Annotated in this window: 102 protein-coding genes (1 of these 102 cut by a window edge); 63 read left to right on the forward strand and 39 right to left on the reverse strand. The window is 67.1% G+C overall.

What is annotated here, in order from left to right:
• The first annotated feature begins 11 nt into the window (after positions 1–11).
• Positions 12–593 carry a DUF3299 domain-containing protein gene (locus AC1VNX_RS12785; RefSeq protein WP_483157023.1) on the forward strand — a complete coding sequence of 194 codons (582 nt, stop codon included), beginning with the start codon at positions 12–14 and terminating at the stop codon, positions 591–593.
• Positions 594–603: 10 nt separating this feature from the next.
• On the opposite strand, the gene AC1VNX_RS12790 is transcribed toward AC1VNX_RS12785, so the two are convergent.
• From AC1VNX_RS12790 to AC1VNX_RS12805, 4 genes are all read right to left on the reverse strand, one after another.
• Entirely contained in the window at positions 604–1,491 is an 888-nt protein-coding gene (locus AC1VNX_RS12790) for a LysR substrate-binding domain-containing protein (protein WP_483157024.1), read from the reverse strand.
• Positions 1,492–1,513: 22 nt separating this feature from the next.
• Entirely contained in the window at positions 1,514–3,232 is a 1,719-nt protein-coding gene (locus tag AC1VNX_RS12795; protein ID WP_483157025.1) for a SulP family inorganic anion transporter, read from the reverse strand.
• Positions 3,233–3,398: 166 nt separating this feature from the next.
• Positions 3,399–3,860 carry a DUF2501 domain-containing protein gene (locus AC1VNX_RS12800; protein ID WP_483157026.1) on the reverse strand — a complete coding sequence of 154 codons (462 nt, stop codon included), beginning with the start codon at positions 3,858–3,860 and terminating at the stop codon, positions 3,399–3,401.
• Positions 3,861–3,955: 95 nt separating this feature from the next.
• A complete protein-coding gene (locus tag AC1VNX_RS12805; protein ID WP_483157027.1) occupies positions 3,956–5,323 on the reverse strand; it encodes a M20/M25/M40 family metallo-hydrolase in 1,368 nt (455 codons plus the stop codon).
• A 145-nt stretch (positions 5,324–5,468) separates the two neighbouring features.
• Here AC1VNX_RS12805 and AC1VNX_RS12810 point away from each other — a divergent pair, with 145 nt between their 5' ends.
• Entirely contained in the window at positions 5,469–6,386 is a 918-nt protein-coding gene (locus AC1VNX_RS12810; protein WP_483157028.1) for a LysR substrate-binding domain-containing protein, read from the forward strand.
• Here AC1VNX_RS12810 and AC1VNX_RS12815 read toward each other — a convergent pair.
• The 4 genes from AC1VNX_RS12815 to AC1VNX_RS12830 form a co-directional block, all read right to left on the reverse strand.
• Complete coding sequence (locus AC1VNX_RS12815) at positions 6,383–7,591, reverse strand: beta-ketoacyl-[acyl-carrier-protein] synthase family protein (protein ID WP_483157029.1); 1,209 nt, start codon at positions 7,589–7,591, stop codon at positions 6,383–6,385. The genes AC1VNX_RS12810 and AC1VNX_RS12815 overlap by 4 nt on opposite strands.
• Positions 7,588–7,839: an acyl carrier protein gene (locus AC1VNX_RS12820; protein WP_301508287.1), complete on the reverse strand. Its 252-nt coding sequence runs from the start codon at positions 7,837–7,839 to the stop codon at positions 7,588–7,590. The genes AC1VNX_RS12815 and AC1VNX_RS12820 overlap by 4 nt, the downstream gene beginning before the upstream one ends.
• A 100-nt stretch (positions 7,840–7,939) precedes the next feature.
• Complete coding sequence (locus AC1VNX_RS12825) at positions 7,940–8,650, reverse strand: phosphatase PAP2 family protein (protein WP_483161940.1); 711 nt, start codon at positions 8,648–8,650, stop codon at positions 7,940–7,942.
• An 88-nt stretch (positions 8,651–8,738) separates the two neighbouring features.
• Positions 8,739–9,617: an AraC family transcriptional regulator gene (locus AC1VNX_RS12830; protein WP_301508285.1), complete on the reverse strand. Its 879-nt coding sequence runs from the start codon at positions 9,615–9,617 to the stop codon at positions 8,739–8,741.
• Between the two features lie 89 nt (positions 9,618–9,706).
• Between AC1VNX_RS12830 and AC1VNX_RS12835 the strand changes: the two genes are divergently transcribed.
• Positions 9,707–10,963: an MFS transporter gene (locus tag AC1VNX_RS12835; RefSeq protein WP_483157030.1), complete on the forward strand. Its 1,257-nt coding sequence runs from the start codon at positions 9,707–9,709 to the stop codon at positions 10,961–10,963.
• 47 nt (positions 10,964–11,010) lie between these two features.
• Positions 11,011–11,763, forward strand: a complete 753-nt coding sequence (locus AC1VNX_RS12840) for a sulfite exporter TauE/SafE family protein (protein ID WP_483157031.1) — start codon at positions 11,011–11,013, stop codon at positions 11,761–11,763.
• 694 nt (positions 11,764–12,457) lie between these two features.
• On the opposite strand, the gene AC1VNX_RS12845 is transcribed toward AC1VNX_RS12840, so the two are convergent.
• Positions 12,458–13,375, reverse strand: coding sequence for an AEC family transporter (locus AC1VNX_RS12845; RefSeq protein ID WP_483161941.1), 918 nt, complete (start codon positions 13,373–13,375; stop codon positions 12,458–12,460).
• Between the two features lie 120 nt (positions 13,376–13,495).
• Between AC1VNX_RS12845 and AC1VNX_RS12850 the strand changes: the two genes are divergently transcribed.
• The 6 genes from AC1VNX_RS12850 (at position 13,496) to AC1VNX_RS12875 (ending at position 18,847) form a co-directional block, all read left to right on the forward strand.
• The gene (locus AC1VNX_RS12850) at positions 13,496–14,470 is read left to right on the forward strand and encodes a tripartite tricarboxylate transporter substrate binding protein BugE (protein WP_483157032.1); all 975 of its coding nucleotides are present in this window, start codon (positions 13,496–13,498) and stop codon (positions 14,468–14,470) included.
• Positions 14,471–14,541: 71 nt separating this feature from the next.
• Complete coding sequence (gene xerD / locus AC1VNX_RS12855) at positions 14,542–15,456, forward strand: site-specific tyrosine recombinase XerD (RefSeq protein ID WP_483157033.1); 915 nt, start codon at positions 14,542–14,544, stop codon at positions 15,454–15,456.
• A gap of 52 nt (positions 15,457–15,508) precedes the next feature.
• A complete protein-coding gene (locus AC1VNX_RS12860; protein WP_483157034.1) occupies positions 15,509–16,501 on the forward strand; it encodes a Bug family tripartite tricarboxylate transporter substrate binding protein in 993 nt (330 codons plus the stop codon).
• 45 nt (positions 16,502–16,546) lie between these two features.
• Positions 16,547–17,122: a TetR/AcrR family transcriptional regulator gene (locus tag AC1VNX_RS12865; RefSeq protein ID WP_483157035.1), complete on the forward strand. Its 576-nt coding sequence runs from the start codon at positions 16,547–16,549 to the stop codon at positions 17,120–17,122.
• A 94-nt stretch (positions 17,123–17,216) separates the two neighbouring features.
• Complete coding sequence (locus AC1VNX_RS12870; RefSeq protein ID WP_483157036.1) at positions 17,217–18,350, forward strand: thiolase family protein; 1,134 nt, start codon at positions 17,217–17,219, stop codon at positions 18,348–18,350.
• Between the two features lie 50 nt (positions 18,351–18,400).
• On the forward strand, positions 18,401–18,847 hold the full coding sequence (locus AC1VNX_RS12875) for a MaoC family dehydratase (RefSeq protein WP_301509044.1): 447 nt from the start codon (positions 18,401–18,403) through the stop codon (positions 18,845–18,847).
• Positions 18,848–18,881: 34 nt separating this feature from the next.
• On the opposite strand, the gene AC1VNX_RS12880 is transcribed toward AC1VNX_RS12875, so the two are convergent.
• Entirely contained in the window at positions 18,882–19,706 is an 825-nt protein-coding gene (locus AC1VNX_RS12880) for a ferritin-like domain-containing protein (RefSeq protein WP_483157037.1), read from the reverse strand.
• 40 nt (positions 19,707–19,746) lie between these two features.
• Between AC1VNX_RS12880 and AC1VNX_RS12885 the strand changes: the two genes are divergently transcribed.
• Positions 19,747–20,271 carry a gamma carbonic anhydrase family protein gene (locus tag AC1VNX_RS12885; RefSeq protein ID WP_093203221.1) on the forward strand — a complete coding sequence of 175 codons (525 nt, stop codon included), beginning with the start codon at positions 19,747–19,749 and terminating at the stop codon, positions 20,269–20,271.
• 39 nt (positions 20,272–20,310) lie between these two features.
• Positions 20,311–21,309, forward strand: a complete 999-nt coding sequence (gene hslO / locus AC1VNX_RS12890) for an Hsp33 family molecular chaperone HslO (protein ID WP_483157038.1) — start codon at positions 20,311–20,313, stop codon at positions 21,307–21,309.
• A gap of 39 nt (positions 21,310–21,348) precedes the next feature.
• On the opposite strand, the gene AC1VNX_RS12895 is transcribed toward hslO, so the two are convergent.
• From AC1VNX_RS12895 to AC1VNX_RS12925, 7 genes are all read right to left on the reverse strand, one after another.
• A complete protein-coding gene (locus tag AC1VNX_RS12895; RefSeq protein WP_483157039.1) occupies positions 21,349–22,317 on the reverse strand; it encodes a hypothetical protein in 969 nt (322 codons plus the stop codon).
• A 30-nt stretch (positions 22,318–22,347) separates the two neighbouring features.
• The gene (locus AC1VNX_RS12900; RefSeq protein WP_483157040.1) at positions 22,348–23,019 is read right to left on the reverse strand and encodes an AAA family ATPase; all 672 of its coding nucleotides are present in this window, start codon (positions 23,017–23,019) and stop codon (positions 22,348–22,350) included.
• A complete protein-coding gene (pnuC, locus tag AC1VNX_RS12905) occupies positions 23,016–23,645 on the reverse strand; it encodes a nicotinamide riboside transporter PnuC (RefSeq protein ID WP_483161942.1) in 630 nt (209 codons plus the stop codon). The genes AC1VNX_RS12900 and pnuC overlap by 4 nt, the downstream gene beginning before the upstream one ends.
• Before the next feature lie 135 nt (positions 23,646–23,780).
• Entirely contained in the window at positions 23,781–24,059 is a 279-nt protein-coding gene (gene ftsB, locus AC1VNX_RS12910; protein WP_483157041.1) for a cell division protein FtsB, read from the reverse strand.
• Between the two features lie 19 nt (positions 24,060–24,078).
• Complete coding sequence (gene eno, locus AC1VNX_RS12915) at positions 24,079–25,362, reverse strand: phosphopyruvate hydratase (protein WP_093203187.1); 1,284 nt, start codon at positions 25,360–25,362, stop codon at positions 24,079–24,081.
• Between the two features lie 55 nt (positions 25,363–25,417).
• Entirely contained in the window at positions 25,418–25,708 is a 291-nt protein-coding gene (locus AC1VNX_RS12920) for a DUF1330 domain-containing protein (protein WP_483157042.1), read from the reverse strand.
• Positions 25,705–27,387 (reverse strand): CTP synthase, encoded by a 1,683-nt coding sequence (locus AC1VNX_RS12925; protein ID WP_432726243.1) that lies wholly within the window; start codon positions 27,385–27,387, stop codon positions 25,705–25,707. Before AC1VNX_RS12925 ends, AC1VNX_RS12920 begins: the two co-directional genes overlap by 4 nt.
• Positions 27,388–27,564: 177 nt before the next feature.
• Here AC1VNX_RS12925 and coaBC point away from each other — a divergent pair, with 177 nt between their 5' ends.
• The 4 genes from coaBC to AC1VNX_RS12945 all read left to right on the forward strand — a co-directional run bounded on the left by coaBC (position 27,565) and on the right by AC1VNX_RS12945 (position 30,394).
• Complete coding sequence (coaBC, locus tag AC1VNX_RS12930) at positions 27,565–28,788, forward strand: bifunctional phosphopantothenoylcysteine decarboxylase/phosphopantothenate--cysteine ligase CoaBC (RefSeq protein ID WP_483157043.1); 1,224 nt, start codon at positions 27,565–27,567, stop codon at positions 28,786–28,788.
• Positions 28,788–29,252, forward strand: coding sequence for a hypothetical protein (locus AC1VNX_RS12935; RefSeq protein WP_483157044.1), 465 nt, complete (start codon positions 28,788–28,790; stop codon positions 29,250–29,252). Before coaBC ends, AC1VNX_RS12935 begins: the two co-directional genes overlap by 1 nt.
• Positions 29,253–29,699: a dUTP diphosphatase gene (gene dut / locus AC1VNX_RS12940; RefSeq protein WP_019655978.1), complete on the forward strand. Its 447-nt coding sequence runs from the start codon at positions 29,253–29,255 to the stop codon at positions 29,697–29,699.
• 194 nt (positions 29,700–29,893) lie between these two features.
• Positions 29,894–30,394: an outer membrane lipoprotein gene (locus tag AC1VNX_RS12945; RefSeq protein ID WP_483157045.1), complete on the forward strand. Its 501-nt coding sequence runs from the start codon at positions 29,894–29,896 to the stop codon at positions 30,392–30,394.
• A gap of 78 nt (positions 30,395–30,472) precedes the next feature.
• Here the strand turns inward: AC1VNX_RS12945 and AC1VNX_RS12950 are convergent, their stop codons facing one another.
• Complete coding sequence (locus AC1VNX_RS12950) at positions 30,473–30,997, reverse strand: FKBP-type peptidyl-prolyl cis-trans isomerase (RefSeq protein WP_483157046.1); 525 nt, start codon at positions 30,995–30,997, stop codon at positions 30,473–30,475.
• A 14-nt stretch (positions 30,998–31,011) separates the two neighbouring features.
• Here AC1VNX_RS12950 and AC1VNX_RS12955 point away from each other — a divergent pair, with 14 nt between their 5' ends.
• The 3 genes from AC1VNX_RS12955 (at position 31,012) to AC1VNX_RS12965 (ending at position 33,014) form a co-directional block, all read left to right on the forward strand.
• Complete coding sequence (locus AC1VNX_RS12955; protein WP_483157047.1) at positions 31,012–32,154, forward strand: JmjC domain-containing protein; 1,143 nt, start codon at positions 31,012–31,014, stop codon at positions 32,152–32,154.
• Positions 32,144–32,647, forward strand: coding sequence for a hypothetical protein (locus AC1VNX_RS12960; RefSeq protein WP_483157048.1), 504 nt, complete (start codon positions 32,144–32,146; stop codon positions 32,645–32,647). Before AC1VNX_RS12955 ends, AC1VNX_RS12960 begins: the two co-directional genes overlap by 11 nt.
• 94 nt (positions 32,648–32,741) lie before the next feature.
• On the forward strand, positions 32,742–33,014 hold the full coding sequence (locus tag AC1VNX_RS12965) for a hypothetical protein (RefSeq protein WP_483157049.1): 273 nt from the start codon (positions 32,742–32,744) through the stop codon (positions 33,012–33,014).
• A gap of 96 nt (positions 33,015–33,110) precedes the next feature.
• Here AC1VNX_RS12965 and AC1VNX_RS12970 read toward each other — a convergent pair whose 3' ends face one another.
• The 6 genes from AC1VNX_RS12970 to AC1VNX_RS12995 all read right to left on the reverse strand — a co-directional run bounded on the left by AC1VNX_RS12970 (position 33,111) and on the right by AC1VNX_RS12995 (position 38,071).
• A complete protein-coding gene (locus AC1VNX_RS12970) occupies positions 33,111–33,887 on the reverse strand; it encodes an MBL fold metallo-hydrolase (RefSeq protein ID WP_483157050.1) in 777 nt (258 codons plus the stop codon).
• Positions 33,888–33,892: 5 nt separating this feature from the next.
• Positions 33,893–34,972, reverse strand: a complete 1,080-nt coding sequence (bamC, locus tag AC1VNX_RS12975; protein WP_483157051.1) for an outer membrane protein assembly factor BamC — start codon at positions 34,970–34,972, stop codon at positions 33,893–33,895.
• Between the two features lie 144 nt (positions 34,973–35,116).
• Positions 35,117–36,007, reverse strand: a complete 891-nt coding sequence (gene dapA, locus AC1VNX_RS12980) for a 4-hydroxy-tetrahydrodipicolinate synthase (protein ID WP_301509027.1) — start codon at positions 36,005–36,007, stop codon at positions 35,117–35,119.
• A gap of 78 nt (positions 36,008–36,085) precedes the next feature.
• A complete protein-coding gene (locus AC1VNX_RS12985) occupies positions 36,086–36,655 on the reverse strand; it encodes a class I SAM-dependent methyltransferase (protein ID WP_483157052.1) in 570 nt (189 codons plus the stop codon).
• Between the two features lie 13 nt (positions 36,656–36,668).
• A complete protein-coding gene (locus tag AC1VNX_RS12990) occupies positions 36,669–36,809 on the reverse strand; it encodes a hypothetical protein (RefSeq protein ID WP_258354007.1) in 141 nt (46 codons plus the stop codon).
• A 35-nt stretch (positions 36,810–36,844) separates the two neighbouring features.
• A complete protein-coding gene (locus tag AC1VNX_RS12995) occupies positions 36,845–38,071 on the reverse strand; it encodes an MFS transporter (protein ID WP_483157053.1) in 1,227 nt (408 codons plus the stop codon).
• 156 nt (positions 38,072–38,227) lie between these two features.
• Here AC1VNX_RS12995 and AC1VNX_RS13000 point away from each other — a divergent pair, with 156 nt between their 5' ends.
• The 5 genes from AC1VNX_RS13000 to AC1VNX_RS13020 are packed head-to-tail and all read left to right on the forward strand — an operon-like array spanning position 38,228 to position 44,939.
• A complete protein-coding gene (locus AC1VNX_RS13000) occupies positions 38,228–40,225 on the forward strand; it encodes a DNA topoisomerase IV subunit B (RefSeq protein ID WP_483157054.1) in 1,998 nt (665 codons plus the stop codon).
• A gap of 24 nt (positions 40,226–40,249) precedes the next feature.
• Entirely contained in the window at positions 40,250–41,158 is a 909-nt protein-coding gene (locus tag AC1VNX_RS13005; RefSeq protein WP_483157055.1) for a lytic transglycosylase domain-containing protein, read from the forward strand.
• Between the two features lie 24 nt (positions 41,159–41,182).
• A complete protein-coding gene (locus AC1VNX_RS13010) occupies positions 41,183–42,304 on the forward strand; it encodes a Kelch repeat-containing protein (RefSeq protein WP_483157056.1) in 1,122 nt (373 codons plus the stop codon).
• A 44-nt stretch (positions 42,305–42,348) separates the two neighbouring features.
• Positions 42,349–44,745, forward strand: coding sequence for a DNA topoisomerase IV subunit A (gene parC, locus AC1VNX_RS13015; RefSeq protein ID WP_483157057.1), 2,397 nt, complete (start codon positions 42,349–42,351; stop codon positions 44,743–44,745).
• Between the two features lie 2 nt (positions 44,746–44,747).
• Positions 44,748–44,939, forward strand: a complete 192-nt coding sequence (locus tag AC1VNX_RS13020; protein WP_126021757.1) for a hypothetical protein — start codon at positions 44,748–44,750, stop codon at positions 44,937–44,939.
• Positions 44,940–44,970: 31 nt separating this feature from the next.
• On the opposite strand, the gene AC1VNX_RS13025 is transcribed toward AC1VNX_RS13020, so the two are convergent.
• Entirely contained in the window at positions 44,971–46,092 is a 1,122-nt protein-coding gene (locus AC1VNX_RS13025) for an MBL fold metallo-hydrolase (RefSeq protein ID WP_483157058.1), read from the reverse strand.
• Positions 46,093–46,290: 198 nt separating this feature from the next.
• Between AC1VNX_RS13025 and AC1VNX_RS13030 the strand changes: the two genes are divergently transcribed.
• The 3 genes from AC1VNX_RS13030 (at position 46,291) to AC1VNX_RS13040 (ending at position 48,932) form a co-directional block, all read left to right on the forward strand.
• Positions 46,291–47,886 carry an esterase/lipase family protein gene (locus AC1VNX_RS13030; protein ID WP_483157059.1) on the forward strand — a complete coding sequence of 532 codons (1,596 nt, stop codon included), beginning with the start codon at positions 46,291–46,293 and terminating at the stop codon, positions 47,884–47,886.
• Positions 47,887–47,955: 69 nt separating this feature from the next.
• The gene (locus AC1VNX_RS13035) at positions 47,956–48,372 is read left to right on the forward strand and encodes a hypothetical protein (protein WP_483157060.1); all 417 of its coding nucleotides are present in this window, start codon (positions 47,956–47,958) and stop codon (positions 48,370–48,372) included.
• Positions 48,373–48,395: 23 nt separating this feature from the next.
• Complete coding sequence (locus AC1VNX_RS13040) at positions 48,396–48,932, forward strand: cysteine hydrolase family protein (RefSeq protein WP_483157061.1); 537 nt, start codon at positions 48,396–48,398, stop codon at positions 48,930–48,932.
• Positions 48,933–48,939: 7 nt separating this feature from the next.
• Here AC1VNX_RS13040 and AC1VNX_RS13045 read toward each other — a convergent pair whose 3' ends face one another.
• Positions 48,940–49,686 (reverse strand): metallophosphoesterase family protein, encoded by a 747-nt coding sequence (locus AC1VNX_RS13045; protein WP_483157062.1) that lies wholly within the window; start codon positions 49,684–49,686, stop codon positions 48,940–48,942.
• Positions 49,687–50,028: 342 nt separating this feature from the next.
• Between AC1VNX_RS13045 and AC1VNX_RS13050 the strand changes: the two genes are divergently transcribed.
• Positions 50,029–50,415 (forward strand): hypothetical protein, encoded by a 387-nt coding sequence (locus tag AC1VNX_RS13050; RefSeq protein WP_483157063.1) that lies wholly within the window; start codon positions 50,029–50,031, stop codon positions 50,413–50,415.
• Here AC1VNX_RS13050 and AC1VNX_RS13055 read toward each other — a convergent pair.
• Positions 50,363–52,069, reverse strand: coding sequence for a hypothetical protein (locus tag AC1VNX_RS13055; RefSeq protein WP_483157064.1), 1,707 nt, complete (start codon positions 52,067–52,069; stop codon positions 50,363–50,365). The genes AC1VNX_RS13050 and AC1VNX_RS13055 overlap by 53 nt on opposite strands.
• A gap of 143 nt (positions 52,070–52,212) precedes the next feature.
• On the opposite strand from AC1VNX_RS13055, the gene AC1VNX_RS13060 reads away from it, so the two are divergent.
• From AC1VNX_RS13060 to AC1VNX_RS13095, 8 genes are all read left to right on the forward strand, one after another.
• Complete coding sequence (locus AC1VNX_RS13060; RefSeq protein ID WP_483157065.1) at positions 52,213–52,884, forward strand: amino acid ABC transporter permease; 672 nt, start codon at positions 52,213–52,215, stop codon at positions 52,882–52,884.
• A gap of 27 nt (positions 52,885–52,911) precedes the next feature.
• Complete coding sequence (locus tag AC1VNX_RS13065) at positions 52,912–53,565, forward strand: amino acid ABC transporter permease (RefSeq protein WP_483157066.1); 654 nt, start codon at positions 52,912–52,914, stop codon at positions 53,563–53,565.
• A 62-nt stretch (positions 53,566–53,627) separates the two neighbouring features.
• Entirely contained in the window at positions 53,628–54,425 is a 798-nt protein-coding gene (locus tag AC1VNX_RS13070; protein ID WP_483157067.1) for a transporter substrate-binding domain-containing protein, read from the forward strand.
• Between the two features lie 25 nt (positions 54,426–54,450).
• A complete protein-coding gene (locus tag AC1VNX_RS13075) occupies positions 54,451–55,206 on the forward strand; it encodes an amino acid ABC transporter ATP-binding protein (RefSeq protein ID WP_301510640.1) in 756 nt (251 codons plus the stop codon).
• A complete protein-coding gene (locus AC1VNX_RS13080; RefSeq protein WP_483157068.1) occupies positions 55,206–55,949 on the forward strand; it encodes a sugar phosphate isomerase/epimerase family protein in 744 nt (247 codons plus the stop codon). The genes AC1VNX_RS13075 and AC1VNX_RS13080 overlap by 1 nt, the downstream gene beginning before the upstream one ends.
• A 13-nt stretch (positions 55,950–55,962) precedes the next feature.
• Entirely contained in the window at positions 55,963–56,916 is a 954-nt protein-coding gene (locus AC1VNX_RS13085) for a sugar kinase (RefSeq protein ID WP_483157069.1), read from the forward strand.
• Positions 56,917–56,921: 5 nt separating this feature from the next.
• Entirely contained in the window at positions 56,922–57,920 is a 999-nt protein-coding gene (locus AC1VNX_RS13090; protein WP_483157070.1) for a 2-hydroxyacid dehydrogenase, read from the forward strand.
• 139 nt (positions 57,921–58,059) lie between these two features.
• The gene (locus AC1VNX_RS13095) at positions 58,060–59,085 is read left to right on the forward strand and encodes a LacI family DNA-binding transcriptional regulator (protein ID WP_483157071.1); all 1,026 of its coding nucleotides are present in this window, start codon (positions 58,060–58,062) and stop codon (positions 59,083–59,085) included.
• Here AC1VNX_RS13095 and AC1VNX_RS13100 read toward each other — a convergent pair.
• A complete protein-coding gene (locus AC1VNX_RS13100; RefSeq protein WP_483157072.1) occupies positions 58,985–60,718 on the reverse strand; it encodes a GMC family oxidoreductase in 1,734 nt (577 codons plus the stop codon). The genes AC1VNX_RS13095 and AC1VNX_RS13100 overlap by 101 nt on opposite strands.
• A gap of 386 nt (positions 60,719–61,104) precedes the next feature.
• Here AC1VNX_RS13100 and AC1VNX_RS13105 point away from each other — a divergent pair, with 386 nt between their 5' ends.
• From AC1VNX_RS13105 to AC1VNX_RS13145, 9 genes are all read left to right on the forward strand, one after another.
• Positions 61,105–62,136, forward strand: a complete 1,032-nt coding sequence (locus AC1VNX_RS13105) for an ABC transporter substrate-binding protein (protein ID WP_483157073.1) — start codon at positions 61,105–61,107, stop codon at positions 62,134–62,136.
• A 6-nt stretch (positions 62,137–62,142) separates the two neighbouring features.
• Positions 62,143–62,925, forward strand: coding sequence for an ABC transporter ATP-binding protein (locus AC1VNX_RS13110; RefSeq protein WP_483157074.1), 783 nt, complete (start codon positions 62,143–62,145; stop codon positions 62,923–62,925).
• 10 nt (positions 62,926–62,935) lie between these two features.
• Positions 62,936–63,796 carry an ABC transporter permease gene (locus tag AC1VNX_RS13115; protein WP_483157075.1) on the forward strand — a complete coding sequence of 287 codons (861 nt, stop codon included), beginning with the start codon at positions 62,936–62,938 and terminating at the stop codon, positions 63,794–63,796.
• Positions 63,797–63,886: 90 nt separating this feature from the next.
• Positions 63,887–65,269: an FAD-dependent oxidoreductase gene (locus AC1VNX_RS13120; RefSeq protein WP_483157076.1), complete on the forward strand. Its 1,383-nt coding sequence runs from the start codon at positions 63,887–63,889 to the stop codon at positions 65,267–65,269.
• Positions 65,266–66,435, forward strand: a complete 1,170-nt coding sequence (locus AC1VNX_RS13125; RefSeq protein WP_483157077.1) for a CaiB/BaiF CoA transferase family protein — start codon at positions 65,266–65,268, stop codon at positions 66,433–66,435. Before AC1VNX_RS13120 ends, AC1VNX_RS13125 begins: the two co-directional genes overlap by 4 nt.
• Positions 66,432–67,208, forward strand: a complete 777-nt coding sequence (locus tag AC1VNX_RS13130; RefSeq protein ID WP_483157078.1) for an enoyl-CoA hydratase-related protein — start codon at positions 66,432–66,434, stop codon at positions 67,206–67,208. Before AC1VNX_RS13125 ends, AC1VNX_RS13130 begins: the two co-directional genes overlap by 4 nt.
• A 26-nt stretch (positions 67,209–67,234) precedes the next feature.
• Positions 67,235–67,570, forward strand: coding sequence for a ferredoxin (gene fdxA, locus AC1VNX_RS13135; protein ID WP_483157079.1), 336 nt, complete (start codon positions 67,235–67,237; stop codon positions 67,568–67,570).
• Positions 67,571–67,606: 36 nt separating this feature from the next.
• Entirely contained in the window at positions 67,607–68,521 is a 915-nt protein-coding gene (locus AC1VNX_RS13140; protein ID WP_483157080.1) for a LysR family transcriptional regulator, read from the forward strand.
• Between the two features lie 49 nt (positions 68,522–68,570).
• Positions 68,571–69,332, forward strand: coding sequence for an SDR family NAD(P)-dependent oxidoreductase (locus tag AC1VNX_RS13145; RefSeq protein ID WP_483157081.1), 762 nt, complete (start codon positions 68,571–68,573; stop codon positions 69,330–69,332).
• Between the two features lie 16 nt (positions 69,333–69,348).
• Here AC1VNX_RS13145 and AC1VNX_RS13150 read toward each other — a convergent pair whose 3' ends face one another.
• Positions 69,349–70,359, reverse strand: a complete 1,011-nt coding sequence (locus AC1VNX_RS13150) for a CbrC family protein (protein ID WP_483157082.1) — start codon at positions 70,357–70,359, stop codon at positions 69,349–69,351.
• Between the two features lie 228 nt (positions 70,360–70,587).
• On the opposite strand from AC1VNX_RS13150, the gene AC1VNX_RS13155 reads away from it, so the two are divergent.
• Positions 70,588–71,409 (forward strand): hypothetical protein, encoded by an 822-nt coding sequence (locus AC1VNX_RS13155; protein WP_483157083.1) that lies wholly within the window; start codon positions 70,588–70,590, stop codon positions 71,407–71,409.
• Positions 71,406–72,416 carry a hypothetical protein gene (locus AC1VNX_RS13160; RefSeq protein WP_483157084.1) on the forward strand — a complete coding sequence of 337 codons (1,011 nt, stop codon included), beginning with the start codon at positions 71,406–71,408 and terminating at the stop codon, positions 72,414–72,416. Before AC1VNX_RS13155 ends, AC1VNX_RS13160 begins: the two co-directional genes overlap by 4 nt.
• On the opposite strand, the gene AC1VNX_RS13165 is transcribed toward AC1VNX_RS13160, so the two are convergent.
• The 6 genes from AC1VNX_RS13165 to AC1VNX_RS13190 form a co-directional block, all read right to left on the reverse strand.
• Positions 72,388–72,969 (reverse strand): nucleotidyltransferase family protein, encoded by a 582-nt coding sequence (locus tag AC1VNX_RS13165; protein WP_483157085.1) that lies wholly within the window; start codon positions 72,967–72,969, stop codon positions 72,388–72,390. The genes AC1VNX_RS13160 and AC1VNX_RS13165 overlap by 29 nt on opposite strands.
• A gap of 5 nt (positions 72,970–72,974) precedes the next feature.
• On the reverse strand, positions 72,975–73,433 hold the full coding sequence (locus AC1VNX_RS13170; RefSeq protein WP_432726189.1) for a RidA family protein: 459 nt from the start codon (positions 73,431–73,433) through the stop codon (positions 72,975–72,977).
• Positions 73,430–74,398 (reverse strand): transglutaminase family protein, encoded by a 969-nt coding sequence (locus tag AC1VNX_RS13175; RefSeq protein WP_483157086.1) that lies wholly within the window; start codon positions 74,396–74,398, stop codon positions 73,430–73,432. Before AC1VNX_RS13175 ends, AC1VNX_RS13170 begins: the two co-directional genes overlap by 4 nt.
• Positions 74,399–74,411: 13 nt before the next feature.
• Entirely contained in the window at positions 74,412–75,233 is an 822-nt protein-coding gene (locus AC1VNX_RS13180; protein ID WP_483157087.1) for a basic amino acid ABC transporter substrate-binding protein, read from the reverse strand.
• 127 nt (positions 75,234–75,360) lie between these two features.
• Positions 75,361–78,111, reverse strand: coding sequence for a circularly permuted type 2 ATP-grasp protein (locus tag AC1VNX_RS13185; RefSeq protein ID WP_483157088.1), 2,751 nt, complete (start codon positions 78,109–78,111; stop codon positions 75,361–75,363).
• Between the two features lie 64 nt (positions 78,112–78,175).
• A complete protein-coding gene (locus tag AC1VNX_RS13190; protein ID WP_483157089.1) occupies positions 78,176–81,712 on the reverse strand; it encodes a transglutaminase family protein in 3,537 nt (1,178 codons plus the stop codon).
• A 143-nt stretch (positions 81,713–81,855) separates the two neighbouring features.
• On the opposite strand from AC1VNX_RS13190, the gene AC1VNX_RS13195 reads away from it, so the two are divergent.
• A complete protein-coding gene (locus AC1VNX_RS13195) occupies positions 81,856–84,306 on the forward strand; it encodes a DNA internalization-related competence protein ComEC/Rec2 (protein ID WP_483157090.1) in 2,451 nt (816 codons plus the stop codon).
• Positions 84,307–84,611: 305 nt separating this feature from the next.
• On the opposite strand, the gene AC1VNX_RS13200 is transcribed toward AC1VNX_RS13195, so the two are convergent.
• Positions 84,612–84,782, reverse strand: coding sequence for a hypothetical protein (locus AC1VNX_RS13200; protein WP_483162065.1), 171 nt, complete (start codon positions 84,780–84,782; stop codon positions 84,612–84,614).
• Here AC1VNX_RS13200 and AC1VNX_RS13205 point away from each other — a divergent pair.
• The 7 genes from AC1VNX_RS13205 (at position 84,741) to AC1VNX_RS13235 (ending at position 101,718) form a co-directional block, all read left to right on the forward strand.
• Positions 84,741–85,319 (forward strand): enoyl-CoA hydratase-related protein, encoded by a 579-nt coding sequence (locus AC1VNX_RS13205; protein WP_483161943.1) that lies wholly within the window; start codon positions 84,741–84,743, stop codon positions 85,317–85,319. The two genes, AC1VNX_RS13200 and AC1VNX_RS13205, sit on opposite strands and share 42 nt — an antisense overlap.
• 98 nt (positions 85,320–85,417) lie before the next feature.
• The gene (locus tag AC1VNX_RS13210; protein ID WP_483157091.1) at positions 85,418–86,911 is read left to right on the forward strand and encodes a circularly permuted type 2 ATP-grasp protein; all 1,494 of its coding nucleotides are present in this window, start codon (positions 85,418–85,420) and stop codon (positions 86,909–86,911) included.
• 14 nt (positions 86,912–86,925) lie between these two features.
• Positions 86,926–87,882 (forward strand): alpha-E domain-containing protein, encoded by a 957-nt coding sequence (locus AC1VNX_RS13215; RefSeq protein WP_019656032.1) that lies wholly within the window; start codon positions 86,926–86,928, stop codon positions 87,880–87,882.
• Positions 87,883–88,142: 260 nt separating this feature from the next.
• The gene (locus AC1VNX_RS13220; RefSeq protein ID WP_483157092.1) at positions 88,143–98,396 is read left to right on the forward strand and encodes a two-partner secretion domain-containing protein; all 10,254 of its coding nucleotides are present in this window, start codon (positions 88,143–88,145) and stop codon (positions 98,394–98,396) included.
• Entirely contained in the window at positions 98,393–99,187 is a 795-nt protein-coding gene (locus AC1VNX_RS13225; RefSeq protein ID WP_483157093.1) for a hypothetical protein, read from the forward strand. Before AC1VNX_RS13220 ends, AC1VNX_RS13225 begins: the two co-directional genes overlap by 4 nt.
• Before the next feature lie 205 nt (positions 99,188–99,392).
• Positions 99,393–101,096 (forward strand): ShlB/FhaC/HecB family hemolysin secretion/activation protein, encoded by a 1,704-nt coding sequence (locus AC1VNX_RS13230; RefSeq protein ID WP_483157094.1) that lies wholly within the window; start codon positions 99,393–99,395, stop codon positions 101,094–101,096.
• A gap of 7 nt (positions 101,097–101,103) precedes the next feature.
• Complete coding sequence (locus AC1VNX_RS13235) at positions 101,104–101,718, forward strand: CC0125/CC1285 family lipoprotein (RefSeq protein ID WP_483157095.1); 615 nt, start codon at positions 101,104–101,106, stop codon at positions 101,716–101,718.
• A 16-nt stretch (positions 101,719–101,734) separates the two neighbouring features.
• Here AC1VNX_RS13235 and AC1VNX_RS13240 read toward each other — a convergent pair whose 3' ends face one another.
• Positions 101,735–103,372 carry a sulfatase-like hydrolase/transferase gene (locus AC1VNX_RS13240; protein ID WP_483157096.1) on the reverse strand — a complete coding sequence of 546 codons (1,638 nt, stop codon included), beginning with the start codon at positions 103,370–103,372 and terminating at the stop codon, positions 101,735–101,737.
• Positions 103,373–103,576: 204 nt separating this feature from the next.
• Here AC1VNX_RS13240 and AC1VNX_RS13245 point away from each other — a divergent pair, with 204 nt between their 5' ends.
• The gene (locus AC1VNX_RS13245; RefSeq protein WP_483157097.1) at positions 103,577–104,038 is read left to right on the forward strand and encodes an SH3 domain-containing protein; all 462 of its coding nucleotides are present in this window, start codon (positions 103,577–103,579) and stop codon (positions 104,036–104,038) included.
• A 6-nt stretch (positions 104,039–104,044) separates the two neighbouring features.
• On the opposite strand, the gene glpK is transcribed toward AC1VNX_RS13245, so the two are convergent.
• The gene (glpK, locus tag AC1VNX_RS13250) at positions 104,045–105,541 is read right to left on the reverse strand and encodes a glycerol kinase GlpK (RefSeq protein ID WP_483157098.1); all 1,497 of its coding nucleotides are present in this window, start codon (positions 105,539–105,541) and stop codon (positions 104,045–104,047) included.
• Between the two features lie 20 nt (positions 105,542–105,561).
• A complete protein-coding gene (locus AC1VNX_RS13255; RefSeq protein ID WP_483157099.1) occupies positions 105,562–106,332 on the reverse strand; it encodes a DeoR/GlpR family DNA-binding transcription regulator in 771 nt (256 codons plus the stop codon).
• A 122-nt stretch (positions 106,333–106,454) separates the two neighbouring features.
• On the opposite strand from AC1VNX_RS13255, the gene glpD reads away from it, so the two are divergent.
• The 7 genes from glpD to AC1VNX_RS13290 form a co-directional block, all read left to right on the forward strand.
• Entirely contained in the window at positions 106,455–108,110 is a 1,656-nt protein-coding gene (glpD, locus tag AC1VNX_RS13260) for a glycerol-3-phosphate dehydrogenase (RefSeq protein ID WP_483157100.1), read from the forward strand.
• A 28-nt stretch (positions 108,111–108,138) separates the two neighbouring features.
• Positions 108,139–109,212: an ABC transporter ATP-binding protein gene (locus tag AC1VNX_RS13265; RefSeq protein ID WP_483157101.1), complete on the forward strand. Its 1,074-nt coding sequence runs from the start codon at positions 108,139–108,141 to the stop codon at positions 109,210–109,212.
• A gap of 2 nt (positions 109,213–109,214) precedes the next feature.
• Entirely contained in the window at positions 109,215–110,285 is a 1,071-nt protein-coding gene (locus AC1VNX_RS13270) for an ABC transporter ATP-binding protein (RefSeq protein WP_483157102.1), read from the forward strand.
• Positions 110,282–111,172, forward strand: coding sequence for a carbohydrate ABC transporter permease (locus AC1VNX_RS13275; protein WP_483157103.1), 891 nt, complete (start codon positions 110,282–110,284; stop codon positions 111,170–111,172). The genes AC1VNX_RS13270 and AC1VNX_RS13275 overlap by 4 nt, the downstream gene beginning before the upstream one ends.
• Complete coding sequence (locus AC1VNX_RS13280; protein ID WP_007831605.1) at positions 111,169–111,981, forward strand: carbohydrate ABC transporter permease; 813 nt, start codon at positions 111,169–111,171, stop codon at positions 111,979–111,981. The genes AC1VNX_RS13275 and AC1VNX_RS13280 overlap by 4 nt, the downstream gene beginning before the upstream one ends.
• Before the next feature lie 12 nt (positions 111,982–111,993).
• On the forward strand, positions 111,994–112,302 hold the full coding sequence (locus tag AC1VNX_RS13285; protein ID WP_483157104.1) for a DUF2160 domain-containing protein: 309 nt from the start codon (positions 111,994–111,996) through the stop codon (positions 112,300–112,302).
• A 106-nt stretch (positions 112,303–112,408) separates the two neighbouring features.
• Positions 112,409–113,772 carry the 5' portion of an ABC transporter substrate-binding protein gene (locus AC1VNX_RS13290; RefSeq protein WP_483157105.1) on the forward strand. 370 nt of this gene lie beyond the right edge of the window, so 1,364 of the gene's 1,734 nt are visible here — the first part of the coding sequence; it begins with the start codon at positions 112,409–112,411; its stop codon lies beyond the right edge, outside the window.

Genomic DNA, 113,772 nt, shown 5'->3' on the forward strand with positions numbered 1-113,772 from the left:
CAATCGCACTCATGAGAAGGCTCTTTCCGCGCGCCGTGCTGGCCGCGTTCCTGCTGGCACCGGCCGCGGCGCTCCTGAGCGGATGCGGCCCGGGAGCCGCAGCGCAACCGGACGCAGGCGCTGCAGCAGCCCCCGAACTTAAGTGGGAGGAACTGATCCCCAAGAGCTGGGACCCGACCAGGCGCTACCGCAACATCAGCCTCGAAGCCCTGCGCGACAACGATCCGCGCGCAATCCAGATGCTCGACGAGATGCGCGCCGTGTGGGACAACGCCCCCGTCAACGTGGCGCTCGATGGCAAGCCGGGCAAGCTCGCCGGCTTCGTCGTTCCGCTGGACAACACGCAGGAGGGCATCCGCGAATTCCTGCTGGTGCCGTACTTCGGCGCCTGCATCCACACCCCGCCGCCGCCCGCCAACCAGATCGTGCACGTGGTCGCGTCCTCGGTCGTGAAAGGCCTGCACGCGATGGACACGGTATACGTCAGCGGCACGCTGAAGGCGGCGCGCTATTCGTCGGCTGACATGGGCGTGAGCGGCTACGAGATCAAGTCGGCCTCGGTCGAGCGCTTCGTGCCGAAGCAGCCGCAATGACGGGCCGCGCTCAGCCGCCCATGCGCTGAGACAAAAAATCCAGGAACGACGTGATGCGCGCCGACAGCTGCGTGTTGCGGTAGTACACGGCATTCACCGGCTGGCGCACGTCGGCAGTCTCCTTCGCCAGCACCTGCACCAGCGTGCCGTTGGCGCGGTCGATGCCCGTCATGAAGTCCGACAGGCAGACGATGCCCACGCCCGCCAGCGCGAGCTGTCGCAGCGTCTCGCCGCTCGATGCCACCAGCGTGGGCGCGATGTTCCATTCGTCGCCATGCACGCCGCGCAGCGGCCAGCGGTTCAGCGACTCGGGCTGCGTGAAGCCCAGCAGCGTGTGCTCGGCCAGGTCGGCCACCTTGCGCGGCTTGCCGTGCACTTCGAGGTACGCGGGGCTCGCGAGCACGCGCAGCCGGTGCGTGCCCAGCGGCCGCGCATGCAGTGTGGAGTCGCGCAGCGGGCCGATGCGGATCGCCACATCGGTGCGGCGCTCCAGCAGGTCGATGGGCAGGTCGTCGGTGTCCAGTTCCAGGCTGATCTGCGGATAGAGCCTGCGGAACTCCGGCACCAGCGGCACGATGGCGTGCAGCATGAAGGGCGAGGCCGCGTTCACGCGCAGACGACCCGCGGGCTGCTGGCGGCGCGCGGCCATGTGCTCCTCGGCGTCGTCGATGGCATCGAGGATCGCGCGCGTGCGCTGCAGGAAGGCTGCGCCTTCCTCCGTGAGTTCGAGCCGCCGCGTGGTGCGGCGAAGCAGGGTGGTGTCGAGCTTCTGCTCGAGCCGGCTCAAGGCGCGGCTGATGCCCGAGACCGTCTGCGACAGCTGCTCCGACGCGGCCGTGATCGAGCCCGTGTCCACCACCGTGCGGAACGCGACGAGTTCTTCGATGGTGGTCTTCATGGGGGCCGCGGCTCGGTCTTCTTCAGGCGGCTTCCTCTGCGGCCGCCGGCACCTCGACGCGCGGCATCAGCGCCGCCAGCGCCTCTCCATCGGTGCGATAGCTGAAGAGCATCGGCCCCGGCGCCAGCAGGCCGGCGCTTTCCAGCACCTGCATCGCGGGCAGCTTCATGCCGCTCAGGTGCAGGCGGATGCCCCTGGATTCCATCATCCGGCGGATCGAGCCGAACACCTCCGCGCCGGTGATGTCGATGCGGTTGATCGGCTGCGCGAACAGGCAAACGTCGGTGAGGTCGGGCCGCTCGGCCAGCGCCACCGTGAGCGCGCGTTCGAGCGTGGAGGCCGATGCGAAGTCGAGCTCGGCGTCCATGCGCAGCGCATAGAGGTTCGGCGCCAGCGGCGGCAGCTTCCAGAGGTTGCGGTCGCGCAGGCTGCCGTCGGGATGCAGGCCCACCTCGATGATGCGCGGGTGCAGGTGCCGGTACATGTAGTGCGCCAGCGCGGCCAGCAGGCCGCCGAGCACTCCCCAGTAGATGCTCGGCGCGGTCGCGATGGTCAGCACGAAGGTGCCGAAGGCGATGCCCGCCTCGATGCGCGAGATACGCCACAGCGCGGTGAAGCTCGCCGGCTTCACCAGCCCCAGGATGGCCGTGACAACCACCGCCGCCAGCACCGCTTGCGGCACGTGATACAGCAGCGGCATCAGCCACAGCAGCGCGCCGGCCACCACGACCACGCTGAAGAGCGTCGCCCAGCCGGTCTGCGCGCCGGCGTACAACGTGATGGCCGAGCGCGAGAAAGACGAGCTGGTGGGAAACGCACCCGTGAAGCCCGAGGCCAGCTTGGCCAGGCCCTGGCCGATCAGGTCCTGGTTTTCGTTCCAGAGCGTGCCGGCGCGCGCGTTGTCGACCTTGGCGCTCGATGCGGTTTCCAGAAAGCTCACCAGCGTGATCATCAGCGCCGGCAGTACCAGCGCGCTGAAGGTGCCCAGCGGCAGCAGGCCGGGCCAGTAGAACGAGGGCAGGCCCGAGGGCAGGGTGCCCACCACCGCGCCGCCGCGCAGCGCGTAGTCGACCAGCCAGCTGATGGCGGCCGCGCCGGCCACCAGCGCCATGGTGGTCGGAAAGCGCGGCAGCAGGCGCTTGCCCAGCCACAGCACCGCGATGCTGCCGAGTCCGAAGGCGATGGCCACGAGGTCGGGCAACGGCCCGCCATGCAGCACCTGCGGAATGGTCCGCCCGGTGAAGCCCAGCAGCGCCGGCAGCTGCGAGATGGCGATCAGCACCGCCGCGCCCTGCGTGAAGCCGATGAGCACCGGCGAATTCACCAGCCGCAGCAGCCACCCGAAGCGCCCCGCGCCCAGCACGATCTGGATCGTGCCCGACATCAGCGTGAGCCACACCGCCATCGCCACCCACTCGGCGCTGCCCGCCACCGCCAGCGGCGCGAGCGAGGCGCCGACCAGCAGGCTGGTGAGCGCCGTGGGCCCGACCGACAGCCGCTGCGAGGAACTGAACATCACCGCGATCAGCGCCGGGAACAGCGCCGCGTACACGCCCGTTACCAGCGGCATGCCCGCCAGCGCGGCGTACGCCACGCCCTGCGGGATGACCATCAGCGCCACGGTGATGCCGGCCATCGCCTCGTTGCGCAGCAGCGCGGCGGAGGGCCGGGGCCAGGCCAGGCACGGAACCCAGCGGGAGAGGCGCTGGCGCAGGGAAGGGGAGGTGGTAGCCGGATTCATGAATGACGGATGGCGCCTGCAACGACGCTGGAATGCTCCGCAGGCGCAGAGAGCTTACGCGGCCAGTCGGGGAATGCCGCGGAACCGGCTTTGCCGGGCCGCTGGCATGGCCCCCGGCGAGGGAGTGTGCGAAGCGACACGCAGTGCGCGAAGCATGGGGAGGAGCCTAGATCAGGGAGGTGGCGTTCTTGAGCACGTAGTCGCAGGCCTTTTCCTTGACCTTCGACGACAGCCCCTTGAAGTTCAGCGACTTGCCGTCGCCGCCCTGCAGCAGTCCCTTGGCGCCGCTGGCGAAGCCGGTTTCCTGCTTCTTCTGGCCGGTGATCTTGGCCAGCAGCTTGTCTTTTACCGAGGCCGCGTCGCCGCCCAGGTAGTTGTTCTTCACGCAGTACTGAAGCACACCGGCCGCGTTGCCCATGGTGCTGGAGCCGATGGAGGGCATCTTGAAGCCGAGGCTGCTGCCCAGGTTGCCGAGCGCCGATCCGCCCGTGCTGCCGCCGCTGCCTTGCGAGTTGGCGGTGGCGGCTTCGCCGGCCTTTTCCTTGAGCTGGTCGAGCAGGTTGTTGGCCTGCGCCGAGGCGCCTGCTGCGAGCAGCGCGAGGGCGATGAGGGTGGAGCGGGCGTGCATGTTGTCCTCCTGTCGGTAGCGTGGTGGAAAGCGGCCACCAGCATAACGGAGACGCCGGGGGCGAAGCCCCGCTGCAGTCGCCCTCGCGCCTGTGCTTACTTCGAACGGGGAGTGCGCTTTTCGAGCAATGGTGCGCTGGTGCCCTGCACGCCGACGAGGCCGAGCACCGTCACCAGCGAGTTCTGCGCACCCTTCCAGCCGTCGGTCACGTCGATCCACTCGCTGAGCGCGTGGAAACCGCCGGTCTTGCCGCCGCCGCCGATGATGATGGCCGGGATGCCCAGCGACATCGGCACGTTGGCGTCGGTGCTCGCGCCCGTGAGCAGCGTCTTGTGGCCGAAGGCGGCGTTCGAGCGCGTGGCGGCCTCGACGATCACCGTGTCCGACTGCGTGCGGCCGCCCGGACGGTCGCCGATGAGCTTGGTGCTCACGCTCAGCGTGTTGACGTTCCAGCGCTTGTTTTCCTCGGCCACGGCTTCGTCGATGGCGGCGAGGATCTTCTTCTCGGTCTCGAGCAGCGGCGCCATTTCGTCGGAGCGGATGTCCACCGCCATGCGCGCGTCCGGCGCGATGGTGTTGACAGAAGTGCCGCCGCCGACCGTGCCGACGGTGAACGTCGTCTTCGGGAAGCTCGGCGTGCGGATGTCGGCGATCTTCGCGATGGCGCGGCCCATACCGTGGATCGCGCTCGGCACCTGGCCGAAGGCGCCGTAGCTGTGGCCGCCGGGGCCCTTGAAAGTCACTTCGTAGCGGTGGCTGCCGGTTCCCAGCATCAGCACCGAACCATCGGGCGCGGGCTCCAGGCCGACCATGCCGTCGATGTCGAGGTTGTCGCGAAAGATCGCCTTCATGCCGCGCAGGTTGCCGAGCTCTTCCTCGCCCACGTTGCCAACGATGAGCAGGTCGCCCACCGTCTGGATTTTGTTGTCGTTGAGCACCTTGAGCCACGACAGCAGCACCGACAGGCCGCGCGTGTCGTCTGAGATGCCGGGGGCGTAGAGCTTGCCGTCGCGCTCCTTGACCTTCACGTCGGTGCCGGCCGGAAACACCGTGTCGAGGTGGGCAGAGATCAGCAGCTTCGGCCCGTTGCCCGTGCCCTTGCGCAGGCCGACCACGTTGCCTTCGGCGTCGATCTTCGCGTCCGTCAGGCCCAGTGCCTTCATGCGGGCGAGAAAGGCTTCGGCGCGCTTCTGTTCCTTGAAGGGCGGCGCCTCGATCTCGGTGAGCATCTTCAGGTCTTCCACCGAGCGGTCGTGGTCGGCCTTGACCGAATCCAGCAGCTTCTGGATGGCGGGCGAGGCCATCAGCTGGGTGTAGGCCTTGTCCACTTCCGGACGCACCTGCGTGGGCGTGGCCGCGACGCTGCCGCTCTGGGCGTGGGCGAGGCCTGTGGCGGCGGAGGCCAAGGCCAAAGCGAGGGCAAGGGCGATCGGGGCGAGGCGAGGCGACACGGGGCGGGGCATGGTGCGGGATGTCCTTGTAGTTGAGGCTGACCAGGTCGAGGCGAGCGGCGCCGGTGCGACGCCGTCGTCAGTGATTCTTATGGCTGTGTTAGGCGCGCGCTCTGGTTTAATCTTCCGCGTTGTCAGTTTTTCTAACGAAGCCCTCATGCGCCGCCACATTCCGAGCACCCGCGCGCTGCTGATCTTCGACGCGGTGGCCCGTCACCACGGCGTCGGCAAGGCCGCGGAGGAGCTGTGCCTCACGCACAGCGCAGTGAGCCAGCAGTTGCGCCAGCTGGAGACGCAGATCGGCGTGCGGCTGGTGCAGCGCACCGCGCGCGGCACCGAGCTCACCGAGGCCGGCCGGCGCTACCACGGCCAGATTTCAGGCGACTTGCTGCGCCTGCAGAACCACACGCTGGAAGCCATGGCGCAGCGCACCGACGGCCTGCGCCTGCTGGTCGGCGCGGTGCCGGTGCTGGCCGAGGGCTGGCTCACGCCGCGTCTGCCGGAGTTCATCGGGCTGAACCCGGGCTGCAGCCTGCATCTGCAGGTGTTTCCTACGCATCTCTATATGGAAGACCAGCCTTTCGATGTGGGCGTGCAGTACGACGACGCCGTGTGGCCCGGCGCGAACGCGCTGCCGCTGATGGGTGAATCCTGCGTTGCCGTTTGCTCGCCCGGCGCGAGGGGCCGGCCGGCCATGGCGCGCGGCGACTTCCGCGCGGCGCCGCTGCTGCAATTGCGCACGCGGATGGGCGCGTGGGAAGAGTGGTTCGGCCAGGCCCCGCATCTGCGCGCGCCGGAGAACCTGGTGGCGGGGCACCGCTTCGACCTGTTCTCGTCGCTGGTCGCGGCCGTGCGCGCCGATCTGGGCGTGGGGCTGGTGCCCGACTACTTCGTCGAGCGCGAGTTGCGTTCGGGCGAGCTGGTGCTGGCCTGCCCGCACCGGGCACCGTCGAGCCGGGGCTACAGCGTGTTCGTGGCGCCCAGCCGCACGGACGATGCTCTGGTCGGCGCCTTCGTGGCGTGGCTGTGCGCGGCAGCCGCGCAGGCCGCGCCGCAGGAACTGAAGGCCGCCTAGGCCCGGCGGAAGAGCAGCACCGAGTTCGTGCCGCCGAAGGCGAAGGAGTTGCTGATGGCGGCTTCGAGCGCGGGCGCCGCGGTGTCGTCCTGCATGACAAGGTTCATCCGGCATTCCGGATCGATCTCGCGGCAGTTGGCGTTGGGCGGCAGTTGCCGCTGCTGCAGCGCCATCACGGTGATGAGCGCCTCGATGGCGCCCGCCGCGCCCAGCATGTGGCCATGCAGCGCCTTGGTCGAACTCACGCGCAGCGTGTCGAGGTCGTCGCCCCACACTTCGGCCAGCGCGTTGCGCTCGACCACGTCGCCGATGCGCGTGGCCGTGCCGTGCGCGTTGCAGTAGCCCACGTCGCGGGGCTGCAGGCCGGCCTGGCGCAGTGCGGCCCGCAGCGCGCGGGCCTGCCCCGGTGCATCGGGCTTGGTGAGGTGGGTGGCGTCGCTGCTCAGGCCCCAGCCTGCCAGCTTGGCGTAGCTGCGGGCGCTGCGTGCACGCGCGCGTTCGGCGGACTCGAGAACGAGGAAGGCCGCACCTTCGCCCAGCGCGAAGCCGCTGCGGTCGGTGGCGAAAGGCCGCACCGCGCCGGCCGCCTCGCCGGGCTGGAAGCCGGCCAGCGTCGCCATGGCCTGCCAGGCCACCACCACGCCGGGCACGATCAGCGCTTCGCTGCCGCCGGCGATGGCGATGTCGACCTCGCCGCGCTGCACGGCCTTGGCCGCCTCGGCGATCGCGGCAGAAGAGGAAGCGCAGGCGACCGAGTAGGTGAGCACCGGGCCCTTCACGCCCTGGCGCATGGCCACGTGAGCTGCCGGTGCGTTCGGCATGAAGGCGGGAATGGTGAGCGGGGAGACGCGGCCGTTGCCGCGATAGGCCGCTTCGAGCGCCGCCGCACCGCCCATGCCGCAGCCCGAGAAGACGCCCACACGCTCGAGATCGGCGTCCGATGTGGAGAGGCCAGCGTCGCGCATCGCCATGTCGGCGGCGGCCACGGCCAGCTGGCTCACGCGGTCGACACCGGCGAGCTGCAGCTTGGTGAACCAGCGGGTCTCGTCGAAGGCCACGGTGGCGGCCGCTGCCGGTTTGGGCAGTTCAGGAAAGACGGGCTGTATGGCCGACCGGCCCTGCAGCAGGGCCTGGAACAGCGCGCCGGGCTCGTCGCCGTGCGGCGCCATGACGCCCAGCCCGGTGACGGCGACTTCGTGGTTCACGACGCCGACGCGGCCTTCTCGGCCCTGACCTTGTCGACCAGCACGGAGAGCTCGGCCAGGGTGTCGATGTTCGCGTCCTCGTCGGGCATGACGATGCCGAAGTGGTCTTCGATGGCGAACAGAAATTCGGCCAGGGCCAGCGAATCGAGCCCGCCGGTTTCACGCATCGAGGCGTGGGGGTCGAGCTTCGACGGTTCGATGCCGTACTTCTCGTGGATCAGGTCCTGCAATTCCTTCAGCGAACTCATCGTGCAATGCCTGTCGTCTCGTGTGCCGCCGATCGATCGCCGCCCGTTGCGGTCCTTGGAGTCAATCGATCCCTTCCTCGTCGGCCAATGGTGAGTGTGGTCAATGTTTACGGATGATATCCGCTCCCGCCTGAGGGGAATCCTCCCGCCGCCGCGCGCCGGGCCGCCAGCGCATCGAGGGCAGGGCGAAAGCCATACCCAGCAGCGCGCCGGCCGCCACGTCCAGCGCCACGTGCTGCTTGACCGCCAGCGTCGAATAGGCGATGGCGGCGAACCAGGCCCAGTTGAGCATTCGCCATGGGGCGGGCGTGCGCGTTTCGCGCAGCACGTCCTCGATGCGGATGGCGGTGAAGATGGCCACCGCCACGTGCATCGAGGGGCAGGCGTTGCCGGCCGCGTCCACGCCCTGCAGCATCGCGAAGCCCGGGTAGCCGGAGGCATCGATGGCCAAAGGAGGTATCTGGGTCGGCCAGAAGTAGAAGATGCCCAGGCCGGTGATGCACAACCCGCCGATCCACAGCCCGTAGACCACCAGCTCGCGGAAGGTGAGCTGCAGCCCCGGCGCGATGCCCACGTACACCCACAGCGAGAGGTACGGCCCCAGCAGGTAAGGCTGGAAGGGCAGCAGGCGGTCCAGCGGCGTCAGCGGCATCACCTCGACCGGAAAGGACGGGTTGCGCAGAAGGTGGAAGTAGCCGATGAAGAACAGCCATGTGAAGACCGTGGTGCCGACCGCCTTCAGCAGGAAGTGCCGGCGCACGCGCAGCCAGATGTCGGCGGTCCACCTGGGTGGCCGGGCGCCGGGCGCCATGTTCAGGGAGATCGGTGAGTGCATGGTGTTGCTTGTCGGGCGCCGATCTTGCCAGAGCGCCGTGAAGCCCCCACCCGGCTCTCGCGCATCAGGCGGGCGCGGGCCGCTTGCGGTGCTGGAACGAGGTGGGCGAGCGGCCGGTGGCGGCTTTGAACATCGCGCAGAAGGCGCTGTCGGTGGCGTAGCCGCTGGCGGCCGCTACCTGGCTCACCGCCATGCCGCGCGCCAAGAGCGGCAGCGCATGCGCCATCACGGCCTGCTGGCGCCACTGCTGCCAGCTCATGCCGAGCTGGTCGCGGAACAGGCGCGCCACCGTGCGCTCGCTGGCGCCGATGGCGGCCGCGCGCTCGGCCAGCGTGGCGCGGTCGGCCGGGTTGCGCAGCAGCGTCTCGCAGAGCTGGCGCAGGCGCTTGTCGGTGGGCAGCGGCACGTCGATGCGGATCTGCGTGGCGCGCTCCAGCTCGTCGACCAGCAGCGGCGCGATCATCCGCTCGCGCTGCGGCGCATGCGCATCGGCCGTCGGCAGGCCGTCGGGCGTGGTGTCCAGCGCCAGCATCAGCGCGCGCAGCAGGGGGCTGATCTCGAGCACTTCGCATTTTTCCCATGTGGGCGCGATCCAGGCGTGCAGGTAGACGGTGCGCAGCTCGGCGTCTTCTATCAGCGTGATGCTGTGCGGCATGTTGGCCGGCACCCAGAGCGCGCGCGAGGGCGGCACGATGTAGCTGCCGTCTTGCGTGCTCAGGCGGATCACGCCCCGTGTGGAGAAAGTGAGCTGCGGCCACGGGTGCTCGTGCAGTTCGACCAGCGTGTCGGCGCTCAGGAAGTGCTCCTTGGCGCGCAGTGGCCGCACCGCGTCGGGCGCGTACAGGTGCGGCGTGAGGGAGGCAACGCTGTTGATCGGGGTGGGCCCGCGCAGCCTGGCGGCGGACGCGGCGCTCCTGGAAGTGGGTGAGGCGGCGCTTGGCATGGTTTCGACAAATGTTGTCGCTGTATCGCCATTCTGCCGCTTCCCCGACGCATAGCATCGGTGCCTGCCCCGTTTTTTTGTAGCAATCCATGTCTTCCAATTCGCCCATGAGCGCCGCTTCCCCGCCTTCCTCCAACACTCTGGGTACCGACGCCAAGCTGATCGGGCTGGTCGGCCTGGCCCACGCGGTCAGTCACTTCAGCCAGCTCATCCTGGCGCCGCTGTTCCCGTGGCTGAAGGACGCGTTCAACGTGAGTTATGTCGAGTTGGGCGCGGTGCTCACGGTGTTCTTCGTGGTCTCGTGCATCGTGCAGGCGGCTTCGGGCTTCATCGTCGACAAGCTGGGCCCGCGGCCGGTGCTGTTCGTGGGGCTCGGGGCATTGGGGCTGGCGGCTTTCGGCTATGCGCTGGCGCAGAGCTACTGGATGCTGCTGCTGTGCGCGGTGGTAGGCGGCATCGGCAACGGCGTGTTCCACCCGGTGGACTACACGCTGTTCAACCGCAAGGTCGCGCCCACGCGCCTGGGCCATGCCTACAGCGTGCACGGCATCACCGGCAGCCTGGGCTGGGCGCTGGCGCCGGCCTTCGTGGTGCCGATCGCCATCGCCTTCTCGTGGCGCGTGGCGCTGGCTTCGGCGGGCGCGGTCGCCCTGCTGGTGCTGCTGGTGCTGTGGATCTATCGCAGCGTGCTGTCGCTGGACGCGGCGGCCGTGCACAAGGCCACGGGGCAGGGCGAACCCGCGCCCGCCGGCGGCGAGTTCGACTTCCTGCGCATTCCGGCCGTGTGGATGTGCTTCGGTTTCTTCTTCTTCTATGCCGCGGTGATCAGCGTGGTGCAGACCTTCGCGCCCGTGGCCGCCGGGCATCTGCACGCCGTGCCGGTGGCTCTGGTGGCCGTGTGCCTGACGGTCTACATGGTGGCGAGTGCGGCGGGCATGGTGGTGGGCGGCTTCCTCGCTTCCGATCCATCGCGCTGTGAGCGCGTCGTGGGCGTGGGGTTCGGCTTGGCAGCCGCTTTGGCCTTGATGCTGGCCTTTGCCGACTTCCCGCCGATCATCGTGCCGGCGCTCTTCGGCGCCATGGGTTTCGTCTCGGGCGTCGCCGGGCCTTCGCGCGACCTGCTGGTGAAGAAGTCGACACCGCCCAACGCGACCGGCCGCGTCTATGGCGTGGTCTACGCGGGCCTCGACATCGGGCAGGCCGTGGCGCCGCTGGTGTTTGGCCGACTGATGGACCATGGGCAGTACACCAGCGTGATCGTGGGGCTGGCGCTCGTGCAGGGCGTGCTCATCGCCAGCGCGTTCAACGTGCGCCGTGTGCGGCGCACCGCGCTGGTTCCGGCCTGACGGCTCCGGCCGGCGAGTTATGACCCCCGGCCGATATCATCGGCCGCATGCAAGCCCTGTACGTCTATGTGATCGCCGGCGCGGTGCTGGCGGGTTTTGTGCAGGGTCTTTCGGGCTTTGCGTTCGGCCTGGTGGCGATGTCGGTCTGGGCCTGGACGCTGGAGCCTCGGCTTGCCGCTGTGCTCGCGTTGTTCGGTGCGTTGACGGGGCAGGTGATTGCCGCGGTTACCGTGCGGCGGTCCTTCGACAAGGGCGTGCTCTGGCCCTTTCTGCTTGGCGGGCTGATGGGCGTTCCGTTCGGTGTCTGGCTGCTGCCGCACCTGGATCTTGTCGTCTTCAAGCTTTGCCTTGGTGTGCTGCTGGTGCTTTGGTGTCCAGCGATGCTGATGTCGCAGCATCTGCCCAAGGTGGCGTTCGGTGGGCGCGTGGCTGATGGGGTTGCCGGGGCTATCGGTGGTGCGATGGCTGGGATTGGTGGGTTCTCGGGGACCATTCCTACGCTTTGGTGCACCTTGCGTGGGTTCCAGCGCGACACGCAGCGGGCTGTGATTCAGAACTTCAATCTTTCGATGTTGCTGGTGGCGTTTGGGATTCACCTTTTCAGCGGGAATATCGGGAGGGCTGTCGTGCCTTTGCTTGGGGTGGTGGCGTTGGCGGTTGCTGTGCCTGTGTTGCTGGGGGCCCGGATGTATATCGGGATCAGTGAAGGGGCGTTTCGGAAGGTTGTGTTGGGGTTGTTGACGGCTTCTGGGGTGGCGTTGTTGGCTTCTGCTGTTTCGGCTTTGTTGGCTCGTAGTTGAGTTCTTTGGGTGTTGGCTTCCCGGGGCCGGGACTCGCCCCGGCGGGCGACCTACTTTTCTTTGCTTCGCCAAAGAAAAGTAGGCAAAAGAAAGGCGACCCCACTGTCTGCGACCCCTTCGCTGCGCTACGGGGCAACCTGCGGTGCTCGCGTTTCGCGGGGTCTCGCCCAAACTCGCTTCGCTCAGACAAGGGCGAGCCCTGATCCGCGAAACGCTGCGCTCCTCGGCGCAGCCAGAGGGGAGGGGAGACGCTCGGGCCTTTGCTTCGCTCGGCCCCCAAGGCCCAGCAGGCGCTTCGCGCCTGCTGGGCTTGGAATGGGGCGGAGGGGTTGTTGGGGTTGCGTGCGTGGCTTGCGCTGTCAGAACTAGTTCTGAATCTGTATCCCCGGCCGAGCGAAGCGAAGGCCAGTTCAGGCTTTTCAAAAAAGCCGAGCGAAGCGATGGCGCGGATCGATCCCTTCTGGCTGCGCCGAGGAGCGCAGACGTAGGAGGGATAAGGGCCGCAGCTGTTTGAGCGAAGCGAGTTCTGCGGACCCCCTCCTACGTCGAGCACCGCAGGTTGCCCGTAGCGAAGCGAAGGGACGCAGACAGTAGGGTCGCCTTTCTTTTGCCTACGTTTCTTTGGCGAAGCAAAGAAAAGTAGGTCGGCCGCCGGGCCGAGACCCGGCCCCGGGAAGCAAACACCAAACGGCGCTCACCGAGGCAACGCCAAGGCAAACGGCAAACTGACAACCCCCAACAAAGTAGAAAGAGTCACCAGCCCAGCCACATAAGGCCCGTTGTACCCCATCCGAGCAGCCAACACGTACGCGCTCGAAGCGGTCGGCACGGCGGAGAAAGCCATCAATACAGCCCCTTGCGCAGCATCAAGCCGAAGCACCCGAGCCAACCCCCAAGCCACCACCGGCAAGAACAGATGCCGTATGGCCAACACGGACACAGCCAGCACCTTCCCCGCCCCGAGGGTGGAAAACTTCATCCCCGCCCCCGCAGCCAGCAGCCCAAGCGCCAACGATGCAGCCCCGATCCGCGTCAGAGTAGGCGTGGCCCAAGTGGGCACAGTCAACCCCAGCACATTGGCCAGCAACCCCGCCACAGTCGCGACGATCAGCGGATTGCGCACCAGCTGCCGCACGAACCCCGTCTGTGCATGCCGAGTCATCGGCCACACAGCCGCGATGTTGAAGATCGGCACGCACACGCCGATCAGCACCGCGATCAGCAGCAGGCCCTCGGAGCCTCCGAGCCGTTCCGCCAGCGCCAGGCAGATGAACGAGTTGAAGCGAAAGGCGATCTGCGCGCTGGCCGCGTGGTCGCGCCGGTCGATGTGCGTGCGCAGGCCCGGAACGAAGGGCAGGGCATAGGCCAGCAGGATGCCGCAGATGCCCACGCCGACACCGGCCGTGAGCAGGCTCGAGGTTGCACCGAAGTCGAGCGGGCTGCGCACGATCGAGTGGAAGAGCAGTACGGGAAATAGAAAGTAGTAAACGAGACTCTCGACCTGGTCCCACACGCGGCGGTCGAGGGCGGTGTAGCGGCACAGGAGCCAGCCGATGGCGATGAGGGAGAAGTCGGGGAAGAGCAGCTGCGCGTAATTCACCGCTTCGAGGATAAACCTCCCTGACCATGGGTAATCCAGAGCACGGGGACGGCCCCCGAGCCGCTAGCATCCGGGCTTCGTTTTTCGACATCAGTCGGTTAGTCAGCCAGTCAGATCAATAAGGAGTTTTCGATGCAACGTCGTCAATGGGGAGCGATGGTGGGAGCCGCGGCACTGGTCGTGGTCGCGGGCCAGAGCTTTGCGCAGGGGTACCCCAACAAGCCGGTCGAACTGAGCGTGCCGTTCGCACCGGGCGGCACGACGGACATCGTGGCGCGCGTGATTTCCGATCCGCTGGGCAAGGTGCTGGGCCAGCCGGTGGTGGTGATCAACCGCGCCGGCGGCGGCGGCATCGTCGGCGCGGCCGAAACGGCACGCGCCACGCCCGACGGCTACAAGCTGGGCATCGCGACGGTGTCCAGCACGGCGGCCAATCCGGCCATCAACCCGAAGACGCCGTACGACCCGATCAACGACTTCACGCCGATCATCAACATCGCGGCCACGCCGAACATCATCGCGGTCAACCCCAGCTTCCCCGCCAAGAATTACGCCGAGTTCGTGGCCGAGCTGAAGAAGAACCCGGGCAAGTACTCGTACGCCTCGTCGGGCACGGGCGGCATCGGCCACCTGCTGATGGAGCTCTACAAGAGCTTGACCAACACTTTCGTCACGCACATCCCCTACCGCGGCGCGGGCCCGGCGCTGAACGACGTGGTGGCCGGCCAGGTGCCGATCATGTTCGACAACATCCCCTCGGCCATGCCCTTCATCCAGAGCGGCCGGCTGATTCCGATCGTGGTGTCGGCGCCGCAGCGCCTGGCCGCGCTGCCCAACGTGCCTACCTTCAAGGAAGTGGGGCTGGAGCCGGTGAACCGCATGGCCTACTACGGCATCCTCGGCCCGAAGGGCCTGCCGAAGGAAGTGGTCGAGAAGATCAGCGCGGGCGTAAAGAAGGCGGTGGAAGAGCCGGCGGTGCGCAAGCGCATCGAGGACACGGGCTCGCTGATCGTCGCCAACACGCCCGACCAGTTCGCGGCTCAGATCAAGGCCGAGTACGACGTGTACAAGCAGGTCGTGAAGAAGCAGAACCTGAAGCTCGACTGAGCCCGGTTTTCCTTGGGTACCGAAGCCGCCCGCATGCCGGGCGGCTTTTTCTTTTTGTTATCTTGCAAGGCATGACCACAGAGGCAGCCACGCAGACCACACCCGGGATCGACGACTTCATCGACGCCCTGTGGCTGGAGGACGGGCTGTCGAAGAACACGCTGGCCGCCTACCGCCGCGACCTCGCGCTGTTCGCGCAATGGCTCGGCGCGCAGCGCAGCGGCACCGCGCTCGACGCCGCGAAGGAGACGGACCTGCAGGCCTACATGGGCGCGCGGCTGTCGGGCAAGGGCAAGGCAACGTCGGCGAACCGGCGCCTTACCGTGTTCAAGCGCTACTACCGCTGGGCGCTGCGCGAGCGGCGCATCAGCGCCGATCCGAGCATCCGGCTCATGCCCGCGCGGCAGATGCCGCGGGCCATCAAGACGCTTTCCGAAAAGCAGGTCGACGACCTGCTGGCCGCGCCCGACGTCGAGTCGCCGCTGGGCCTGCGCGACCGCGCGATGCTGGAGCTGATGTACGCGAGCGGCCTGCGCGTGAGCGAACTGGTGGCGCTCAAGGCCATCGACATGAGCCTGAACGATGGCGTGCTGCGCGTGCTCGGCAAGGGCAACAAGGAGCGGCTCGTGCCCTTCGGCGCCGAGGCGCGGCGCTGGATCGAGCGCTACCTCGACGAATCGCGCCCGGCCATCCTCGACGGGCAGCAGACGCCCGACCTGTTCGTCACCGCGCGCGGCGCGGGCATGACGCGCGTGATGTTCTGGGTCATCGTGAAGAAGCACGCAGCGGCGGCGGGCATCCACGTGCCCCTGTCGCCGCACACGCTGCGCCACGCCTTCGCCACGCACCTGCTGAACCATGGCGTCGACCTGCGCGCGGTGCAGCTGCTGCTGGGGCACGCCGACATCTCGACGACGACGATCTACACGCACGTGGCGCGCGAGCGCCTCAAGCAGCTGCATGCGCAGCACCATCCGCGCGGTTGAGGGCGGGCGCGTCTCTTCTTTTTTCTTTCTCTTTTTTCAATCGACCGGAATCATGAATTTCCTCGCTTCCCCGAAGCCCTCGCGCCGCACGGCGACCCGACTCATTGCCGCCGCCGCGCTGTGCGCCGCCTCCGGCGCCTTCGCGCAGGCCGTGCCCAAGACCGTGCGCCTCATCGTCGCCTACCCGGCGGGCGGCGTCAGCGACGTGGTCGCGCGGGCGCTGGGGGACCGGCTCGCGGCGCAGATGGGCGTCACGGTGATCGTGGACAACCGTGCCGGCGCGAGCGGCGCCATCGGCATGGACGCCATCGCCAAGGCTGCGCCCGACGGCGCGACGCTGGGCTTCTCTGCCATCAGCCCGCTGGTGCTGAGCCCGCACCTGGGCAGGCTGCCCTTCGATCCGTTGAAGGATGTGGCGCCGGTGGCCAGCGTCATGTATTCGCCGGTGCTGCTGATCGCGACGCCGGCCAGCAAGGCGAAGGACTTCCGCGCGCTGATCGACGATGCCAAGGCGCATCCGGGCGCGGTGCGCTGGGCCACATCGGGGCCGGCCTCGCTGGGGCACATCGTGCTGGAGCAGTTGCGCGCGGCTGCGGGCGTCGACATTACGCACGTGCCCTACAAGGGCGGCGGCCAGCAGCTCAACGACGCCATCGGCGGGCAGTTCGAGATTCTTTCGACCAACGCGAGCCCGACGCTTTCGTCGCACATCCAGTCGGGCAAGCTGCGCCCGCTGGCGGTGGGCGCGCCCGCGCGGCTCGAGAGCCTGCCGCAGGTGCCCACGCTGGGCGAGCTGGGCTACAAGGCGGCGAACATCAATTCGCTGTTCGGCGTGTTCGCGCCAGCGGCCACGCCGCCGGCGCTGGTCGCGAAGTACAACGCCGAGATCAACAGGGCGCTGGCCAGCCCCGAGCTGCGCGCCAAGCTCGTGGCCACCGACAACGTGCCGACCGGCGGCACTTCGGCGGCGTTCGCGAAGGAAATCGCCAGCGAGTTCGAGAGCAACGGGCGCATCGTCAAGGCTGCGGGCATCAAGGCCGATTGACCCTGCTGCTTGCAGGATTGAATTTACCTACCTTATAGTAGGTAGATGACCAATGCCACAGCCCTTGCCACCGGCAGCACCCGCGAGCAGATCCTCGCGGTGGCGCGCGGCTTCATCGAAACGCGCTCCTACCTGGGCTTCAGCTTCCAGGACGTGGCCGACGCGGTCGGCGTGCGCAAGGCCAGCCTGTATCACCACTTCCCGACCAAGGAGGCGCTGGGCGTCGCGGTGATCCGCGCGGCCACGCAGGGCTTCAAGGACTGGGACGCCGCCCGGGCGCGCGAGCCGAAGGACGCGCTCGAATCGTATTTCCGCATGTACCGCAACACGCTCAGGGCCGGCTCGGGCATGTGCCCCGCGGGGGCGGTGGCCCCCGGATGGGGCGTCATCAACGACGAGCTGCGCCTGGCCGTGCAGGAGCTGCGCAACACGCAGGTGACGTGGCTCACCGGCGTGCTGGGCGCGCTGATGACGCAGCGCAAGGCCGGCGCCTCGGTCGCCTCGCTGGCCGCCTACGTGTTCTCGGTTTGCCAGGGCGCGCTGCTGTCTGCTCGCATGACAGGCCGCGTCGACGACTTCGACGAAGCCATCGCCCAACTCAGGAGTTCCTTGCCGGGCTGAGTCCTGGCCTCGCGCAGGCACGCTTCGGCGTGCTTATTTTTCGACCTTGAAGCCTACCGATTGGATGGTAGTCAAATCTGCTGGAGTCCATGTCATGAAAGCCGTCATTTCCGCCTACGCCCGTTCCCCGTTCCACTTCGCGAAGAAAGGCGCGCTCGCCGAGGTGCGGCCCGACACGCTCGCCGCCGGCGTGGTGCGCGGCCTGCTGCAGCGCACCGACCTCGATCCCGCATTGCTCGAAGACGTGATTCTCGGCTGCGCCTACCCCGAGGCCTCGCAGGGCAACAACCTCGCGCGCATCGTCGGGCTGCTGGCTGGCCTTCCGCACGAAGTGGGCGGCATGACGGTGAACCGCTTCTGCGGCTCGTCGATGCAGGCCGTGCATATCGCCGCCGCGCAGATCGAGGCGGGCATGGGCGAGGCCTTTCTCTGCGTGGGCGTGGAGTCGATGACGATGGTGCCGCAGGGCGGCTTCAACTTCTCGCCGAGCCCTGAGCTCAAGGAGAACACCGATGCGTACATCTCGATGGGCGAGACCGCCGAGAACGTCGCGCAGCGCTGGAACGTGAGCCGCGCCGACCAGGAGGCCTTCGCGGTGGAGTCGCACTGCAAGGCGGCCGAGGCGCGCGCGCAGGGGCGGCTCGCGGGCGAGATCGTGCCGGTGCGCCTGGCTTCGGGCGATGTCGTCGATGCCGATGGCTGCATCCGCCCGACCACTTCCGCCGAAGCGCTGGCGAACCTCAAGCCCGCGTTCCGCCCCGATGGCCTGGTGACGGCTGGCACATCCTCGCCGCTGACCGATGGCGCGGCGGCGGTGCTGGTCACCAGCGACGAGTTCGCGGCGAAGCACGGCCTGAAGGCGCTGGCGCGCATCCGCTCGTTCGCGACCGTGGGCGTCGACCCGGCGATCATGGGCATCGGCCCCATTCCCGCCACGCGCAAGGCGCTGGCCCGTGCGGGCCTGAGTGCAGCCGACCTCGACGTGATCGAGATCAACGAAGCCTTTTCCTCGCAGGCGCTGGCCTGCATCCGCGACCTCGGGCTCGACCCGGCGAAGATCAACCTCGACGGCGGCGGCCTGTCCATCGGCCATCCGCTGGGCGCGACCGGTGCGCGCATCACCGGCAAGGCGGCCTCGCTGCTGGCGCGCGAGAACGGCCGCTACGCGCTGGCCACGCAGTGCATCGGTGGAGGGCAGGGGATCGCGACGATCCTCGAGCGCGTCTGAACGCCGGCCGCCCGAGAATGACGATCGCCACCCACAACAAAGGAGACCCCATGGCCAAGCTGTATCTCGAGGACCTGAAGGTCGGCGACCGTTTTCGAAGCGCCGAGCACGCGCTCGACGCGGCGCAGATCAAGGCCTTCGCGCAGCAGTTCGATCCGCAGCCTTTTCACACTGACGAAGAGGCCGCCAAGAGCACCTTCTTCGGTGGCCTCGCCGCGAGCGGCTGGCACACGGCCGCGCTCACGATGAAGCTGCTGGTCGAAAGCGGCATCCCGCTGGCCGACGGCATCATCGGCTCGGGCGGCGAGCTGCAATGGCCCAAGCCGACACGTCCCGGTGACGTGCTGCACGTGGAGAGCGAAATCATCGACATCGTGCCCTCGCGCTCCAAGCCCGGTCGCGCGATGGTGGCGATGCGCTGCCAGACGCTCAACCAGAATGGCGACGTGCTGCAGCACTTCACGCCCAAGCTGGTGGTGCAGGCCCGTCCGGCCTGAGCCGAAGAAGAGAACAAGGCCGAAGGCCGCGGCCTCAGGCCTTGTCCTGTGTCTGCGAGAGCTGGCGCAGTTCTTCCGCGCTGAAGCCCGCCCGTCCGCGCGCCTCGAGGTTGAAGGGCGGCTTGTGGCGAGGCGCGTCGTAGCGCGCCACGAGCCCGGGGTAGGCAGCTTCCGGGTCGATGCCCGCTCGCTCGCACAGCCAGCGATACCAGTGGTTGCCGATGGCCACGTGGCCCACCTCGTCGCGCAGGATGATGTCGAGGATCTCCACCGCGCGCAGCGCATCGGGCGTGTTCACGCGCTTGAGCTTGCCCTGGATGAGCGGCGTGGCGTCGAGCCCGCGCGCCTCCAGCGTGCGCGGCACCAGCGCCATGCGGGCGAGCACGTCGTCCTTGGTCTTCTCGCACATGTTCCACAGGCCGTCGTGGCCGGGGAAGTCGCCATAGCGCCAGCCCATGTCCTGCAGGTGCGCGTGCAGCAGCGTGAAGTGCAGCGCTTCTTCGTGGGCCACGCGCAGCCAGTCGCGGTAGTAGGCCTCGGGCATGCCGTCGTAGCGCCACATGGCGTCGAGCGCGAGGTTGATCGCGTTGAACTCGATGTGGCAGATCGAATGGATCAGCGCCGCGCGTCCCTCGGTGGTGAAGGGCGAGCGTTTCTGCACGGCCGTGGCGGCCACGCGCAGCGGGCGCTCGGGGCGGCCCGGTACGCCGAGATCGTCTCCCGCGGTGCGGATGGTTTCGGCTGCTATGGAATCGGTAGCGCCGTCCGCAGAGGTGGCGCGGATGGCACGGGTGGCGGCCACCTTTTCGTCGGGATCTGTAAGGCGAAGCGCGGCCAGCGCGCTCAATCGGGGGTGCATCCCTACAATTCTAGGTTTTGACCTTGCAGGGACCGGAACAATGGCGCTCTACGAACTCGACGGTGTGGCACCCCAGGTGGGCGAAGGTGCATGGGTGGCCGACAGCGCGGAGGTGATGGGCAACGTCAGGCTGGCGGACAACGCCAACGTGTGGTTCGGCGCGGTGCTGCGCGGCGACACCGAGACGCTGAGCATCGGGCGCAACAGCAACATCCAGGACCTGTCGGTGCTGCACGCCGACATCGGCTGTCCCCTGACCGTCGGCGACAACGTGACGGTGGGTCACCAGGTGATGCTGCACGGCTGCACCATAGGCGACAACACGCTGATCGGCATCCAGGCGGTGGTCTTGAATAACGCGAGGATCGGCCGCAATTCGATCGTTGGTGCCGGCAGCGTGGTGACCGAGGGCAAGGAGTTTCCCGACAACTCGCTCATCATGGGCTCGCCCGCCAAGGTGGTTCGCACCCTCGACGACGAGGCGGCCGCCAAGCTGCGCCAAGGTGCGGAGAATTACGTGGCCAATGCGCGGCGCTTCGCCAAGGGCCTCAAGAAGATCGCCTGACCGCATCGGTCGCAGGCATACACACAGAAAGAAGACGTTTTGAGCGAGCTGCACAAATTCCTGTTCGATGGCCTGCCTGTGCGCGGCATGATCGTGCGCCTGACGGATGCCTGGCAGGAGATCCTCGCTCGGCGCGCCTCCAACACCTCCACCGGCGCCTACCCGCCGCCCGTGGCCGAACTGCTCGGCGAGATGACGGCCGCGGCCACGTTGATGCAGGCCAACATCAAGTTCAACGGTGCGCTGATCCTGCAGATCTTCGGCGATGGCCCCGTCAAGGTGGCTGTGGCCGAGGCCAAGCCCGACCTGAGCCTGCGCGCCACCGCCAAGGTGATGGGCGAGCTGCCGGCTGACGCGCACCTGCCCGACATGGTCAACGTGAACAACAAGGGCCGCTGCGCGATCACGCTCGATCCCAAGGACAAGCTGCCGGGCGCCACCCCCTACCAGGGTGTCGTACCGCTCTTCGGCGACAACGGCGAAAAGCTCGGCAAGCTCAGCGACGTGCTGCAGCACTACATGCTGCAAAGCGAGCAGCTCGACACCACGCTGGTGCTGGCCGCCGACGACAAGGTTGCCGCCGGCCTCCTGATCCAGCGCCTGCCGGTGAAGGGCGAGGGCAATCTCGAAGGCACGTCCGACAAGGACCACGACCAGGCCAACGAAGACCAGATCGGCCGCAACGAGGACTACAACCGCATCTCGATCCTCGCGTCGAGCCTGACGCGCGACGAGCTGCTCACGCTCGACGTCGAGACCATCCTGCGCCGCCTGTTCTGGGAAGAGAAGCTGCTGCGCTTCGAGCCGCAAGCCGGCCTGCTCGGCCCGCACTTCGCATGCACCTGCGGCCGCGAGCGCGTGGCGCAGATGATCCGCGGCCTCGGCGTGGAAGAGGCCGAGAGCATCCTCGCCGAGCGCGGCGACATCGAGGTGGGCTGCGACTTCTGCGGCAAGCAGTACCGCTTCGACGCGGTGGATGCAGCGCAGCTGTTCACGCCGGTGGGCGACCGCGTTCCGGGCAGCCCGGTCGTGCAGTAAAGGCCTGAAGGCTGCAGGCGGCCGCCGGGCCGCCGGATGTCATCGGGGGGCGTCGTCGAAGCCACCGAACGAGATATCCGGCGCGCTCGTGTTGTGCTTCGAAGGCAGGCTGCGCCCGAAGCGCACCTGCGTGGCCTGCAGGCTCTTCACCTCTGGCAGCGGCAGCACCTGCTGCGCCGCCTGGGGCGACGCCTGCCAGCGCACCTCGCTCACGTCGGCGTTGTCGGGCGTGACGTACATCGAGCGCAGCACCGCGAAGGGCTGGGCGCTCGCGGTGGGCTTGGACAGCGTCACGTCGAGCGCGGTGCGCACGCGGCTGATTTCGTCCACCCGCACGGCAGCGCTGCCGCCGTTGGTGAAGCGCACGTTGATCGCCAGCGGCCGGGGCACGATGCGGATCGACGCGATGTTCACCACCGGCCGCGCGGCTGCCTCGACCGGACCGAGCAGGAACGAGGAGCCGTACACGCCGTCGCCGAAGCGCGCCTCGGGCAGCGGCTTGAGGCGCCAGTAGCCGTCGGACGGATAGAGCACGATGGCTTCGAGCGCCTTGCCGTTTTCTTTCCTGAACACCTGCAGCAGATGAAAGCCGCTGTCCTTGCGCTTGCCCACCTGCACGGGTACGCGCTGCGGGCGCCAGAAGCTCGGCAGGGTCATGCCGACGATGCGCCACTGGGCGTTGTCCATCAGCACCACGGTGCGCTTGCGAAAGCGGTAGGCTGGGTCGGTGGGATGCTCGCCGCCGTCGAAGTTGCAGCCCGAGAAGTCGGGCGCGGTGACGTCGTTGCCGATCTTGTCGAGGTAGTCGGGCTGCAGCGCCTCGATGCGCATGCGGCGGATGCCTTCGCCGCGCAGGGTCAGCGAGACGTTGTCTTCCTCGGCGCAGGCGGTGGTGGTGGTTCCGTTCTCTACGGTGGCCGCGATGGGCGCCGCGTGGGCCGGGCCAATGGCGGACAGCAGCAGGGCGGCAGGAAGAAGCGCGATGCGCGCGACGGTCGAAAAGGGCATCGGGTCTCCGGTAGGAAAGGGTGCTGCGCGCTACTCGCGGCGCGCGATGAGATCGCTGAAGAGCCTATGTTCGCATTCCGGGTCGGAGCATTTCTCGCAAGGCCACGACCAGGAGGCGGGTTTCGCGTCGGACCTGGCGCGCGTGCGCGGCCGGCCCTCGTTGCCCGCGATGGAGACGATGGCGTTCCATGCGTTGGCCAGCCGCTCGCCGCCGCTGCCGTGCACCACGGCATACGAGAGCTTCGCGCCCGCGAGCGCGGCGCGCACCAGCGTGTCGGTCGGCTGCTGCGCATGCGGGCCGTCGCGCATGTCGTCGGCCACCCAGGGCAGGTCGAGTGCGGTCAGCAGCGTGATGGCGTAGCGCCGCTGGGCCGCCAGCGCGCTGTCGTAGATCGAGGTGTCGGCGAAGAGCTGCTCGCTGTAGACGGCGGTCATGAGCGCGGTGGTGTCGGCCACCACCACGCCGGTGGCGGCCGCGAGCGCGATGCGGCGGGTCTGCTCGTCGGCGATGGCCTGCTGCTCGTCGGGGCGCGGCGTGCGGCCCTCGCGCTCGCACCATTCGCGCAGGTATTCGCTCACCAAGGTCGTCGGAACGTCGCGGTCCTGCAGGCGCTGCGCGATGGCGCGGGCCAGTTCGGTCTTGCCGGTGCTCTCGGCGCCCACGAGGGCGATGACGCAGCCGGTCGGCAGCACGGGCGTCATGCGTGCGCTGCCCTGGCGGCCGCGGGCATGCGCTGGCGCCAGGCGAGGTAGCCGGCCACGCTGAGCACGGCGAACACCGTGTAAAGGCCCACGGTGAGCCACAGGCCTTTGTGGATGAAGAGGCCCACGCTGACGATGTTCACCGCCAGCCAGATCAGCCAGTTCTCGATGAACTTGCGCCCGAGCAGGAACTGCCCGACCAGGCTCAGCCCGGTGGCGAAACCATCCCACCAGGGCACGTCGGTGTCGGTGAAGCGGCGCAGGAAGAGGGCGACAGCCGGCCATGCCAGAGCGCAGGCGAGCAGTGTGAGCGCGATGCCGCGCGACGAAAGGCGGCTGACGTGCAGCGCACTGCCGTCGGCGCGGTGGCCGCGAAGCCACTGCGTCCAGCCCCAGAGGGCGACCAGCGCGAAGAAGACCTGGAGCGAGGCGTCGCCGTAGATGCGAGCCTTGGCGAACACCGCCACGTAGAGCAGCGAGCTGGCGATGGCCAGCGGCCATCCCCAGTGGATCTCGCGCATGTTGCAGCCGACCATGGCGAGCGCGAGCACGGCGGCGACGAGTTCGAGCCAGCTGACGGGAGAGCCCCAGAGCAGGAATGCCGGGGCCGAGAGAAGCTCCGGGATCAGATTTGCCCCCGGAGGGCACCGTCGCAGTCTGTTCGTGGGACACCGCGGAACCGGCTTTGCCGGGCCGCTGGTGTCGCCCCCTGGAAGGGGGTTGGCGAAGCGACACGAAGTGCGCGAAGACTGGGGGGCATCCTAATGAGCGATCTGCACGAACACTTCGTTGGGCTTGACCATGCCGAGTTCCGCCCGCGCACGCTCCTCGACCATCTCGAGGCCGTCCTTGAGGTCGTTGACCTCCGAGGCCAGGCGCTCGTTGTTCAGCGTGGCCTTGGCATTGGCTTCCTTCTGGTCGGCCAGCTTGGTGCGCAGCTGGGCCACGTCGCGCACGCTGCCGCGCCCGTTCCACAGCTGCCACTGGAGGATGGCCAGCAGGAGCAGCAGGACGATCGGAGGAACGAAGCGGGCGCGCATGCCGCGTGGCGTCCAGGTGTTACTTCAGGTTGTAGAACGCGCCGCGGCCCGGGTAGACGGCAATGTCGCCGAGGTCTTCTTCGATGCGCAGCAGCTGGTTGTACTTGGCGATGCGGTCCGAACGCGACAGCGAGCCGGTCTTGATCTGGCCGGCGTTGGTGCCCACGGCGATGTCGGCGATGGTGCTGTCTTCGGTTTCGCCCGAGCGGTGCGAGATCACGGCGGTGTAGCCTGCGCGCTTGGCCATCTCGATGGCGGCGAAGGTCTCGGTCAGCGTGCCGATCTGGTTGATCTTGATCAGGATCGAGTTGGCGATGCCCTTCTCGATGCCTTCCTGCAGGATCTTGGTGTTGGTGACGAACAGGTCGTCGCCCACCAGCTGCACGCGCTTGCCCAGGCGTTCGGTCAGGTGCTTCCAGCCGTCCCAGTCGCCTTCGTGCATGCCGTCTTCGATGCTGATGATCGGGTACTTGTCGACCCAGGTCGCGAGCATGTCGGTCCAGCTTTCGGACGTGAGCGAGAGATTCTCGCCCGACAGCACGTACTTGCCGTCCTTGTAGAACTCGCTGGCCGCGCAATCCAGGCCCAGGGCGATCTGTTCGCCGGCGGTGTAGCCGGCCTTGTCGATGGCTTCCAGGATCAGCTGGATGGCCGCTTCATGGCTTTCGACGCTGGGAGCGAAGCCGCCTTCGTCGCCCACCGCCGTGCTGATGCCGCGGTCGCCCAGGATCTTCTTCAGCGCATGGAACACTTCGGCGCCGTAGCGCACGGCCTCGCGGAAGCTCTTGGCGCCCACGGGAATGATCATGAATTCCTGCAGGTCGAGGCTGTTGTTGGCGTGCGCGCCGCCGTTGATGACGTTCATCATCGGCACCGGCAGCTGCATGCCGCCCATGCCGCCGAAGTAACGGTACAGCGGCAGGCCCGACTCTTCCGCAGCGGCGCGGGCCACGGCCATCGACACGGCGAGAGTGGCGTTGGCGCCCAGGCGGCCCTTGTTGTCGGTGCCGTCGAGGTCGATCATCGTGCGGTCCAGGAAGGCCTGTTCGCTGGCGTCCAGGCCGAGCACGGCTTCCGAGATCTCGGTGTTGATGTTCTCGACGGCCTTCAGCACGCCCTTGCCGAGATAGCGGCTCTTGTCGCCGTCGCGCAGCTCGATGGCTTCGCGCGAACCGGTCGACGCGCCCGAGGGCACGGCAGCGCGGCCCATGGTGCCCGATTCGAGCAGCACGTCGCACTCGACGGTGGGGTTGCCTCGGCTGTCGAGAATTTCGCGGCCGACGATGTCAACGATTGCACTCATCTTTTGTCTTTCTCTTTCGGTTCTCTTTGGCGGATGAATAAATGGGGCAGGGGGCTCAGAGGCCCTCGACGGCGATCATGTTCATGATCGCGGCGCCGGCACGCGCTTCGCGGGCCTTGAGGTATTCGGGCGTGTCGTAGAAGGCCTTGGCCTTCTCGAAACTGGCGAACTTGAGGATGACGACGCGCGTGGGCTTCCAGTCGCCCTCCAGCGGCTGCACCTGGCCGCCGCGCACGCACACCTCGGCGCCGTGCGCCTGCATGGCGGCGCTCGACCACTTCTTGTATTCCTCGTACTGCGTCGGGTTGGTCACCTCGACGTGGGCGATGACGTATCCATTGCTCATGCGACCGCCTTCAGTGCCTTGTTGGTGCTGCCCGCACCCTTTTCCTTGTGTTCGAGCGCCGCCTTGATGAAGGCGTTGAACAGCGGATGGCCGCCCCACGGGGTCGACTTGAACTCGGGGTGGAACTGCACGCCCATGAACCACGGGTGCACGTTCTGCGGCAGCTCGACGATCTCGGTCAGGTGCTCGCGTTGCGTGAGCGCGGAGATCACGAGGCCGGCGTTGCGCAGCTCGTCGAGGTAGTTCACGTTGGCTTCATAGCGGTGGCGGTGGCGCTCGGTGACCACGTCGCCGTAGATGCTGTGGGCCAGCGTGCCGGGAGACACGTCGGAGCTCTGCGCGCCCAGGCGCATGGTGCCGCCGAGGTCGGACTTTTCGTCGCGCGTCTTCACCGTGCCGTCGCGGTCCTTCCACTCGGTGATCAGCGCGATCACGGGGGTGGGCGTCTCGGGGTCGAACTCGGTGCTGTTGGCGTTCTTCAGGCCGGCCACGTGGCGGGCGTACTCGATGGTGGCGACCTGCATGCCCAGGCAGATGCCGAGGTAGGGCACCTTGCCTTCGCGGGCGAAGCGGGCGGCCGAGATCTTGCCTTCCACCCCGCGCTGGCCGAAGCCGCCGGGCACCAGGATGGCGTCGTACTTGGCCAGGCGCGAGACGTCCTGCGGCGAGATGGTCTCGGAGTCGATGTAGTCGATCTTCACGCGGGCATGGTTCTTCATGCCGGCGTGGCGCAGCGCCTCGTTGAGCGACTTGTAGCTGTCCGACAGGTCGACGTACTTGCCGACCATGGCGATCGAGACTTCCTTCTGCGGATGCTCGACCTCGTAGACCAGCTCGTCCCAGCGCTGCAGCTTGGCGGGCGGGGTGTTGATGCGCAGCTTGTCGCAGATCAGGCCGTCCAGGCCTTGCTCGTGCAGCATGCGGGGCACCTTGTAGATGGTGTCCACGTCCCACATGGAGATCACGCCCCATTCGGGCACGTTCGAGAACAGCGAGATCTTGGCGCGCTCGTCGTCGGGAATCGGGCGGTCGGCCCGGCACAGCAGGGCGTCGGCCTGGATGCCGATTTCGCGCAGCTTCTGCGCGGTGTGCTGCGTGGGCTTGGTCTTGAGCTCGCCGGCGGCGGCGATCCAGGGCACGTAGCTCAGATGCACGAAGGCCGAGTTGTTCGGGCCCATGCGCAGGCTCATCTGGCGAACGGCTTCCAGGAAGGGCAGCGACTCGATGTCGCCCACGGTGCCGCCGATCTCGACGATGGCCACGTCCACCTCGTGCGCCGTGCCGATGCCGGCGCCGCGCTTGATGTATTCCTGGATCTCGTTGGTGATGTGCGGGATCACCTGCACCGTCTTGCCGAGGTAGTCGCCGCGGCGTTCCTTCTCGAGCACGGTCTTGTAGATCTGGCCGGTCGTGAAGTTGTTGGCCTTGCGCATCCGCGTGTTGATGAAGCGCTCGTAGTGGCCGAGGTCGAGGTCGGTCTCGGCGCCGTCGTCGGTGACGAACACTTCCCCATGCTGGAAGGGCGACATCGTGCCGGGGTCGACATTGATGTACGGATCGAGCTTGATGAGGGTGACTTGGAGGCCGCGCGATTCGAGGATCGCGGCGAGCGAGGCGGAGGCGATTCCCTTGCCAAGGGAAGAAACGACACCACCGGTGACGAAGACAAATTTGGTCATGCCAGTTCCGGACTTTGCAATCCGGGCAGTGGGAAATTGCGATTGTATATGGCTCCCCCCCAGGCTCCGCGCGCTGCGCGCGCTTCTCCTTCCCCCTACCGGGGGCGGGCCGGCCGCTTCGGGCGGCCGTGCGCGGCGGCCCCGTGTGCGAGCTGAGGGTCATTACACTCCGGCGATATGCAAGATCTCGCCGGCAAACACATCGTTCTCGGTCTCACGGGCGGCATCGCCTGCTACAAGTCGGCCGAGCTGTGCCGGCTGTTCGTCAAGGCGGGCGCGACCGTCCAGGTCGTGATGACCGAGGCGGCGGAGCAGTTCATCACGCCCGTGACCATGCAGGCGCTCTCGGGGCGTACCGTCTACACCTCGCAGTGGGACGCGCGCGAGCCCAACAACATGCCGCACATCAACCTGAGCCGCGAGGCCGACGCGATCGTGCTGGCGCCCTGCAGTGCCGACTTCATCGCCCGGCTGGTGCAGGGCCGATCCGACGACCTGCTGAGCCTGATGTGCCTGGCCCGCCCGGTGGACCGCGTTCCGCTGCTGATCGCCCCGGCCATGAACCGCGAGATGTGGGGGCACCCGGCCACCCAGCGCAACCTGATGCAGGTCTCGGCCGACGGCGCGACCGTGCTGGGCGTGGGCAACGGCTGGCAGGCCTGCGGCGAAACCGGCGACGGGCGCATGCTCGAACCCGCGCAGCTGCTCGAGGACATCACGGCTTTCTTCAGTCCCAAGCTGCTGGCGGGGCAGAAGGTGCTGGTCACGGCCGGGCCGACCTTCGAGGCGCTGGACCCGATCCGCGGCATCACCAACCATTCGTCCGGCAAGATGGGCTTTGCCATTGCCCGCGCGGCCCGCGAGGCGGGCGCCGATGTCACGCTGGTGGCCGGTCCGGTGCACCTGCCCACCCCGCGCGGCGTGACCCGCGTCGACGTGCTCTCGGCGCAGGACATGCTCGAAGCGACCACCCGCGCAGCCCAGAGTGCTAGCATTTTCGTAGCTACAGCAGCCGTTGCCGACTGGCGCCCGGCCACCCAGAGCAACCAGAAGATCAAGAAGGACGGCAGCGGCAGGACGCCGGTGCTGAACTTCACCGAGAACCCGGACATCCTTCTCACCGTCGCGAAGAGCGAGCGGGCCCAGTCGAAGAAGCTCTACTGCGTGGGCTTCGCCGCCGAGAGCGAGAACCTCGCCGAGCACGCCAAGGCCAAGCGCGAGCGCAAGGGCATCCCGCTGCTGGTGGGCAACATCGGCCCGCTGACCTTCGGCCAGGACGACAACGCGCTGCTGCTGGTGGACGCCAATGGCGCGCGCGAGCTCCCGCGCGCACCCAAGCTCACGCTGGCGCGCGAGCTCATGACCGAGATCGCGGCGCGTCTTGCCGACTGGAGGGTCTGATGAATCCCCAATGGAACACACCGCCGAATGGCGACTTCGCCCGCTACGTCGAGAGGCTGTCCGCGCAGGCGGCGCTGCCCAAGCGAACGGCCGCGCTCGGTGAGCATGGGCTCGATGTCGGCATGACGCCGATCCCCAGCCCGCAAGGGCAGGGGCAAGGCCCCGTCACCGCCGCGATGCAGCGCCCCGAGCTTCCCAACGGCGAAGTGCCCAGGAAGGCGTCGGGCTCCTTCGATCCGGCGCTGCTCAAGGTGCTGAGCGTCGGCGGCGCGCTGGTGTTCCTCGTGCTGTGGGCAGCGGGCGTGCCGTTCGGCGTGCTGCTCGTGCTCGCGGCGCTGGCCGCCTGGTTCGGCAAGAAATTGAAGGGCGTGAAGCTCACCCCCGGCGTCGCCAAGTGGCAGCAGGTGCTGGAAGAGGCGGCCCGCAAGCAAAGAGAACAGCAACAGAAGCAAGGCAACAACTAAGTGAAAGTCGACGTCCGCATCCTCGATCCGCGCATGGTGGATCAACTTCCCGCATACGCCACCCCCGGAAGCGCCGGCCTCGACCTGCGAGCCTGCCTCGATGCCCCCATCACGCTGGAGCCCAACGGCTGGCAGCTGGTGGGCACCGGCATCGCCATCCATCTGGCCGACCCGGCCTATGCGGCGCTGATCCTTCCGCGCTCGGGGCTGGGCCACAAGCACGGCATCGTGCTGGGCAACCTCGTCGGCCTGATCGACAGCGACTACCAGGGTGAGCTGAAGATCAGCGCCTGGAACCGCAGCGACACGCCCTTCGTGCTGAATCCGATGGAGCGGCTGGCCCAGCTGGTGATCGTGCCCGTGGTGCAGGCGCAGTTTCGTGTGGTCACAGAATTTGCACCCACGCAACGCGGCGAGGGCGGCTACGGCTCCACCGGCAAACATTGAGCGGATCTTGAAGGGCGCGAAGGGCCCACGGGGTTTCCGGGCGGTAAAGAACGGAACCTGCGCAGGCCGCGCGGCCTCGAAGGTTTCAGTGTGTGAATTGCGTCATCGCGGCGGTTGCTGCGGCGTTAGTCAGGCACACGCAGGGTGTATGCATCCATGATGCAAGCACCGTTCTATCCGAGGAGCCTCCCAACATGAAGATCTCAATGCGCTTTGTTTCCGTCACCGCTTCCGTGCTGGCCATCGCCACGCTCACGGCGTGCGTGGCACCGGCGCCGGTCTACCAGACCTCGCGCTATCCGTACCAGGCGCCTCCGCAAGCAATCCAGTACCGTGAAGCCTCCTACGTCGAATACGGCCACGTGGCCAACATCGAGGTGCTGCGCAGCGAAACCGCCGGCACCGGCACCACGGGCGGCGGCGCCGTCGCCGGCGGTGTGATCGGCGGCGTGGTGGGCAACCAGTTCGGCCGCGGCAACGGCCGTGCCGCAGCCACCGCGCTGGGCATCGTGGGCGGGGCCCTGCTGGGCAACACCATCGAGGCGCAGCAGAACGGCCCGCGCGCCTATGAAATCTACCGGGTGTCGGTGCAGACCGACCGGGGCGGCTACCGCGCCTTCGACGTGCAGAGCCCCGGCGACCTGCGCATCGGCGACCGCGTGCGCATCGACAACGGCCAGATCTCGCGCATGTAAGCGGCCGTTCTTCCAGACGTGAAAAAGCCGGGCAATGCCCGGCTTTTTCATGTTCGCCTGCAGGCCGGGTTCAGCGCATCAGTGCAGCGTCTGGTTGCCCGGCGCCATCGGCGCGACCTTGAAGAAGCCCGTGCCCGCCGTGCCGCGGCCCACTTCTTCCTCCGTGGCCTCGCGCACCGAGCGCACCGTGATGTCGAGCCGGATCGCAATGCCCGCCAGCGGATGGTTGCCATCGAGCACCAGGTGGTCGGGATAGATTTCGGCCACGGTGTAGATCGCGTCCTTAGGAATGGCGCCGTTCACGCCCTTGGGCAGGGCGGAGCCGTCGAAAGTCATGCCTTCTTCGGTGCCCTCGGGAAAGAGCGAGCGCGGCTCCAGGAAGAGCAACTGATCGTTGAAGTCGCCGAAGCCCTGTTCGGGTTCGATCTGCAACTGCACCCGGGCGCCGGGCTCATGGCCCTGCAGGGCCGCTTCGATCACGTCGAAGAGATCGTCGCCGCCGACCATGAATTCCACCGGCTCGTCGAGCACGTCCAGCACGTCGCCGAGCGTGTCTTTCATCGTCCAGGTCAGGCCGACCACGCATTGTTCAGAGATTTCCATTGCAGAATTCTCCCATGGAGATTAACCAACCGCTGCCCTTGCTGGGCGGCCTGAGTGCCGCGCAGTTCATGCGGCGGCATTGGCAGAAGAAGCCCTTGCTCGTTCGCCAGGCGATACCCGCGATGGTGCCACCAATAGCGCGTGCCGAGTTGTTCGCCTTGGCCGAGCGCGAGGATGTCGAATCGCGCCTGATCCGCCACGGCAAGGCCGGCTGGTCGCTCAAGCACGGCCCCCTGGCCCGGCGCGCCTTGCCGTCGCTGAAGCAGCCGGCCTGGACGCTGCTGGTGCAGGGCGTCGACCTGCACCACGAGGGCGTGCACCAGCTGATGCGGCAGTTCCGCTTCCTGCCCGATGCGCGCCTCGACGACCTGATGATCAGCTACGCGAGCGACACCGGCGGCGTCGGCGCGCATTTCGACAGCTACGACGTGTTCCTGCTGCAGGCGCAGGGGCGCCGGCGCTGGTCCATCGGCAAGCAGAGCGATCTGCGGCTGCAGCAGGGCCTGCCGCTCAAGATTCTGGAGAACTTCGAGCCCGAGCAGACCTTCGTGCTCGAGCCCGGCGACATGCTCTACCTGCCGCCGCGCTACGCCCACGACGGCGTGGCCGTGGGCGACGACTGCATGACGTATTCCATCGGCCTGCGCTCGTCGGCCCTGGGCGAGCTGGGTGCAGACCTGCTGGCGCGCATGGCGCAGGCCTATGCGGAAGACCTGGAAGGCGCGGGCCCCACCGAGCTCGCGCGCTACCGCGATCCGACGCAGCCCGCCGTCGATGCGCCCGCCGCGATGCCAGCGGCCCTGCAGGGCTTCGCGCGCAAGGCCATCGAGGCCGCGCTGCGCGATGCCGATGCCGTCGACCGCGCACTGGGCGAGTCGCTCACCGAGCCCAAGGCCAACGTCTGGTTCGGTGAAGGCGGCGAGGCGCCCGATGCCATGCAGCATGTGAAGCTCGACCGCCGCACGCGCATGCTCTACGACGCACGGCACATCTACATCAACGGCGAGAGCTTCAGAGCAGGCGGAGCTGATGCGACGCTGATGCGCAAGCTGGCCGACCGGCGCGAACTCGGTCCGCGCGAACTCGCGCGCGCCAGCGAAGGTGCTCTTGCATTGCTCGGCGAGTGGTGCGAGGCAGGGTGGCTTCATGCCGGATGAGGCGCAAGGTCCATCGCTGCCCGAAGGGCGCTTCGACGGTCGCGAAGCCTTCGATGCGCTGCTGCGCAACGCGCTCTCGGCCGCGGCGCGCGAAGGCTGGAAGGAAATCGTCTTCAGCGACCCCGACTTCGCCGACTGGCCCCTGGGCGAGCGCGCGACCATCGAGGCGCTGCAGGCCTGGGCCGCGAGCGGCCGCCGCCTGATGCTGCTCGCGCAACGCTTCGACGTTCTCGAACGTGGCCACGCGCGCTTCGTGCCGTGGCGACGCCTGTGGGACCACATCATCGAATGCCGCGCCACCGGCAAGGCCGCGGGCTGCGAAGTGCCCAGCGCCATCTGGACGCCCACATGGTTCGTGCACCGCATCGACCCCGAACGCAGCAGGGGCGTGAGCGGCGCCGATTCGCGCGCGCGCCGCGAATTGCGCGAGGCCATCGACGAGTGCTGGCGCATGGGCCGGCCCGCGTTTGCGGCATCGACGCTCGGCTTGTAAGCCAATGCCGCGAATGCGGCCGCGAGACATATTCGGGCGGATATGCAGGTCTAGAATTTTTTCGTTCCAGCTCTTCATTGCCAAAGGAGTTTCCATGAAGAAGTCATCGTCCGTCCTGATCGCCTCGCTGATTGCCGCTGCCGCGCTCGTCGCCTGCGGGAAGAAGGAGGATGCAGCGCCGGCTGTCGTGACGCCGCCTCCTGCGCCCGTGACTGAACCCGCACCTGCTCCGACCCCCGCGCCTGCTACCGATCCGGCCGCATCGTCTTCGTCGTCTGCAACGCCGGCTCCGAATGCACAGTCCGCGCTCGATGCGGCGAACGCAGCCACCGAGGCAGCGAAGAAGAATGAAGCGCCGAAGCAGTAAGCAGCAGCGTTGCATCAGCCAATCAAAAAGCCGCCATGAGGCGGCTTTTTTCTTAGGAGAGCGTGAGCACGTCGGTGAGAGTGCTGACGTTCGCGCTCAGACGTCGAGCCAGGGCGAGCCTCCGGCAGCCGTGGCCGTCAGCATCTCCGCCTCGTTGCCACCCAGCGCCTCGGCCATGAGGCGGCGCACGATCTCGGGCCGGTTGTTCTGCTCGCTCAGGTGCGCCGCGACCACGTGTCGCAGCCCGTCGTGCAGAAGCGCGCGTGCGATCTCGGCCGCGGCGGTGTTCGACAGGTGCCCGTAGTTGCCGCCCACGCGGTGCTTCAGGAAGGGCGGGTAGCTCGAGTTCGCGAGCAGTTCGCTGTCGTGGTTGAACTCCAGCAGCAACGAATGCACGCCGACGAGCCGGGCCAGCACGTGGGCCGTGGCGTGGCCCAGGTCGGTCAGCACGCCCAGCGTGCGATTGCCGTCGGTACAGCGCAGCTGCAGCGGTTCGCGCGCGTCGTGCGGAACGGTGAAGGGCTGCACGCAGATGTCGCCAACCGTGAATTCGGCGTCGTCGCGCGCAATGTTCAAAAGGCCCTCGAAGTCGCGCCCGCCGGTGGCGAGCCAGGTGCCTTCGCTCATCCAGACGGGAATGCGGTTGCGCCGCGACAGCGTGTGGGCACAGCCGATGTGGTCGCCGTGCTCGTGGGTCACGAAGACCGCGTCGATGTCGCTGGCTGCAAGGCCTGCCTGGGCCAGGCGCAGGTCGAGCTGCTTGAGGCCGAAGCCGCAGTCGACGAGAAGGCGGGAGGTGCGGCCGGCGCTGGTCGTCTCGACCAGCGCGGCGTTGCCCGTGCTGCCGCTGCCGAGGCTTCGGAAGCGGAGCATGCGGGTTATCTCAGGTCGTCGGCGATGACCTTGACGATGCGCTCGGCGTTGACCGAGGTTTCGGGCGCGCCGGCTTCGTTGAGCACCGACACCGTGGTCGATTCGCCCTGGCTCTTGACCGAGATGCGGAACTTCGCGGGCGCTTCGGTCTTGCTCGAGCCACCGAACAGCTTGCCGAAGAAGCCGGGCTCCTTCTTGTCGGGGTTCGGCGGCACGTAGCGCACGAAGTACACGCCGGCGCTGCGGTCGCGGTCTTCCACGGTGAAGCCGGTGCGGTCGAGCGCCAGGCCGACGCGGCGCCATGCGCGGTCGAAGCCTTCGCTGATCTGCACGACCGGCTGGTTGCCGACCTTGGCGATGGTGGCGGTCTTGGGCGTCGCGGTGGTCGCGGCCAGGATCTTCGACTGCTCCTGCGACACGCCGAGCTTCACCATCAGGCGGCGCAGGAATTCGGTCTCGAGCTCAGGATCGCTGGGGCGGGGCTGCCACACGGTCTGGTCCTGGCGGGAGTTGTTGTAGACCTCCTGCATGCCGCGATGGCTGATGAAGATCTCGGTGCCGGTCGGTGTGCGCTCCAGGCGGGTGCGGAAGCGGTCGAGTTCACCGGTGGAGTAGACCGAGTCGACCAGCTTGCCCAGCGTGCCGCGGATGATGTCCTGCGGCAGCTTGGCGCGGTTCTCGGCCCAGTCGGTTTCCATGATGCCCAGGTTGCGCTGGTCGGTGGTCAGCAGGAAGCCGCTTTCCTGCCAGAAGTCCTTCACCGGGTCCCAGAGCTGGTCGGGCGTGCGGTTGACGACGATCCAGCGCTGCGTGCCCGAGCGCTCCATGCGCACGTCGCCGATGTTGGTCACGGCGGTGGGGATGCCGGGGGCGTTGGCGATGCCTGCCTGGTACGAATTGGCCGTCACGGCGCCGCCGGGGATGGCGTAGCGGTTGTCGCGCGAAAGCTGGGAGAGATCGGGTGGGACTTCGAGCGTCGGGGCCTTGCCTGCGCTCTTGTAGTCGATCTTGTCGCTCTCGAGGACGGAGCAGGCGGCGAGGCTGGCAACGAGGGCCAGCAGTGCAAGTCGCGAAAGGTTCTTCAACGTCGTCTTCCTTGTTGGAATGGTTCGGTCAATCTAGGGGCCGCAGTGCCCGCCGCCATCTCTGAGCGCGGTTCGGGCAAAAGGTTGCTTAACCTTGCTGCGGCCAGGGGAAAGGCAGGTCCGGGACGTGCGGAAAAGAGGCGTTCAACCCTTCAGCAGGCCGGTGGCGCGCAGGGCGCCTTCGACCGCGGGACGGCTCGCTTCGCCGAGTTCGGTGAGCGGCAGGCGCAGCGCGCCGCCACACAGGCCGAGCCGGGCCATGGCCCACTTCAGCGGAATCGGATTGGGCTCGACGAACAGGTTGCGATGCAGCGGCATGAGCTCGAACTGGATCTGCATGGCGCGCTTCACGTCGCCAGCCAGCGCGGCGACGCACAGCTCGTGCATCTTGCGCGGCGCGACGTTGGCCGTGACGCTGATGTTGCCCTGGCCGCCGCAGAGCATGAGCGCGACCGCTGTCGGGTCGTCGCCGGAGTAGACGGCGAAGTTCTTCGGCACTTCGCGGATGAGCCACTGGGCCCGCTCGATGTTGCCGGTGGCTTCCTTGATGCCGATGATGCCGGGCACCTGGGCCAGGCGCAGCACGGTGTCGTGCGCCATATCGGCGACGGTGCGCCCGGGCACGTTGTACAGCACGATGGGCAGGTCGCCCACGGCCTCCGCGATGGCCTTGAAGTGCTGGTACTGGCCCTCTTGGGTGGGCTTGTTGTAGTAGGGCACTACCTGCAGCTGCGAATCGGCGCCCACGCCCTTGGCGAACTTGGCGAGCTCGATGGCTTCCTTGGTGGAGTTCGCGCCGCAGCCGGCCATCACGGGGACGCGGCCCTTGGCCTGTTCGACCGAGACGCGGATGATTTCGCAGTGCTCCTCGACATCGACCGTAGGCGATTCGCCGGTGGTGCCGACCACGCCCAGGCAGTCGGTGCCTTCTTCGATGTGCCAGTCGATGAGCCGCCGCAGGGCGGGGTAGTCGACACTGCCGTCGTCGTGCATCGGCGTGACGAGTGCGACGATGCTGCCTGTCAGTTGCTCCAAGGGGAATCTCTTTGTCGGTAGACGAAAGCGCCGATTCTACTTACTCCGGCGCCCCGCCAGACAGCCGTCCCGGGCCCCCTAGTTTCCCTTAAGGAAGTGGCGCGCCGGCTGGCCGGAATCAGCCATCGCCGGTCGGACGGCGGCGATGCGCTGCACGAAGCGCTCCGGCTGCGCGATGAAGCCGTCCTCGTAGGCCACCACGCGCAACCCGGCGCAGGCGGCCAGCAGTTCGCCCGGCTGCAGCAGGAAGTCGGGCCGCGAAGGCTTGCCGACGGCTTCGTTGCCCGCGGCGAAGGTCTCGTAGAGCAGCACGCCGCCCGGTGCCACGGCACCCACGATGTCGGCCATGCGCGGACGCCAGAGGTAGTTGGTGACGATCACGGCACCAAAGGTCTGGCCGGAAAAGGGCCAGGGGCCCGATTCGATGTCCGCCTCGACGACCTGGCCGAAGGCGCCGGCTGTCGCCACGGCTTCGGGCGAACGGTCGACGCCAGTGACGGCATGCCCGCGCCCGGCGAACCACCGCATGTGCCGCCCGCCACCGCAGGCCACGTCGAGAACGCAAGCGCCGGGCGCCAGCAGGTGCGACCAGCGGACGATCCATTCGGAAGGGGCACCCAGGCCGTGCACTGGCGCTATTTCTTTCATAGCAATCCGCAACTCAGAAGCAGGACCAGATCTGGTCGACCAGCGTCACGAGGAAGTCCGGATGCACGTACAGCGCGAACACCCCGCCCAACACCGCCAGCGCGGCAGCCAGCCAGCCGGCGTGGACGATGTGATGTCGCATCTGCGGAGTCATGGTCCTGTTTTACACGCAAATCAGCCGGGCAGAGATCAGCCCGCCGCGCCCACGGGCTGGGGACCGCGCGAGATCGCGCTTTCCTTCACCGGCAGGTTGACCACCGCCGCGAACACGCCCAGCGCGATCGCGATGTACCAGACGATGTCGTAGCTGCCCGTGGTGTCGTACAGGTAGCCGCCGAGCCACACGCCCAGGAAGGAGCCGACCTGGTGGCTCAGGAACACGAAGCCGCTGAGCATCGAGAGATGCGCCACGCCGAAGATGCCCGCCACGATGGCATTGGTGGCCGGCACCGTGGAAAGCCAGAGGAAGCCCATCGCCGCCGAGAAGACATACACGCTCATCGGCGAGATCGGCGCCATCAGGAAGAGCGCGATCGACACCGCCCGCGCGAAGTAGATGGCCGCCAGGATCTTCCGCTTGGCCAGCTTCTGCCCCAGCAGCCCCACCGTGTAGGTGCCGAACACGTTGAACAGCCCGATCAGCGCCAGCGCATAGCCCGCCACTTCGGCCGGCAGGCTGCGATCGCGCAGGTAGGTCGGCATGTGGATGCCGATGAAGGCCAGCTGGAAGCCGCAGACGAAGTAGCCCGCCATCAGCAGCCCGAAGCTCGGGTAGCGGAAGGCCTCGCCCACCGCCTGCATCACCGATTGCTCACGGTGGCCGGCCAGCGCCGCCGTCTTCGGCTCGCGCAGCCCGAAGGCCAGGGGAACGATCACCAGCGCCAGCACCGCCACCACGGCCAGCGCCGTCTGCCAGCCCAGGTGGCCGATCAGCCGGCCCTCGATGGGCGCCATCAGGAACTGCCCGAACGAGCCCGCCGCCGCCGCCACGCCCATGGCCCAGGAGCGCCGCTCGGCCGGAATCTGCCGCCCGATCACGCCGTAGATCACCGCGTAGGTGGAGCCCGCCTGCGCCGCGCCGATCAGGATGCCCGCGCTCAGCGTGAAGAGCAGCGGCGTCGGCGAATGCGCCATGCCGAAGAGCCCCAGCGCATAGAGAAGCGACCCGCCGATCAGCACCCGGAACGCGCCGAACCTGTCGGCCAGCATGCCCGCGAACACGCCGAAGATGCCCCACGAGAGATTCTGGATAGCCAGCGCGAAGGAGAAGGTCTGCCGGCTCCAGTCCTGCGCCTGCGTGATCGGCTGCAGCCACAGGCCGAAGCCGTGGCGTATGCCCATCGACAGCGTGACGATCATCGCCCCGCAGATGAGGACTTGCTTGACCGATAGGGCGGGGGCGGCTGGAGATTGCATGACTTCGAATGTAACTATTCGCCTGCTTCGGCAGGTGGCGCGGTGGCCAAAGCCATTGATGATTTATCGGGTGGCTTTCGATGCGCGAAGGGCATCAAAGCCCGGCCTGTATGGGCATCCAGTTGTTTGGGCAGCGACTGACTACAATCCGCCCCCATGGCGACTCCCCCCAAGACTTCCCCCAGCTCATCGTCCGCATCCTCCGGCTACTCGGAAGGTTCCATCCGCGTGCTCAAGGGCCTCGAGCCCGTCAAGCAGCGCCCGGGCATGTACACCCGCACCGACAACCCGCTGCACATCATCCAGGAAGTGCTCGACAACGCCGCCGACGAGGCGCTGGCGGGCCACGGCAAGAAGATCAAGGTCACGCTGCACACCGACGGCTCGGTCAGCGTGGAAGACGACGGCCGGGGCATTCCCTTCGGCCTGCATCCCGAAGAGAAGGCGCCCGTGGTCGAGCTGGTCTACACCCGGCTGCACGCCGGCGGCAAGTTCGACAAGGGCTCGGGCGGCGCCTACAGCTTCTCGGGCGGCCTGCACGGCGTGGGCGTGTCGGTGACCAATGCGCTGTCGAAGCGGCTCGAGGTGGCCACGCACCGCGAGGGCTCGGTCGCGAAGCTTGCCTTCAGCGGCGGCGACGTGATCGAGGCGCTGGAGGTCCGCAAGCTCGAGGCCGGCGAACGCAAGCAGGGCACCACCGTGCGCGCCTGGCCCGACGCCAAGTACTTCGAGACCGCCGCGCTGCCCATGGGCGAGCTCACCCACCTGCTGCGCAGCAAGGCCGTGCTGATGCCCGGCGTGAGCGTCACGCTCACGAACGAGAAGACCAAGGAAAGCCAGCAGTGGCTCTACAAGGGCGGCCTGAGCGACTACCTGATGCAGACGCTCAACGGCGACCCGGTCATTCCGCTCTTCGAAGGCGGTGGCCATGCCGACAAGAACGCCGACAACTTCGCCGAGGGCGAGGGCGCCGACTGGGCCGTGGCCTTCACCGAAGAAGGCCAGCCGGTGCGCGAGAGCTACGTCAACCTGATTCCCACCAGCGCCGGCGGCACGCACGAAAGCGGCTTGCGCGACGGCCTGTTCACCGCCGTGAAGAGCTTCATCGAGCTGCACTCGCTGCTGCCCAAGGGCGTGAAGCTGCTGCCCGAGGACGTGTTCGCGCGCGCCTCCTACGTGCTGAGCGCCAAGGTGCTCGACCCGCAGTTCCAGGGCCAGATCAAGGAGCGTCTGAATTCGCGCGACGCGGTGCGCCTCGTGTCCAGCTTCGTGCGCCCCGCGCTGGAGCTGTGGCTCAACCAGCACGTCGACTACGGCCGCAAGCTCGCCGAGCTGGCCATCAAGGCCGCCCAGACCCGCCAGCGCGCCGGCCAGAAGGTCGAGAAGCGAAAAGGCTCCGGCGTGGCCGTGCTGCCCGGCAAGCTCACCGACTGCGAGAGCAAGGACATCAGCCACAACGAGGTCTTCCTGGTCGAGGGCGACTCGGCCGGCGGCAGCGCCAAGATGGGCCGCGACAAGGAGAGCCAGGCCATCCTGCCGCTGCGCGGCAAGGTGCTCAACACCTGGGAAGTGGAGCGCGACCGGCTCTTCGCCAACACCGAAATCCACGACATCTCGGTGGCCGTGGGCGTCGACCCGCACGGCCCCGGCGACACGCCCGACATGAGCGGCCTGCGCTACGGCAAGATCTGCATCCTCAGCGATGCCGACGTGGACGGCTCGCACATCCAGGTGCTGCTGCTCACGCTGTTCTTCCGGCATTTTCCGAAACTCATCGAAGCCGGCCACGTGTATGTCGCGAAGCCGCCATTGTTCCGGGTCGACGCCCCCGCGCGCGGCAAGAAACCGGCCTCCAAGGTCTATGCTCTGGACGAAGGCGAACTGACCGCCACGCTCGACAAACTTCGTAAAGATGGCGTGCGCGAAGGCGCCTGGAGCATCAGCCGCTTCAAGGGCCTGGGAGAAATGAGCGCGGAACAATTGTGGGAAACCACGCTCAATCCGGACACCCGGCGCCTGATGCAGGTCCAATTGGGCCGGTTCGATTTCACGTCCACCCAGGGCGAAATCACCAAGCTGATGGGCAAGGGCGAAGCGGCGGCGCGGCGCGAGCTCATGGAGTTGCGCGCCGATGACGTCGATATCGACGTCTGATTCCTCCTTTTTCCATTCGCACGCATGTCGGTTTTGAAGCGCTTGTTGCCATTGATCGTCCTGTTGCTTTGCGTGCAGCAGGGGCCAGCGCACGCCGCCGACATCTACGGCTACATCGACGCCAAGGGCAACGCGCACTTCGCTTCCGAGAAGATCGACGAGCGCTACCAGATCTTCTTCCGTGGCGGCCAGAGCTTTGACACCGCCAACGGCCTTTCCCCGATGGGCCGCGGCGTGGGCAAGCTCGACGGCAAGGTGCCGGCCGCCTCGCAGACGCTGCTGGCCATGTTCGAGGCCTCGCCGAGCTACAAGACCGCCAAGTCGGCGTTGCGGGACGCGTCGAGCAAGCACGCCATCGACTATGAGCTGCTGCAGGCGCTCATCGCCACCGAGTCTGGCTTCGACGCGCAGGCGGTCTCGCCCAAGGGCGCGATGGGCCTCATGCAGCTGATGCCCGCCACCGCGCAGCGCTACGGCGTGGCGGCGGACAAGCGCGCGACCATCGAGAAGAAGCTGTTCGACCCGCGCATCAACATCGCCGCCGGCTCGCGCTACCTGCGCGACCTGATCGCGATGTTCCCGGGGCAGATCGAGCTCGCGCTGGCCGCCTACAACGCGGGCGAGGGCGCGGTGCAGCGCGCGGGCAACAAGATTCCGAACTACAAGGAAACGCAGAACTACGTGCAGACCGTGCTGCAGCTTTATGCGTACCTGAAGCCTTCCGTTGCTGCCGGCGGTAGTGGCGTCGCGCGCGGCGGCGGCAAGACGCCGGGCCGCATCCGCATGGAGCTGACGGTGCCGCAGGGCGGTGCCTTGGGCCGCGGCAACATGCCCTCCGACGCGCCGCGCAACATGCCGACCATGCCCGACATTCCCGAGCCCTCGGCCGTGCCGACCGGCGCGGCGGATGCGCCGGCCGCGCCATTGTCCTGAGCGATGAGGCAGGAGAGGGCCGTCATGCACCGTCGAAGCTTCGTTCTCGCGACCGCCGCCTGCGCGCTGGCAGGCACCGCACGCGCGCAACACCCGGCCACGCACGACACGCTGCCGGCCGTGCCCTCGTCGGCCGAGCCCTATGCGCGGCTGCAGGGCGGCGTGCCGCATCACATGACGCCCGAGCAGGAAGCCCAGCGCTTCACCGACAGTCCGGCGCCGCCCGGACCGCAGGGCCGCTGGGAGCCGCGCGCCGCATTGCCGATCCCGCGCAGCGAAATGGCCTGGGCCACCGCCGCGATGGGGCGCATGCATGTGGTCGGCGGGTACGGCGAAGGCAAGGTCAACCGCGACTACCACCACATCTACGACCCGAAGGCCGACCGCTGGCTCGACGGCGCGCCGCTGCCGCGCGGCGCCAACCACGTGGCGGTGACGGCCGATGGCGGACGCGTCTATGCGCTGGGCGGCTTCGTCGAGCAGAACCGGCGCTCCGACACCAACGCCTACGTCTACGACATCGCCGCCAACCGCTGGAGCACCATCGCGCCGCTGCCGCGCCCGCGTGGCGCAGCGGCTGCCGTGATGCTCGATGGCGCGCTGCACCTGATCGGCGGCGCATCCGAGCCCGCAGCGGAGCGCGCGAGCGTGGGCTGGCACGAGGTCTACGACCCGAAGGCCGACCGCTGGTCTGCCGCCAAGCCGCTGCCCGGCGCGCGCGACCACGTGGGCTGCGTGTCGCATGGCGGCCAGATCCACGTGATCGGCGGGCGCTTCAACACCTTCGAATACAACACCGACCTGCACCACGTCTACCTGCCCGCGCGCGACACCTGGGAGCTGCGCTCGCCGCTGCCCACCGCGCGATCGGGCCATGGGCTCGTGGTTTATCGCGGCCGCTTCTTCGCCATGGGCGGGGAGGGCGGCATTCTCGTCAACGGCGTGCCGCGCCAGGCCCGCGTGTTCGGCCAGATGGAAAGCTACAACCCCGTGGACGACACCTGGCAGCGACACGCCCCGATGACCACGCCGCGCCACGCCGTCGGCGCGGCCGTCATCGGCGACTGGATCTACGTGGCAGGCGGCGGCGCGGTGCTCGGCGGCGCCGTACAGTCCGCGGTCCACGAGGCCTTCACCCTCGGCTGACCGCGCAGCCAGCAACAACAAAAGTTTTTCTCACCAGCTCTTTCATGGATTCCCAACCTCCGCTCGATCTCCAGGGTCCCACCGATGGCGACACGACCCTGACCCTCGCCGACTACGCCCAGACCGCCTACCTCGAATACGCGCTGAGCGTGGTCAAGGGCCGCGCGCTGCCCGATGTGTCCGACGGCCAGAAGCCGGTGCAGCGCCGCATCCTGTATTCGATGTCGCGCATGGGCCTGGGCTTCGGCGGCACCAACGGCACCGTGGGCGCCAAGCCGGTGAAGAGCGCGCGCGTGGTCGGCGACGTGCTCGGCCGCTTCCACCCGCACAGCGACCAGGCCGCGTACGACGCGCTGGTGCGCATGGCGCAAGACTTCTCGCAGCGCTATCCGCTGGTCGACGGCCAGGGCAACTTCGGCAGCCGCGACGGCGACGGCGCAGCCGCCATGCGCTACACCGAAGCGCGGCTGGCGCGCATCACCAGCCTGCTGCTCGACGAGATCGACGAGGGCACGGTCGACTTCATTCCCAACTACGACGGCAGCACCGAAGAGCCGCGCCTGCTGCCCGCGCGGCTGCCTTTCACGCTGCTCAATGGCGCGAGCGGCATCGCGGTGGGCCTGGCCACCGAAATCCCGAGCCACAACCTGCGCGAGATCGCCGACGCCTGCGTGGCGCTGATCAAGTCGAACGGCAAGCTCAGCGAGGAAGAGCTCTTCGCGATCGTGCCCGGCCCCGACTACCCGGGCGGCGCGCAGATCATCAGCAGCGCCGCCGACATCGCCGATGCCTACCGCACCGGCCGCGGCTCGCTCAAGGTGCGCGCGCGCTGGAAGATCGAAGAGCTGGCGCGCGGCCAGTGGCAGCTGGTGGTCAACGAGCTGCCGCCGGGCGTGAGCTCGCAGAAGGTGCTCGAGGAAATCGAGGAAATCACCAACCCCAAGGTCAAGGCCGGCAAGAAGGCGCTGAGCGCGGACCAGACGCAGCTCAAGGCCGCGATGCTGTCGGTGCTCGACGTGGTGCGCGACGAATCGAGCAAGGACGCCGCCGTGCGCCTGGTGTTCGAGCCCAAGACCTCGCGCATCAGCCAGGAAGAGTTCATCACCACGCTGCTCGCGCAGACTTCGCTCGAAACCTCGTCGCCGGTCAACCTCACGATGGTTGGCATCGACGGCAAGCCCACGCAGAAGTCGCTGCGCCAGATGCTCAACGAGTGGATCGCGTTCCGCGAGATCACCGTCGAGAAGCGCTCGCGCTTCCGCCTGGGCAAGGTGCAGGACCGCATCCACATCCTCGAAGGCCGGCAGCTGGTGCTGCTGAACATCGACGAGGTGATCGCGATCATCCGCACGGCCGAAGACCCGAAGGCCGCGCTCATCGCGCGCTTCAACCTCAGCGAGGTGCAGGCCGAGGACATCCTTGAAATCCGGCTGCGCCAGCTTGCGCGGCTCGAAGCCATCAAGATCGAGCAGCAGCTGAAGGAGCTGCGCGAAGATCAGAAGAAGCTCGAAGACATCCTCGCCAGCCCCGCCGCGCTGCGCCGCCTGCTGGTGAAGGAAATCGAAGCCGACGCCAAGACCTTCGAAGACTCGCGCCGCACGCTGATCCAGGCCGAGAAGCGCGCCGTGGCCGAGGTGAAGGTGGTCGACGAACCCGTCACCGTCATCGTGTCGCAGAAGGGCTGGGTCCGCGCGCAGAAGGGCTGGGCCAGCGAGAAGGCGGCCGGCAACGGAAACGGCACGGCGCCCGAATACAGCTTCAAGTCGGGCGACGCGCTCTACGGCGCCTTCGAATGCCGCAGCGTCGACACGCTGCTGGTCTTCGGCAGCGCCAAGGACAAGAGCGTGCGCGTCTACACCGTGCCCGTGGCCTCGCTGCCGGGCGGCCGCGGCGACGGCCAGCCGGTCACCACGCTCATCGACCTGGACGCCGGCACGCACGTCACGCACTTCTTCGCGGGCCCGGTGGGCGCGAGCCTGCTGCTGGCCAACACCGGCGGCTACGGCTTCATCGCCACGGTCGAGAACATGATGTCGCGCCAGCGCGGCGGCAAGGCCTTCATCGACGTGGGCGAGGGCGAGCAGCTGTGCCGGCCGTCGCTGGTGGGCGGCGCGAGCGGCGCCGAGCCGATGCCGGCCGCCACGCACGTGGCCTGCGCCTCGACGGGCGGGCGCATCCTGACCTTCGACATCACCGAACTCAAGAGCTTGCCCAAGGGCGGGCGCGGCCTCACGCTGATCGACCTGGAAGCCAAGGACACCCTGGCCGGCGCCGCCGCCTACACGCGCAGCGTGAAGATCGAAGGCATCGGCCGAGGCGGCAAGGAGCGCGAGGAAACGCTGGAGATCCGCACGCTCAACAACGCACGCGGCAGCCGCGCGCGCAAGGGCAAGGCGGCCGACCTGGGCTTCAAGCCCGCGAGCATCGTGCGGGTGCAGTAGCCATGGGCGGCATCGACATCAGCGTCATCGGCATCTTCATTGCCGTGGTCACCGGCATCGGCAGCTATGTGCTGGGCCGGCGCATGCGCGAGAAGCGCATGCTGAAGAAGCGCGAGAAGGATCGCGTCGCCGCGCAGGCCAACGAGACGCGCCAGGTGCGGCGCGCGCGCGAACGCAAGGAACGCGGCGACTGAGCTGATCGGGGTATCGGAATGGCGGGGCCGGTCAGCGCAGACCGACCCACCACCGCGTGTTGGTCCGCGCGGCGCCCACCGTCACCACCTCGCCGATCACCGGCGTGGCCAGCTCGATCTTCCTGGCCTCCGTGAGGGCCGCGATGCGGTCCAGCGGGTCGTGCCAGTTGTGGAAGGCGAGGTCGAAGGTGCTGTTGTGCACCGAGAAGAACACCTTGCCGCGCAGGTCTTCGAAAGCCTGAACGCTCTGTTCGGGCGTCATGTGCACGGCGGGCCACATGCTGTCGTAGGCGCCGTTTTCCATCAGCGCGATGTCGAAGCCGCCGAAGCGCTCGCCGATCTGCTTGAAGCCCGGGAAGTAGCCCGAGTCGCCGCTGTAGAAGATGCGCTGGTCGCCGCTTTGCACCACCCATGAGGCCCACAGCGTGCGGTCGCGGTCGCCCAGCGTGCGGCCCGAGAAGTGCTGCGCGGGCGTGGCGCTGAGCTTCACGCCGTCGTGCTCGGCGGACTGCCACCAGTCGAGCTCGGTCACGCGCTCGGCCGGCACGCCCATCGCCACCAGCCGTGAGCGCACGCCCAGCGGCACGAAGTAGCGCTTCACGTCCTTCGAGAGGTACTCGATGGTCGCCACGTCGAGGTGGTCGTAGTGGTCGTGCGAGAGGATCACGCCCTCGATGGGCGGCAGCTCCTCCAGCGCGATCGGCGTCTTGTGGAAACGCTTCGGCCCGGCCCACTGCACGGGCGAGGCGCGGTCGCTGAACACCGGGTCGATCAGCCAGTACTTGTCGCGCAGCTTCAGCAGGTGCGACGAATGGCCAAGGCGCACCACGTGATTGGTCTTCGTGTCGAGCGCGTCGAGGGCGGGCTTGTCCAGCGGCTTCACGGGGATGGGATCGACCGGCACCGTGTCGACCTTGCTGCCCACGATGAAGCGCGACCAGATGCGCCACGCGCTGGCCTGCGCGGGCAGGTCGGGGTTGGCCATGTTGTGGAAGCCGCCGTCCTTGAACTGGGGCGAGTTCTCGTAGCGCGTTTCGCCGCCGCCGGCGGCGCTGCAGCCAGCGACGAAGGCACAGCCGGCCGCGGCGAGCGCTGTGCCGCGGCGCAGGAGTTGAGGCAGGTAGGAGCCTTGCGAGCCCGGGTCTTCAGCCATGGGAGAGCCTTCTGGATTGTGTTTGTCGGATGGCCGGAGACTATCGAAGGCGCGTGTTTCAATGGTTTCGGCGATAGAAACATTCGGGCAGGAGGGGCATTCCGGAGCTATGCCATGCGCCGTATGGCGGGCGCAGCCTGGGCCCGGCAAACTGCCGGACTTCATCGGTTTCACCGGACCTGAGGAGGCTGAAGATCCATGAGCACCAACCGCTACCCCATCATCTACGTGCGCGGCTACGCCATGACCGAGTCGGAGCGCGACGAGACTGCGGCCGATCCGTTCTGCGGCTTCAACATCGGCTCCACCGTGTATCGCGCCACCGTGAAGAAGGAAGCGCCGGCGCAGAAGTTCGTTTTCGAATCGCCGATGGTGCGGCTGCTGGCCGACTTCCAGTACCAGAGCGTCTACCAGAACGGCCTGGACATCCTCGACCCCGACTGGAAGCCCTCGCCCGACGCCAACGGCAACGACGTCGACGGCATTCCCTCGGCCTCGGTCATCATCTACCGCTACTACGACTCGGGCTCCGAACTGCTGGGCGACGGCAAGGCGAAAGACGTCAAGGTGTACGCGCAGGGCCTGAGCCAGCTGATCCTGCGCGTGCGCGACCTCGTGGTGCAGCGCGAGGGCCCCTCGGGCTTCACGCCCGACGACTTCCGCTGCTACCTCGTCGCGCATTCCATGGGCGGGCTGGTGGTGCGCGCCTTCCTGCAGAACCCTGCGCTCGGCGACGCCAAGGCGCGCGCCTGCGTCGATAAGGTGTTCACCTACGCCACGCCGCACAACGGCATCGACATGGGCGGCATCAACGTGCCAGCCTGGCTCACCGTGAACGAGATGAACACCTTCAACCGCGACAAGATGTCCGAGTTCCTGGCCACTGCGCCAGTCAACGGCCGCATGGACTACTTGCCGGCGGCAGCCTTCCCGCCAGAGCGCTTCTTCTGCATGGTCGGCACCAACCGCGGTGACTACGAGACCGCCAAGGGCCTCTCGCGCATGTTCGCGGGCCACGGTAGCGACGGCCTCGTGCGCATCGAGAACGCGTCGCTCTGGGCCGTCGATGGCGCCGGCAAGACGCAGCCGGTGGCCACCGCCTACACCTACCCCTCGCACTCGGGCTACTTCGGCATCGTCAATTCCGAAGAGGCCTACCAGAACCTCACGCGCTTCCTGTTCGGCGACGTGCGGGTCGACCTGTGGTTCGACGTCGAAAGCGTCACGTTGCCGCCCGACCTGCCCAAGGACGCGGACGTCGATGCGCTCTACCAGGTCGAACTGCTGGCCGCGCCGCGCGGCAAGCGCTGGTACCTGAGCCGTCGCATCGCCGAGGAAGACTCGCCCGCCTGCCGCACGCACAAGGAGCTGACCGATCCGGCCAAGGCCGACCGCCGCTCCATCTATCTCTCGACCGTGTTCCTCGCCAACCGGGCCCGCGTGAAGCAGGACCGCCCGACGCTGGCCTACGCCATGACGCTGGGCGTGCGCGTGCCCGACTACCAGGTCAACAACAAGTTCTGGCTCGACGGCCACTACGAGGGCAGCTCGCTCTTTCGCGACACGCTCATCATCGAGATGGCGCCGCCGCAGCCCGACGACCCGGCGCAGAACTGGAACGTCAAGTACGGCTGGCAGACCGACACCGCCGGCCGCGCCTCGCTGCCCATGAGCCCGAAGCAGCTGGCCGGCGGCAAGCTGCAGTTCGTGGTGCCGCTGTCGAGCCTTGGCGCCGCGCCTGCCGCGCCCGGCATCAGCGGCAAGGTGCGGCTGGAGGTGAGCGCCTGGGAGTAGACGCCTTGGAGTAAGCACCTAGGGCTGGGCAGGCTGCAGGTCAGGCCCGTTGGTACACAATCGCGGCCCATGCACTACCTGCTGTTCATCGGCGCAGTCCTGTTCTTCGCGTTCATGACGCCGCTGAAGCTCACGGTGGCCGTCTGCGCGCTGCTGCTGGTCGTCACCGTGGTGGTCAAGGTGTCGGCGCAGGTCGTCGCGGGCAGCTCGCCGACACTGGGCGAATCCTTCAAGTCCGTCTTCTATGCGTCGCTGTTCGTGGCGCTGGCCCTGCTGGCCTTCGTGAGCTTCTCGAGCGGCACGGGCATCCACCACATCGAAGGCTGGCCGGCCGTCGCCGTGCTCGCGGGGCTTTTCGTGGCTTACACGCTGGGCTTCCAGATCGGCATCGGTACCTCCTTTGGCGCCAGCGCTGTCGTCGCGCTGATCTGTACGCTGCTGGCGGGCGCCATCCTCTGGTCGGTGAAGAACCTCGCCTCCTTCTGATCTCCTCCTGCCTGATCGATTCCATGAAAACTGCCGTTCTCGTCATCGACGTCCAGCGTGGCCTTTGCGACGATCCGCCGCGCCCTCATGAGGCCAACGAGGTGATGCAGCGCATCAACGCGCTCACCGAGCGTGCCCGCGCGGCCGGCGTGCCGGTGGCCTTCATCCAGCACGAGAACGCGGTCGACCTCGAATTCGACTCCGAGCGCTGGCAGCTCGCCAGCGCGCTGAACACCGACTCGCGCGACGCGCGCATCCGCAAGACCACGCCCGATTCCTTTCTGCGCACACCGCTGGAAGCCTGGCTCTCGGAGCACGGCGTGAAGCGCGTGGTGGTCTGCGGCTACTCATCGGAGTTCTGCGTGGACACGACAGTGCGCCGCGCCGCCGCGCTCGGCTACCACGTGGTGCTCGCGGCCGATGCGCACACTTCGCACGACAAGCAGCACGCCACGGGCGCTCAGATCCGCGAACATCACAACGCCACGCTGTCGGACATCACGAGCTTCGGCGTGCCGATCCGCGCGGTGGCCAGCGCGGAAGTCGCGTTCAGCGACTGAGTAGGGCTCAGGGCATCCGGCCGGTGACGAGGGCGCTCGCCCAATCCGGCCTGCCATTGGCCATCGCAAGCGCCGCCATGCTCGCGTGGTCGTAGGGCACCGAGACCAGCGTCGAAGTCCAATCTCCGTTGGCCAGTCGCTCGACGACGGCATAGCGCGCATCGGGCGAGCCCGTCTCGACGATGTGCGGATGCGGGTGGATGTCGTCATAAGCCTGCAGCCCGACGCTGCCCGGATTGACGATCAGCTGCCCGCCCGAAGCGCGAACCACGCGCGGCACGTGCGTGTGCCCGCAGGCGACGAGCCGCACCTGCGCATCGACCGTGCCGAGCCTTGCATCGATCTCGGGCATCGTGGCCGGTCGAAGCAGCGTTGGCTCGACCGTCTCCAGGAAGTAGTGCAGGTCGCTGTCCGGCGTGCCGTGGCACAGCAGCACGTCGGGGTTCAATCGCAGGCTGTGTTCGAGCGAAGCCATCCACGCGAACTCCTGCGGACCGAGCCGTGCGTGGGCGAATTCGTCCGATGCGCCGCGCTTGCCTGCAGGCAGGGTGAGCACCTGGCGCTCGTGGTTGCCCGCGAGATGAATCCAGTCCTGCGCCATCAGGAAACGTGCGGTTTCCAGCGGCATCAGCGGGCCGGAGAGGCTGTCGCCCAGGTTGACGACGACATCGACGCTGCGGCGGCCGATGTCCTCGACGACGGCTTCGAGTGCGGGAAGGTTTCCGTGGATGTCCGAGACGATGGCAATGCGCATGCGCCGATTCTGAGGGAATCGCGAACCGAGTCGTCGCCACGAACACCAATGCCGAGCCACACAGCCGCGAGCCAACTGCGTGGCTATACTGCGCCCGTCACGCCGAGCAAGGCGTGATCGGGTTTGACAGCCTGAAGCAATCTCTGCGACGTGAGCCGCAGTTTCCGCAGGACCTCCGGCTTTTTCGTTCGCGCCTCCAGTTTTGGCGGCTCGGATGGGAGGGCTCGCGCCCTGCCGGTTTCTCGCAAGAGGTTGCCCGGTCTGTCAACCCGTCCGAGCTGCCGCCCTCGTTTGACAGCGAGAGCAGCGGTTTTTGCAAATCGCAACCTCTGGAGGTCGTCCGTGACCAAGTCTGCTCGCGTGCTCAAGCACGCGCCGAAAACCGATACCGCCTCGACACCGAAGCCGGTTCCTCCCCATTCGAATGCAAATTCAAATGCCGAGTCGGCTGCCCTGCAGGCAGGCGACGACGTCGAGGGCATTCGCCAGGTGCACAGCGCCTATGTGTGCCTCGAAAAGCTCGTCGTTCCGATGCAGGTGAACGAGCGCGAGGAGATCTACCCGACGCGATCCGAATTCGGCGCGCTGTTCCGCCTGGTCAATGAGGAGTTGCAACGGCGAATCGACGCTGCGGACAGCACGATCGCTTCCTTGCGCGATGCTCTGGGGAAATCAGTCAATCCGCCCCAGGCCGCCACACCTTCGCCAGCGCCGCCAGCTTGCCCCTGAACCCTAGCCTGTCGTTCGACAGCGCATCGATGAAGTCGGAGAGCCGCTGCGACTTCACCATCGTGTAGATCGTGAGCCAGGTCGTCGCCACGAACACCACGCCGAACCACACGGCCTTGCGCCACAGCGGCGCCTCGGCCTCGGCCAGCAGGTTCATGCCGAGGAAGCCCGTCGTGATGGTGCCGATGAGGCCGAAGAGCGTGACCACGGTGAGCCGCACCACGGTGGCGGCCTGGCGGCGCAGGCTGTCGGCGTCGAGGTAGGTGTTCATGTCGGCGATGCGTGCCTTGACTTCGTCGTAGAGCGGATCGAGCCCGAGGTGCGTGGCGCACATGTGGGAGAGGGCACGCACCTGCGCCTGCTCGGAGATCTCGTGGAACCAGTAGCGGTGCGTGAAGCGCAAAAAGCGCTCGAAGCTCGCACGGATGGCGCGCTTGAACTGCTTCACGCTCGGCGTGCTGCGGATGTCCAGCCGCTTGAGCGCCTCCACCAGCTGGTCGGAGAACATCAGCAGCGAGGCCTTCTGGAAGTGCGCGATGAGGAACAGCAGGAAGTGCTGGTGCCTGAACTGCGCGAGCACGCCGCGGTCGCGGCAGCAGAAGAACTCGGAGCGCGCGTCGCCCACCACGATGAGCGCGTGGCCGTTGCACAGGTAGCGCGTGTTGGGCGCGGCGCCCGCGTTCACCCAGAAGCGGTCGTAGCAGTACTTGTGCTCGAAGTCGGCGAGATGGTGCTCGGCGTAGGGCAGGTGGGCATCGGTAGCGCCCGCGCCGGTCACGAGGGCGAGCCGCACGAAGTCGTCGCGCGTGAGGCGGCGCGGGTCGTCCAGTGACAGGTAGGCCATCACCGGCATGCGGTAGTACTCGATCTGCCGGTAGCGCAGCACGCCCGCATCTTCGGAATGGTCGCTCACCAGCGGTTGCATCAGATGGGCCCAGTGCGCGGCGATGCGCGGCGCGCGGTGCTGCGCCACATGCGAGAGAAAGGCCTCGCGCTGCTGCGCGTCGGAACTCGCGAGCACGCGGCCGTCGGCGCCCAGCCATTCGACGCTGGCCATGCAGTGCAGCGCCGAGCCGTCGGCCTCCCAGCCCGAGGGGTAGGCGCGGCCGAAGCGGTAGAGGACGTCCTGCGCCTGCGCGAGGCTCAGGTCGTTCGCGCCGACTTCGAGGTTGAGCAGTACCACGTCGATATCGAAGAAGAAGTACAGGTCGCAATGGATCACGTCGAGCGTGACCGGCGCATCGCCCGGCTTCGACACGAGGCGCACGGCGGCCACGTCGTGGCGGCGGAAGATGCGCATCGGCGAATCGCCGTCGCCGCCTGTGCCGTTGCCGCGCGAGCGGCCCTCTCCGTACAGGAAGCGCTGCACGTACGGCAGGAAGCTCACGAACTCGTTGTAGTGCCGTTCATGGAAGCGGCTGCTGTCGCCGGTGTATTCGTCGACCTCCTCGCGCCAGGGCGATGAGTCGCCCATCTCGCGCAGCACATGCCAGGGCGCGTGATGGTGCCCGGCGTGCGGTGCCGGCATCAGCCGCAGGGGCCACAGCAGCGCCTGCCTGAAGTGGCGCACGGTGGGCGCAGCCGTGCCTGTGGCTGTGGCTGTGGGGAGCGCATTCGCCTCTGCGGGCGTGTCGGCCGTGGGTGGGGTCAGCATGGAATTGAGTAGGCAGAAGGTGAGGCAAAACGACCACCTAGGGGAATCCCTATGCGTTTCTGAAACCGGTTTCATATAAGCTGCAAGCATTGCTTTCAGGGTCTGCGCGCGTCCGCGCCGCGCAGCTTCAGGGCCAGCCCACCATGAACTACCAGTTTCAATTCGACGCCGTCTTCGCCGCCTGGCCGCTGCTGCTCAAGGGCACGTGGATCACGATCCAGCTCTCGCTGGTCGCTACCGTGCTGGGGCTGGTGGTGGCGATCTTCTGCGCCTGGGGCAAGACCTCGGGGCCGGGCTGGCTGCGCTTCATCGTCAATGCCTACATCGAGGTGATCCGCAACACGCCATTCCTCGTGCAGCTGTTCTTTTTCTTCTTCGCGCTGCCGGCCATCGGGCTGCGCTGGTCGCCGCAGACGGCCGCGCTGGTGGCCATGGTGGTGAACCTGGGCGCCTACGCCACGGAAATCATCCGCGCGGGCATCGAGTCGATTCCCAAGGGGCAGATCGAGGCGGGCAGGGCGCTCAATCTCAAGCCCTGGGAAATCTTCCGCTTCGTCATCATCAAGCCGGCGCTCAAGGCCATCTACCCGGCGCTCACGAGCCAGTTCATCCTGCTGATGCTGAGCTCGGCGGTGGTGTCGGTCATCTCGGCCGACGACCTGACCTCGGTGGCCGCCAACCTGCAGTCGCAGACCTTCCGCAGCTTCGAGATCTACATCGTCGTGGCCGCCATCTACCTGGCGTTGGCGCTGGCCTTCTCGGCCATGTTCAAGCTGATCTACAAGCGCACGCTCAACTACCCGGACCGCCGGTAAACCCAGACCACGGACGGAGCAGACACCATGCGCACCTTCGGCTTTCCCGAATTCCTTTTCATCCTCGAAGCGGCCAAGTGGACGCTCGCGCTGTCGGCCATCGCCTTCGTGGGCGGCGCGATCCTGGGCCTGGCCCTCGCGCTGATGCGCACGTCGGAATCGGCGTGGGCACGCGGAGCTTCGACCACCTTCATCCAGATCTTCCAAGGCACGCCGCTGCTGCTGCAGCTGTTCCTGGTGTTCTTCGGCGCGCCGGTGCTGGGGCTGGACATCAACCCGTGGGTCGCCGCGGGCGTGGCGCTCATCCTCAACAGCGGCGCCTTCCTCGGCGAGATCTGGCGCGGCTGCATCGAGGCCATTCCGCGCGGCCAGTGGGAGGCGGCGCTGGCCCTGAACCTCAAGTACGTCGACCGCATGCGCGACGTGGTGCTGCCGCAGGCCTTCAAGATCGCGCTGGCGCCCACGGTGGGCTACCTGGTGCAGATCATCAAGGGCACCTCGCTGGCGGCCATCATCGGTTTCGTCGAGGTCACGCGCGCGGGGCAGATCGTCAACAACGCCACCTTCCAGCCGCTCATCGTGTTCTCGGTGGTGGCCGCCATCTACTTCGCGATCTGCTGGCCGCTGTCGCTGCTGGCCGCAAGCATGGAGCGCAAGCGCGCCCGGGCACTCGCACGCTGACCCCTTTGCTCTTTCGTTTTTTCTTTCCCGTCCTTCCTTTCATCATCCAGGAGACATACCCAATGACCCGTACCACCTCCCGCCGTGTCGCGCTCGCCGCTCTCGGCCTCGGCGCCGCCCTCACCGTGTTCGCTCCCTTCGCCTCGGCGCAGAGCGTGGCCGACATCAAGAAGAAGGGCGAGATCACCATCGGCATGCTGGTCGACTTTCCGCCCTACGGCACCACCAATGCGCAGAACCAGCCCGACGGCTACGACGCCGACGTGGCGAAGCTGCTGGCCAAGGACTGGGGCGTGAAGGCCAACATCGTTCCCGTGACGGGCCCGAACCGCATTCCCTTCCTGCTGACCAACAAGGTCGACCTGCTGGTGGCCTCGCTGGCAGTGACGCCCGAGCGCGCCAAGCAGGTGCAGTTCTCGCAGCCCTACGCGGCCGCCACCATCGTGCTGTACGGCGCGACCAAGACCCCCATCAAGGCCGCAGGCGACCTGAAGGGCCTGCGCGTGGGCGTGGCCCGCGCCTCGACGCAGGACGTGGCCGTGACCAAGGCCGCGCCCGAAGGCACCGAAATTCGCCGCTTCGACGACGACGCCTCGGCCATGCAGGCGCTGATCTCGGGCCAGGTCGACGCCATCGGCTGCTCGGTTACCGTGGCGGCGCAGATCGCCAAGCGCGTGCCGGCCAACACCTTCGAAAACAAGTTCACGCTGGTGCAGCAGTCGATGGGCATCGCGATGCGTCCCGGCCAGGAAGAGCTGACCAAGGCGGTGAACGAGTTCGTGCAGAAGAACACCGCCAATGGCGAGCTGAACAAGCTCTACCAGAAGTGGCTGCAGGCCGACCTGCCGAAAATGAACTGAGACGCGGGCTGAAGGAAATCCTGGCATGACGACGGAATCGATCATCCGCATGGAAGCGGTCAACAAGTGGTACGGTGAATTCCAGGTGTTGACCGGCATCGACCTGTCGGTGCGCCAGGGCGAGCGCATCGTGATCTGCGGGCCCTCGGGCTCGGGCAAGTCCACGCTGATCCGCTGCATCAACCGTCTGGAGACGGTGCAGAAGGGCCGCATCGTGGTCGACGGCATCGACCTCACGGCCGGCGGCAAGAATGTCGATGCCGTGCGTGCCGAAGTCGGCATGGTGTTCCAGCAGTTCAACCTGTTCCCGCACCTCACCATCCTCGAGAACTGCACGCTCGCGCCGATGCGCTCGCGCGGCATGACGAAGGCGCAAGCCGAAGAGGTGGCGATGAAGTACCTCACGCGCGTGCGCATTCCCGAGCAGGCCGGCAAGTACCCCAGCCAGCTCTCGGGCGGCCAGCAGCAGCGCGTGGCGATCGCGCGGGCGCTGTGCATGGCGCCCAAGATCATGCTGTTCGACGAGCCCACCTCCGCGCTCGACCCCGAGATGGTCAAGGAAGTGCTCGACACCATGATCGGCCTGGCCGAAGACGGCATGACCATGCTGTGCGTGACGCACGAGATGGGCTTTGCCCGCAGCGTGGCCGACCGCGTGATCTTCATGGCCGAGGGCAAGATCGTCGAGCAGGCGCCGCCGCAGGAGTTCTTCGGCAACCCCAAGGACGAGCGCACGCGCCAGTTCCTCGGCCAGATCCTCAGTTCGCACCAAGGCCACTGATGTCCTTCGAGGTCCTGATTTCTCTGTCGTCCTTCGGTGCGGCCGAGGTGGGCCGGCACGGCCAGCTCTGGTGCTCGCAGCTTGCGCGTGCCGCAGGCGCCGATTCGGTGGAAGTGCGTGGAGAGATGCTGCGCGACGCCGACGCGGAACTGCCCGCGCTGAACGGACTGGCATCGGTGTACTCCAGCCCCGAAGGCCTGTGGGCCGAAGGCGGCTGGCTCGACAGCGCCGCGCTCAAGCGCGGCATCGCTGCCGCCACGCGCGTGGGCGCGAAGCGGCTGAAGATGTCCATCGGCGGCTTTCAGCCCTCGTCGCATGGCTCGCTCTGGGGCCTGAAGGTGGAGCTTGCCGAAACCCGCGTCGAACTCCTGATCGAGAACGACCAGACAGTGCGCGCCGGCACGCTGCCCGCGCTGCAGACCTTCTTCGACGTGGCCGACCGCGCCGGCCTGACGCTCGGCATGACCTTCGACATGGGCAACTGGCACTGGCTCGGCGAATGCCCGCTGCAGGCCGCGCTGGCGCTCGGCCACCGCGTGCGCTACGTGCACTGCAAAGGTGCGCAGCGCCTGCCCCACAAGTGGGCGGCGGTGCCGCTGGGCGACTCGGTCGCGCCGTGGCGCTCGGTGCTGCGCGCGCTGCCGGCCGACGTGCCGCACGCCATCGAATACCCTCTGGTGGGCGACGACCTGCTGGCCGTCACCCGCGCACAGATCGACTTCATCCGCGCCGCGCGCGCATAGGGACGAAAAACAGATGACAGAACCCGCCGCCTTCGACGTCGCGCTCTTCGGCGAGGCCATGCTGCTGCTCGTGGCCGACCGGCCCGGCCCGCTGGAAGACGCGCAGTCCTTCCACAAGCGCACCGCCGGTGCCGAGACCAACGTGGCCATCGGCCTGTCGCGCCTGGGCCTCAAGGTGGGCTGGGCCAGCCGGCTCGGCACCGACTCGATGGGCCGCGCATTGCTGGCAGCGATGCGCGCCGAGGGCATCGACTGCTCGCACGTCATCACCGACGCGACGCAGCGCACCGGCTTCCAGTTCAAGGGCCGCGTCACCGACGGCAGCGACCCGCCGATCGAATACCACCGCAAGGGCTCGGCCGCGAGCCACATGGGCCCGGCCGACGTCGACGAGGCATGGCTGCGCTCGGCGCGCCACCTGCACGCCACCGGCGTGTTCGCCGCCATCTCCGACACCAGCCTGCAGGCCGCGCTCAAGAGCATGGAAGTGATGCGCGCCGCGGGCCGCACCATTTCCTTCGACACCAACCTGCGCCCCACGCTGTGGTCGTCCACCGAGACCATGCGCCACTGGGTCAACGAACTCGCCTCGCGCGCCGACTGGGTGCTGCCCGGCATCGAAGAGGGGCTGCTGCTCACCGGCCACGGCAAACCGGAAGACGTGGCTAAGTTCTACCGCGAGCGCGGCGCGAAGCTGGTGGTGGTGAAGCTCGGCGCCGAGGGCGCTTACTACGACAGCGACGTGGCCGGCACCGGCCGCGTGGACGGCTTTCCGGTGAAGGAAGTGATCGACACCGTGGGTGCGGGCGACGGCTTCGCGGCCGGCGTGGTGAGCGCATTGCTCGAAGGCCGCAGCGTGCCCGACGCCGTGCGCCGCGGCGCATGGATCGGCGCGCGCGCCGTGCAGGTACTGGGCGACACAGAGGGCCTGCCGACGCGGGCTCAACTCGAAGAAGCGGGGCTCTGAGCGCCATGGCGAACACGTCGAACATGCAGAAGAAGAACATCCTCGTCTTCCGGCCGCTGCCCGAAGACCAACTGGCACGCCTGCAGGCCGCGCACAACGTCACCGTGGCCGATCCGCGCAAGGAGCCCGAGGCCTTCGCCGCCGCGCTGCGCACCGCGCACGGGTTGATCGGCTCCAGCCACACGGTCGATGCCGCGCTGCTCGATGCCGCGCCGCAGCTCGAAGTGATTTCGAGCGTCTCGGTCGGCGTCGACAACTACCCGCTGGCCGAGCTGCACAGGCGCGGCATTGTGCTGTGCCACACGCCCGACGTGCTCACCGAGACGGTGGCCGACACGGTGTTCGCGATCCTCATGGCCACGCAGCGCCGCGTGGTCGAGCTCTCGACCATGGTGCGCGAGGGCCGCTGGACGAAGAACATCGGCGAGGAGCTCTTCGGCACCGACGTGCACGGCAAGACGCTGGGCATCCTCGGTTTCGGCCGCATCGGGCAGGCCGTGGCACGACGCGCCGCCTTGGGCTTCGGCATGCCGGTGCTGTACCACGCGCGCCGGCCGGTCGACCTGGCCGCGCAGGCGCCCGAGCTGCAGGGCCGCGCCACGCACGCGCCGCTGGACGACCTGCTCGCGCGTTCTGACATCGTCCTCGCCATGCTGCCGCTGACCGAGGCCACGCGCGGCATGATCGACGCCGCCTTCTTCGCGCGCATGAAGCCCGGTGCGTCCTTCATCAACGGTGGCCGTGGCGCCACGGTGAACGAAGAGGCGCTGCTGCATGCGCTCGACCACGGCACGCTGCGCGCCGCCGGCCTCGACGTGTTCGCGAAGGAACCGCTGCCCGCCGATTCGCCGCTGCGCACCCACCTGCGCGTGACGCCGCTGCCGCACATCGGCTCGGCAACGCACGAGACGCGACACGCGATGGCCGAGCTGGCGACGACGAATCTGTTGCAGGTGCTGGCGGGCGAGAAGCCGACGGCGCCGTACGACACCGCAGCCGCATGAGCGTCCTGTCTTGCCCCCTCTCCCCTTGGGGAGAGGGTTGGGGTGAGGGTAGGGGTCTTCGCGCAAACGTTGCTCCTGCCATCGCCGCTGGCCCTCACCCCAACCCTCTCCCCAAGGGGAGAGGGAGCGAGAGGCGCCCATGAAGCCCACCGGCCGAGCCACCATCGCCGACGTGGCCGAGGCGGCTGGCGTCTCCAAGGCCACCGTCTCGCGCTTCCTCAACCACCGCGAGCGGCTGCTGAGTCCCGACATCGCCGCGCGCGTCGAAGTCGCCATCGCCAAGCTGGCCTATTCGCCGAGCCCGATGGCGCAGGCGCTGAGCCATGGCCGTTCCCGGCTCATCGGCCTGATCGTGGCCGACATCACCAACCCGTATTCCGTCGCGGTGCTGCGCGGTGCCGAGAAGGCCTGCCAGGATGCCGGCTACCTCGTGATGCTGTTCAACCTCGGCAACGAGAGCGAACGCGAGCGCGAGGCCATCGATGCGCTCGCGGGCTACCAGGTCGACGGCTTCATCCTCAACACGCTGGGGCGCGGCAGCAACGTGGTCGACGCGGTCACGCTGCACGGCAAGCCGGCGGTGCTGGTGGACCGGCGCCACACCGGCATGCACACCGACTTCGTCTCGCTCGACAACCACGCCGCGATGACCGCCACCTGCGGGCACCTGGTCGAAGGCGGTTATCGCGAGCTGCTCTACGTCACCGAGCCGCAGAAGGGCGTGAGCTCGCGGCGCGAACGCACGGTCGCCTTCGGCGCCTGCGTGGCCGCGCACGAGCCGCGCGTGGCGGGCGAGGTGTTCGAGTGCGTGGAAGGCGAGGGCGATGCGCTCGACGAGGCTCTGCGCGCATTGCGCCGGCGCGCCACGCGCGGACGCCGCGCGGCGGTGGTCGCGGGCAATGCGGTGGTCACGCTGCGCATCGCGCAGGCGATGGCACGGCTGGGCTGGCAGTTCGGCGCCGACCTTGGCTTCGTGGGCTTCGACGATCCCGAATGGGCCTCGCTCATCGGCCCCGGCCTGAGCACCGTGGCCCAGCCTACCGACGCCATCGGCCGCGCGGCCGCTACATGCCTGATCGAACGGCTGCGGGGGCTGGATGCGGCGCCGCGCCAGCTCCTGTTGCCTGGAGAACTGGTCGTTCGAGGGTCGTCGAAGGCCGTCTAGCGTCGAGTTCGGTGCGGTCGAAAGTCAGCGGGCCGCGCATCCACTCGGCAGCGCGCTCGGCGATCATGATGGTCGGCGCATTGGTGTTGCCGCCGATCAGCGTGGGCATCACCGAAGCATCGACCACGCGCAGGTTGGCGATGCCGTGCACGCGCAGCTTCGCATCGACCACCGCCATCGCATCGGTGCCCATCTTGCAGGTGCCCACGGGGTGGTAGATGGTGTCGGCGCGCGAGCGGATGTGCGAGAGCAGTTCCTCGTCGGTGTTCGCCCCGGCCGTGTAGAGCTCGGCATGCCGGTACTTCTGCAACGCCGGCGCGCGCAGGATCTCGCGCATCTTCTTCACGCCCGCCAGCAGCCGCGCCACATCGTCCTCGTCCGAGAGAAATTTCGGATCGATGCGCGGCGCAGTCGCCGGGTCGGCGTCGTTCAGCCGCACGTCGCCGCGGCCCTTGGGACGCAGCACGCAGGCATGGCATGAGAAGCCGAAGCCGCCGTGCAGCTTGCGCGCATGGTCGTCGACCAGCGCGATCACGAAGTGCAGCTGCAGGTCGGGCTTGGCCAGTTCGGGCGATGTCTTGAAGAAGGCGCCGGCCTCGGCGTAGGGCGTGGCGATCAGGCCTTTGCCGCTGCGCCGCCACTCGGGAATGGCCTTCGCGAAGTTCAGCATGCCGGCGGGTCCAAGCCCGGGCAGGCCCTTCTCCTTGGTGCGGCAGGAGAGGATGAAGTCGACGTGGTCCTGGAGGTTGCGCCCCACACCCGGCAGCGCATGGCGCACCGCGATGCCGTGGCGCGACAGCTCTTGCGGATCGCCGATGCCAGACAGCATCAGCAGCTGCGGCGAGTTGAAGGCGCCGCCGCTCAGCACCACCTCGCGGCGCGCGAAGAGGGTGTCTGCCTCGCCGTCGCGGCGTATCTCCACACCGGTGGCGCGGTGCTCGTCGAGCAGTACGCGCTGCGCCTGCACGCCGGTCATCACCGTGAGGTTGGAGCGCGCGTTCATCGCCGGGTGCAGGTAGGCGGCCGCCGCCGAGCAGCGCTCGCCGTTCTTCGCGCCGCCGTGGAACTGCGTGACCTGGTAGAGCCCGGCGCCTTCCTGCACGCCATCGTTGAAGTCGTCGTTGCGCGGAATGCCGCACTCCATCGCGGCGCGCACGAAGGCGTCGCTGATCTCGCGCGGCGACTGCTGGTCGGCCACCTGCAGCGGGCCGCGCGCGCCGTGCATCGCGCTTTCGCCGCGCTGGTTGCCCTCGGCGCGCTTGAAGTAGGGCAGCACGTCGTCGAAGGACCAGCCGGTGCAACCCGCGCGCTCCCAGTCGTCGTAGTCGTCGGGATGGCCGCGCACGTAGAGCATGGCGTTGATGGCGCTGGAGCCACCCAGGCAGCGCCCGCGCGGCTGGTAGCCGCGCCGTCCGTTCAGGCCGGGCTGCGACACGGTCTGGTAGGCGTAGTTGTTGATGCGCGGCCGCCCCGAGATCATGGCCGCCGCGCCGGCCGGCGCCCGCACCAGGATGCCCCGCCCGTCGCCGCCGGCCTCGACCAGGCAGACCTGCACGGCGGGGTCTTCGCTGAGCCGTCCGGCCAGCGTGGCGCCGCCGGAGCCGCCACCCACGATCACGTAGTCGAACTCCATGATGTGTCGTCCTCTGTGTTGTCTCGGTTCCCGGTCTCTGCCGGGCGTGCGGCTTTATAACTCCCAACGCCGGCACGCGGGTTTCCTCTGCCGCCGCCGGGCGCGGCACCTGAGGGCGCCTTTCCCGTTCTTCTTCTTCTTCTTCTTCCTATCGTTTTCCCGAAGATGGTGCGCGCCGCAATGGCGCATGCACCGCGATGTCATTGGGAGCGCACGCGGAGAACTATTTTTTAGTTCGCCCGTTGCGAAAAACGGTGCTTGGTGCGCTCGCACCCCGCTCCTAGCATTCGCCTCGCCAGCCTCATTGATGCCTCGATGCATCGCAGGCGGCACACAAGCACAGCCGAATGCCTTCACCTCATCGCATCGAAGAAAAGGAATCCGCCATGGCCCATCTCCGCGATCCCGGTCGCCGAAGTCTGCTCAAGACATCCCTCATCGCCGGCGGACTCTCCGCCGGTGGCCTGCTCTCGGTCGACGCCTTCGCGCAGGGCAAGGCGCGCATCAACATGCAGCTGGGCTGGATCGTCGGCGGCAACCAGATCGGCGAGGTGGTCGCCAAGCGCATGGGCTTCTACGAGCAGGAGGGCATCGACTTCGCGATCCAGCCGGGCGGGCCGAACATCGACGGCGTGGCCATCATCGCCTCGGGCCGCTACGAGGTGGGGCAGGTGTCGTCCAGCCCTTCGATCATGCTGGCCGTGTCGCAGGGGCTGCCGATCAAGTGCTTCGCGGTCGGCGCGCAGAAGCATCCCTACACCTACTTCTCGCTCGCGAAGAACCCGGTGCGCAAGCCGGCCGACCTGGTGGGCAAGCGCGTGGGCATTCCGTCGACGGCGGCCATCCTGCTGCGCGCGCTGCTCGCGAAGAACAAGATCGCCGAGAAGGACGTGAAGGTGGTCTCCATCGGCGCCGACATGACGCCGCTGCTCACGGGGCAGGTCGACGTGGTGACGGGCTGGCTCACCAACACCACCGCCATCAAGGTGCTGGGCCCCGACATCGCCACGCTCACGCAGTGGGACGCGGGCGTGCGCCTCTACGCGCTGCCCTACTACGCATCGACCAAGACGCTGGAGACGCAGCCCAAGGTGATCGAGGCCTTCCTGCGCGCCACCGCCAAGGGCTGGCACCACGTGCGCGCCAACCGCGACCAGGCGGTGGACATGCTCATCAAGGAGTACCCGAACCTCAAGCGCGAGGACGAACGCGTGGCGGTCGACGCGATGCTCGAATACGCCTTCGGCGGCGCGGCGCAGACCCAGGGCTGGGGCGCGATGGACCCGGCCGTGTGGCAGGAGCAGATCAACACCTACGCGGAGCTGGGGCAGTTCACCGCGCGCACGCCGAAGGTGGAAGACGTGATCTCGCTCGACGTGCTGAAGGCCACCGCCGCCGCGCGCGCCATGAAGGGCTGACGCGCGATGGCCGCCGTTCTCTCCGCTCCCCCGGCCATCGCCTGCCGCGACATCGGCGTGCGCTTCTTCACCGAGCGCCGCGACGTCACCGCCATCAAGAGCCTCGACCTCGAAGTGGCGCAGGGCGAGTTCCTCACCTTGCTCGGGCCTTCGGGCTGCGGCAAGTCGACCTTTCTTCGCGTGGTGGCCGACCTGCTGCCGCCCAGCCGCGGCAGCATCGAGGTGTTGTCCTCCACGCCGCAGGTGGCGCGCAAGAATCGCGACATCGGCTTCGTGTTCCAGGACGCGGCGCTCCTGCCCTGGCGCACCGCGCTGCAGAATGTGGAGCTGCCGCTGCAGGTGGGCGGCGGGGCGGGGCGCAAGGGCCGCCGTTCGCCGCAGGAGCTGCTGGAGCTCGTGGGGCTGAAGGACCGCATCAACGCCTTTCCGCATGAGATGTCGGGCGGCCAGCGCCAGCGCGTGTCGATTGCGCGCGCACTGGCGAGCGACCCGAAGATCCTGCTGATGGACGAGCCCTTCGGCGCGCTCGACGAGATCACGCGCGACCGGCTCAACGAGGAGATCCTGCGCGTATGGCGCGAGACGGGCGTGACCATCCTCTTCGTCACCCACAGCATCCATGAGGCGGCCTTTCTCGGCCAGCGCGTGCTGATGCTGGCCGCCAACCCGGGCCGCGTGCGCGAGATCGTGCCGGTGGAGCTGCCCGCCGACCGCACGCTGGAAGTGCGCGAGACACCCGAGTTCGTTCGACTCACGAGCCATCTGCGGCGCGTGCTGGAAACCTGCTGAGGCCGATGCCATGAATACACGTTCCATCGATGCGGCAGCGCCCGGCGCGCTCGGCGCGGCACCCGCGCCGGCCGACCCTGAATATCTGGCCTGGGCCGCCGCGCGGCAAAAGCGCATCTGGCGCCGGCGAATTCTTCCGGCGCTGGGCATCGTCGGGCTCATCGCGTTGTGGTGGCTGGTGATCGTCGCCTTCGGCATCAAGCCCTTCATCGCACCCACGCCCTGGGCGGTGCTGGAGACGCTCTACGCCAAGCGCGACGTGCTGCTCGACAACCTGCTGCCCACGACCTTCGAGGCGGCCGGCGGCTTCGTGCTGGGCAACCTCGCGGCCATCGTCGTTGCGACCATCTTCGTGCACAACAAGACGCTGCAGGACATCTTCTTTCCCGTGGTGCTGATGTTCAACGCCGTGCCGCTGGTGGCGAAGGCGCCCGTGCTGGTGCTCATCATGGGCAACGGCGTGGAGCCCAAGATCACCATCGCTGCGCTGGTGTGCTTCTTTCCGACTCTGGTGAACATGGTGCGCGGGCTGGAGTCGGTCAACCCGCAGGCGATGGAGCTGATGCGGGTGCTGTCGGCGAGCAAGACGGAGATCTTCTTCCGCCTGCGGCTGCTCAACGCGCTGCCCTACCTGTTCTCGGCGCTTCGCATCGCGGCTTCGATGTGCGTGATCGGCGCGGTGGTGGGCGAGTGGGTCGGAGCCACGGTGGGCATCGGCGCAATGATCCTGCAGGCCACCTTCAACTTCGATTCGCCGCTGCTCTACGCCGCGATCGTGATGAGCGCGACGCTCTCGGGGCTGTTCTTCCTGCTGGTCACGCTGGCGGAGAAGTGGGTCATCCGCTGGCAGCCCGAAGAGGGCGCGCACTGAGCCTGCACTGAACACAAGCGTGCGACCGGCGGGCCACGGACCCGGCCGGCGAATTCCAGACACATCCAAACATTTCAACAGGAGAGTTCTATGAGCCGTATTGGCGACTGGATGCAGGAGCCCGCGCACGACGTGCGCGTGGCAGCCGAATCGGACGTGGTGGTGGTCGGCGGCGGCCCCGCCGGACAGGCAGCCGCATTGGCCGCCGCGCGCAACGGCGCGAGCGTGACGCTGCTGGAACGCTACAACCACCTGGGCGGCCTCGCCTCGGGCGGCATGGTGCTGGTGCTGGACGACATGTGGGACAGCCATCAGCAGGAAATTTCGGTGCGCGGCATCTGCCTGGAGATGATCGAGCGCATGTCGGCGCTGGGCCTGGCCGAGTACCCGCGCCAGCACGAATGGGGCACGCTGCCAGAGTCGGTGCGCCGCTGGAAGCGCTGGGGCACCTACGACTTCCACAGCAAGGAGAAGCCGCACCCCATCTGCTTCGCCGCCGCCTTCGACCCCGACGCATGGAAGCGCACCTCGCTGGAGATGGTGCTGCAGGCCGGCATCGAACTGCGGCTGCACTCGTGGTTTTCGCGCACGCTGGTGGAGGATGGCAAGGTCAAGGGCGTGGTCTGCGAGACCAAGGGCGGGCGCGAGGCCATCCTGGGCAAGGTGGTGATCGACACCACCGGCGACCTCGACGTGGCGGCCTCGGCCGGCGCGCCGCACATCAGCGGCAGCTACATCGTGACCACCGTGTTCCGCCTTGGCGGCGTCGACACCGAGGAAGCCGAGCGCTTCGAGCGGGAGGAGCCCGAGGCCTGGCAGGCACTCGACCGCGAGATCAAGCACATGCTTGGCGGCGCCTGGGAAGCCTGGTGGCTCAAGACGCCGCTGCCAGGCGTGGTGTGGTGCAACTGCCCGCACATGCCGGGCCTGGACGGCCTCAAGGTGAGCGACCTCACGCGCGCCGAGGTGCAGGGCCGCGCCACCATCCACAAGGTGATCGACTTCGTGCGCGCGAAGCTGCCCGGCTTTGCCAAGTGCACGCTGATCGACATGGCTCCGCAGACCGGCATCCGCCAGACCCGCCTGCTCGAAGGCGCCTACGTGATGACCAAGGAAGACGTGGCCCAGCGCACCCGCTTCGAGGACAGCGTGGCGCGCGGGCGCGACTACTACTACCCCTACCGCACGCTGCTGCCGCGCAGCGTCGAGAACCTGCTGGTGGCCGGGCGCCACTACTCGGCCACCTCGGCCGCGCAGAAGATCTCGCGCGAGATCCCGCCCTGCATGGCGATGGGCGAGGCCACGGGCACGGCAGCCGCGCTGGCGCTGAATGCCGGCGTGACGGTGCGCAACGTGGACATCGCGAAGCTGCAGAAGACGCTGCGCGCGCAGGGCGCCGACCCCGGCGACCAGAAGGGGCCGAACGCCGACGTGCCCGCCATTGCCCGTTCGTTCACCAAGGAGGCCGCATGAGCACCGGCACCAATGCACTGCCGCTGGACGGCATCCGCGTGATCGACTTCACGCAGGTGATGATGGGCCCGGTCTGCACGCAGATGCTGGCGGACCACGGCGCCGACGTCATCAAGGTCGAGCGCAAGGGCGCGGGCGACCTGAGCCGCTCGACCTTCGCGCCGGTGGCCGGCGAGGACAACCCGATCTTCTGCAGCCTCAACCGCAACAAGCGAAGCGTGGAGATCGATCTGCGCGACGCGGCGCAGATGGAGCTGGTGAAGGCGCTGATCGCCGGCGCCGACGTGGTCACCAACAACTTCCGAGCCGGCGTGATGGAGCGGCTGGGCCTGGGCTATGAAGACTGCAGGCGGCTGAACCCGCGCATCATCTATGCGGTGGGCACCGGCTTCGGCGAGACCGGCCCTTATGCCCACAAGGGCGGCCAGGACGTGCTGGCCCAGGCGCTCACCGGCGTGATGGCGCGGCGCGCCGATGCGTCTGTGCCGGTGTCGATCTACCCGACAGCGCTTGCCGACTACACCGCCGGCATGCACATGGTGCAGGGCATCCTGCTGGCGCTGCTGCAGCGCGAGCGCACGGGCGAGGGGCAGAAGATCTCGGTGTCGCTCTACAACTCCATGCTGGCCATGCAGATGCAGGAAGCGGCCATGGTGATGATGGAAGACTCCGAGGTGAACTGGGCCGCCATGCCGCTGTCGGGCGTGTTCGACACGCAGACCGGGCCGCTGGTGCTGGTGGGCGCGTTCAAGGCCAATCCGCTGCGCGACATCTGCACCGCGCTGAGCATCGAAGACCTCTCGCTGGACGCGCGCTACGCCACGCTGTCGGCGCAGTTCACCAACAAGGCGGCGCTGCACGCGATCTTCCGCGAGCGCTTCGCGAGCGGCACGCGCGAGCACTGGCTGGCGAAGCTCGAAGAGCAGGACCTGCTCTCCGCGCCGGTGCGCGACATGCGCGAGGCGCTGGTCGATCCACAGACGCTGCACAACGCGATGATCCTGGAGGGCGGCACGCCCTCGGGCCGCGCGCTGAAGTTCATTGCCAGCCCGATTCAGATGTCGGGCGCCAAGGCCGGCCTGCGGCGCGAGCCGCCCAAGCTGGGGCAGCACACGGCCGAGGTTCTGGCCGAGGCGCGCGCGCTGATCGAGGAGGCCGATGCATGAGCGTCCTTCTCGAAGTGGCGGACTATGTCGCCACCGTCACCATCGACCGGCCCGAGGTGCTCAATGCGGTCGACCTGCCGACCGAGGCCGAGCTGCAGCGCATCTGGAGCGAGATCGAATCGCGCGACGACATCCGTGCAGTGGTGCTCACCGGCGCCGGCGAGCGCGCCTTCTGCGCTGGTGCCGACCTGAAGAACACGTCGAACCTCAAGGGCGTGGAGTACTGGGCGGCGGCGCGCCCCGGCGGCTTCGGCGGCATCGCGTTGCGCGAGACGCTCGACGTGCCGGTGATCGCGCGCGTCAACGGCCTGGCACTGGGCGGCGGCTTCGAGATGGTGCTGGGCTGCGACATAGTCGTAGCCTGCGAGGAGGCCAGCTTCGGGCTGCCCGAGCCGCTGGTGGGGCGCCTGCCGCTGGACGGCGGCATGCTGCTGCTGCAGCGGCAGATTCCCTACCGCCAGGCCATGGGCATGATGCTCACCGGACAGCGCGTGAAGGCGCAGCGCGCGCTGGAGATGGGCCTGGTCAACGAGGTGGTGCCGCGCGCCGGGCTCGACACGGCCGTGAACCGCTGGGTGCAGCAGATGCTGGCCTGCGCGCCGCTGTCGCTCAAGGCCATCAAGCAGGTGGTGCGGCGCACCGGCACGTTGGCGCCGGCCGAGGCGCACCGCATGCGGCTGCCCGCGCTGGTGGCGGCATTGCAGTCGCAGGATGCGGACGAGGGCGTGCTGGCCTTCCAGCAGAAGCGCAAGCCGCAGTGGCTGGGCCGCTAGGCCGCCCGCCAGCGAAGGTGCATGCCATGCCCCACGTCATCACTGGTGCCTGCATCGACATCAAGGACGGCGCCTGCGTCAAGTGCTGCCCGGTCGATTGCATCTACGAAGGCGCGCGCACTCTGTACATTCACCCGGATGAATGCATCGACTGCGGCATTTGCGTGTCCGCCTGCCCCACGCAGGCGATCTACGAAGATCTTCGGCTGCCGCCCGAAATGGCACATTTCGCGGCGATCAACCGCGACTTCTTCGCTGCGGAAGTCAGCGGACTGGGCTCGCCCGGCGGCGCGGCCGACACCGGCCCCGTGGCCTGCGACCATCCCGGCATTGCCCTGGAGCAAGCGAGGCTGGCCGGATGAGCCGAGTGCCTTGCACGCGTGCAGGAGGGCCGCCTGATGCATGCCAGCATCCTCAAGTACTTCATCGAGGTGGCGAGCTGCGGCTCGGTGCGCAAGGCCTCGGAGCGGCTCTTCGTGGCCGCGAGCGCGGTCAACCGGCAGATACACAAGCTGGAGGACGAGCTGGGCGTCGAGCTGTTCGACCGCATGCCCAACGGCCTGCGGCTGAACGCGGCCGGCGAGCGCCTGCTGAAGCACGCGCAGGAGACTCTGCACCAGTACCAGGTGATGCGCACCGAGCTCGATGCGCTCAAGGGCGAGCGCACCGGCCATGTGAAGGTGGCGGCCATGGACTCCTTCTTCGAGGAGCTGCTGCCTTCGGCGGTGGAAGACTTCTTGCAGGTGTTCCCGGCCGTCACGTACACCATCACCGCGGTGCAGCCCATGGACGTGGCGCAGATGGTGATGTCGGGCCAGGTCGACGTGGGCATGACCTTCGTGAGCCGGCTGCCGGGTGGCGTGGCGGCGGTGGCGCTGGCCAAGCTGCCCATCGGGCTGGTGATGCCGCCGGGGCATCCGCTGGCCAACCAGGCGAGCGTGTCGCTGAAGGAATGCGCGCGCTATCCGTTCTTGCGCTCCAGCTCGCATCCGGTGATCAGCGCCGCGCTGTCGCCCGAGTTCGCCGGGTTCTGGGACGACATGGAGCCGGCCGCCACATGCAACTCGACGCCGATGCTCAAGCGGCTCATCAAGGCCGGCAAGGGCATCTCGTGCTTCTCGAAGATCGCCTTCATCGAGGACCTCAAGCGCGGCGACCTGATCTGGCGGCCTTTCGAGCTGCCCGCGCTCGAACAGCTGCAGGTCGGCATCGTGGTGCCCTCGCAGCGCGTGCTGCCGCACGTGACGCAGAACTTCGTCGGCCGCATGGCGCGCCGGCTGGCCCAACTCGAGATCGCAGCCGCCGCCGTGTAGACGCGGGTGGTGGGTGCGCCCACTTTTCAACCCAAGGAGACACGACGACATGAACGATCTGAAGGACAAGGCTGTACTGGTCACGGGCGCGAGCACGGGCATCGGCGCGGCGGTGGCGCGCGCGCTGGGGCAGGCGGGCGCGCGGGTGGCGGTGCACTACAGGGGCAGCGCCGACGAGGCCCGCAATGTGGCGCGCGACATCGAGGCCGCCGGCGGCCGCGCGCTGCTGGTGCAAGCCGACGTGACCGACACGGCTGCCGTCGACCGCATGGTGAAGACAGTGCATGCCGAGTTCGGCCGCATCGACGTGCTGGTCAACAACGCGGGCGGCTTCGTGAAGCGCTCGCCCATCGTCGATGCGGATGACGACTACATCGACGCGGTGTTCCGCCTCAACGCGCGCTCGGTGGTGGCGGTGAGCCGCCGCGTCATTCCGCTGATGGCCGCCGGCGGCGGTGGCGCGATCATCAACGTGACCACGCAGGCCGCGCGTACCGGCGGCGGGCCGGGCGCGGGGCTGTATGCCGCGTGCAAGGGCTTCGTCTCGACCATCACGCGCACCATGGCCAAGGAACTGGTGAAGGACAAGATCCGCGTCAACGCTGTGGCGCCGGGCGTGATCGAGACCCCGTTCCACGACGGGCATTCGAGCCCCGAGGTGCTGAAGAACTTTGCCAATGCGATTCCGATGGGGCGGCTGGGCACGGCTCAAGAGTGCGTCGGCGCATTCCTGTTCCTGGCGAGCGAGGCGGCCAGCAGCTACGTGACCGGGCAGGTCATCGAGGTCAACGGCGGGCAGGTAATGCCCTGATGGCTGTGCGCGCCGCTCAGCTCAGGTCGACGTAGCCGCCGACCTTGCCGCAGTGCAGGCAGCCGAAGACGAACACCGCGAAGCCGCGCTCGCGCGAGGGCGTGTCGAGCAGCCATTGCCAGCCTTCGCCGGCATCGAGGCGCGCGTCGTCGCAGGTCTCGCGCATGAAGTCGCCGGCCGGCTCCGACGCGAGCAGCGCGCGGTCGACATGCTCGATCTCTCCGAGGAAGCGGCCGGCGTCGTTGCAGTGCGCCCACCATCGCTCCTGCTGCCAGCTGAAGAAGCTGGGTGTGCGTTGCGACACTTCTTCGATGATGCGCATGGGCAGTTCGACCTCGCCCATGCCCACGCCTGCAGCGTCGTTGAATTCGCCGTCGAACTTCGCCGCGGCCGAACCGTCGGCGATGCACCAGGGGCAGAAGTGCGATTCGTCGCCGATGGCGTAGAAGCTGCCGCCGTAGATGTAGCCGGTGGCCTGGCCGCAGCACTGGCAGGTTTCGCCGGACATGCGCATCACGCCCGATTCGAACGGATCGGCGTAGTAGCGGAACACGGGCAGCGCACGCGCGGGGTCGGGCTGCACGGCCTCCGGCACGCGGGCCTGGTCGATGGCCGCCTGCAGGTCGCCGGCGTACGGCGCAGAAAATTCGCCGGTGTGCACGTCGAACAGCAGGATGTCTTCGGCGATGGTGCCGCTCGCGGGGTCGCGGCGCACGAAGAGCTGGCGGTACATCGAATAGTCGTGCGCAATGCTGATGCCGTCGCGCGGAAAGCGCGCGTCCTGCAGCGCGAGCCGCGTGTAGTGGAGAACATCTTCGGCGGTGCGCTTCATCTGCTTGCGGTCGCTGCTGTCGAAAACCGGATGCAACTGCCACTCGGCATCGCGTTTTCGGGGATCGCCGAAGCTGCCGCCGTTGGATGCGGCATAGCGGCTTCGCAGGATCGGTGGCAGGGCGGCGCCCAGTTTTTCTTCGAGGGCGCGCAATGCGCTTTCGGGTGCGGTTGGGGGCGGAGTGTGTCGATTCATGGCGAAGAATGAAGGACCGGATTGCAGTATGCCGAACACCGTGCGGCCCCTCGAACGCCTTCTAGAATCGTCGACGCTTTTCCCTTGCGGCTGCTCGCAGCCCGCCCGGAGCGCAACGCTCCTTCTTTTCTTTTTTCCTTGATGCCTTTCAGATTCCGACTCGCTCTTTCCTCCTTTTTTCTTACTCTGTCCGCTGCCACCGTCTGCGCCGCATCCACGCCTCAGCTCGTGCTCGCCCCCGAGTCCGAGCGGGCGCCGCAAACGTCACAGGTCCCCGCGCTCGACCGCGCCGTGACCGACTTCGCCGGCCTGGCCTCCGGCTCGTACTACTGGCCTGAAGGCCTGCTGGCAGAACAATTGATCGCCGGACTGGCATCGCGGCGCCATCGGCAGCAGCAGGCGTTGCCGGGCGGCAAGCGTCTGCTGTCGTCGTACCGCTTGCCCAACGGCGGCAGCGAGCGCTCGGCCCTGCTGGTGGATGACAGCACCGGCGAAGTGCTCGCCGCGGCACTGGCGCACCGCGAATGCGGCGTCAAATCATCGTCCATCGGTTGCCGCGACGACCAGCATGCGGTGCTGTCGATCTTCCTGCGCCCCGGCATCGATCGCGCACAGGCGCAGCCGCTGGTCGACTGGAGCCGCACGGTGCCGAAGGAAGACCTGGACTCTGGCAAGGAAGAGAAGTTCGAGAAGACCGAGTACACGACCATGGACGCCGCGCACACCAAGGCGCGGCCTGTCACGCGGCCGAAAGGCTTTTCGCAGGCCGTGCCGCTGTATCCGAGGGCTGTGCTGCACTACACCGGCCAGGACGCCCTGAGCGATGCGAAGGCCAGGCGCGTGCTGCGCCTGCAGACCGTCGACACCGTGGAGCAGGTGCTCGCCTTCTACAAGAAGCTGTCGCCGCCGCTCGAGGGCATCCAGTCGGAAGCTGACGAGCGCTCGGGCTACGTGCTCGGTAACCTGAAGGGCATTGCCTTCTCGGTCAACGCCAAGGTGCCGCGCGACATGCCGGCGATCACCAACATCGAAATCGAGATCGCCGAATGAGCGCACTGTTTCCAAAGAAGACCCTGGCGTCGCTGCTGCTCGCCTGCACGCTCGGTGCCTCCGTGCACGCGGCGCCCGTCACCACCGAGCTGCCTCCGCCCCGGCTGAAGCTCAGCGAGCAACCCAAGATCCGCAGCGCCGTGATTGCCATGGTCGGCTATGCGCGCGGCAGCTACACCGATGGCGACAGGCTCATCGCGGCACAGGTGCTGGACGGCATGCGCTCGCGCTTCGACGTCACGCGCACCGTGTGGCCCGACGGGCGCACGGTGATCGCGTCGGTGAGCGGCGAAGGCCACGGCGAGGAACGCTCGGCGCTGCTGCTCGACGGCGAAGGCCGCCTGCTGGCGATCGGGCTGGTCAACGGCCACTGCCGCGATTCCACCAAGCGCGACGAGCCCAAGGTGTGCAACCCCGACCCTCAAGCCGTGCTGACGATCTTCCATCCCGCCGACGCCAGGCCATCGGATGCCGAACCGCTGATCGCATGGGCCAAGACGCTGCCTTCGTACCACGCGCTGATGGCCGAGAGCGATGACCCCGCCGAAGCAGCGGCCGCGCAGAAGATCGCCACCGTCGAATACATCGCGGGCCAGCCGACGGCGCCGGGCTGGCGCGACGCGCAGTTGCCGGCTGGCTTTCCGGCTTCGCTGAAGCCGCTGCTGGTGCAGACGGCGGAGGTCAACAGCACCGCCAGCGCCGGCAAGATCGTGATGCCAAAGGGATTGGCCGGCAAGCCGATGTACACCGACCGCGAGAACGCCCAGCTCAAGGGCGCCCGCTGGCCCGATGCCGAAGTGACACTGCGCAGCTACGCGGCGTTCGACGACCTTGTCGCCACCTATCGTGAACTGGCCAAGGGCGCGAGCCTGGAAGCCGGCGACAGTGAGCGTGATCGCGAGGCCGTGTTCAGCGGCACCGATGGCGCGGGCCGCTACACCGTCAGGCTGCGCGATGCGAAGGAAACCGGCGTGTTCATCACGGTGTCGAGCTGGAAGCGCAAGTGACGATGCGCAGCCAGGGCCAGCGCGACTGGTAGTCGCGCGCCTTCACGGCGAACATCTCCGGCATCGGCAGCAACGGATTCATGCGCAGGATGCCGGCGGCCAGGTCACCGAGTCCGTCGGGCGCATGGAGCGAGCCGTCGGCCAGGTCGATGCCCACGCGGGTGCAGGCGATGAGGTATCGGTCGATGCCGTCGCGCGCGGATGACAGGCGCGGGTAGGGCGCCTTGAAGCGCTGTTCGTACCAGAGGTGCACGCGGGCCTGGTTCTTGACCTCGATGGTCGCGCCGAGGTCGGCGGTGGCTTCGTGCACGCGGCGGATGACGGCGTCTTCGGCTTCCCACGACAGGTCACTGTCGTCGAAGTAGAAGACGTCGTAGTCCTTCACGCCCCAGCCCGGCGGCCGGCCGGCTGTGTGGTTCCACGCGGACTGGAAGACGCAGCCGGCCGTGAGGAAGCTCTGCCGGAGCCCGAGGCCGGGAAGGCGGTTTGCCAGCGCCGCGTTGACGGGGTCCTGCATCGCCTGCGCGATGAGGCCGTCGGGCGTCAGCGCCAATGCGATCAGCCGACTTCGGCGATCAGCTCGATCTCCACGCAGGCGCCCAGCGGAATCTGCGCCACGCCGAAGGCGCTGCGTGCATGCGCACCCTTTTCAGGACCGAAGACTTCCGCGAAGAACTCGCTCGCGCCGTTGGTCACGAGGTGCTGTTCGGTGAAGGTGCCGACCGAGTTGACAAGGCTCATCACCTTGACGATGCGCTTGACCTTGTTGAGGTCGCCCACGGCGGCGTGCAGGGTGCCCAGCAGGTCGATGGCGATGGCGCGGGCAGCCTGCTTGCCTTCTTCGGTGCTGATGTTGGCGCCAAGCTGGCCCGTCCAGACCTTGCCGTCCTTCTTCGCGATGTGGCCCGAGAGGAACACGAGGTTGCCGGTCTGCACGAAGGGCACGTACGCGGCGGCGGGGGCGGCGACGGGCGGAAGGGTGATGCCGAGGCTGGAAAGTTTGTCGTAAACGCTCATGGAGACTCCTTGTCTTGGGAAGGCGATTGTGTCTGTGTTTGCGGCAGGCCATCGACCACTTCCCCCACCGGCTGCACGGTCACGCCGACCCTCAGCGTGTGCCTTGCGCCGCCATGCAGTACGCCGCGCATCGGCGAGACGTCGGAGTAGTCGCGGCCGATGGCGAGGGTGACGTAGTCCTCGCCGGGCTGGCGGCCATTGGTGGGGTCGAAGTCGACCCAGTCGCCGGGGCTGCCGCCGGTGCCGTCGTCCTCGCCGGGCAGGTACACCGACACCCATGCGTGCGAGGCGTCGGCGCCCACCAGCCGGGGCTGGCCGGGCGGCGGCTGCGTGAGCAGGTAGCCGCTCACGTAGCGCGCGGGCAGGCCCATGGTGCGGAAGCAAGCGATCATGATGTGGGCGAAGTCCTGGCACACGCCCTTGCGCTGCGCGAGGGCTTCGACGGCGGGGGTGTTGATCTCGGTGCTGTCGGCGTCGTAGGCGAAGTCCTCGTACATGCGCTCGGTGAGATCCATCGCCACGTCGAAGGCGGGGCGGCCGGGCACGAAGCTGGCGCGCGCGTAGGCCACGAAGTCGTCGTGGCGCGGCACGTAGGGCGAGGGAAAGACGAACTCGGAGGCCGCGTCGAAGGTGGCGTCCTTGCGGAAGCGGAAGCGCTCGCGCACGGCCTCCCAGGGCAACTCGCGCGCCACGGCGGGCGAGAGCACAGGCTGCGAGGTCTCGACCACGCTCTCGGCCGTGACCACCAGCCGGTCGTGCGTGGCCTCGAGCGCGAAGAAGGCGCGCGTGTTGCCGTACAGGTCGGCCTGCTCGCTGCGCTGCGCGGGAGACGGCTCGATGGAGAGCTTGTGGCTCACGAGCTTCTGCGAGGCCGTGGCCAGCGGCTTCAGGTGCGCGAGATGCTGCGCCGTCTCGACCGGCGGCGAGTATTCGTAGCGCGTTTCGTGGGTGACGTGGAGCAGCATGGCCGTTGCCCGCTTACTTCGACTCGGAGCCGAAGTACGAGGCGTAGATCTTCGCGTAGGTGCCGTCGGCGCGGATGCCTTCGAGGCCCTGGTTGATCCTGGCGAGCAGCGCGGCGTTGCCCTTCTTCACGGCAATGCCGTACTTCTCGACCGGAAAGCTGGTGTCGCTCACCGTCTTGAAGCCGCCGGCGGTATTGTTGGCGAGGTAGTGCACCACCACGCCGTTGTCGGCCACCACGGCCTGCACGCCGCCAGCCTCCAGCTCCTTGAGCGCCAGCGGCGTCGACTCGAAGCGCTTGATGGCGGTGCTCGACTTGCCCAGCAGCTTGCCCACGACCTCGTCGCCGGTGGTGCCGTTCTGCACGCCGACCTTCAGCGTCTTGATGTCCTCGAACCTGTTGATGGGCGCGTCGTTGCGCACGGCGATGAGCTGGCGAGCGTCGAAGTACGACTGCGAGAAATCCATGGTCTGGCGGCGCTCGTCGGTGATGGTGATGGCCGACACCAGCAGGTCGCGGTCGCCCTGGTCCAGCGAGTTGAAGATGCCTTCCCACGGCGTGTTGACGAACTTCACCTCGAAGCCGGCCTTCTGCGCGACCGCCTTCACCACGTCGATGTCGAAGCCTACGATCTCGCCCCGGTCGTTCTGCGACTCGAAAGGCGTGTAGGCGGCGTCGGTGCCCACCACCAGCACGCGCGCTGCCGCCGGCGGTGCCGCGGCACCGGCCGGCGCCGACGCGGGCTCCTGCTTGCCGCAGCCGGCAATGGCCAGGGCCGCGAAGACGCTCGCGGCGGTGAGTGCGAAGCGGCGGTTGATGGTGATATGGCGAGGCATGGCGGTGGTTCTCCTTGAACTTATTGTGGAACGCCGCGGAACCGGCTTTGCCGGGCCGCAGGCGTTGCCCCCGGCGAGGGGGTGTGCGTAGCGACACGAAGTGCGCGAAGCATGGGGGAGTACCTGTTCAGGCGCCCACTGAACGCAGCGACTCGGAGGTCAGCGTGAAGTAGCGCGTGCCGATGGCGTCGGACACATGGTAGGCCGCCGTTTCGCAGCTGGCGAGCAGCTTCATGAGCTCCGGATAGTCGGCGTCGGGCCCTGTAGCGCAAAGGTGTTCGAGCGTCCAGCCGGCCGGATCGGGCAGCTCGTACGACAGTGCGGTCAGCTTGCCCGGCGCGCTGCCGGCGAGCCGCGCGATGCGCCCGCGCAGGGTCTGGGTGACCCAGGCCAGCGAGCGCGGGTTCTCGGCGTCGAGCACCAGCAGGTCGACCATGGTGGCGACGTCGCGGCGCTGCTGGTAGCGGGCGTGGAAGGTGATGGTGCTGTCGAAGAGGGCCACCATGGCCTCGAAGCCGCTCACTTCGTGCACCGCGCCGTTGTCGAAGCCGGCCTCCAGCGCGTTCGCGAGGAAGCCCAGCCGCTCGATGTGGCGGCCGATGGACAGGAGGCGCCACGCGTCGTCGCGCGTCATGCGGTCGGTCTGCGCGCCGGTCATGGCGGCGAGGGCGTTGCTGGCGGATTCGAGGGCGCGCAGCGCGGCGCTGGCGGCGAAGCTGCCTTCGTCGGCCTGCTCGGCGCAGCGGCGCAGGAAGTCGGCCTCGGTGCGCACGATCTGGTTCCAGGTGTCCTGCGAGAGCCGCTCGCGCACCGCGGCCGCGGCCTGCCGGATGCAGCGCAGGCTGAAGCCCACGCTGCCGCCGCGCGCCACGTCGCCAAGCTCGGCGATGAGCGCACGCTCGAACACGCGGCGCGACTGCGGCGCGCTCGGCACTTCGGCCGGCACCAGCGCATTGCGCAACGCCATGCGGTGCAGCCATTCGAGCAGCGGGCGCGAGGACTGGTCCTCGCTGCCCAGCAGGCTCAACGTGAGGCGCGCGAGGCGCACGGCGTTCTCGGCACGCTCGGTGTAGCGGCCCAGCCAGAACATGTTCTCGGCCGCGCGGCTGGTGACTGGCGCGCGATGTCGCGCAAGAGATGCCGGCGTGCTGTGCGGCTGCAGCAGCGTGGTGCGGTCGACCTCGCCGTGCGTCTGCACCCACACGTCGGCGCTGCTGCCGCCGCGCTGCATCGAGGCGAACTGCGCGTCGGGCTCGGTGAGCCGGGCCAGCCCGCCGGGCAGCACGCGCCACGACTGCGCGCCGTCGCTCACCGCGAACACGCGCAGCATCACGGCGCGCGGTGCGATGTGGCCCGGGCCCATGTCATTGGCCCAGGTGGGCATCTGCGACAGCGCCATGTAGCCCTGCACGGTGTGGACGTCGCCCTCGCGCACGATGCGGCCGGCCCATTCGTCGAGCTCGCGCCGGCCGAGTTGGCTGCCGAGCACGGCGTCGAAGCTCGCGCGGCCGTCGAAGCCGGGGTAGGTGGGCTTGATGGCGCTGTCGCCCAGCTGCGGCAGCACCGATTCGAGTGCCGCGCGCTCGCCGCACCACCAGGTGGGCAGGGCGGGCAGCATGAGCTTCTCGTCGATCAGCCGGCGCGCCAGCCCCGGCAGAAAGCCGAGCAGCGCGGGCGATTCAAGAAATGCCGAGCCCGGCATGTTGGCCACCAGCACGTTGCCGGCGCGGATCGCCTGCAGCAGGCCGGGCACGCCGAGCGTGGAGTCGGGGCGCAGCTCCAGCGGGTCGAGGAACTGGTCGTCCAGCCGTTTGATGAGCCCGTGCACCGGGCGCAGGCCCTGCAGCGTCTTCAGGTAGAGCCGCTGGTCGCGCACCGTGAGGTCGCTGCCTTCGACCAGCGTGATGCCGAGGTAGCGCGCGAGATATGCGTGCTCGAAGTAGGTTTCGTTGTACGGGCCCGGCGTGAGCAGCGCGATGTGCGGCGGCACGCCCGCCGGGCACATGCGCTGCAGGCCTTCCATCATGGCGCTGTAGGTGGCGGCCAGGCGCTGCACGTGCAGCGCCTCGAAGGCCTGCGGAAACTGCCGCGTGATGGCGAGGCGGTTTTCGAGCAGGTAGCCCAGGCCCGAGGGCGCCTGGGTACGCTGCGAGACCACCCACCAGTTGCCGTCGGGGCCGCGCGCGAGGTCGAAGGCGGCGATGTGCAGCCAGGTGTCGCCCGGCGGCTTCACGCCGTGCAGCGCGCGCAGGTACCCGGGGTGGCCGCGCACCAGCGCCGGGGGAATGAGGCCTTCGGCCAGCAGCTGCTGCGGGCCGTAGGCATCGGCCATCACGCGGTCGAGCACGCGCACGCGCTGCAGCACGCCGGCCTCGATCTGGCTCCAGCTCTCGGGCGAGACGATCAGCGGGAACAGGTCGAGCGACCACGGCCGCTGCGGGCCGTTGGCGTCGGCGTACACGTTGTAGGTGACGCCGTTGTCGCGGATCTGCCGCTCCAGGCTGGCCGCGCGCCGGGGCAGGTCGTTGAAGCCGCCCGGGCCGAGCTGCTCGAAGAAGGCGTTCCAGGCGGGGGTGAGCGGGGGCTGTTCGCTGGCCGGGGCCTGCTGCGTCTGCGCCTGGGGTTGCGACTGGGACTGTGTTTGAGACTGCGACTGGCCGGGCGCCGCCGGCCGTTCGGCGGCGGCGTCGTAGAGCTGCGGGGCTGCCGCCGGGGCCGGGGCAGCCCCGGGAGCCGGCCGGACGGGCGCCACAGGCGTGGCCAGTCCGCGCAGTTCGTCGAAGTGGCCGGGCAGGGCCGGCGGGGCGAGCGCCGACGCCAGGGCCGCCGGAAACTCCAGTGCCTGGGCGTCGAACAGGGATTCGTTCAAAGGTTCCACAGGGGGTGGATTGTCACACTGCCGTCACGGGGTGGCCGTTCGGGCAGTGTGCGGAATATCCCGGTCAACGCCGCAGATCGAGCGTGAACGGGAATTCGCGGCTGCCCGGCAGCTCGATCGTCGCGGGGGGCGTGCGCAGCAGGCCGGGGGTGTGGCCGGTGCGCGTGAAGCGCGAATGGCGGCGGCTTTCGGCCTCGTAGGCGTTGACCGGGAAGGTGTCGTAGTTGCGCCCGCCCGGGTGGGCCACGAAATACTGGCAGCCGCCCAGCGAGCGCTTCATCCAGGTGTCGACCAGGTCGAAGGTCAGCGGCGCATGCGCCTTGATGCTGGGGTGCAGTGACGAAGGCGGGTTCCAGGCCTTGTAGCGCACGCCGGCCACGAACTCGCCGGCAACGCCGGTGGGCTGCAGCGGCAGCACCTTGCCGTTGACGGTGATGACGTGGCGGCTTTCGTTCAGGCCGGTCACGCGCACCTCGATGCGCTCCAGCGAGGAATCGACATAGCGCACCGTGCCGCCGGGCGCGCCTTCCTCGCCCATCACGTGCCACGGCTCGAGCGCGTTGCGCAGCGAGAGCTCGACGCCCATCGCCTGCATCTGGCCCACCAGCGGGAAGCGGAACTCGAAGTGCGGCGCGAACCAGTCGGCATCGAAGGCGAAGCCGGCCTGGCGCATCTCGCTGATGACGTCGTCGAAGTCCATCTTCACGAAAGTCGGCAGCAGGAAGCGGTCGTGCAGCTCGGTGCCCCAGCGGGTGACGGGCGCCTTGTAGGGCTCGTCCCAGAAGCGGGCCACCAGCGCGCGAATGAGCAACTGCTGCGCGATGCTCATTCGCGCGTGCGGCGGCATCTCGAAGGCGCGCAACTCCAGCAGGCCGAGGCGGCCGGTGCTCGAGTCGGGCGAGTAGAGCTTGTCGATGCAGAACTCGCTGCGGTGCGTGTTGCCGGTAACGTCGATCAGGATATTGCGCAGCGTGCGGTCGACCAGCCACGCGGGCATGTTCTGGCCGTAGATCTCGCGGTTCTTCGCAATTTCCTTCAGCGCGATTTCCAGCTCGTAGACCTGGTCGTTGCGGGCCTCGTCCACGCGCGGCGCCTGGCTCGTCGGGCCGATGAACATGCCCGAGAACAGGTAGCTCAGCGACGGATGGTTGTGCCAGTAGAGCAGCAGGCTGGCCAGCAGCTCGGGCCGGCGCAGGAAGGGGCTGTCGGCCGGCGTTGCGCCGCCCAGCACGAAGTGGTTGCCGCCGCCGGTGCCGGTGTGGCGGCCGTCGGTCATGAACTTCTCGGCCGACAGGCGGGTTTCGAAGGCGGCGTTGTAGAGGAACTCGGTGTGGTCGACCAGTTCCTTCCAGTTGTGCGCCGGATGGATGTTGACCTCGATCACGCCCGGGTCGGGCGTGACCTGCAGCAGCTTCAGGCGCGGATCGCGCGGCGGCGGATAGCCTTCCATCACGATGCGCACGCCCAGGTCGCGCGCGGTGGCCTCGACGGCGGCCACGAGGTCGAGATAGTCCTCCAGGCGGGCCAGCGGCGGCATGAAGACGTAGAGCACGCCAGAGGCATTGCCCTTCTTCTCGGCGGCGGGGCCGTTGGCGCGGCGCGGGTCGCGCACTTCGACGCACAGCGCGGTACGGGTGATCCAGTGGGCCGATTCGCCGCGCAGGGGCTGGCGCGTGGCGGATGGGGTCGTGGTGGCGTCGCTGCCCTCGCCATCGCCTTCCCCGTCCCCCGATGCGCCCGGCGTCTGCATGCGCAGCGAGGCTGGCACGACGGGAGGCGTACCGAAGGCATAGGGCACGGCGCCGAGGTCGGCTCCGGTGCCGCCTGCTTCACCCGCACCGCCCGCGCCGCCGGTACCCACGGCGTAGCGCGCGCGGTAGTCGGCCCCGCTCGGCAGCGCGCCGCGCGGCGCGTTCGGGTCGCGCTCGATCATGTAGGGGTAGTCGCCCTTGCTGGCCCACGGTTGGGAGTCGAGCGGCAGGCGGTAGCCCATGGGCGAATCGCCCGGGATGAGATACAGCCGGTCGTCGCGCAGGAACCAGGGGCCGGTCTTCCAGGCCGGGCCGGCCAGTGCGGGCGCGTCGCCGTTCGCGTTGCCGGGCTCGATGGGCAGCATGTAGCCGATCACCGCGTCGAGCTTCTGGGTGAACACGCGGCGCAGGCGCACGCGCTCCAGTTCGTCGTCGAGCTTCGAGTCGAAGGGGTCGACGTTGACGGGCAGGCGGCGTTCGCGCCAGAGGTAGTAGTAGATGTCCTCGTAGCCCGGCTGGATGTAGCGCTCGGTGATACCCAGCTTGTGCGCGAGCAGGTTGGTGAAGCGGCGCGCGTCCTCGCTGGTGTAGTGCGTCGGAAAGCGCTCGTCGGCGAAGAGGTCGGGGTCGTGCCACAGCGGCTGGCCGTCGGCGCGCCAGAAGATCGACAGCGCCCAGCGCGGCAGCTGCTCGCCCGGATACCACTTGCCCTGGCCGAAGTGCAGGAAGCCGCCCTGGCCGTACTCGGCGCGCAGCCTGTGCACGAGCTCGGTGGCGTAGCCGCGCTTGGTGGGGCCGAGCGCGTCGGTGTTCCACTCGGGCGCGTCGCGGTCGGTGGTGGCCACGTAGGTGGGCTCGCCACCCATGGTCAGGCGCACGTCGCCGGCCTTCAGGCGCGCGTCGACGGCGTCGCCCAGGGCCAGCACGTCGGCCCATTGGTCTTCGGTGTAGGGCTTGGTGACGCGCGGCGATTCGTAGATGCGCGTGACCTTCATGTCGTGGCCGAATTCGACCTCGGATTCATCGACGCCGCCCTCGATGGGCGCGGCGCTCGAAGGCGTGGGCGTGCAGGCCAGCGGAATGTGGCCTTCGCCGGCCAGCAGGCCCGAGGTGGCGTCGAGGCCGATCCAGCCCGCGCCGGGCAGGAACACTTCGCACCAGGCATGCAGGTCGGTGAAGTCGACCGTGGTGCCGCTCGGGCCGTCGAGCGCCTTCACGTCGGGCGTGAGCTGGATCAGGTAGCCCGAGACGAAGCGTGCCGCCAGGCCGCAGTGGCGCAGCAGCTGCACCAGCAGCCAGCCCGAGTCGCGGCAGGAGCCGCTGCCGTTGGTGAGCGTTTCTTCCGGCGTCTGCACGCCGGGCTCCATGCGGATCAGGTAGTTGACGTCCTTCTGGACCTGCTGGTTGATGCCGACCAGGAAGTCGATGGTGCGCTGCTCCTTGCGGTCGATCTTGTCGAGGTAGGCCTGCAGCAGCGGCGTGGGCGTTTCGGTGACGAGGTAGGGAGCCAGTTCTTCGGCCTGCGACGCCGTGTACTTGAACGGGAAGTTCTCGGCCTGCGGTTCGAGGAAGAAGTCGAAGGGGTTGTAGACCGCCATCTCGACCACGAGGTCGACCGTGACCTTGAACTCGCGCGTCTTCTCGGGAAACACGAGCCGCGCCTGGTAGTTGGCGAACGGGTCTTGCATCCAGTTGACGAAGTGCTCGGCCGGCTCGACCCGCAGCGAGTACGAGATGACGTTGCTGCGGCAATGCGGCGCGGGCCGCAAGCGCACGACCTGGGGGCCCAGCTGCACCAGCCGGTCGTACTTGTAATGGGTGACGTGGTGGAGAGCGGCGTGAATGGACATGCGTTTTTGTGTGCAGTGCTGGCAGATTGCATCGGGAGATGATGTCTCTGGTGAGACGCATACTAGCCGAGATACCAAAGCAATTAACGCGCCACTGAGCGTGATTTGGGGAGGGTTTGCATCATGGATTCGGGAGTTGTCCGATGACGCGGTTTCGTGCGTCGGGCCGGGCTGCGGGGGGCTTCGGCGCATTTGCGGCACTGGGCGGTTCGTTGCTGGGAGCGGCCTTGCAGCTGCAGCAACCGGTGCTGTGGCCGGCATGGGGTTATGCCGGTTTGCTATGTGTCGGCGTGGCCGGAATGTGGTGGCGGCGACTGCCGGGCAGAAGGCTCTTGTTGATCGCCGTGGCGTGCGGAGCGATGGCCGGCTCGGGGCTCGCAGGATTGCGCGCCGTCGCCTATGCGAAAGGCGCGCTCGACCCGGCGCTCGAAGGGCGCGACCTGCGCGTCGCAGGCGTCGTATCGGAGATGTCCCAGCGCAACGAGGCTGGTACGCGATTCGTCTTGGATGTCGAAGCCGCGCAGTGGGTCGACCCCTCCATGACAGGCCTGCCAGCCGTGCCCGAGCGCATCGCGCTCGGCTGGTATGCGGAAGGCTCCAGCCTCTGGAGCCGTACCTCGCCAGCCAGCACCGCCGTCGCTTCCCCGCATGCCGGCGAACGCTGGAGCCTGACGGTGCGCCTGAAAGCCCCGCACGGCAACCGCAACCCCCACGGTTTCGACAGCGAACTCTGGATGTGGGAGCAGGGCCTGCACGCCAGCGGCCATGTGCGAGCCGGCGCGCGCGACGCGGCGCCGGTGCTGGTCGGCTCCACCTGGCGGCACCCCATCGAACGCGCCCGTGAAGCGGTGCGCGACGCCATCTTCGAGCGCGTGCCAGACCGCGCGCAGGCCGGCGTGATCGCGGCTCTCGTCACCGGCGACCAGAACGCCATAGACCGCGCCGGCTGGGATGTGTTCCGTGCCACGGGCGTGGCGCACCTGATGTCGATCTCGGGCCTGCACGTCACGATGTTCGCGTGGCTCGCCGCGCACGCCGTTGGCCTGCTCTGGCGGCGCAGCACGTGGCTGATGCTGCGCCTGCCCGCGCAGCAGGCCGCGTTGATCGGCGGCGTGCTGCTGGCCACGCTCTACGCGCTCTTCAGCGGCTGGGGCGTGCCTTCGCAGCGCACGGTCTGGATGCTGGCGACGGTCGCGCTGCTGCGCCTGACCGGGCGGCGCTGGCCCTGGCCGAACGTGTGGCTGCTGACTGCCGCGGTGGTGGTCGCGCTCGACCCGTGGGCATTGATGCAGGCGGGCTTCTGGCTGAGCTTCGTGGCGGTGGGCGTGCTCTTCGCGACGGACGCTGGAGTGCAGGGCGAGCAGCAGGCCGGCGCGGCCGCCCGACTGCTGCGCTTCTTTCGCGAGCAATGGACCATCACGCTGGCGATCACGCCGCTGAGCCTGCTGCTGTTCCAGCAGGTGTCGCTGATCGGACTGCTGGCCAACGCGGTGGCGATTCCGTGGGTCACGCTCGTGATCACGCCGCTGGCGATGCTCGGCGTGACGGTGCCACTGTCGTGGGACCTTGCGGCCACGGCCGTGCAGGCGCTGGCGCTGCTGCTGCAATGGCTGGCCGAGTTGCCGCACGCCACGCTGTCGATGGCCGCGCCGCCCTTGTGGCTGGCCGCCTGCGGCGTCGGTGGCGGTGCGCTGCTGGCCATGCGGCTGCCATGGTCGCTGCGCGGCCTCGGCATTCCGCTGCTCCTGCCCGTGCTGCTGTGGCAGGCGCCCCGGCCGGCCGCTGGCGAGTTCGAGCTGCTCGCCGCCGACATCGGCCAGGGCAACGCGGTGCTCGTGCGCACCGCCACGCACAGCCTGCTCTACGACGCCGGCCCGCGCTACAGCCTCGAAAGCGACGCGGGCCACCGTGTGCTCGTGCCGCTGCTGCGGGCGTACGGCGAGCGACTCGATACGCTGGTGGTGAGCCATCGCGACGCCGACCACATCGGCGGCGCGCCCGCCGTGCTCGCGATGCAGCCCGAGGCGGCGCTACTGAGCTCCATCGAGGCCGCGCACCCGCTGCAGGCGATGCGCGCGGCAAGGCGCTGCGAGGCGGGGCAGTCGTGGAACTGGGACGGCGTGCGCTTCGAGGTGCTGCATCCCTTCGAGAGCGACTACCGCAGCTTCGGCAAGCCGAATGCCGTGTCGTGCGTGCTGCGCATCGACAACGGCCGCGCGGCGGCGCTGCTGGCGGGCGACATCGAGCGGCTGCAGGAAGCGGCGCTGGTCGTGCGCACGCCGCAACTGCTGCGCGCCGACGTGCTGCTGGCGCCGCATCACGGGAGCAAGACTTCGTCGGGGGCGGCGTTTCTCGATGCGGTGCAGCCGCGCATCGCGCTCGTCCAGGCGGGGTATCGCAACCGTTTCGGTCATCCGGCGCAGGAAGTGGTGGCGCGCTACCGTGAACGCGGCGTGCGGCTGGTCGAGAACACCCGCTGCGGCGCCGCCCACTGGAGCAGCGCGAGGCCCGCGGAGGTGGGCTGCGAGCGCGAACGCCGGGCGCGCTACTGGGAGCACCGGCAGCCGGAGGAGGCTGGCCGTCCGGAGCCTTGAAATCGTGAACTAATTGTCAAAAGTAGCCCGAAAGGCCTCGTGTAAAGGAATCCACGGCAGCGTTCCATGCGTTGTATCGTTTGGCTACAACTCAGAACAAGGGGGCAGCATGGACAAGCACAACCGTCGGATTTCTCGCTGGGGCCCGTCTTACGGGCGCGCCTCATGACGACCGGCGTTCCGGCCATCACCAGCGCGAGCCTCGCCGGCGGCTCCGGCGCGCGGCTCAAGATGCACCGCGAGGGCCCGGTGCTGATCCTGACGCTGAGCAATCCCGAGGCGCGCAACGCGATCAATCCCTCGGTCTACCGAACGGCCGCCAAGGCGATACGCGCCACCGCGGGCTTTCGCACGGTGCGCGCCATCGTGCTGCGGGGGAGGGCGATCACTTCAGCGGCGGCGGCGACCTGCGGCGCCTGGCCCGGCAACGCAAGCTGCCGGCCACCGAGCAGCATGGCCACATCGACGCGCTGCACGAATGGCTCATGGCGATCGAGGAGGCGCCGCAGCCGGTCATCGCCGCGGTCGAGGGCGCCGCGATGGGCGGCGGCTTTTCGCTGTGCCTGGCCTGCGACCTGATCGTGGCCGCCGAGGATGCGAAGTTCGCGATGTCGTACATCAACGTCGGCCTGTCGCCCGACGGCGGCGGCACCGATTCGCTGGCCCGCTCGCTGCCGCCGCAGGCAGCGCTCGAAATGCTGCTCGACGGCATGCCCTGCACCGCGAAGCGGCTCCACGAATTGGGCGTGGTCAACAAGGTGGTGCCGCACGGGGAAGCCGAAGCCACCGCGCTCGCCTGGGCGCAGCAACTCGCGCGCGGCCCGTTCGAGGTTCAGGCGCGCATCAAGCAACTGGTGTATGGGGCGCGCGGACGCAGCCGGCGCGAGCAACTGGAGGCCGAGCGCGAGTCTTTCCTGACCAGCCTCTACAGCGACGAGAGCGGGGAGCGCATCAAGGAATTTCTCTCGCCCCGAAAGAAGCCGGGAACGAGCGAGGAGGGCCCCGAGCCCTGAGCGCGGAAAGATCATCCGACCCGCCTTGAGCCTTCGCATCAGGGGTTCTACTGGCCCTGAACTTGCTAAGCTATGTGCTCAAGGAGATTGGTCGTTCCATGCACAAATTTGACGAGATGTACGAGCAGCTTCCCTACGCTGGAGCTGCGATTCGACAGCACTACAAGCGCTACGACCAATGGCTCGCGAAGCAACCCGGCGAGGTGATGCGTTCGCGACGCGAAGAGGCGGAAATGATCTTCCGCCGGGTCGGCATCACCTTCGCGGTGTACGGCGCCAAGGACGAGGACGGCTCCGGTACCGAGCGGCTCATACCGTTCGACCTGCTGCCTCGCATCATTCCCGCCCACGAGTGGGACAGCATGGAAAAAGGGCTGGTTCAGCGCGTGACGGCGCTCAACCGCTTTCTTCACGATGTCTACCATGACCAAGAAATCATCAAGGCCGGCATCATCCCGGCCGAGCAGATCCTGAACAACGCCCAGTTCCGCCCCGAGATGATGGGCGTGAACGTGCCGCACAACGTCTATTCGAACATCTCGGGCATCGACATCGTGCGCGCCCCCGATGCCGCCGGCAACGGCGAGTACTATGTGCTCGAAGACAACCTGCGCGTGCCCAGCGGCGTGAGCTACATGCTCGAGAACCGCAAGATGATGATGCGGCTCTTTCCGGAGCTCTTCAACCAGAACCGCGTCGCGCCGGTCGCGCACTACCCCGACCTGCTGCTCGAAACCCTGCGCGCCAGCGCGCCGCCGGCCACGGCCGAGCCCACGGTGGTGGTGCTCACGCCCGGCATGTACAACAGCGCCTACTTCGAGCACGCCTTCCTCGCGCAGCAGATGGGCGTGGAGCTGGTCGAGGGGCAGGACCTGTTCGTCAAGGACAACTTCGTCTACATGCGCACCACGCGCGGGCCGAGGCGCGTCGACGTCATCTACCGCCGGGTGGACGACGACTTCCTCGACCCCGAGGTGTTCCGCCCCACGTCGACGCTGGGCTGCGCCGGCCTGATGCGCGCCTACCGCGAAGGCAACGTCGTCATCTGCAATGCGGTGGGCACCGGCGTGGCCGACGACAAGTCGATCTACCCCTATGTGCCGAAGATGGTCGAGTTCTACCTCGGCGAGAAGCCGATCTTGAAGAACGTGCCCACCTACATGTGCCGCAACAAGGACGAGCTGCAGTACACGCTCGACAACATGAAGGACCTGGTCGTCAAGGAAGTGCACGGCGCCGGCGGCTACGGCATGCTGATCGGCCCGGCCGCCACGCAGGCCGAGATCGAGGACTTCAAGAAGGCCGTGATCGCCAAGCCCGACGGCTACATCGCCCAGCCCACGCTGAGCCTGTCGACCTCGCCCACCTTCGTCGACGCCGGCATCGCGCCGCGCCACATCGACCTGCGCCCCTTCGTGCTCTCGGGCAGCGAAGTGCAGATGGTGCCCGGCGGCCTCACGCGCGTGGCGCTCAAGGAAGGTTCGCTGGTGGTGAATTCGTCGCAGGGCGGCGGCACCAAGGACACCTGGATTCTCGAAGCCGACCGTGTGCCCAAGTCCAAGGCTCCCGCACAGTCGCAAAGCCAATCGTAGTAGGAGCACGAACGATGCTGTCCCGCACCGCAGACCACCTCTATTGGATGTCCCGCTACACCGAGCGCGCCGAGAACACGGCGCGCATGCTGGACGTCAACTACCAGACCTCGCTGCTGCCCCAGTCCGCCGAAGTCGCCAAGTACGGCTGGCAGGGCGTGCTCTCCATCAGCGAGCTCTTGCCCTGGTACAACCAGAAGTACGACCAGATCGCGCCCAAGGAGGTGATGGAGTTCATGGTCAAGGACGAGAGCAATGCCTCGTCCATCGTCTCCTGCCTCAAGGCCGCACGCGAGAACGCGCGCGCCGTGCGCGGCGCCCTCACCACCGAAGCCTGGGAAACGCAGAACACCACCTGGCTCGAAGTCAACCGCATGCTGCGCTCGGGCGACTTCGAGCGCGACCCGGGCCAGTTCTTCGAGTGGGTCAAGTTCCGCTCGCACCTGTCGCGCGGCGTCACGCTCGGCACCATGCTGCAGGACGAGGCCTTCTACTTCTCGCGCCTCGGCACCTTCCTGGAGCGCGCCGACAACACCGCGCGCCTGGTCGACGTGAAGTTCCACGCGCTCAACAGCGAGTTCTTCGGCGCCGCCACCGAGGAAGATCAGGAATACGACTTCTATCACTGGAGCGCCATCCTGCGCAGCGTCTCGGCCTTCGAGGTCTACCGCAAGGTGTATCGCGACGTGATCAAGCCGGAGCGTGTGGCCGAACTGCTCATTCTTCGCGCAGACATGCCGCGCTCGCTGCATGCGAGCCTGGTCGAGGTGGTCAACAACCTTGCGAAGGTTCAGAACGAGCAGAGCGCAGAAACGCAGCGCCGTGCCGGCAAGCTGCTGGCCGATTTGCAATATGCGCGCGTCGACGAAATTCTGGCGACGGGGCTGCATGCGTATCTCACGCAATTCCTCGATCGGGTGAATGAGCTGGGGGTGCGGATCAGCCAGGATTTTCTGGTTCCGGCGCATTGAAATGCGAAAGCGTCATCTTTCTCGCGGGAGATGACGCTCCCCGCTCAGCGCAGACTTTTGACAATTGTTGACGAAACCAAATCAGCAAGATCGAAAGTAAATATTAAGAATTAACTCGCCGGAATTGAATATTTTCAGACGTTTAAAAGCGTGAATTAATACCTTGTAAGCAAGCGCCGCGCTCCCATAATCGCGCTCCTCAGTTTTCATTTGGTCACAAATGAAGCTGCGGCATGACAACTTGAGGGAGCGAAAGAGCGATGAATCGGCACTTGCACCGCGTGGTCTTCAACGCGGCCAGAGGGATGCGCATGGCGGTCCAGGAAACGGCCGCCAGCACTGGCAAGGGCGCCAGCAAAGCAACGGCGACGACAGTTTCTGCAGCCATCGCAGGCGCGCTGATGGCAATGTCGGCGCAGGCGCAGATCGTCGGTGCCCCGAACGTTCCCGGCAATCTTCGCCCGACCGTGCTGATGGCGCCGAACGGCGTGCCGCTGGTCAATATCCAGACGCCTTCCGCTGCGGGCGTCTCCCGCAACGTCTACAACCAGTTCAGCGTCGGCGCGAACGGCGCCATCCTGAATAACAGCCGGGTGAACGTGCAGACCCAACTGGGTGGGTTCGTTCAGGGCAATCCCAATCTGGCCACCGGGCCGGCGCGCATCATCCTCAACGAGGTCAACGGCGGAACGCCCAGCCAGCTTCGCGGCTATCTCGAAGTGGGTGGCCAGCGTGCTGAAGTGATCATTGCGAATCCGGCTGGCATCAGCGTGGATGGTGGTGGCTTCATCAATGCCAGCCGTGCCACGCTCACCACCGGTACGCCGCAGTTCAACGCCGTCGGCGGTCTCGACAGTTTCCTGGTTCGTGGCGGAACCATCACCATCGACGGCGCGGGTCTCGATGCCAGCAAGACCGACTACGCGGCCATCCTTGCGCGTGCGGTACAAGCCAACGCGAGCATCTGGGCAAGCGAGCTCAAAGTGGTGACCGGCGCGAATCAGATCAGTGCCGACCACACGCAGATCACGCCCACGACAGGAACGGGCGCAGCACCGACCTTCACTCTCGATGTGGCGGCCCTCGGCGGCATGTATGCAGGAAAAATCACGCTTGTGGGCAATGAGGCCGGCTTGGGTGTACGTAATGCAGGCAACATCGGCGCGAGTAACGGCAATCTCATCGTCACGGCAGCGGGACGTCTTGAAAATACGGGCACCCTCGAAGGCACACGCATAGAAATCTCCGGTGCCAGTGACATTGACAACCGGGGCGGCACGATCCGCCAGACCGGCAGCGTAGGCCTCGGCATCACTGCACCGGTTCTCTCGAACACCAACAGCGGAGTCATCGGTATCGAGCCGGCACCAGCGCCGACCACTGGCACGGGAGGTAGCACGAGCACCGGGGGGAGTACCGGCACAGGTGGCAGCACCAGTCCAGGCGTTTCCACCACGGGAACCAGCTCCGGAACGGGTTCAGGCTCCAGTAATGCGGCTTCGCCGGCACCGGCACCGTTTGTCCCCACATCGCCTGGCACCATCACCGCGGCGGGAACGATTCTGAACGACGGTGGCCGCATCTACGCTGGTGGTCCGATCGCGCTGCAAACACCACAGATCAACAACGCGGGTGGCACGTTGTCAGTCGCCAGCATGGCGGTCACCGGTCCCAACTTCTCGAATGCTGGTGGCACTCTGAACGTCAGCCAGAGCTTCGGCGCAAACGTCGGCACCTTTGACAACACGGGCGGCAAGCTCAGCGCGGGCAGCCTGAACATCGCCACCAGTGGCGACCTGACCAACACCGATGGCACATTGACGAGTGTCATCGATACCAACCTCGCGATCGGCGGAAAGGTCGAGAACACGCGCGGATCGATATCGGCAGCAGGCGCACTGACCTCGAACGTAGCTGGAGCCACCGTCAACAACAGCGGCACCCTGGCGTCCAACCAGGCGCTGACACTGAAGACCGACTCGCTGCAAAACACTCACGGAAGTATCCAGTCCGCACAGGCCGGCGTGCAGCTCGGCGTAACCAACGCCTTGACCAACGTGAGCGGCGGCAGCATCAGCGCGGCTACCGACCTGGGCATCCAGGCCGGCGCGCTCGCCAGTGGCGGCAGTCTGCGTGGTGGCAATGATGTCAATATCGTGGTCGGCGGCGCGCTGACCAACGACGGCAGCATCACCGCGGGCCGCAACGCGACGATCACAGCCGGCAGCGTGCAGAGCAGCAGCTCGGGCGTGCTGGGCGCGGGTATCCAGAACGATGGCAAGCTTGGGAGCGCGGGCGACTTGAGCGTGACTTCCTCAGGCGCGCTGGCCGCCACCGGCACCAACCTCGCGGCCGGCAACGCAACGCTGCAAGGTCAGAGCGTCGATCTTTCGGCGAGCCAGACCAGCGCCGCTAACATCTCGGTGACAGCCACGCAGGGCAACGCCACTACCAGCAAGGCCACGGTGGTCACGCCTGGCACGCTGACCATCACCGCCAACAGCAACGCCGCGCAAACCCTCGTCAACGATGCCGGTCAGCTCAATGCCGGCCAGTTGCAAATCAAGGTCTCGAACCTCACCAATACGAACGGCGGCGAGATCGTACAGACCGGCACGGGCGTGACCAGCATCGCCACCAGCGGCACCCTGAATAACGACGGTGGCCGCATCGCCAGCAATGGCCAGGACCTGACGCTCCAGGGCGCATCCATCACGAACGCCTCTGGCAAGATCGAGCATGCCGGGGGCGGCACCCTGACCCTTGCGGGCGGCAACTTCAGCGGTACGGACGGCCAGATCACGGCGAACAATGCGCTGGTTGTCGCCATGTCGGGCACTTTCAACCAGGATGGAAGCAAGGCAGCGACCAGCGCCAAGCAGATCACCATCGACGCCGGCTCGCTCAGCAATCGGGGCGGCCAGATTGTTCAGACCGGCTCCGATGCCACCCGTATCACGGTCGTGGGCGCGGTCGATAACACCTCCGGCACCATTGCCAGCAATGGCAACACGAACATCGCGGCCGGTAGCCTGACGAGTCAGGGCGGCACCATACGCGCAGCAGAAACCTCCAGTCTCGATCTGACGGTTGGTAGCCTCCTGGACAACAGCAACAAGGGCGTGATCGGCGCCGGTGGCAACACCACCATCGCGGCAGGCAGTTTCAATAACAACGCGGGGAGTGTCACTGCGGTTGGGGACCTGAACGCTACTGTCGGCGGAGCCGTGACGAACGCTGGCGGCACGCTGGCCGCCAATGGCAACACCACGGTCACCGCCGCCAGCTTGGACAACAGCGCGGGGACGACCGCAGCCGTGAATGGCAACCTGACCGTCAGGACCACGGGCACGACCACCAACACCGGCGGCACGCTGCAAGCTGGCGGCACCACCACGCTGGACAACCGTGGCCTTAGCAACCAGGGCGGCAAGGTCTTCGGCAACAGCCTGAGCATCGACACGCACGGCAATGCCCTGGACAACAGCGCCAAGGGCACGATCGCCGCGACCACCACCGTCGAGATCAAATCCGGTGCGCTGAACAATGACACCGGCCTCATCCAGTCCGGTGGCGCCATGGCCATCGACACGAACGCTCAGGCGCTCGCCAACACCAACGCCTCGGACTACACCAGCGGCCAGGGCGGCATCACGAGCGCCAGCACGCTCGATCTGAAGACAGGAGCGCTCGACAACGCGGCCGGCTTCATCGGCGCGAAGGGCGCCATCGGGGCCAGTACACAAAGCTTCTCCAACACCGCTGGCGGACAGGTCATCGGCCAGTCCGTCGTCACGGTCAACACCACCGGCGCCACCTACGACAACAGCGGCGGCCAGACGCAGGCGGTCGGCGCCCTGACGGTCAATGCCGGTGCTGTCCAGAATGCCGGCGGCCTGCTTCGCTCTAGCGACACCCTCACGCTGAACGCCGCCAGCGTCAACAACGCCAGCACCAGCGGCACGAACCAGGGCATCGAGGGCACGAACGTCGCGATCAATGCGACGAACCTTGGGAACCAGACGGGCGCGGTGCGCGCGGCGCAGAACCTCACGGTGACCAGCGGCGGCACCATGGACAATTCCTCGGGCGGCCTCATGTCAGCCGGCGACACGCTCAAGCTCGTCGACCCGAACGCCGCCAATCCGGGCGCCAAGACGCTGAACGTCGTCAACACTGGCGGCACCATGGTCGCAGGTACGGCCGCTGTGCTCGGCGCGGACGGCAAGGTTCAGACCGCCGCATTCGGCAAGCTGGAGATCGACGCTAAGGGTTTCAGCGGCGACGGCACGACCGTGGGCGTCAATGACCTGCGCATTGCCTTGGCGCAGGATGTGACCAACAACGTCGACGTCAAGGCTGGCGGCAACCTCACGTATGCGACCACCGGCAAGCTGACCAACAACGGCAAGCTGCTGGCGGGTGGAACCGTCACGGCCAGTGGCAACGATGTCGAGAATGCCGTCAACGCGGAGATTTCCGGGACGCACACCGTCATCAACGCCGCGGCGACACTGACCAACCGTGGCCTGATCGACAGCCAGGGAGCCACGCAGGTCAATGCTGGAACACTGAGCAACATCGGCACGGGTCGCCTCTATGGCAATGCGATCTCCATTGCGGCGGGTACGCTCAACAACGTTGCTGAGACGGCCAGCGGCGTCACCAAGGCTGGGACGATAGCTGCTCGCAACAGCTTGGATATCGGCGCGGGCACCATCAACAACCGGGACGATGCACTCATCTTCAGCGCTGGCGATATGTTCATTGGCGGTGCCTTGGATGCCAAGCGCCAGGCCACCGGCAAGGGCGGCACGCTCAACAACGAGAGTGCCAGTATCGAATCGTTGGGTCAGATGTCCATCGCCATGGGCAGTATCAACAATGTCGATACGCACCTGAAGGTTGCAACCAACAGCAGCACCGTATCGGTCCCCAGCATCATCACGATGGACGGGAAGTCCTGGGAGCCTTTCGATTCACAGGGCAACATCATCACCTGGGGCGACCCCAGCACGCGGTTGGTCTATCACAAGGCCGAAGATGGCACTGTCAGCGTCATCGGCAAGGGCTGGACCAATGCCGTCACCAAAATCGACGTCACCGAAGACTCCGTAGTACCGGGGACGGCCGATCCGGCGCGCATCGTCTCTGGCGGTGACATGACCCTTAACGGGCACGTCTACAACCGCGACAGCCAGATCATGGCAGGTGGCGCACTGAATGCGTCCGATGTGGACAACCAGGCCACGCCGGGCAAGCGCGATACCTCCGTGAGTGCCATATGGATCGGCTACAACCCCAACCGCCCTGGAAAGCCGCCAGAGCAGCCGATCTATATCCCGCCGACAACGACGACCGATACCTACACGCTCACTGACTACAAACCGCAGGAGCATCTGAACGCCACCAGGGGCTACAACGCGGGTGTCGCCGGGTATACGACGGTCGGCAACGCGGCGAGTGGCACGGGCAATGTGGCTGCTGGCGGACGCCAGGGTGCCATCGTCGAAGTCGCCTCCAACGTGAACGGCGTCGTCAAGACCAGCGGGGCGAGCGCGGGCGCGGCGGCCGGCACTGACGGGAGTGGCGGCACCGCAAGCCAGACTGTGCCGATGGTGGTTCGCACTAGCGTGCCCAACGTCACCGTTCCACGCGCCAGCCTGTTCGGCCTGAACACCGGCGGCCGGTACCTCATCGAGACGGACCCACGCTTTGCCAACTATCGCCAGTGGCTCAGCAGCGACTACCTCCTGAACAACCTGGGGCTTGATCCGAACAACATCCTCAAGCGACTGGGTGACGGCTTTTACGAGCAGAAGCTGATTCGTGAGCAGGTGGCCCAGTTGACGGGCTACCGCTACCTGGACGGTTACTACAGCGACGAAGAGCAGTACGCCGCGCTGATGAACGCAGGCGCCACCTTCGCAAAGGAATATGGTCTGCGCCCCGGCATCGCCTTGACGCCGGCACAAATGGCTCAGCTCACCAGCGACATCGTCTGGCTGGTCGAGCAAACGGTGACCTTGCCGGACGGGAGCACGCAGCTGGTCCTGGTGCCGCAGGTCTACGTTCGTGTGCGTCCTGGGGACATCAACGGCAACGGGGCCTTGCTCAGTGCCGACGCGATCAACATCAAAGGCAGCGGCGATCTTGTCAACACGGGCACCATCGCCGGGCGGACCCTGGTCAGGATCGATGCGGACAACATCAACAACCTCGGTGGCCGTATCAGCGGTGGTGATGTCACCCTGAACGCCAGAACCGATCTGAACAACATCGGCGGGACGATCGATGCGCGCGACAGCCTGAGAATCGATGCGGGACGTGACATCAACGTTCGCAGCACCACGCAGACCAACGGATACAACACCAACCTGGACCGCATCGCAGGCCTGTACGTAACGAACCCGGGTGGCAGGCTGGTTGCCAGCGCCGGCCACGACGTGAATCTGATCGGCGGGATCATCTCCAATCAAGGGGTTGGTAGTTTCACGTCGATCACGGCAAAGAACGACATCAACCTGGGCACGGTGACCGAGACCCGGGCCATGATGGGTGCCAGTTCCACCACGTCGATGGCGATGGCCAGCTCGCAGGAGTTCGGAAGCACCATCACCACGAACGGCACCACGGTGCTGAGAGCCGATCGCGATGTCAACGCGCGTCAGGCCACCGTGGACGCGGGCAAGGGCTTGCTGAGCGTGCATGCGGACCGGGACATCAATATCGAGTCGGGCGAGGCCCGGGTCATCGGCAGTTACTCCGCGCAGTGGTCGGACAAGAAAACCTTCAGTCGCACCGATAACAAGCTCTCGGGTGATTTCGATAACTCGACAAGCGTAGGCAGCAAGTTCTCCGGTGGTGTGGTTTCCCTTGGTGCAAAGAACGATATCAACATCATCGGCTCCAGCATTAGCGGCAAGGATGGTGTTGCCGTGGTGGCCGAGCACAACCTCAACATCGTCGAAGGCCGAAACACCGTCAACAGCAGCATCGAGCTGGACCGTCAAAAGCGCGGAGTCAGCGGCCTCGGCGTGATCGGAGGTCTTGCGACCATCGGCGCACCAGTGATCCTGCCCTCCGGCAAGACCACCACCACAGGCGTAGAGATCAAGTCCGACACTGCAGCACCCAGCACCATCAGCAGCAGCAACGGTGGCATCCTGCTGCAAGGAAACAATAGTGTCTTCATGCAAGGCGTCCAGGTGGATGCTGCGAAGGATGTCTCGATCCTGGGCGGTAATGTGATCATCCAGGCGGCGACAAACCAGCAATCAGTGACCGGGACAACCAGCAGCAAGAGCGCCTGGTATGACTTCGGCAGCGCCGCGATCCTCAAGGATGTCGGCAAGGGGATCAAGGGGCGGGAGACTACTTCCACCGAGGCCGACACCACGACATTGGCCCGCACGACGATCAATGGCGCGAACGTCACCATCGCGGCTGCCGATACGTTGGCGCTGGCGGGGACAACCATCAACACGCCGGGCAAGGTGAGCCTGAGCGCCGACACATTGTTGTTAGGCACTCAGACGACCGAGACGACCACGCGCACGACGAGCCAAGGCCGCGATCTGGTGTACCAAGTCAATCGGGACAATGGCCGCACCGACCAGACGACGAACTACAACCAGATCAACGCGGGCAATCTGTCTGTCACGGCAAACCACGTGCAAGCGGGCCTGGGCGCGCGGGACAGCATTGAAGAGCTTTCCAAACAGCCTGGCATGAGCTGGGTAAATCAGTTGGTCAATGACCCGAAGCTCAGCGGCAAGATCGATTGGCAGAAAGTCGAGGAAGTCCACAAGACCTGGGACTACGACAAGCAGGGGCTGACGCCGGAAGGCGCGGCCATCGTGACGCTGGTGGTGGCGTATTTCACAGCAGGGGCAGCTTCAGAAGCAGGTGCAGCAGTGGGCGACGCCGCAGCCACCACGGCGACTGGTGGCGGTGTTGCCGTTCTTGGTGAAGGCGGATTCATTGCTGCCGGAGGGGTAACGATCTCTACTGCAGTGGGCGGTGCCGTCACGGCGGGTATCACGGCCCTCGCAACTCAGGCGTCCATCGCACTGATCAACAACCAGGGCGATATCGCTGGGGCTCTGCACGATCTGGGCAGCAGCGCCAGTGTGAAGAACCTGCTGACGGCCATCGTCACCGGCGGCGTGCTCGGAGCGATGGACCTGAATCCGACCGGCTTGCCCACGGCAGGCGCGGGCTCTCAGCCGTTCTTCACGCAACTGGGCCAGAACCTGCAGGCCGCGGCCGCCAGGGCAGTGATCAACACGGCCATCAGTGGCGGCAGCCTGGAGCGGAACCTGGCGGATGCGCTGAAGAACGGCATCCTGGACACCGTGGCGGCGCAGGCGGCCAATGCCATCGGAACCATGAGCATGGGCGACGACGCCACGCTCAACGAGTTCACCAATAAGGTGGCGCACGCGATTGCAGGGTGCGCGGTGGGAGCGGCCCGGACGAACAACGCTGCGGGTTGCGGTGCAGGGGCCATCGGCGCGGCTGTGGGCGAGCTCGTGGCCGAAGCGTATGGGGTCAAGTCCAATACCACGCAATTCGCCGCGATGATCTCCGGTCTGGCGGCCGCGCTCACCGGGGCGGATGCGAGCCAAATCGCCCTGGCTGGGCAGGCAGGGGCCAACGCGGCTGCCAACAACTTCCTGTCCCATCAGAACGTGGCGGAACTCGCGGCCAAGATCGCTAAATGCGCAGGAAATGACAAGTGCATCTCAGACGCCGTTGACAGCATGCGTGCCATCAGCCAGGCCAATGACCTGGCCCTGCTGAACTGCAAAGCCACCAACAACTGCGATGAACTGACGGCCGCCTACAGAGCCGGCAACAGCGACCTGAGCAACCTCATCGCCACGGGCGCTCTGGGCAGCGACAGCAACATCAATCGGGTGCTCAGCCTGCAGACGCCTGCCTTCTTGACCATCGCCAACGATCTCTACAACAAGGTTCCGGCCGGCTGCAACCTGGTAAGCCCGAGTGCGGGATGCATCCAGCAATCGCAAGAGTTCGCAAAGGGACTCACGGTCTTGGGGGTAGGCATGGTCACCATGCCGCTGATCGCTGTGGGCCCTGCCACGACTGGCGCGGTGGCAGGCGGGCTGATCTCAGCAGTCACGCAAGGCATCGACAGCGGAAACGTCAACGCTGGCACGGTTCTGGTCGACGCGCGCACCGGCGCGATCACCGGAGTACTGGTCAACGGATTGTTCGAGGGAGTCACTCAGGTCGTGGTGGCCTCTGGCAGCAGGGTGGCGCAGTTGTTCAATTCTGAGGGGCGCCTAGTTGCTGTGACATCGGCGGAAGGGCCTGCCATGGTCACCGAGGGGCGCGTCGTGACGCAGGCCCAAGCTACGGCCGCTCGATTGGCGCCTTGCTGCTTTGCGCCGGGTACGCTGGTGTCCACTGAAGGTGGCGAGCGCGCCATCGAAACCATCAAGCCGGGCGATAAGGTCTGGACGCGGTTGGAAGACGGCTCGGGAGAGGCGTTCCTTGCACCGGTGACGGCCACTCACGTACGCGACGATCGCCCGATCCTGCGGCTAACGGTGGAGCAAGCCGATGCGTCGCAGACCACCAGCGAGGAACTGCTGGTCACGCCGGGCCACCCCTTCTACGTCGAGAGCCGCGGGTTCGTGGGGGTAGAAAACCTGCAGGCCGGCGATCAACTGGTATCTCAAGACAACCACCGGCACTTGAAGGTGCGCTCGGTTGAGATGTATGCGCCCCGAGGGTTGACGTACAACCTGACGGTCGAGACAGGACACACGTTCTTCGTTGGGACGCTGAGCACGTGGGTGCACAACGTGGGGCCTTGTGTGACTTGCGCGAATGGAAGCTGCACGCTCCACGTGGGCGAGATGCCCAACGGCGGTGGCGTCAGTCTGCCAAAGGGATATACCGCCAATGCTGATGGCACCTTTGCGGGGCCAGCCGGAGGGTCGTTGGTGCCGGCCGGCGTGGCGGCCGACGGATCGCTTGTGTTTCAGCGGGCCGGTGGCGGCAGCTACTTCCGGGTGGACCCCGCGACAGGCACCCAGATCACGGTACTCAGATCCGATCTGAGCAACGGGGTGACATGGAGCATCACGCCTGGTACCGGCTCACAAGCCCTGCAAAATCAGTTCAACGGGGCACGGTTTCAGAATGCGTTCAATGAGGCTACCGGCTTACCCAAGAACACGACCGCTGTGCCCGTTCCTATGCCTGATGGAAGCACGGTCAAAACAATTTTTGACAATGCCGGCAGACCAGTGGGTTTAGTGGAACTCAAGGATGTCATCGAGCTCACTGGCAGTGAACAACTCAGGGCACAGCTTCAATATGCAACTATCAACAATATTCCGTACAGTTTGGTCGTGAGTCCATCGAATAAAGTGATATCTCAGCCCTTGTGGGAAGAAATTTTAGAAGCAGGCGGAAAGGTATATCAATTCGATCCGACCACTCAAGTCATCAAGCAAATTTTCGCGAGGCCGCATTGAAAAAACCCGAAAAGCCAGAAATTAGAATTTCTGTTGCGACAAGATTAAATACCACGGAATGGGAGTTCGGTCGTAAATTACTGCAAACCCTGTGCGATGTTGATGCTCGCCTGGCGCCTGAGTACGTCGGAAACTCGGAGCCAATCAAGGTTTTTGTTGGTAATATTGATGATTGCAAGGCAAGTTGGGCTCCAGAGGCCGTCATTGATGGCCCACTGGGACCGTCGCATGTCAAATGGAATTTTCTTTGGAAACGAGCTAAGGCTATTAAGTATTGGGGCTGCGTTCATCACACGCTGACAACCAGATCTGGCGAGTTGAAACTAGGATGGATTACCTTGACGGCAACACCTGATAAGGGGGTTGACTGGAGTGATTTGTTTCGCCGCCTTTGCATTCTTACGAATCCAAAATTTGCAACAATGCATTTGAGAACAAATGCAGAGGCAAGACGCGAAGCATTTAGCGAAGAGGCTGTTGAGAATTTCGGAGTAAATGATTTGCTCTATGGTCACCCTGATGTGGCGCTAAAGGAGCGTGGCTTGGCTAATTTGTCTTGGGCCAATTTCTTCGGTGAACAATATGCTGCCGAAGTTGATGTGGCTAGGCTTCGAGAAAATGGCTTCAGCGCAGAGCAGATTGGCGAAGGCTTTTTGGTTGCCCTGACGCCTAGCCTGTTCGACGTAATGGATAATTTTTCTCTTTTCTCGGAGCGTCGCGTTGCACTGAGAAAGTTGTTCCGCCCTGGCTTGTTTCGGATTAACGAAGAACCCAAGCCATTGCCGGAGTAAGGTGACATTTGTGCCGGTTTCGCATAAATCATACGCGCCGCGAGTTTCCCCCAAAACCACCGACGTGGTTATCCCACGGGCATTACCTCCTCGGGTTTCGGACCGCCCTTCTCTGCGAAGCGATTGAGTAAGGGTTTGTGCAACGAAGCCGTTCAAGAATAAGAAATGGGAGTCTGATTTGAAGCGCAACTTGTTGGCTGCCGCAATGGCAGCCGGTCCGCTGCTGTCCGCAGCGCAGCAGTCACCGACGACGCCTCAGCCCTTCGTCGAGCAGCAACGCCAGCAGGAGCGCGAACGCGCGTTGCGCGAGCAGAACGAGCGCACCGTCGATCAGCGCCCGCAGGCTGCGCCGCCAGCGCCGGCACAGCGCATTCCCGAGTCCGAGTCCCCGTGCTTTCGCATCGACCGTGTGCTGCTGGTTGGCGAGCAGGCCGAATCCTTCCAATGGGCCGTTGCCGATCTATCCGGCCCCGAAGGCAATGATTCACCCGTGGGCCGCTGTCTCGGCACGGCAGGCGTCAACGTGGTCCTTGCACGCGCGCAACAAGCCGCCATCGCGCGTGGCTACGTCACCACCCGTGTGCTCGCTGCGCCGCAGGATCTCTCCGCCGGCACGCTGACCCTCTCGCTGGTGCCCGGCCGCATTGCAGCCATTCGGACAACGCCCGACTCTTCGTCCACGCTGCTTGGCAACTCGGCCTTGCTGGCCACGGCCATTCCCGCGCGCCCGGGCGACCTCCTGAACCTGCGCGATATCGAACAGGGTTTGGAAAACCTCAAGCGAACGCCAACCGCCGAAGCCGACATCCAGATCGAACCCTCGACCGCCCCCAACGCCAAGCCCGGCGACAGCGACCTCGTCGTCAAGTACGTCCAATCCAAGAAATGGCGCGTCACCCTGAGCCTCGACGACAGCGGCACCGAAGCCACCGGCCGCTACCAGGCCGGCGCCACCCTGTCCCTGGACAACCCCTTCGGCCTGAACGACCTGTTCTACGTCAGCGCCAACCACAACATCAACAACCACGTCTTCGGCGACCCGGCCAAGGGCACCGAAGGCCAGACCGTTCATTACTCACTGCCGTATGGCTACTGGCTGTTGGGCCTCACGGCCTCCAACAGTCAGTACCACCAGAGCGTGGCCGGCCTGAACCAGGACTACGTCTACGCCGGCAAGTCCAACAACGCCGAGTTCAAGCTCTCGCGCCTCGTCTACCGCGACCAGAGCCGCAAGACGAGCGTGGCGATCAAGGGCTGGCGCCGCGAGTCGCGCAACTTCGTGGATGACACCGAGGTCGAGGTGCAGCACCGCGTGGTCGGTGGCTGGGAGCTCAGCCTCAATCACAAGGAGTACATCGGCGAGGCGACACTCGAAGGCACGCTGGCGTACAAGCGCGGCACCGGCGGCTTCGGTTCGCGCACCGCGCCGGAAGAGGGGTTCGGCGAAGGCACTTCGCGCCTGAAGCTCTACACCGCCGATGTCAGCCTCAACGCGCCGTTCAAGCTCGGCGAGCAGAAGATGCGCTACTCCGGCCTGATCCGCGCCCAGTGGAATCGCACGCCGCTGACGCCGCAAGACCGCTTCGCCATCGGCGGGCGCTACACGGTGCGTGGCTTTGACGGCGAGACGAGCCTGATGGGCGAGCGTGGCTGGCTCATTCGCAACGACATCGGCTGGGCCGTGGGGCAGAGCGGGGCAGAGCTGTACGTCGGTGCCGACTATGGCCACGTGGGTGGCCGATCGACGGTCGACTTGCTCGGTCGCAGCCTGGCTGGCGCCGTCATCGGCGTGCGCGGCCAGTGGAGCAAGCTGAGCTACGACTTCTTCGTCGGCACGCCGATCAGCAAGCCGGAGGGCTATCGCACTGCGAAGGTCACGCTGGGCTTCAATCTCAACGCAAGTTTCTGATACGTCGATGATTTCTTCAGCCAGACCCCTGCTCGCTGCAACTGTTGCCGGAAGCGTCCTTCTTTCGGGTTGCAACAGCCTGCCCCCGACGCCGTACCGCGCCGCGCCTCCAGGGGATGGCACGTATGGATACAGCACCATGTATATCGAGGGAGACATCTACCGGATCGATTTCTACGGGTCTCCGGCAACTGCCTCACGGACAGCCAAGGCGTTCGCCTTTTATCGCGCGGCAGAGCTTGCGGCGGAGTTCAATGCGCCAGCTTTCAGGATCGTCCAAGGTGAAGTGGACCGTTCCATTCTGGACGGCACCGAGGTCTTTTCATGGTCCGACTCATTCCCCGAACTGCCTATCGGCAGGCTTGCGGCAAGCCGCGAGGGCGGTACCAATGAGGCGACCCTGCAGAAGGTCGCTGGAACGACATACATCCCGGTTCCGATCTACATCACTCCGCCCGGACAAGCGCAGCGCGATTACAACGAAAAGCGTGTGTCCAAGCTCACGATCTTGCGCGCACAGATGCTTCGGGAACTTCCGGCGTCACTCGATGACAGGACGTTCCTGACTCGGGAAGTGCTCAACAAGCTCGGTCCGCGCATTGTGCGTGCCAGTTCTGCTTGAATCCGTATCCTGAAAACTACCGCGAGAACGACTCGACCTTCACCGGAATCTCCGGCACCTGCCAGCGATAGGAATCCGCCAGCACATCCCGCTCGGACTGCTGCCCGCTCCACCGAATGTTGAGCAGGTCCATCAGCGTCCAGCCAGTCCAGTCCGCGCGAAAGGGCTGCAACGCCGCAGCCTGCGAAAGCGGCTGCGCGTTGCGCCACACCACAGCCGGAATCCGATACCCCGAAGCCGTCGCCGGGCTGTGCCCTGCACGGTCGCTCACATGTCCCACTTCCTGCCCGTGGTCCGACAGATACATCCACGCCCGGTACTCGCCCGGCTTGCCGGGGGCGCGCGTCTGCTGCAGCAGCTCCGACACCACGAAGTCGTGGTACAGCAGCGCAGCGTCGTACTCCTGCCGAAAGCGCCGCACCCAGGCCGAACGGCCATCCTTGACCAGCCCGTTCTCCACCGCATCGACGTTGTCGTCAAAAGGATTGGCGTTCTCGGGAAAGCGCAGGCTGTAGTGCGGGTGAGCGCCCATCAGGTGGACGACGATCAGCTTGCGGTCGGTACTTGTGTCGGCCAGTGCTTCCTGCACGCAGTCGAGGATCTCGCCGTCCAGCGAGGCGCTCGCGCGGCCGGGCGTGCGGTTGACCATGTCGACCACGTCGGCGAGGCGTGCGTGCTGCTGCTCGATGGCGAGGTCGTCGTGGTTGCTGATCCACCAGACCTTGTAGCCGGCGGCGCGCGCCAGTGCCAGCACGTGTGGCGGGTTCTCCGCGTCGGGCAGGCCGAAGTGGAACATGTTGCGCAGGGCGGGCAGGGTGCTGGCGTCCACCGACCACGCGTTCTTCAGCACCGCCATCTGGTCGCCGGTCTGCGCCTTGTGCGCGAGCAGACGCGGCGTGGTGGGGCGGCCGTAGCCGTAGAGGGCCATGTTGTCGCGGTTGATGCTGTCGGTGATGACCAGCACGACGGTGGAGGGCCCCGTCTGCGTCATCACGGGGGCGATGGCCTTGGCCTGCGCCATCAGGCGGTCGCGCTGCTTCTGCTGGTCGGCCCATGCGGAGCGCAGCGCGTGGAGGGAGTCGATCCACTGCGTCCAGAAGATCGCGGGATGCAGCCTGCGCCAGGGCTTGCTGGCGTAGGCCACGCACGAGAGCAGGAACAGCAGCGCGATCAGCGCCACCATCCATCGCGACGGCCGGGCTGAGACAGTCGTGCCCGCCACCGCGCCGCGCCGAGCGAACATGCCCACGAGCACACCCGCCACGACCAGCACCGCGCTCCACACGGCGGCAGAGCGCCAGTGCATCCACAGGTATTCGGTGCCTTCGCGTGCATTGGTGTTGGCCGCGGCGCCGAGCACCATCGCGCCGTCGGGCGCGGCCTGGTAGGTGTCGAGCAGATACGCGCGCACGGCGCCGTCGAGTGCAAAGCCCATCGCCCAGAGCCACACGAGCAAGGTGCGAACGCGCCGCATGCGCGCGCTGCGCAGCGGCCACGCGAGCCATAGCACCATCGGCAATGCGAGCACCGCGAGCTGCGCGATGCGGCGGCCGTCATGGCCAAGCGCGATGAGGGCCAGCAGCGTCGCGCCGACCACGCCGCAGGCGAGCAGCGCATTGCTCGACGAAGAAGCTTGTTGGGGCAGGGTGGTCAAGCAGGTGGCGCGGCGTGGCGAGTCGGGAGGGGCGGGCGCATTCTGCCCCTGGGCTTGCGCGGCAGCCTCCAGTGCCCCGATGCCGGCGAGGCCCTTTGGTCAGCCGGTGAACTCAGTCAGGGATATCCCCGCGGAACTTATCGGGCCTCAGGTGCCCAGACGGGCTTTTCCATCGTTCTGCATACAGAAAGGAACCTCCGCTCCATGGTCAGATTCAGCCGGCTCCCCGCGCTACTGCTTGCTTTCGCTCTTTCGTGGGTGGCGCTGCCTTCCGCGACCGCCGCACAGACCCAGATGGTCAGCGCCGCCGTCAAGACGCTGAACATGCGCACCGGCCCCGGCCAGCGCTACGAGTCGCACTGGACGGTCACCAGGGGCTATCCGTTCCGCGTGATCGGCAGGAAGGGCGATTGGCTCAGGGTGAGCGACTTCGAGGGCGACAAGGCCTGGGTCTTCCGGCCGATGACGAACAAGACGCCGCACCACGTGGTGAAGGCCCGGTCGGCCAACCTGCGCCGTGCGCCTGGCGTGCGCAGCCCGGTGGTGAAGAGAGCGGGCTATGGCGACGTGCTGCGCACCATCGAGCGGCGCGGCGACTGGCTCAAGGTGCAGCACGAAGGCGGCGCCACCGGCTGGGTGCAGCGGCGCCTTGTCTGGGGCTGGTAGGCGAGCTCAGGTCGCCGTGGCCTGGCGCACGGCGCGCTCCCAGCGCGCCATCGATTCCTCGGCCTGTGCGCGGCCCATGGTCGGCATGAAGCGCCGCTCGATCTTCCACAGCTTCGACAGCTGCCGTGCGTCGGTGTAGACGCCGGTCGAAAGGCCCGCGAGGTAGGCGGCGCCCAGCGCGGTGGTCTCGATGACTTCGGGCCGCACCACCGGAATGCCCAGCAGGTCGGCCTGGAACTGCATCAGCAGGTCGTTCACGCTGGCGCCGCCGTCCACGCGCAGTTCGGCCACGGGCTTGCCGCCGGCGGCTACCGCATCGCGGCTCATGGCCTGCAGCAGCGCGGCGCTCTGGTAGGCGATGCTCTCCAGCGCGGCGCGCGCGATGTGCGCCACGGTGGTTCCGCGCGTGAGTCCGGTGATCGTGCCGCGAGCTTCGGCGTCCCAGTAGGGCGCGCCGAGGCCGGTGAAGGCCGGCACCATCATCACGCCGCCCGCGTCGGGCACGCTCTCGGCGAGGGACTGCACCTCAGCGCTGCCCTTGATGGCCTTGAGGCCGTCGCGCAGCCACTGCACAACGGCGCCGCCGACGAACACGCTGCCTTCCATGGCGTATTGGGGCTTCGCGTCGGTCTGCGCCGCGCTGGTCACCAGCAGGCCGTTGTGCGAGGGCTGGAACTCGCCGCCCGTGTGCATCAGCAGGAAGCAGCCGGTGCCGTAGGTGTTCTTGGCCATGCCGGCCTCGAAGCACGCCTGGCCGAAGAGGGCGCTCTGCTGGTCGCCGGCCACGCCGCCGATGGGCAGCGTGTGACCCAGCAGGTCCGCGTCGGTATCCGCGAAGTGCGAGCTCGAGGGCTGCACCTTCGGCATCAGCGAGGCGGGAATGTCGAGCGCCTTCAGCAAGTCGGCGTCCCACTCGTTGGTGTGCACGTTAAAGAGCATGGTGCGCGAGGCGTTGCTCACGTCGGTCACGTGCACCTTGCCGCCGGTGAGCTGCCACATGAGCCAGCTGTCGACGGTGCCGAAGGCGAGCTCGCCGCGCTTGGCCTGCGCGCGGGCGCCGGGCACGTTGTCGAGCAGCCAGCGCAGCTTGGTGCCCGAGAAATACGCGTCGATCACCAGGCCGGTCTTCTCGCGGATGGTGTCGGTCATGCCCTCGTCGCGCAGCTGCGCGCACAGCGGTTCGGCGCGGCGGTCCTGCCAGACGATGGCGTGGTGCACCGGATGGCCCGTCCTGCGGTTCCACAGCACGGTGGTCTCGCGCTGGTTGGTGATGCCGATCGCGTGGATGTCGGTGGGCTTGAGCTTCGCCTTGGCGAGCACTTCGCGGGCGGTGGCGAGCTGGCTGCGCCAGATTTCCATCGGGTCGTGCTCGACCCAGCCGGGCTGCGGGTAGATCTGCGTCAGCTCTTTCTGCGCAATGGCGACGATGTGGCCTTCGCGGTCGAACACGATGCTGCGCGAGCTGGAGGTGCCCTGGTCGAGGGCGAGCAGGTAGGTGGTCATTCGGTCTTTATTCCTTCTTTTCAGTTCTCGCGCGCGATCTCCAGCCGCACCTGGGCGGCGTTCAGCAGGTCGCTGAAGGGCGCGGGCGGCTCGGCGTCGGTGAAGAGGCGGTCGATCTGCGAGAGCGTGCCCAGCTGGATCATCGCGGGCCGGTTGAACTTGCTCGCGTCGGCCGCCAGCCACACCTCGCGCGCCTGCGCGATGATGGTCTGAGCCACCTTCACCTCGCGCAGGTCGAAGTCGCGCAGCGAGCCGTCGGCCTCGATACTGGACACGCCGATGAGCGCGATGTCGACCTTGAACTGGCGGATGAAGTCGATGGTGGCCTCGCCCACGATGGCGCGGTCGCGCGGGCGCACCGAGCCGCCCGCCACGATCACCTCGCACGAGGTGTTGCCGCTGAGGATGGTGGCCACGTTCAGGTTGTTGGTGATCACGCGCAGGCCCGTGTGGCGCAGCAGCGCTTTCGCAATGGCCTCGGTGGTGGTGCCGATGTTCAGGATCAGCGAGCAGTCGTTGGGCACCAGCTGCGCCACGCGGCGGGCGATGCGCGCCTTGCCCTCGGCGTGCAGCGTCTCGCGCTGCTGGTAGCCGATGTTCTCCGTGGTCGAGCTCGGCACCCGCACGCCGCCGTGGAAGCGGGTGAGCAGCCCCTCGTCGGCCAGCCGCTGCACGTCGCGCCGCACGGTCTGCAGGGTCACGCCGAGCATGTCGGCCAGTTGTTCGACGGTGACGGAACCGCGCGCGCGCACGGTGTCCAGGAGGTTGATCTGGCGGGGGTTGGAGTTCACGGAGGCGTCGTGGAATGCAGGAAGACTGAGGCCAAGAGTACTCGGCGCTTCACTTTAAAGCGAACAAAAACGAATCCATCTAAGGGAAAACTCGGAGGAAAATCGCGCCAAAAGGAATCCAAATGAAAAAACTCGAAAATACAATGGCCGCCGTCAGTGACGAAAGTCACGCTTCAACGGACCCATCTTCTGTGAGCGCTATTTCTCCCGTTTCGCCCGCGCCAGCCACCGATTGCGACGTGCTGATCGTCGGCGGCGGCATCAACGGCTGCGGCATCGCGCGCGACCTCGCGGGCCGCGGCTGGCGCGTGGTGCTGTGCGAAAAGGACGATCTCGCCTCGCACACCTCGTCTTCCTCTACCAAGCTGATCCACGGCGGGCTGCGCTACCTCGAGTACTACGAGTTCTCGCTGGTGCGCAAGGCGCTGCAGGAGCGCGAAGTGCTGCTCAAGAGCGCGCCGCACATCATGTGGCCGCTGCGCTTCGTGATGCCGCACGACCCGTCGATGCGCCCGGCCTGGATGATCCGCATCGGCCTGTTCATGTACGACCACCTCGCCCGCCGCGAGGTGTTGCCCGGCTCGCGCAGCGTCGACCTGCGCGCGCACGCGGCCGGCAAGCCGCTGAAGTCGCAGTACAAGCGCGGCTTCATCTATTCCGACGGCTGGGTCGACGACGCACGCCTGGTGGTGCTCAACGCCCTCGACGCACAGGCGCGCGGCGCCGAGGTGCTGACCCGCACCCGCTGCGTACACGCCCAGCGCGACGCCGACGGCTGGACCGCCACGCTGATGGGTGCCGACGGCACCAGGCGCACGCTGCGTGCCCGCGCAGTGGTCAACGCCGCGGGGCCGTGGGCCGAATCCTTCCTGCGTGGCGTGGCCCAGTCGGCCAAGGGCGAGGCCCTGGCCACCAAGAGCCTGCGCCTGGTGAAGGGCAGCCACATCGTCGTGCCGCGCCTGTTCGAGCACGACCACGCCTATATCTTCCAGAACCCCGACAAGCGGATCATCTTCGCCATTCCCTACCAGGACGAGTTCACGCTGATCGGCACCACCGACATCGAACTCACCGGCGACGACCCCGGCGCCGCGCGCATCGCGCAGGAAGAGGTCGAATACCTCTGCACCCAGGCCAGCCGCTATTTCGAGAAGCCCATCGCGCCTTCGGACGTGGTGTGGACCTATTCGGGCGTGCGGCCGTTGCTTGACGACGACTCGGGTGACCCCTCGGCCGTCACGCGCGACTACATGCTGGAGTCGAACACCACGGCCGCGCCGCTGCTGTCGGTGTGGGGCGGCAAGATCACCACCTTCCGCAAGCTGGCCGAGGACGCGGCCGACGAGATCGGCAGGATGCTGGGCCAGTCCGCCGGGCAGCGCCCGGCCTGGACCGATGGGGCCTTCCTTGCGGGCGGCGACCTGTCGGGCTGGATCGGCGCCGCCAAGCGGCCCGACGACGACTTCGAGCGCTTCGTCGAGGCCGTGCAGGCCCGGTATCCGTGGCTCGGCAGCCAGCTGGCTCGCCGCCTTGCGCGTGCCTACGGCGCGCGCATCGCCGACCTGGTGGGCGATGCCAAGGCCATGGCCGACCTGGGCCTGGAAGTCGCTCCCGGCCTTCACGAGCGCGAGCTGCGCTTCCTGCAGGACCACGAATGGGCAGTGAGCGCCGAAGACGTGCTCTGGCGGCGCTCCAAGCTGGGGCTGCACTACACGCCCGGGCAGCGCGAACAGGTCGCACGCTGGCTGCAGCAGCAGCCCAATACCAGCGACAACTAGACAGACCGGACACAAGGGAAGAGCGCCAATGCAATTGACACTCGAGCGCGTCACCAAGAAGGTGGGAGCGCAGACATGGCTCTACGAGCAGAGCATCGCGCCGAAGAGCGGCGCGGTCACCGTGCTCCTGGGCGCCACGCAGGCCGGCAAGACAAGCCTGATGCGGCTGATGGCGGGGCTGGACACGCCCACTACCGGCAAGGTGCTGGTCGACGGCAAGGACGTGACCGGCATGCCGGTGCGCGAGCGCAACGTCGCGATGGTCTACCAGCAGTTCATCAACTATCCGTCGATGAAGGTGGCGGACAACATCGCCTCGCCGCTCAAGCTGCGCGGCGAGACGAATATCGATGCGCGGGTGAAGGCGCTGGCCGACAAGCTGCACATCGGCATGTTCCTCGACCGCTATCCGCAGGAACTCTCGGGCGGCCAGCAGCAGCGCGTGGCGCTGGCGCGCGCGCTCGCCAAGAATGCGCCGCTGATGCTGCTCGACGAGCCGCTGGTCAACCTCGACTACAAGCTCCGCGAGGGCCTGCGCGAGGAGCTCACCCAGCTCTTCGCCACCGGCGATTCGACCGTGATCTACGCGACCACCGAGCCGGGCGAGGCCCTGCTGCTGGGCGGCTACACCGCCGTGATGGATGCCGGCGAGCTGCTGCAGTACGGCCCCACGGCCGAGGTGTTCCATGCGCCGCAGTCGCTGCGCGTGGCGCGCGCCTTCAGCGATCCGCCGATGAACCTGTTGGCCGGCACTGCCAGCGCCGGCCGAGTGCAGATGGCAGGCGGCCCCGCGCTTGCGCTGGCATTGCCCGAGAGCGTGTCGGGCCCCGTCACCGTCGGCCTGCGCGCGAGCGCGTTGAACGTCGACGCGGGCGAGGGCGACATCGCGCTGCCCGGCAAGGTGGAGCTGGCCGAGATCTCGGGCTCCGACACCTTCGTGCACGTGGAAACCGCGGTCGGCGAACTGGTGGCGCAGCTCACCGGCGTGCACCGCTTCGAGCTGGGGGCCTCGCTCACGCTGTACTTCAGCGCGTCGCAGGCCTATGTGTTCGATGCCGGCGAAAAGCTGGCACTCGCGCCTGTGTGGCGCAAAGGGAACTAGCCATGGCACGCATCGACCTCGACCTGGCTCACGCCTACCGCCCCAACCCCACGCAGGACAGCGACTACGCGCTGCTCCCGCTGAAGATGAGCTTCCGCGACGGCGGAGCCTATGCCTTGCTCGGCCCCTCGGGCTGCGGCAAGACGACCATGCTGAACATCATCTCGGGCCTGCTGGTGCCATCGCAGGGCACCGTGACCTTCGACGGCCGCGACGTGACGCGCGCCACGCCGCAGGAACGCAACATCGCGCAGGTGTTCCAGTTCCCGGTGATCTACGACACCATGACCGTGGCCGAGAACCTCGCGTTCCCGCTGCGCAACCGCAAGGTGCCGGCCGACCAGATCAAAAAGCGCGTCGGCGAGATCGCCGAGATGCTCGACATGAGCGGGCAGCTCAACCAGCGCGCCGCCGGCCTGGCGGCCGATGCCAAGCAGAAGATCTCGCTCGGGCGCGGACTGGTGCGCAGCGACGTGTCGGCGGTGCTCTTCGACGAGCCGCTTACCGTGATCGATCCGCACCTGAAGTGGCAGCTGCGCCGCAAGCTCAAGCAGATCCACCGCGAGCTGAAGCTCACGCTGATCTACGTGACGCACGACCAGGTCGAGGCGCTCACCTTCGCGGAAGAGGTGGTGGTCATGACGCGCGGCAAAGCTGTGCAGGTGGGCAGCGCCGACGCTTTGTTCGAGCGGCCGGCCCACACCTTCGTCGGGCACTTCATCGGCTCGCCGGGCATGAACTTCCTGTCGGCGCAAAGCGGCAACGGCACCATCGAAGTGGCGGGAACGCCGCTGGTGCCCACGCGCGAGCTGCCGCAGGGGCCTCTGAAGATCGGCATCCGCCCCGAGTACCTGCGCCTGTCGGACGCGGGCGCGGCCGGTGCGGTACCTGCGGTGGTGAAGCAGGTGCAGGACGTGGGCACGCACGTGATGCTGAGCGTGGAAGCCGGCGGCAGCCTGCTGAAAGTGCGGCTGCATCTCGATGCGCCCTCTCCTGCGGTGGGGGACACGGTGTGGGTGAGGGTGCTCGACACCCACACCTGCTATTACAAGGATGAGGAACTGGTCGCATGAACGCTACCAACAAGCCGATCAATCAAAAGGCCTGGTGGCTCGTGCTGCCGGTGCTGATCTGCGTGGCCTTCTCGGCCATCGTGCCGCTCATGACGGTGGTGAACTACTCGGTGCAGGACATCATCTCGCCCGAGCGCCGCGTGTTCGTGGGCACCGAATGGTTCGCCTCGGTGATGCGCGACGACGAGCTGCACGAGGCGCTGTGGCGCCAGCTGGGCTTCTCGCTGTCGGTGCTGCTCGTGGAGATTCCGCTGGGCATCGGCCTGGCGCTGTCGATGCCGGCCAAGGGCTGGAAGTCGTCCGCCGTGCTGGTGGTGGTGGCGCTGTCGCTGCTGATCCCGTGGAACGTGGTCGGCACCATCTGGCAGATCTACGGCCGCGCCGACATCGGCCTGCTGGGCCATGCGCTGCAGAAGCTGGGCATCGACTACAACTACACCGGCAGCGCCACCGACGCCTGGCTCACCGTGCTGGTGATGGACGTGTGGCACTGGACGCCGCTGGTGGCGCTGCTGTGCTATGCAGGTTTGCGCTCCATTCCCGATGCCTACTACCAGGCCGCGCGCATCGACGGCGCGAGCAAGTTCGCGGTGTTCCGCTACATCCAGCTGCCCAAGATGCGCGGCGTGCTCATGATCGCGGTGCTGCTGCGCTTCATGGACAGCTTCATGATCTACACCGAGCCCTTCGTGCTGACGGGTGGCGGGCCGGGCAACGCCACCACATTCCTGAGCCAGTACCTCACGCAGAAGGCCGTGGGCCAGTTCGACCTGGGGCCGGCGGCGGCGTTCTCGCTGATCTATTTCCTCATCATCCTGCTGTTCTGCTTCGTGCTCTACAACTGGATGCAGCGGGTCGGTACGCAGGAAGCGGAGGTGGAGAAATGAACGAGAAGAGATTTCACAAGCGCAGCATCTTCCTGGTGCTGTACATCCTGTTCGCGCTGTTGCCCATCTACTGGATGGTCAACATGAGCTTCAAGACGAACGAGGAGATTCTGTCGAGCTTCTCGTTCTTCCCGCAGCAGCTCACCTGGGCCAACTACGCGCGCATCTTCACCGACGAGTCGTGGTACTCGGGCTACATCAACAGCCTGATCTACGTGGCGATCAACACGGTGATCTCGCTCACCGTGGCGCTGCCGGCGGCCTATGCCTTCTCGCGCTATTCGTTCCTGGGCGACAAGCACGTGTTCTTCTGGCTGCTGACCAACCGCATGACGCCGCCCGCGGTGTTCCTGCTGCCTTTCTTCCAGCTCTACAGCACGGTCGGCCTGATGGACACCCACCTGGGCGTGGCGCTGGCGCACCTGCTGTTCAACGTGCCGCTGGCGGTGTGGATTCTGGAAGGCTTCATGAGCGGCATCCCGCGCGAGATCGACGAGACGGCGTACATCGACGGCTATTCGTTCCCGCGCTTCTTCCTCACGATCTTCCTGCCGCTCATCAAGGCCGGCGTGGGCGTGGCGGCGTTCTTCTGCTTCATGTTCAGCTGGGTCGAACTGCTGCTGGCGCGCACGCTCACCAGCGTGAATGCCAAACCCATCGTGGCGACCATGACGCGCACCGTGAGCGCGTCGGGCATGGACTGGGCAACTCTGGCCGCGGCCGGGGTTCTCACCATCGTGCCGGGTGCCATCGTGATCTGGTTCGTGCGTCACTACATCGCGAAGGGTTTCGCGATGGGTCGTGTTTGAGGAGGCACGGAAATGTTCGATTGGATGGTCTGGACCACCCCGGTGGCCGTGTTCTTCATCTGCATCGCGATCATGCTGGTCGGCATGACGGTGTGGGAATTCAAGTCGCCCACCACGCTGCGGCGCGGCTGGCTGCCGATGGCCACCACGCGTGGCGACCGGCTCTTCATCGGGCTGCTGTCGGCGGCGTACCTGAACCTGGTCTTCATCGGCCTGGCCGGCAAGTTCCAGGAGTGGTTCAGCCTCGAGGCCGAGCCTTCGATCTGGATCAGCTTCGTGCTGTCGATGGGCCTGCTCGCGCTCATCATGCGCAAGGGCTGAGCGGGCACGGCTCCTAGCGTTCAACCAAATGCGTTCCGGCTCTCCGCCTCCCCGGAGCCGTGATCGGACACAACACCGGGGAAGCAACAACCGAGGAGACAGTTCCATGAAGATGCGCTACACGGCATTGGCACTTGCGGCGGCGATGTTCGCCGCGCATGGTGCGGCGACGGCCGGCGAGGCCGAAGCCAAGAAATGGATCGACAGCGAATTCCAGCCATCGACCTTGTCCAAGGACAAGCAGATGGAGGAAATGAAATGGTTCATCGATGCGGCCAAGAAGCTGCAGGCCAAGGGCGTCAAGGAGGTGTCCGTCGTCTCCGAGACCCTGACCACCCACGAGTACGAATCGAAGACGCTGGCGAAGGCCTTCGAGGAAATCACCGGCATCAAGGTCAAGCACGACCTGATCCAGGAAGGCGACGTGGTCGAGAAGCTGCAGACCTCGATGCAGTCGGGCAAGTCGATCTACGACGGCTGGGTGTCCGACTCCGACCTGATCGGCACGCACTACCGCTACGGCAAGATCATGTCGCTGACCGAGTACATGGGCGGCGCGGGCAAGGAGTTCACCAACCCCGGCCTCGACCTCAAGGACTTCATCGGCACCAGCTTCACCACCGCGCCCGACGGCCAGCTCTACCAGCTGCCCGACCAGCAGTTCGCCAACCTCTACTGGTTCCGCGCCGACCTGTTCGCGCGCAAGGACCTGCAGGACAAGTTCAAGGCCAAGTACGGCTACGACCTGGGCGTGCCGCTGAACTGGAGCGCGTACGAAGACATCGCCGAGTTCTTCAGCACCGACGTGAAGACCATCGACGGCAAGCCGATCTACGGCCACATGGACTACGGCAAGAAAGACCCGTCGCTGGGCTGGCGCTTCACCGACGCATGGCTGTCGATGGCCGGCGCCGCCGACAAGGGCATTCCCAACGGCATGCCGATCGACGAGTGGGGCATTCGCGTGGCTGCCGACAAGTGCACGCCCACGGGCGCATCCGTGTCGCGCGGCGGCGCCACCAACTCGCCGGCTGCCGTGTACGCGCTCACCAAGTACATCGACTGGATGAAGAAGTACGCGCCCAAGGAAGCCATGGGCATGACCTTCGGCGAATCCGGCCCGGTGCCCGCGCAGGGCCAGATCGCGCAGCAGATCTTCTGGTACACGGCCTTCACCGCCGACATGACCAAGAAGGGCCTGCCCGTGGTGAACGAGGACGGCTCGCCCAAGTGGCGCATGGCCCCCGGCCCGAACGGTCCGTACTGGAAGCAGGGCATGCAGAACGGCTACCAGGACGTGGGTTCGTGGACCTTCTTCAAGGGCCACGACGCCAACAAGACGGCGGCAGCCTGGCTCTACGCGCAGTTCATCACCGCCAAGACCACCTCGCTGAAGAAGTCGATCACCGGCCTGACCTTCATCCGCGACAGCGACATCCGCTCGGACTACTTCACGCAGAACGCCAACAA

The sequence above is a fragment of the Variovorax sp. TLI9-5A genome, assembly GCF_056867935.1.

Coding starts and splice junctions, on each gene's coding strand:
- AC1VNX_RS12785 (WP_483157023.1), top strand. CDS start 12: ATGAGAAGGCTCTTTCCGCGCGCCGTGCTGGCCGCGTTCCTGCTGGCA.
- AC1VNX_RS12790 (WP_483157024.1), bottom strand. CDS start 1,491: ATGAAGACCACCATCGAAGAACTCGTCGCGTTCCGCACGGTGGTGGAC.
- AC1VNX_RS12795 (WP_483157025.1), bottom strand. CDS start 3,232: ATGAATCCGGCTACCACCTCCCCTTCCCTGCGCCAGCGCCTCTCCCGC.
- AC1VNX_RS12800 (WP_483157026.1), bottom strand. CDS start 3,860: ATGCACGCCCGCTCCACCCTCATCGCCCTCGCGCTGCTCGCAGCAGGC.
- AC1VNX_RS12805 (WP_483157027.1), bottom strand. CDS start 5,323: ATGCCCCGCCCCGTGTCGCCTCGCCTCGCCCCGATCGCCCTTGCCCTC.
- AC1VNX_RS12810 (WP_483157028.1), top strand. CDS start 5,469: ATGCGCCGCCACATTCCGAGCACCCGCGCGCTGCTGATCTTCGACGCG.
- AC1VNX_RS12820 (WP_301508287.1), bottom strand. CDS start 7,839: ATGAGTTCGCTGAAGGAATTGCAGGACCTGATCCACGAGAAGTACGGC.
- AC1VNX_RS12825 (WP_483161940.1), bottom strand. CDS start 8,650: ATGGCGCCCGGCGCCCGGCCACCCAGGTGGACCGCCGACATCTGGCTG.
- AC1VNX_RS12830 (WP_301508285.1), bottom strand. CDS start 9,617: ATGCCAAGCGCCGCCTCACCCACTTCCAGGAGCGCCGCGTCCGCCGCC.
- AC1VNX_RS12835 (WP_483157030.1), top strand. CDS start 9,707: ATGTCTTCCAATTCGCCCATGAGCGCCGCTTCCCCGCCTTCCTCCAAC.
- AC1VNX_RS12840 (WP_483157031.1), top strand. CDS start 11,011: ATGCAAGCCCTGTACGTCTATGTGATCGCCGGCGCGGTGCTGGCGGGT.
- AC1VNX_RS12850 (WP_483157032.1), top strand. CDS start 13,496: ATGCAACGTCGTCAATGGGGAGCGATGGTGGGAGCCGCGGCACTGGTC.
- xerD (WP_483157033.1), top strand. CDS start 14,542: ATGACCACAGAGGCAGCCACGCAGACCACACCCGGGATCGACGACTTC.
- AC1VNX_RS12860 (WP_483157034.1), top strand. CDS start 15,509: ATGAATTTCCTCGCTTCCCCGAAGCCCTCGCGCCGCACGGCGACCCGA.
- AC1VNX_RS12865 (WP_483157035.1), top strand. CDS start 16,547: ATGACCAATGCCACAGCCCTTGCCACCGGCAGCACCCGCGAGCAGATC.
- AC1VNX_RS12870 (WP_483157036.1), top strand. CDS start 17,217: ATGAAAGCCGTCATTTCCGCCTACGCCCGTTCCCCGTTCCACTTCGCG.
- AC1VNX_RS12875 (WP_301509044.1), top strand. CDS start 18,401: ATGGCCAAGCTGTATCTCGAGGACCTGAAGGTCGGCGACCGTTTTCGA.
- AC1VNX_RS12880 (WP_483157037.1), bottom strand. CDS start 19,706: ATGCACCCCCGATTGAGCGCGCTGGCCGCGCTTCGCCTTACAGATCCC.
- AC1VNX_RS12885 (WP_093203221.1), top strand. CDS start 19,747: ATGGCGCTCTACGAACTCGACGGTGTGGCACCCCAGGTGGGCGAAGGT.
- AC1VNX_RS12895 (WP_483157039.1), bottom strand. CDS start 22,317: ATGCCCTTTTCGACCGTCGCGCGCATCGCGCTTCTTCCTGCCGCCCTG.
- AC1VNX_RS12900 (WP_483157040.1), bottom strand. CDS start 23,019: ATGACGCCCGTGCTGCCGACCGGCTGCGTCATCGCCCTCGTGGGCGCC.
- ftsB (WP_483157041.1), bottom strand. CDS start 24,059: ATGCGCGCCCGCTTCGTTCCTCCGATCGTCCTGCTGCTCCTGCTGGCC.
- eno (WP_093203187.1), bottom strand. CDS start 25,362: ATGAGTGCAATCGTTGACATCGTCGGCCGCGAAATTCTCGACAGCCGA.
- AC1VNX_RS12920 (WP_483157042.1), bottom strand. CDS start 25,708: ATGAGCAATGGATACGTCATCGCCCACGTCGAGGTGACCAACCCGACG.
- AC1VNX_RS12925 (WP_432726243.1), bottom strand. CDS start 27,387: ATGACCAAATTTGTCTTCGTCACCGGTGGTGTCGTTTCTTCCCTTGGC.
- coaBC (WP_483157043.1), top strand. CDS start 27,565: ATGCAAGATCTCGCCGGCAAACACATCGTTCTCGGTCTCACGGGCGGC.
- AC1VNX_RS12935 (WP_483157044.1), top strand. CDS start 28,788: ATGAATCCCCAATGGAACACACCGCCGAATGGCGACTTCGCCCGCTAC.
- AC1VNX_RS12945 (WP_483157045.1), top strand. CDS start 29,894: ATGAAGATCTCAATGCGCTTTGTTTCCGTCACCGCTTCCGTGCTGGCC.
- AC1VNX_RS12950 (WP_483157046.1), bottom strand. CDS start 30,997: ATGGAAATCTCTGAACAATGCGTGGTCGGCCTGACCTGGACGATGAAA.
- AC1VNX_RS12955 (WP_483157047.1), top strand. CDS start 31,012: ATGGAGATTAACCAACCGCTGCCCTTGCTGGGCGGCCTGAGTGCCGCG.
- AC1VNX_RS12960 (WP_483157048.1), top strand. CDS start 32,144: ATGCCGGATGAGGCGCAAGGTCCATCGCTGCCCGAAGGGCGCTTCGAC.
- AC1VNX_RS12965 (WP_483157049.1), top strand. CDS start 32,742: ATGAAGAAGTCATCGTCCGTCCTGATCGCCTCGCTGATTGCCGCTGCC.
- AC1VNX_RS12970 (WP_483157050.1), bottom strand. CDS start 33,887: ATGCTCCGCTTCCGAAGCCTCGGCAGCGGCAGCACGGGCAACGCCGCG.
- AC1VNX_RS12985 (WP_483157052.1), bottom strand. CDS start 36,655: ATGAAAGAAATAGCGCCAGTGCACGGCCTGGGTGCCCCTTCCGAATGG.
- AC1VNX_RS12990 (WP_258354007.1), bottom strand. CDS start 36,809: ATGACTCCGCAGATGCGACATCACATCGTCCACGCCGGCTGGCTGGCT.
- AC1VNX_RS12995 (WP_483157053.1), bottom strand. CDS start 38,071: ATGCAATCTCCAGCCGCCCCCGCCCTATCGGTCAAGCAAGTCCTCATC.
- AC1VNX_RS13000 (WP_483157054.1), top strand. CDS start 38,228: ATGGCGACTCCCCCCAAGACTTCCCCCAGCTCATCGTCCGCATCCTCC.
- AC1VNX_RS13005 (WP_483157055.1), top strand. CDS start 40,250: ATGTCGGTTTTGAAGCGCTTGTTGCCATTGATCGTCCTGTTGCTTTGC.
- AC1VNX_RS13010 (WP_483157056.1), top strand. CDS start 41,183: ATGCACCGTCGAAGCTTCGTTCTCGCGACCGCCGCCTGCGCGCTGGCA.
- parC (WP_483157057.1), top strand. CDS start 42,349: ATGGATTCCCAACCTCCGCTCGATCTCCAGGGTCCCACCGATGGCGAC.
- AC1VNX_RS13020 (WP_126021757.1), top strand. CDS start 44,748: ATGGGCGGCATCGACATCAGCGTCATCGGCATCTTCATTGCCGTGGTC.
- AC1VNX_RS13025 (WP_483157058.1), bottom strand. CDS start 46,092: ATGGCTGAAGACCCGGGCTCGCAAGGCTCCTACCTGCCTCAACTCCTG.
- AC1VNX_RS13030 (WP_483157059.1), top strand. CDS start 46,291: ATGAGCACCAACCGCTACCCCATCATCTACGTGCGCGGCTACGCCATG.
- AC1VNX_RS13035 (WP_483157060.1), top strand. CDS start 47,956: ATGCACTACCTGCTGTTCATCGGCGCAGTCCTGTTCTTCGCGTTCATG.
- AC1VNX_RS13040 (WP_483157061.1), top strand. CDS start 48,396: ATGAAAACTGCCGTTCTCGTCATCGACGTCCAGCGTGGCCTTTGCGAC.
- AC1VNX_RS13045 (WP_483157062.1), bottom strand. CDS start 49,686: ATGCGCATTGCCATCGTCTCGGACATCCACGGAAACCTTCCCGCACTC.
- AC1VNX_RS13055 (WP_483157064.1), bottom strand. CDS start 52,069: ATGCTGACCCCACCCACGGCCGACACGCCCGCAGAGGCGAATGCGCTC.
- AC1VNX_RS13060 (WP_483157065.1), top strand. CDS start 52,213: ATGAACTACCAGTTTCAATTCGACGCCGTCTTCGCCGCCTGGCCGCTG.
- AC1VNX_RS13065 (WP_483157066.1), top strand. CDS start 52,912: ATGCGCACCTTCGGCTTTCCCGAATTCCTTTTCATCCTCGAAGCGGCC.
- AC1VNX_RS13070 (WP_483157067.1), top strand. CDS start 53,628: ATGACCCGTACCACCTCCCGCCGTGTCGCGCTCGCCGCTCTCGGCCTC.
- AC1VNX_RS13075 (WP_301510640.1), top strand. CDS start 54,451: ATGACGACGGAATCGATCATCCGCATGGAAGCGGTCAACAAGTGGTAC.
- AC1VNX_RS13080 (WP_483157068.1), top strand. CDS start 55,206: ATGTCCTTCGAGGTCCTGATTTCTCTGTCGTCCTTCGGTGCGGCCGAG.
- AC1VNX_RS13085 (WP_483157069.1), top strand. CDS start 55,963: ATGACAGAACCCGCCGCCTTCGACGTCGCGCTCTTCGGCGAGGCCATG.
- AC1VNX_RS13090 (WP_483157070.1), top strand. CDS start 56,922: ATGGCGAACACGTCGAACATGCAGAAGAAGAACATCCTCGTCTTCCGG.
- AC1VNX_RS13095 (WP_483157071.1), top strand. CDS start 58,060: ATGAAGCCCACCGGCCGAGCCACCATCGCCGACGTGGCCGAGGCGGCT.
- AC1VNX_RS13100 (WP_483157072.1), bottom strand. CDS start 60,718: ATGGAGTTCGACTACGTGATCGTGGGTGGCGGCTCCGGCGGCGCCACG.
- AC1VNX_RS13105 (WP_483157073.1), top strand. CDS start 61,105: ATGGCCCATCTCCGCGATCCCGGTCGCCGAAGTCTGCTCAAGACATCC.
- AC1VNX_RS13110 (WP_483157074.1), top strand. CDS start 62,143: ATGGCCGCCGTTCTCTCCGCTCCCCCGGCCATCGCCTGCCGCGACATC.
- AC1VNX_RS13115 (WP_483157075.1), top strand. CDS start 62,936: ATGAATACACGTTCCATCGATGCGGCAGCGCCCGGCGCGCTCGGCGCG.
- AC1VNX_RS13120 (WP_483157076.1), top strand. CDS start 63,887: ATGAGCCGTATTGGCGACTGGATGCAGGAGCCCGCGCACGACGTGCGC.
- AC1VNX_RS13125 (WP_483157077.1), top strand. CDS start 65,266: ATGAGCACCGGCACCAATGCACTGCCGCTGGACGGCATCCGCGTGATC.
- AC1VNX_RS13130 (WP_483157078.1), top strand. CDS start 66,432: ATGAGCGTCCTTCTCGAAGTGGCGGACTATGTCGCCACCGTCACCATC.
- fdxA (WP_483157079.1), top strand. CDS start 67,235: ATGCCCCACGTCATCACTGGTGCCTGCATCGACATCAAGGACGGCGCC.
- AC1VNX_RS13140 (WP_483157080.1), top strand. CDS start 67,607: ATGCATGCCAGCATCCTCAAGTACTTCATCGAGGTGGCGAGCTGCGGC.
- AC1VNX_RS13145 (WP_483157081.1), top strand. CDS start 68,571: ATGAACGATCTGAAGGACAAGGCTGTACTGGTCACGGGCGCGAGCACG.
- AC1VNX_RS13150 (WP_483157082.1), bottom strand. CDS start 70,359: ATGAATCGACACACTCCGCCCCCAACCGCACCCGAAAGCGCATTGCGC.
- AC1VNX_RS13160 (WP_483157084.1), top strand. CDS start 71,406: ATGAGCGCACTGTTTCCAAAGAAGACCCTGGCGTCGCTGCTGCTCGCC.
- AC1VNX_RS13170 (WP_432726189.1), bottom strand. CDS start 73,433: ATGAGCGTTTACGACAAACTTTCCAGCCTCGGCATCACCCTTCCGCCC.
- AC1VNX_RS13175 (WP_483157086.1), bottom strand. CDS start 74,398: ATGCTGCTCCACGTCACCCACGAAACGCGCTACGAATACTCGCCGCCG.
- AC1VNX_RS13180 (WP_483157087.1), bottom strand. CDS start 75,233: ATGCCTCGCCATATCACCATCAACCGCCGCTTCGCACTCACCGCCGCG.
- AC1VNX_RS13190 (WP_483157089.1), bottom strand. CDS start 81,712: ATGTCCATTCACGCCGCTCTCCACCACGTCACCCATTACAAGTACGAC.
- AC1VNX_RS13195 (WP_483157090.1), top strand. CDS start 81,856: ATGACGCGGTTTCGTGCGTCGGGCCGGGCTGCGGGGGGCTTCGGCGCA.
- AC1VNX_RS13210 (WP_483157091.1), top strand. CDS start 85,418: ATGCACAAATTTGACGAGATGTACGAGCAGCTTCCCTACGCTGGAGCT.
- AC1VNX_RS13215 (WP_019656032.1), top strand. CDS start 86,926: ATGCTGTCCCGCACCGCAGACCACCTCTATTGGATGTCCCGCTACACC.
- AC1VNX_RS13220 (WP_483157092.1), top strand. CDS start 88,143: ATGAATCGGCACTTGCACCGCGTGGTCTTCAACGCGGCCAGAGGGATG.
- AC1VNX_RS13230 (WP_483157094.1), top strand. CDS start 99,393: ATGGCAGCCGGTCCGCTGCTGTCCGCAGCGCAGCAGTCACCGACGACG.
- AC1VNX_RS13235 (WP_483157095.1), top strand. CDS start 101,104: ATGATTTCTTCAGCCAGACCCCTGCTCGCTGCAACTGTTGCCGGAAGC.
- AC1VNX_RS13245 (WP_483157097.1), top strand. CDS start 103,577: ATGGTCAGATTCAGCCGGCTCCCCGCGCTACTGCTTGCTTTCGCTCTT.
- glpK (WP_483157098.1), bottom strand. CDS start 105,541: ATGACCACCTACCTGCTCGCCCTCGACCAGGGCACCTCCAGCTCGCGC.
- glpD (WP_483157100.1), top strand. CDS start 106,455: ATGAAAAAACTCGAAAATACAATGGCCGCCGTCAGTGACGAAAGTCAC.
- AC1VNX_RS13265 (WP_483157101.1), top strand. CDS start 108,139: ATGCAATTGACACTCGAGCGCGTCACCAAGAAGGTGGGAGCGCAGACA.
- AC1VNX_RS13270 (WP_483157102.1), top strand. CDS start 109,215: ATGGCACGCATCGACCTCGACCTGGCTCACGCCTACCGCCCCAACCCC.
- AC1VNX_RS13275 (WP_483157103.1), top strand. CDS start 110,282: ATGAACGCTACCAACAAGCCGATCAATCAAAAGGCCTGGTGGCTCGTG.
- AC1VNX_RS13280 (WP_007831605.1), top strand. CDS start 111,169: ATGAACGAGAAGAGATTTCACAAGCGCAGCATCTTCCTGGTGCTGTAC.
- AC1VNX_RS13285 (WP_483157104.1), top strand. CDS start 111,994: ATGTTCGATTGGATGGTCTGGACCACCCCGGTGGCCGTGTTCTTCATC.